Genomic DNA, 115,343 nt, shown 5'->3' with positions numbered 1-115,343 from the left:
TCGGCGTCTGCATCGGCCCCTGGCTTGCCGAGCACCGCGCGCCGAGGGTGGTTCTGACCTCCCGCTCCGGCCCGTCGGCGCACGGCGTGGCGGCGCTCGCCGCCGCCGTGGCGACCGGCGGCTCGGCCGTCGAGGTCGTCAGCTGCGACCTGACGGAGCGTGCGCAGGTTGCGGCGATGGTGGCGTGGATCGAGGACACCGGTCCCGGCCTGTCCACCGTCCTGCACTCCGCCAACGCGCCGATCCTGGCCCGGGTGGAGGACACCAGCCGGGAGGAGCTGGCCGTCGCGGTCGGCGCGAAGGCGGCCGGCGCCGTCCACCTGGACGAGGCGACGGCGGACCTGGGCATCGACGAGTTCGTCCTCTTCTCGTCGATCTCGGCGACCTGGGGCAGCAACGACCACGCCGCCTACGCGGCCGGGAACTCCTTCCTGGACGGGCTTGCCGAGGACCGGCGCGGCCGGGGCCTGCCGGGGACCTCGATCGCGTGGGGCGTCTGGAACACCCGCGACTGGGACGCCGTCGACGCGGCGATGGACCAGGCTCCCGGTCGCGTCACCCCGCACCGCCTGCTGCGGCAGGGCATGAACTTCCTGGACACCCAGCGGGCGCTGACCGCGCTCGGCGAGATCCTGGCCGACGACGAGACCTTCATCGCCCTCGCGGACGTCGAGTGGGAGAAGTTCGCGCCGGTCTTCACGGCCGCGCGGCCTCGCCCGCTGCTGGACACCATTCCGGAGGCCCAGGAGGACACGACCGTCCGTCGTGACGAGGACGGGCGCGGTGACTTCGAGCTCCAGCTGGCCGGGCTGTCGGCGGCCGAGCGGCGCCGGACGGTCACCGAACTGGTGCGGACGCACGCGGCCACGGTGCTGGGCCACGAGTCGGTGGACGAGATCGTGGCCAGCCGGGCGTTCCGGGAGCTGGGCTTCGACTCGCTGACCGCCGTCGAGCTCCGCAACCGCCTGAACACCGCGTGCGGCCTGAGGCTGCCGTCCACGGTGATCTTCGACCACCCGAGCGCCTCGGCGCTGGCGGACGAGATCCTGGCCGCGCTGTTCGGCACGGACGCGGACGAGGGCCAGGCCGTGACGGCGGCGGTGGCGGTGTCGACCGATCCGATCGCGATCGTCGGTATGGCCTGCCGTTACCCGGGCGGCGTCCGGACACCCGAGGAGCTGTGGGACCTCCTGGTCGCGGGCGGGGACGCGATCGGCGCGTTCCCGGCCGACCGCGGCTGGGACATCGAGGCGCTGTTCGACCCCGACCCCGACGCCGAGGGCTCGACCTACGTCGTGGAGGGCGGATTCCTCAGTGGGGCCGCGGAGTTCGACGCCGGGTTCTTCGGGATCAGCCCGCGCGAGGCGATGGCGATGGACCCGCAGCAGCGCCTCCTGCTGGAGACCTCCTGGGAGGCCGTCGAGCGGGCCGGCATCGACCCGAAGTCGCTGCACGGCTCCGCGACCGGCGTGTTCATCGGCGCGGCGTCGTCGGGCTACATCGCGACGGGTGCCACCGTCCCGGGCGCCGAGGCGCACCTGATCACCGGAAACGCGCTGAGCGTGCTCTCCGGCCGGGTGTCGTACACGCTGGGCCTGAACGGGCCCGCGGTGACCGTCGACACGGCATGCTCGTCGTCCCTGGTCGCGCTGCACCAGGCGGTGCAGGCGCTGCGGTCGGGCGAGTGCTCGATGGCGCTGGCGGGCGGTGTGACGGTGATCGCCGACCCGGCCGAGTTCGTCGGCTTCTCACGCCTGCGGGCGCTCGCCTCGGACGGCCGCTGCAAGGCCTTCGGCGAGGGCGCCGACGGCATGGGCATCGGCGAGGGCGCGGGCATGCTCGTGCTGGAGCGGCTCTCGGACGCCCGCCGTAACGGGCACCAGGTGCTCGGCGTGCTCCGGGGGAGCGCCGTCAACCAGGACGGCGCCTCCAACGGCCTGTCCGCGCCCAACGGCCCGGCCCAACGGCGGGTCATCCGGGCGGCGTTGGCGAGTGCGCAGCTGTCGGCTGCGGATGTCGACGTGGTCGAGGCGCACGGGACGGGCACGGAGCTGGGTGACCCGATCGAGGCGGGCGCGCTGCTGGCGACGTACGGCCAGGAGCGGTTCGAGGACCGGCCGTTGTGGCTGGGGTCGGTGAAGTCGAACATCGGGCACGCGCAGCAGGCCGCCGGTGTGGCCGGTGTGATCAAGATGGTGCTGGCGTTGCGGGCCGGGGTGCTGCCGAAGACGCTGCACGCGGATGAGCCGTCCTCGCACGTCGATTGGGAGACGGGCAACGTCCGTCTGCTCCAGGACGCGGTGCAGTGGCCGGCGGGCGAGCGGCCGCGCCGGGCGGGTGTGTCGGCCTTCGGCATCAGCGGCACCAACGTCCACCTGATCGTGGAGGAGGCCCCGGCGGCCGTCGAGGCGGCGGTTGAGCCGGCGGGCCAGGAGAACCCGGTACTCACCGGGGCGGCAGGCGTGGCCTGGCCGGTCTCCGGTCGTAGCGCGACCGCGCTGGCCGGTCAGGCCGGTCGGCTGCGCGAGTACGTGCTGGCGCGGCCGGAGCTGCCGGTGGGCGACGTCGCGTGGTCGCTGGCCACGACGCGATCGGTGTTCGAGCAGCGTGCGGTCGTGCTGGGCGGCGAGCGGGGCGAGCTTGCGGCGGGTCTCGCGGCGGTGGCCACGGGGCAGCCGGCGGCGGGTGTGGTGACCGGGTCTGTGGCGGCTGCTGGAGTGGGGCGGACGGTGTTCGTCTTCCCCGGTCAGGGGAGCCAGTGGGTCGGGATGGGGCGTGAGCTGGTCACGTCGTCGCCAGTGTTCGCGGCGCGGCTGGCGGAGTGTTCTGCGGCCCTGGCGCCTTACGTGGATTGGCAGTTGGACGATGTGCTGGCCGGCATTCACGGCTTTGAGGCCGCCGACGTCGTGCAGCCGGCGCTGTGGGCCGTGATGGTCTCGCTCGCCGCGGTCTGGGAGGCGGCGGGTGTCGCTCCCGATGCGGTGGTGGGTCACTCGCAGGGTGAGATCGCGGCGGCTGCCGTCGCGGGGATTCTCTCCCTCGACGATGCCGCGAAGGTCGTCGCTCTGCGGAGCAAGACCCTGAAGGCCCTGGCCGGGCGCGGCGGGATGCTGTCGATCGCCGAGCCGGTGGACGGTGTCCGCGCGCGGATCGCCCCGTACGGCACCCGGCTTTCCGTCGCGGCCGTGAACGGCCCGTCGGCGACGGTCGTCTCCGGTGACGCCGACGCGCTGCGCGAACTCGCCGAGGCGTGCGGGGATTCGCCTCGTGCCCGGATGATTCCGGTGGACTACGCCTCGCACAGCGCCCACGTGGACGAGCTGCGCGAGGAGATCCTCTCCGTGCTCCAGGGCATCGCGCCGACCGAGGCTCGTATCCCCATGGTGTCGGCGCTGACCGGCGCGTGGCTGTCCGGCCCCGAGCTGGACCCCGCCTACTGGTACGCGTCCCTGCGCGAGACGGTGGAGTTCGACCGCGCCGTACGGATCCTCGGCGACGCGGGCCACGGAGTGTTCCTGGAGGTCTCGCCGCACCCGGTGCTGACCCCGGCGATCGGCGACGCCCTGGAGGCGCTGTCCCCGGTCGTGGTCGGCACGCTGCGACGCGACGAGGGCGGCGCGCAGCGCCTGTTGACCTCGCTCGCCGAGGCCTACGTCCAGGGCGCCCCCGTCGACTGGGCGGCGGTGACGGCCGGCGGTACGACCGTCGCGCTGCCGACCTACGCGTTCCAGCACCGCCACTACTGGCCCGCCTTGGACGGTCGCCGTTCCGAAGCGGGCGAGGCCACCGGTGCGGAGGCGGGTTTCTGGAGCGCCGTGGAGAGTGGTGATGTCACCGCGCTCGCCGGTCTGCTCGGGGTGGACCCGGCGGATGCCGCGCTGGGTGCGCTGACCGATTGGCGGCGCCGTGAGCGGGCCGGCTCGGCGGTTGCCGATTGGCGGTACCGGGTGTCATGGGCGCCGGTGAGCGAGTCCAACGGGGTCCTGGCCGGGACGTGGCTGCTGGTGGGGGAGTCCCCGGATGCCGCTGCCGTCGCGGAGTCGCTGGAGCACCACGGGGCAACCGTGGTCCGCTCGGCTCCGGACGGCGTCGCCGACGCGGTGGCCGCGTGCTCCGATCTGCGGGGTGTGGTGTCGCTGCTGGCGCTGGACGAGTCGCCGGAGGAGGCGGGTCCGTGGGTGTCGCGTGGTGGCGCTGACACGCTCGCGCTGGTTCAGGAGCTTGGCCGGCTCGGTGTGTCCGCCCCGCTGTGGGTGGTCACGCAGGGTGCGGTGCGGGCCGTCGCCGGTGATGCGGTGCGGCCGGTGCAGGCGCAGGTGTGGGGTCTGGGTGCCGTGGCGGCGCTGGAGTTGGCGGGCCGCTGGGGCGGGCTGATCGACTTGCCGGCTGCCGTGGATGCCCGCGTCGGTGCGCGGCTGGCGTCCGTCCTGGTCGGGGATGAGGATCAGGTGGCGGTGCGTGCGGGCGGTGTGGTGGCGCGGCGGTTGGTGCGCGCAGGCCGTCCGAACGTGCGCGAGGCGTGGTCGCCGCGTGGGTCGGTCCTGGTGACGGGTGGCACGAGCGGTGTCGGTGCGATCACGGCTCAGTGGGTGGCGGATCGTGGTGCGGCGCGGGTCGTGCTGACGTCCCGTTCGGGTCCGGGTGCCGCCGGTGTGGCGGAGTTGGCGGCCTCGATCGCGGCTCGCGGTGCGGCGGTGGAGGTGGTGGCGTGTGACGTCGCCGACCGCGCTTCTGTGGCGGAGATCCTGGACCGTATCGACGCGACGGGTCCGGCGCTGTCGTCGGTGGTCCATTCGGCCGGGACGGGCGGGAGGACACCGGTGGAGCAGCTGTCGGTGGCCGAGCTGTCGCGGTTGCTGTCGGCGAAGGTCGGCGGCGCTGTGGTGCTGGACGAGTTGACGGCGGGTCGGGATCTGGACGCGTTCGTGCTGTTCTCGTCGGGCGCGGGCGTCTGGGGCAGCGGCGCTCTGGCTGGCTATGCGGCGGCGAACGCGCATCTGGACGCGTTGGTGGAGGATCGCCGTTCCCGTGGTCTGGTGGCCTCCTCGGTCGCGTGGGGCCTGTGGGCCGGCGTCGGCATGGCGGCCGGCTCGGGTGGCGACCGGTTGCGCGAGTTCGGTATGGAGGGCATCGACGGGCGTCGGGGCATGCTGGCGTTGGGCCAGGTCCTGGACGCGGGCGAGGGTGCGATGGTGGTGGCCGGCTTCGACTGGCCGCAGTTCGTGCCGACCTACACCCTGCACCGGCCGAGCCGCCTGCTGGCGGATCTGCCCGAGGTCCGTGCGGTCCTGGCCGCCGAGGCCGCCGTCGAGTCCACCACCGAGGAAGTCGGCGCGTGGGCAAGCCGGTTGGCCGGAATGCCGGCCGCTGAGCAGCGCCAGGTCCTGACCGACCTGGTGCGAGGCCACGCGGCCGCGGTCCTCGGCCACGACTCGGCGGACGACGTACTGCCGCAACGCGCCTTCAAGGAGCTGGGCTTCGACTCCGTCGGAGCCGTCGAGCTGCGGAACCGCCTCTCCAAGGAGGTCGGTGTCAAGCTGGCCTCCACGATGGTCTTCGACCACCCGAACGCCACCGCCCTCGCGGACTACCTGCGGGGCGAACTCGTCGGCACCGGCGGCCAGACGGCCCAGGCCGACGGCGCGGTCCAGGTCGTGGCCGCGGCGATCGGCGAGCCGATCGCGATCGTCGGCATGGGCTGCCGGTACCCGGGCGGTGTGACGGGGCCCGACCAGTTCTGGGACCTGCTCGTCGCGGGGACCGACACGATCAGCGAATTCCCGACCGACCGAGGCTGGGAGGCCGTCGAGGAGGGCTTCGGCCAGCGGCAGGCGTACCGCCGACAGGGCGGATTCATCTACGACGTGGCCGACTTCGACGCGGGGTTCTTCGGGATCAGCCCGCGTGAGGCGCTGGCGATGGACCCGCAGCAGCGGCTGCTGCTGGAGACGTCCTGGGAGGCGATCGAGCGCGCGGGGATCGACCCGAAGTCGCTGCACGGCTCGGCGACCGGCGTCTTCGTCGGTGCGAGCCACGCCGGTTACGACGCGAGCCTGCCGGCCGACGACCGGAGCCTGGACGGCTACCGGCTGATCGGCACGGTATCCGCCGTCGCCTCGGGCCGGATCTCGTACTGCCTGGGCCTGACCGGCCCCGCCATCACGGTGGACACGGCCTGCTCGTCCTCCCTGGTGGCGATGCACCAGGCGATGCTCGCCCTGCGGTCGGGCGAGTGCTCGATGGCGCTGGCCGGCGGTGTCGCGGTGATGGTCTCGCCCGGCGCGTTCATGGAGTTCGGCAGCCAGGGCGGCATGGCCTCCAGCGGCCGGTCGAAGGCGTTCTCGGACGAGGCCGACGGCATCGGCTGGGGCGAGGGCGCGGGCATGGTGCTGCTGGAGCGTCTCTCGGACGCCCGGCGCAACGGCCACCAGGTGCTGGCGGTGATCCGCGGGAGCGCGGCCAACCAGGACGGCGCGTCCAACGGTCTGGCGGCGCCCAACGGCCCCTCGCAGCGGCGGGTGATCCGCGCGGCGCTGGCGAACGCGCAGCTGTCGCCCTCCGACGTCGACGCGGTCGAGGCCCACGGCACCGGCACCTCGCTCGGCGACCCGATCGAGGCAGGCGCGCTGCTGGCGACGTACGGCCAGGAGCGTTACGAGGACCGGCCGTTGTGGCTGGGATCGGTGAAGTCCAACATCGGCCACACCCAGTGCGCCGCCGGCGTCACCGGCGTGATCAAGATGGTGATGGCGCTGCGAAACGGCATGCTGCCGAAGACCCTGCACGCGGACCAGCCGTCGACCCACGTGGACTGGGAGACGGGCAACGTCCGGCTGCTCCAGGACGCGGTGCGGTGGCCGGCGGGCGAGCGGCCGCGCCGGGCGGGTGTGTCGGCGTTCGGTGTGAGCGGCACCAACGTCCACCTCATCCTGGAGGAGGCGCCCGACGTCGAAGCCGAGGAGCTGGAAGCCGAGGTGCTTCCGGTGCTCGCCGGTGGGACGTCGGCCTGGCCGGTCTCCGGCCAGAGCGCTGCGGCGCTCGCGGGTCAGGCGGGTCGGCTGCGTGAACACGTGCTGGCGCGGCCGGAGTTGCCGGTCGGCGACGTCGCGTGGTCGCTCGCGACGACGCGTGCGGCGCTGGAGCACCGGGCCGTCGTGCTCGGTGGCGAGCGGGGCGAGCTCGCTGAACGTCTCGCGGCGGTGGCGACGAAGCAGCCCGCGTCCGGTGTGGTGACCGGTTCGGTGGCTCCTGGCGGGGTGGGGCGGACGGTGTTCGTCTTCCCCGGCCAGGGGAGCCAGTGGGTCGGCATGGGGCGCGAGTTGGCCGAGTCGTCCCCGGTGTTCGCGGCCAAGCTGGCGGAGTGCGCCGAGGCTCTCGCGCCGTACGTGGACTGGCAGTTGGACGACGTTCTGGCGGGCCGGCACGGCTTCGAGGCCGCCGATGTGGTGCAGCCGGCGCTGTGGGCGGTGATGGTGTCGCTCGCTGCGGTGTGGGAGGCGGCCGGTGTCGCTCCGGACGCCGTGGTCGGTCACTCGCAGGGTGAGATCGCGGCGGCCGCCGTCGCGGGGATTCTCTCCCTCGACGATGCCGCGAAGGTCGTCGCTCTGCGGAGCAAGACCCTGAAGGCCCTTGCTGGTCGCGGCGGGATGCTGTCGATCGCGGAGCCGGTGGACGGTGTGCGCGCGCGGATTGCCCCGTACGGCTCTCGCCTGTCGGTGGCGGCGGTGAATGGTCCGTCGGCGACGGTCGTGTCCGGTGACGCCGATGCGCTGCGTGAACTGGCGGACTCCTGCGGGGATTCGCCGCGTGCCCGGATGATTCCGGTGGACTACGCGTCCCACAGCGCGCACGTGGACGAGCTGCGGGAGGAGATCCTCGCTGTTCTCCAGGGCATCGCTCCGACCGAGGCTCGGATCCCGATGGTGTCGGCGCTGACCGGTGCATGGCTCGCGGGCCCCGAACTGGACCCCGACTACTGGTACGCGTCCCTGCGCGAGACGGTGGAGTTCGACCGCGCCGTGCGGATCCTCGGCGACGCGGGCCACGGAGTGATCCTGGAGGTCTCGCCGCACCCGGTGCTGACCCCCGCGATCGCCGACAGCCTGGAAGAGCGCTCCCCGGTCGTCGCAGGCACCCTGCGCCGCGACGAGGGCGGCGCCCAGCGCCTGCTGACCTCGCTCGCCGAGGCGTACGTCCAGGGCGCCCCCGTCGACTGGGCGGCGGCGCTCGGCGACGGCACGACCGTCGCGCTGCCGACCTACGCCTTCCAGCGGCGCCGCTACTGGCCCGAGGCCCCGGCGGCGGAGCGTACGAAGCTGTCGGTGGACGACTGGCGCTACCGGATCACCTGGCAGCCGTCCGCCATCAGCGGTTCGGCGGTCCTGTCCGGGCCCTGGCTGCTGGTCGGGGACGCGCCGGATGCCGGTGCGGTGGCCGACGGGCTGGCGGGTCGTGGCGCCGAGGTCGTGCGGACGACGCTCGCGGGCCTCGACGCGGCCATCGCCGGTGCCGGTGCGGATGTCCAGGGCGTGGTGTCCCTCCTGGCCCTGGACGAGTCTCCGGACGCCGAGTTCGGGTGGGTCCCGCGCGGCAGCGCCGACACCCTCGACCTGGTGCAGAGGCTGGGCCGGGCCGGGATCGCCGCTCCGCTCTGGGTGCTGACCCGCGGCGCGGTGCAGGTGGCCGCCGGCGAGGTGACGACCAGTCCGATCCAGACCCAGGTCTGGGGTCTGGGCCGGGCCGTGGGCCTGGAGCACGCGGACCGTTGGGGCGGTCTGGTCGACCTGCCGCCGGTGGTGGACGTCGAGGCGGCGGCCCGGCTGGCCGGCGTGCTCGCGCACGGCCGGGAGGACCAGGTCGCGGTGCGTCCGTCGGGTGTGTTCCTGCGCCGGCTGGTGCGCGCCGAGGAGCACCGGCCCAAGGCCGGGGCCTGGAGCCCGAAGGGGACGGTCCTGCTGACCGGCGGTACGGGCTCGATCGGTGTCTGTGTCGGCCCCTGGCTTGCCGAGCACGGCACGCCGAGGGTGGTTCTGACCTCCCGTTCGGGTCCGGCGGCGCCCGGGGTGGCGGCGCTGGCCGCCACCGTCGCGGCTGCGGGCACCGCCGTCGAGGTCGTCTCGTGCGACCTGACGGAGCGTGCGCAGGTCACGGCGATGGTCTCGTGGATCGAGGACTCCGGCCCCGGCCTGTCCACCGTCCTGCACTCGGCGAACACGCCGTACCTGGCCCGACTCGAGGACACCAGCCGGGAGGGTCTGGCGGCGGCACTGGGCGCGAAGGCGGCCGGGGCCGTCCACCTGGACGAGGCGACGGCGCACCTGGGCATCGACGAGTTCGTGATGTTCTCCTCGATCTCGGCGACGTGGGGCAGCAACGACCACGGCGCCTACGCGGCGGGCAACTCCTTCCTGGACGGGCTCGCCGAGGACCGTCGCGGCCGGGGCCTGCCGGGGACCTCGATCGCCTGGGGTGTCTGGAACACCCGCGACTGGAACGCGGTCGACGCGGCGATGGACCAGGCTCCCGGTCGCGTCACCCCGCACCGGCTGCTGCGGCAGGGCATGAACTTCCTGGACACCGACCGGGCCCTGACGGCGCTCGGCGAGATCCTGGCCGACGACGAGACGTTCATCGCCCTGGCGGACGTCGAGTGGGAGAAGTTCGCGCCGGTCTTCACGGCCGCCCGCCCGCGCCCGCTGCTGGACACCATCCCGGAGGCGCAGGAGGACACCTCCTCCGGCCGTCCGGAGGACGACCAGCGCAACGAGTTCGCCGCCCGGCTGGCCGGCCTGTCGGCCGCCGAGCGGCGCCGGACCGTCGTGGAACTGGTGCGGACGCACGCCGCCGCGGTCCTCGGCCACGACTCGGCGGACGAGATCATGGCGAGCCGGGCGTTCCGCGAGCTGGGCTTCGACTCGCTGACCGCCGTCGAGCTCCGCAACCGCCTGAACAGCGCGTGCGGGGTGCGGGTGCCGTCCACGCTGGTCTTCGACCACCCGACCCCGGAGGCGGTGGCGGACTTCCTGATCACCGAGCTGACCGGGAGGGAACTGGTCGGCCACACGGCCGTGCTGGACGAGTTCGAGCGGCTGGCCGCCGGGCTCACCCCGTCGGACGACGAGACCCGCGCGGAGATCGTCGCCCGCCTGGAGGCACTGACCCAGCGCTTCCGCGCCGTCCGCGAGACCGGGGCGGACGGGACGGGCGAGGCCGACGAGCGCGCTCTCCAGGAGGCCACCGCCGACGAGCTGTTCGCCCTCCTGGAGGACGAGCTCGACGACCCGGACTTCGACTGACCATGCCGGGACCGTCGGCGCCAACTCCTCCCGAACGAGGTCGAATGTGAGCGACAGCACCATGCAGAACGAAGAGAAACTGCTCGATTTCCTCAAGCAGACCACCGCCAAGCTCCGCACCACGCGGGCCCGGCTGCGCGAGGCGACCGAGCGGGAGCGGGAGCCGATCGCGATCGTCGGGATGGCCTGCCGCTACCCGGGCGGTGTGCGCACCCCCGAGGACCTGTGGGACCTCCTGGTGGCGGGCGGGGACGCGGTCGGCGGGTTCCCCACCGACCGCGGCTGGGACCTCGGCGCGCTCTTCGATGCCGCCCCGGGCGCGGACGGCACGAGCAGCACCGTCCAGGCCGGGTTCGTCTCCGGGGCCGCGGACTTCGACGGCGGGTTCTTCGGGATCAGTCCGCGCGAGGCCCTGGCGATGGACCCGCAGCAGCGGCTGCTGCTGGAGACGGCCTGGGAGGCGGTCGAGCGGGCCGGGATCGACCCGGCGAGCCTGCGCGAGTCGGCCACCGGCGTGTTCGCGGGCGCCGCGCCCTCCGGGTACGCGACCGCCGGCGGCGACCTCTCGGGCTCGGAGGCGCACCTGATCACCGGTACGGCGATGAGCGTGCTGTCCGGCCGGGTGTCGTACACGCTGGGCCTGACGGGGCCGGCGGTGTCGGTGGACACCGCCTGCTCCTCCTCGCTGGTCGCGCTGCACCTCGCCGTGCAGTCGCTGCGCGCGGGGGAGTGCACGCTGGCGCTGGCCGGCGGGGTGACCGTGATCGTCAGCCCGGGCGAGTTCGTGGGCTTCTCGCAGCAGAACGCCCTTGCCCGGGACGGCCGTTGCAAGGCCTTCGGGGCGGGCGCGGACGGCATGGGCCTCGCCGAGGGTGCGGGTGTGGTGGTGCTGGAGCGGCTGTCGGACGCCCGGCGCAACGGGCACCGGGTGCTGGCCGTGGTCCGGGGGAGCGCCGTCAACCAGGACGGCGCCTCCAACGGCCTGTCCGCGCCCAACGGCCCCGCTCAGCAACGCGTGATCCGCGCGGCGCTGGCCAACGCCCGGCTGGCGACGGGGGACGTGGACGTCGTCGAGGCGCACGGCACCGGCACCACGCTGGGCGACCCGATCGAGGCGCAGGCGGTGCTGGCGACGTACGGGCAGGGGCATCCGGCCGAACGGCCGCTCTGGCTGGGGTCGGTGAAGTCGAACATCGGGCACGCCCAGCAGGCGGCCGGCATCGCCGGTGTGATCAAGATGGTGCTGGCGCTGCGGCACGAGGAGCTGCCGGCGACGCTGCACGCGGCGGAGCCGACCCCGCACGTCGACTGGTCGGCGGGGCACGTGAGCCTGCTCCAGGAGCGCGTGGCGTGGCCGGCGGGCGAACAGCCGCGTCGGGCGGGCGTCTCGGCGTTCGGGATCAGCGGCACCAACGCGCACGTGATCCTGGAGGAGGCGCCCGCCGGAGGGCCGGCCGCGCCGGAGCCGGACGGGACGCCGGAGCCGGCCGCGGTGTCGGCGCCCGCCGCGCCGCCGGTGCTGGTCGCGGAGCCCGCCGTGCTCCCGGTCACCGTCTCCGGACGGTCCGAGGAGGCCCTGGCGGACCAGGCGCGGCGGCTGCGGGACCACCTCCTGGCACGCCCCGAGCTGCCGCTGCCGGAGGTGGCCCGGTCGCTCGCCACCACGCGGACGGCGTTCAAGCGGCGCGCGGTGGTGCTGGGCACCGACCGTGCCGAGCTGGCGGCGAAACTGGAGGCCGTGGCCGCGGACCGGCCCGGGGCCGGGGTGCTGACGGGCGAGGTGCCGTCCGCCGGGGTGGGGCGGACGGTGTTCGTCTTCCCGGGGCAGGGCAGTCAGTGGGTCGGTATGGGGCGCGAGCTGGCGGAGGTCTCGCCGGTGTTCGCGGCGCGGCTGGCGGAGTGTGCCGATGCTCTCGCGCCTTATGTGGACTGGCAGTTGGACGAGGTGCTGGCCGGTCGGCACGGTTTCGAGGCCGCCGATGTGGTGCAGCCGGCGTTGTGGGCGGTGATGGTGTCGCTGGCTGCGGTCTGGGAGGCGGCCGGTGTCGTTCCCGACGCCGTGGTGGGCCACTCCCAGGGTGAGATCGCGGCGGCGGCCGTGGCCGGGATCCTCTCGCTGGAGGACGCGGCGAAGGTTGTTGCTCTGCGCAGCCGGACTCTGAAGGCGCTGGCGGGTCGTGGCGGGATGCTGTCGATCGCGGAGCCGGTGGCGGGTGTGCGGGCGCGGATCGCTCCGTACGGTTCCCGCCTTTCCATCGCGGCGGTGAACGGTCCGTCGGCGACGGTGGTTTCCGGTGACGCCGACGCGCTGCGTGAACTGGCCGACGCCTGCGGGGATTCGCCGCGTGCCCGGATGATCCCGGTGGACTACGCCTCGCACAGCGCCCACGTGGACGAGCTGCGCGAGGAGATCCTCGCCGCCCTCCAGGGCATCGCCCCCCGCGAGGGGCGGATTCCGATGGTCTCCTCCAGCACCGGCGCCACGGTCTCCGGGCCGGAACTGGTGCCGGACTACTGGTACGCCAGCCTGCGCGAGACCGTCGAGTTCGACCGGGCCGTGCACACCCTCGCCGGAACCGGCCACGGCGCCTTCGTCGAGGTGTCCCCGCACCCGGTGCTGGCCCCGGCCATCGCGGACAGCCTGGAGTCGTACGGCCCGGTCGTGGCCGACACCCTGCGCCGCGACGACGGCGGCGCCGGGCGCCTCCTGCTCTCGCTGGCCCAGGCGTACGTCCGCGGCCTGCCCGTGGACTGGACCGCCCTGCTGCCCGCCGGGACCGGGAGCGGCACCGTCGACCTGCCGACCTACGCCTTCCAGTACCGCCGCTACTGGCCGGTGTTCCCGGAGCCGGTGGCCCGGGACGCGGTGGCCGGCTGGCGGTACCGCGTCGAGTGGCAGCCCCTCGACGGGCCGTCGGGCTCGGCACCGGCGGCCTCGGTGCCGTCCGGCACGTGGCTCGTGGTCGCCGGCCCGGCCGGGGCCGGGACGGCCGCCGAGGTGGCCGGCGCGCTGCGGGCCGGCGGCGTAGAGGTCCGGGTGCTGGAGACCGGCGCCGCCGATCGCGCGACCCTCGGTGATGTCCTGCGCGGCGTCGGCGAGTTCGCCGGTGTGGTGTCCCTGCTGGCGCTGGACGAGACGCCGCTGCCCGGTCGGCCCCGGGTGCCCGCCGGTCTGGCGGCCTCCAGCGCGCTGCTGCAGGCGCTGCTCGACGCGGGGTCGGTGGTGCCGCTGTGGGTGCTGACCCGCGGCGCGGTGGCGGCGCTGCCGGGCGAGGTGCCCAGTCTGGCGCAGGCCCAGGTGTGGGCGTGGGGGCAGACGGCGGGTCTGGAGCAGGCCAAGCAGTGGGGCGGCCTGGTCGACCTCCCGGCCGGGTCGGACACGTCGGCCGGGTCCGACGCCTCGGTCGGGGACCGCCTGGCCGGGCTGCTCGCCGCGGGACCGGAGGGCGAGGACCAGGTCGCGTTGCGCGGCACGGGGGCGTTCGCGCGCCGCCTGGTGCGCGCCCCGCGCCCGGAAGCTGGACCCGCCGAGCCGTGGCGGACCGCCGGGACGGCGCTGGTCACTGGCGGTACGGGCCTGATCGGCGGCCGGACGGCGCGGCTGCTGGCCGAGCGCGGCACCCCGCGCGTGGTGCTGGCCGGCCGCTCCGGCCCGGCCGCGCCCGGGGTGCCCGAGCTGGCGGCCGGACTGGCGGCCCTCGGCAGCGCCGTCGAGGTGGTCGCCTGTGACGTCGCCGAGCGGCCCGCGGTCGGCGCGCTGCTGGACCGCGTTGCCGCCACCGGCCCCGCGCTGTCGGCGGTGGTGCACTCGGCGGGCACCGGCCACGGGGCGCCGGTCGCCGCGCTGACCGACGCCGGGCTGCAGGAGGTCTCCGAGGTGAAGGTCGGTGGCGCCGTGCACCTGCACGAGCTGTCGGCCGAGCGCGGACTGGAGCTGGACGCCTTCGTGCTGTTCTCCTCCGGCGCCGCCACCTGGGGCAGCGGGCTGCTGGCCGGGTACGGCGCCGCCAACGCGGCGCTGGACGCCCTGGCCGAGCGGCGGCGCGCGGCCGGGCTGGCGGCCACCTCGGTGGCCTGGGGCCTGTGGGGCGGCGGCGGCATGGGCGCGGGGGAGGCGGGTGAGCAGCTGAGCGCCTACGGGCTGCGGACGATGGCTCCCGAGCGCGGCATCGAGGGCCTCGCCCAGGCGCTGGACGACGACGAGACGCTGCTCGTCGTCGCCGACGTCGACTGGGCGCGGTTCGTGCCGCTGTACACGCTGCACCGGCCGAGCCCGCTGCTGTCCGCGCTTCCCGACGCCCTCCGGGTCCTGGAGCAGGGGGACGGGGACGAGGACGGGTTCGCGGGCGACGACGGCGCCGGTGCGCGGCGGTCGTCCGCCGCCGTCCGGCTGTCCGCCCGGCTCGGCGGGGCGCGGTCGGCGCGGGAGCGGGAGGCGGTCCTGCTGGAGCTGGTCCGGGAGCACGCCGCCGCCGCGCTCGGCCACCCGGACGCGGCGGCCGTCGACCCGGACGCCACGTTCCTGGAGCAGGGGTTCACCTCGCTGAGCGCGCTGGAGCTGCGCAAGCGGCTCGCCGGGGCCACCGGTCTGCGGCTGAGCGGTCCGCTGGTCTTCGACCACCCCACCCCCGCCCTGACGGCCGCGTACCTGCGGGAGCGGCTCGCCGACGGACCGGTGCGCCAGGACGGCGGACCGCAGCGGGCCGCGCCCCGCTTCGCGCTGGCCGCCGCGCCGGAATCCGCGGACGGCGCGGAGCGGGCCGGAGCCGCCGGGACACCGGCCGCCGAGACGCTGGCCGCCCTGTACCTGCGGGCGAACAGCCTCGGCCAGGGGGCCGACGCCGTACGGATGATCGCCGGGCTGGCCCGGTTCCGGCCCCGCTTCGCCGGTGCGGACGAGCTGGCGGGCGTCCCGCCCCTGGTCCCGCTCACCCGCCGGTCCGCGGACACGGTCGGGCCGACGCTCGTCTGCCTGCCGTCGTTCGGCGCGGGCGACGCCCAGGAGTTCGTCCGGGTGGTGCAGGGCCTGCGCCGCCCCCGGCACGTCCTCTCCGCGGTGATCCCCGGCTACACGGCGGGGGAGCCGCTGGCCGCCGACCCGGACGCGCTGCTCGACCTGTGCGTCCGGACGGTGCTCGCCGCCCCGGAGACCGCCCCGGAGGCCGGCCCGTTCGTCCTCGTCGGCTACTCCTCCGGCGGGCTGGTCGCGCAGGCCCTCGCCGCCCGCCTCGCCGAACTGGGCCGGGGCCCCGCCGCGCTGGTGCTGCTGGACAGCTTCGCCCCGCAGTCGGCCGGTGCCCCCGACGAGATCATCGGCACCCTGCCGGCCGCCGTGCTCCTGGGCAACCCCGGGGGCGTCGACGCGGGCGGCATCGGCGGGGACGACTGGCTGACCGCGCTCGCCCACTACTACGTCCAGGACTGGCGCGGCCACGTCCCGTACACCGCGGACCTGCCGACCCTGCTGCTCCGCCACGGCGGCGAGCCGGGCGGCCCCGAGGGCGGGGACGGCGCCGTCCGCCTCCCGTGGGACCTCTCCGGCGACCTCACCCCGGTGACCGTTCCGGGCGACCACTTCACCATGATCGGCGCCCACGCCGGGACCACCGCGCGGGCCGTCGACTCCTGGCTCGACGAGCACTTCACCACCACCCGGGAGGGACACGATGACTGACCGTCACGAACAGCACCGCCTCGCCGTCATCGGCGGCGGCGTCATGGGCACCAACATCGCCGCCCTCGCCCTCGGCCACGGCGTCGACGTCACCCTCGTCGACGTCGACGAGCCGACCCTGGCCACGGCCCGGACGGCGATCCGCCGCAAGCTGAAGCACGCCCAGCTGCTGGAGGCCCTCCCCGCGGGCCGCGCCCACGGCACGCTGGCCACCACCACCACGCCGGCCGACATCGCCGACGCGACCGCCGTCGTCGAGGCCGTCGTGGAGGTCGCCGAGGTCAAGCGCGAGGTGCTGACCGAGGTCTCCGGGCTGGTCGCCCCCGGCACCCTGCTGATCTCCAACACCTCGTGCATCCCCATCGACGAGATGGCGGGTTGGGTGGCGCGCGGCGACGAGCTCGTCGGCGTGCACTTCATGAACCCGGCCTACCTGATCACCATGGTCGAGGTGATCCGCGGCCGGGCCACCGGCGACGCCACGATGACCGCCGTCACCTCGCTGCTGACCGCGCTCGGCCGCACGGCGCTGGTGGTCAACGACGCACCGGGCTTCGTCGTCAACCGGCTGCTGCACCCGCTGATCAACCGGGCGGCGATGCTCGTCCAGGAGGGCGTCGCCTCCGCCGAGACGGTGGACGGGCTGCTGGAAGGCTGCCTCGGCCACACCACCGGACCGCTGCGCACCGCCGACCTGATCGGCATCGACAACCTCGTCGACTCCCTGCGGGTCCTGCACGAGCGCACCGGCGACCCCGAGTGCGACCCCTGCGAGCTGATGCTCCGGAAGGTCCGCGACGGGCACCACGGCCGCAAGTCCGGCCGGGGCTTCTACACGTACGGCTGAGCACCGGGCTCCCCCCGAACGGCCAGCACGGAACTACGAAAGGTACGGACACATGACCACCGCGAACGCCGCTGCCGGGACGACCGCCGTCGAGCAGGCGCTGAGCGCCTTCCTCGTCGGACACACCGGCGCCGAACCCGAGGTCGAGCAGGACCTCTTCGCCACCGGCGCGATCTCCTCGATGTTCGCCATGGAACTGGTGGTGTTCCTGGAGGACGAGTACGACATCGAGATCGTCGGCGCCGAGCTGAACCGGGACAACTTCCGCAGCATCCGCGCCATGGCGGCCATGGTGCTGCGCCTGCGCGAGACCGGGGACGCATGAGCGGCGGGGCCACGGGTACGGCCGGTGCGGGCGCCACGGGTACGGCCGCCACGGGTACGGGCGGGACGGGCTTCGACACCGCCGCGATCGACGCCCTGGTCGGCGACGGGCCGGCCGCCTGGGACGCGGCCGGCCGGATCCCCGTCGAGCTGCTGCGCGAGCTCGGCGCGATGGGCGTGCTGTGCGCCGAGGTGCCGGCCCGCTTCGGCGGGCCCGGCCGCACCGGCCAGGAGAACGGCGAACTCACCGCCCACGTCGGCGCCCTGTGCAGCTCGCTGCGCAGCGTGATGACGGTCCAGGGGATCGCCGCGGCGGTCGTCCGCCGCTTCGGCGACCGCGAGCAGCGCCGGCGCTACCTCGGGCAGCTGACGAGCGGCCGGCTCGCCTGCGTGGGCTTCAGCGAGCCGGGCGCGGGCTCCGACCTCAGCGGCATGACCACCCGCATCCGTCCGGCCGAGGACGGCAGCGGCGACCTGATCGTCTCCGGCGAGAAGATGTGGATCACCGGGGCCGCCTACGCCGACCTCGTCATGGTCGTCGGCCGCTACGGCGACGGTCCGGACGGCGCCGCCGCGATGGTGCCGACGGACGCCCCCGGCGTCCGCATCGAGCCCGTCGCGGCCCCGCTCGGCTGCCGCGCCGCCACGCACTGCCGCATCGTGCTCGACGACGTCCGGATCCCGGCCGACGCCGTGCTCGGCGGCGGGCGCCAGCCGCTCGCGCTGCTGTTCACGGTCGGCCTGTCCTACGGCCGGATGTCGGTGGCCTGGGGCTGCGTCGGCATCCTGCGCGCCTGCCTCACGGCCGCCGTCGGGGACGCCCGCACCCGCGAGCAGGGCGGCGGCCCGATCGGCGAGCACCAGCTGGTGGCCCGGCACATCGCCGAGCTCTACACCTCGGAGCGGATCGCCACCCAGGTCTGCCGGCACGCCGCCGAGCAGTGGGACCGCACCGCCCCGGACGCGGCGGTGACGGCGGTGCTGGCCAAGCAGGTCGCCGCCACCCACGCGACCCGCGGCGCCGCGACGGCCGTCCAGGTGCTCGCCTCGCGGGGCTTCACCGACGGCCACGTGGTGGCCCGGGCCTACCGGGACGCCAAGGCGATGGAACTGATCGAAGGCAGCACCGAGATCTCGCAGTTGATCCTCGCCCGGCACGCCCTCGACCGGCTCTGAGCCGCCCGCCGCCCCGCACGGGCACGACGTACCACGAGCACTGAACGCACCACACGCACCACGAACACGGCAACGAACGGAAATCGAAGGAGCGCCCCGTGTCCGACGCACCCACCCTCGTCAAGTGCCTGGTCTGGGACCTGGACAACACCCTGTGGCGGGGCACCCTCCTGGAGGACCACGAGGTGGTGCTGCCCGAGGAGATCCGCCGCACCATCGTCGAACTCGACGCCCGGGGCATCCTCCAGGCCGTGGCCAGCAAGAACGACCACGACCACGCCTGGCAGCAGCTGGAGGCCCTCGGCGTCGCCGAGTACTTCGTCCTGCCGCGGATCGGCTGGCATCCCAAGTCCCGGTCGGTCAAGGAGATCGCGGACGGGCTGAACTTCGCCCTGAAGACGGTCGCCTTCATCGACGACCAGCCGGCCGAGCGCGCCGAGGTCGCCCACCACCACCCCGAGGTCCGCTGCTTCGACGCGGCGCTGGCCGCGGAGCTGACCGGCCTCCCCGAGTTCAGCCCGGCCGTCGTCACCGTCGACGCCGCCCGCCGCCGCAGCATGTACCAGGCGGGCTTCCGCCGGACCGCCGAGCGCGAGGAGTTCACCGGCCCTGACGAGGCCTTCCTCCGCTCGCTGGACCTGGTCATGGAGATCAAGCGGGCCGACGACGCCGACCTCTCCCGGGTCGAGGAACTCACCCTCCGCACCAGCCAGATGAACGCCACCGGCGTCTACTACTCCGACGCCGACCTGCGGGCCCTGATCGCCGATCCGGAGCACGAGGTCCTCACCGTCTCCCTCACCGACCGCTTCGGCCCGCACGGCGCCGTCGGCGTGCTGCTCGTCGGCTACCACGAGCGGGTCTGGCACCTGAAGCTGCTGGCCACCTCCTGCCGGGTGGTGTCCTTCGGCGCGGGCGCCGTCCTGCTGGACTGGCTGATCGGCGAGGCGGCGGCGGCCGGGGTCCACCTGGCCGCCGACTTCCGCCGCACCGACCGCAACCGGATGATGGAGATCGCCTACCGGTTCGCCGGGTTCACCGACGCGGCGTGCGACTGCCTCGCCGAACTGCGCTCTGCCGACGCCGACGCCGACGCCGAGGCCGACGCCGGGGCGGCCGGCTCCGGGCGTGCGGGCATCGAGTTCCGGCACCTGGTGGCGGACCGCCGCCCGGCCCCCACCACCGTGCGCGTCGACGCCCCCGCCCTCGGCCCCGTGGCCTCCACGGGTTCCGCGGGTTCCACGGGCGGAGCCGGCGCATGACCGCCGAGCCCCTGGCCGTCATCGGCATGGCCTGCCGCTACCCCGGCGGCATCGACTCGCCCGAGGACCTGTGGCAGGCCCTCGTCGCCCGCCGCACCGTCGCGGGCCCCTTCCCCACCGACCGCGGCTGGGACCTCGACGCGCTGCGCCGCGACGGGCGCTGCGCCACCGACCGCGGCGGGTTCCTCGACAGCGCGACCCGCTTCGACGCCGCGTTCTTCGACCTCTCCCCGCGCGAGGCCGACGCCATGGACCCGCAGCAGCGGCTCGCCCTGGAGGTGGGCTGGGAGGCCCTGGAGCACGCCCGCATCGACCCGACCACCCTGCGGGGCTCCCGTACCGGGGTGTTCCTCGGCGCCGAGGCCCGGCCGTACGGGCCCGCGCTGCACGAGGCGCCCGCCGACCTCGCCGGCGTGCTGTTCACCGGCACCGCCCCGAGCGTCATCAGCGGGCGGCTGGCCCACACCCTCGGCCTCAACGGCCCCGTCCTCACCGTCGACACCTCGGCCTCCAGCTCGCTGGTGGCGCTGCACCTCGCCGTCGAGGGGCTGCGCGGCGGTGAGTGCGACCTGGCGCTGGCGGGCGGGGTGACGGTGATGACGACGCCCGGCTACCACGTCGCGTTCAGCGCGCTGGGCGGTCTGGCCCCGGACGCCCGCTGCAAGCCCTTCTCCGCGGACGCGGACGGCGTGGCCTGGTCCGAGGGGGCCGGCGTGCTCGTGCTGGAACGGCTGGAGCGGGCGCGGCGCCTGGGCCACCGGGTGCTGGCGGTGGTCCGCGGCTCGGCCGTCAACTCCGACGGCGCCGGCCACAGCCTGACGGCCCCGAACGGCGAGGCCCAGCGCGCGGTCATCCACGCCGCGCTCGCCGACGCGGAGCTGGCCCCCGCGGAGATCGACGCCGTCGAGGCGCACGGCACCGGCACCCGGCTGGGCGACCGGGTCGAGGCGGGGGCCCTGCTCGCCGCCTACGGCGCGGACCGGGCGCACGGGCGCCCGCTGCTGGTCGGCTCGGTGAAGTCCAACCTCGGCCACACCCTCGCGGCGGCGGGCGTCGCGGGCGTCATCAAGACGGTCCTCGCCCTGCGGCACCGCACGCTCCCCGAGTCGCTGCACATCACCGAGCCCACGCCGGCCGTCGACTGGGGGGACGGCGCGGTACGGCTGCTGACGGAGCCGACCCCGTGGCCGGAGACCGCGCACCCGCCCCGCGCGGGCGTGTCGGGCTTCGGCATCGGCGGCACCAACGCCCATGTCGTCCTGGAGGCCGCCCCCGCCGAACCGGCCCCCGCCGCAACCACTGCGTCCCCGCCCGCCGCGTCCGTGGTGGACGGCGCCGACCCCGTCTGGCTGCTCTCCGCCCGGACGCCCGCCGCACTGGCCGCCCAGGCCGAGCGGCTGCGGGAGCACCTGGCGGCCCGGCCGGAGGCGTCGGCCGGGGAGGTCGCCCGGTCCCTCGCCACGACGCGGGCGGCGCTCGACCACCGGGCCGTCCTGCTCGGCCCGCGGCCGCTGGACGCCCTGGCGGACCTCGCGGCCGGCCGCCCCTCCGCCGCCGTCGTCACCGGCGCGGTCGGCCCCGAGGGCCCCGGGCGGACGGTGTTCGTCTTCCCCGGCCAGGGCGGCCAGTGGGTGGGGATGGGCCGTGAGCTGGCGGAGGCCTCGCCGGTGTTCGCGGCGCGGCTGGCGGAGTGCGCCGAGGCCCTCGCGCCGTACGTGGACTGGCAGTTGGACGATGTGCTGGCGGGCCTTCACGGTTTCGAGGCCGCCGACGTGGTGCAGCCGGCGCTCTGGGCGGTGATGGTCTCGCTGGCCGCCGTGTGGCAGGCGGCCGGTGTCGCTCCCGACGCGGTGGTGGGCCACTCCCAGGGCGAGATCGCGGCGGCCGCCGTCGCGGGAATCCTCTCCCTCGACGACGCCGCCCAGGTGGTGGCCCTGCGCAGCCGGGCGCTGACGGCGCTGGCCGGGCGCGGCGGGATGCTCTCCGTCGCCGACACGGTGGACGCCGTCCGGGAGCGGATCGCGCCGTTCGGGGAGCGGCTGTCGGTCGCGGCCGTCAACGGCCCCTCGGCGACGGTGGTCTCCGGTGAGCCCGACGCCCTGCGGGAGTTGGCGGACGCGTACGGTGAGGCGGTGCGCACCCGGCTGATCCCCGTCGACTACGCCTCGCACAGCGCCCACGTGGACGAGCTGCGCGAGGAGGTCCTCGCCGTCCTGAAGGGGATCGAGCCGGGCCGGGCCCTGGTCCCGATGGTCTCCGCGCTGACCGGGGAGTGGCTGGCCGGCCCCGAGGCGGGCCCGGAGTACTGGTACGCGAGCCTGCGCGAGACCGTCGAGTTCGACCGGGCCGTCGGGGTGCTCACCGCCGCCGGCCACGGCGCCTTCGTCGAGGTGTCCCCGCACCCGCTGCTGGTCGGCGGCATCGCCGCCGAGGCGGCCGTCGGCACCCTGCGGCGCGAGGACGGCGGCCCGGACCGCCTGCTGGCCTCGCTGGCCGAGGCCCACGTCCGGGGGGTGCCCGTCGACTGGGGCACGGTGCTGCCGGCGGCCGGCCGCACCGTGGACCTGCCGACGTACGCCTTCCAGCGCACCCGCCACTGGCTGGCCGCCGGGCAGCAGGCCCCGGCGCGTCCCGACCCGGACGCCGGCGCTCCGGCCCCGGCCGCCGTGACCCCCGCGGCCCTGGGCACCGAACGGGCCGTACTGGACCTGGTCCGCGCCCACGCCGCGGCCGTCCTCGGCCACGACGGCGCCGGGGGCGTGCACCCGACCCGCACCTTCAAGTCCCAGGGCCTCGGTTCCGTCCTGGCCGTCGAGCTGCGCAACCGCCTCGCGTCCGCCACCGGCCTCGCGCTCCCGCCGGGCCTGGTGTACGACCACCCGTCACCCGCCGTCCTGGCGTCCCACCTGCACGCCGCCCTGAACCCCGATCCGCTGCCCGCCGCGCTCGACGCCCTCGAAGCGCTGCTCGCCGCCGCCGAGGATCCGGCGGCCCGGGAACGGGCGTTGGCCCGGCTGGAGTCGCTGGTCGGCCGGACCGGCGGCGGGTCCGCTGCCGGGCCCGGCCGGGGGACCGGCGCGGACGCGCTGTCCGACACCACCGACGACGAACTCCTCGCCCTCATCGAGGCCGAGCTCGGCCCCGACCGTGATCACTGAACGGAGAACCATGTCCGCCCGACCCGACCCCACCGCCGACGACGACCTCTGGCTGCGCTGCTACCGGAGGACGGAGGCGCCCGCCGCCCGCCTGGTGTGCTTCCCGCACGCGGGGGGCACCGCCCCGTTCTACCGCCCGGTGCCGTACGCGCTGGCCGCCGCCGACCGCGTCGAGGTCCTGGCCGTCCAGTACCCGGGCCGTCAGGACCGCCGCCGGGAGGAGCCGATCGCCGACCTGAACGTCCTGGCCGACCGGATCCACGAGGTGCTGGCCCGGCAGCCCGAGCTGCCCCTGGTGCTGTTCGGCCACAGCATGGGCGCCGTCGTCGCCTTCGAGGTGGCCCGCCGCTGCGAGGCCGCCGGCCGGCCCGCCGCCCGCCTGGTCGTCTCCGGCCGGCGCGGCCCGGCGATCGGGCTGGGCCCGACCGAGGGGGTGCACCTGCTCGGCGACGACGCGATCACCGACGAGATCCGCCGCCTGGACGGGTCCTCGTCCGTCGTCCTCGACGACCCGGACCTGATGGCGGCCGCGATGCCGGCGCTGCGCGCCGACTACCGCGCCATCGAGACCTACCGGGCCGGCGCGGACGCCGTCGTCAGCTGCCCGATCACCTCCCTGACGGGCGACCGCGACCCCAAGACCTCGGTCGCCGAGGCGGAGGACTGGCGGGCCCACACCACCGGCGGGTTCGACCTCCAGGTCTTCCCCGGCGGGCACTTCTTCCTCACCGAGGAGATGCCGCGGGTCATCGGCCTGCTGGACGGCCACCTGGCCGAGGCCGTCGACGCACCGCGGGCGTCCTCCGGCGGACGGTGACACGGCCGCGGGTGCCGCCCGGACGGGTCGAACCGTCCGGGCGGCACCCGCGGGCACTCCGGCGGGAGCGCCGGTCAGGTCGTCAGGGCGTCAGGTAGCCGTGCGAGAACCCGGCGGCCACCGCCGCCGCCCGGTCGCTGACCCCGAGCTTGGCGTACATGTGCAGGAGATGGGTCTTGACCGTCGCCTCGCTGATGAAGAGCTTCCGCGCGGCCTCGCGGTTCGTCGTCCCCTGGGCGACCAGTTCGAGGATCTCCAGCTCGCGCGCCGACAGCGGCGCGGGCGCCGGCCGTCGGACCTGGCCCATGAGCCGGGTCGCGATCGAGGGGGAGAGCACCGCCTGCCCCTGCGCGGCCGCCTCCACCGCGCGGAACAGCTCCTCCCGCGGCGCGTCCTTCAGCAGGTAGCCGGTGGCGCCGGCCTCGATGGCGGGCACCACGTCGCTGTCCGTGTCGTACGTGGTGAGCACCAGCACCCGCGAGGGCACACCGCGCTTGGTCAGCTCCTTGATGGCGGTGACCCCGTCGGTCCTCGGCATCCGCAGGTCCATCAGGACCACGTCGGGCCGCAGCTCCTCCGCGGCGGCGATGGCCTCCGCGCCGTCACCGGCCTCGCCGAGCACCTCGAAGCGGGGATCGGCCCGGAACATGCCCCGCAGCCCGTCCCGCACCACCGGATGATCGTCGACGATCAGCAGGGTGATCATTCCGCACCTCCCGCGGGGATGGCGGGGACGGCCGCCGAGATCGCCGTCCCGCCCCCCGGTTCCGACTCGATGGCCAGCCGCCCGGCGAGCCGCTGCACCCGCTGGCGCATGCCGAGGAGCCCGAACCCGCCGCTGGTGGACCCGTTGACCCGCTTGGCGCTCGGATCGAAGCCCACGCCGTCGTCCCGCACGTCGAGGGTGACCAGGTCCTCCATGTACGACAGGGTCAGGCCGACCCGGCCGGCCCGCGCGTGCTTGGCCACGTTGGCCAGCGCCTCCTGCGCGGTGCGCAGCAGCGTCACCTCGACCTCGGTGTGCATCGGCCGGGCGTCGCCGGTGGTGGTCAGCACCGCGTCGATGTGGTTGATCTCCGACCAGCGCCGGGCCACGTCGCCGATCGCGTCCGGGAGCCGGGCCTCGGCGAGCACCGCCGGCTCCACCGCGTGGACCGTCCGGCGGGCCTCGACGAGGCTCTCGCGGGCCAGGTTCGTCGCGTTCGCCAGGTGCTGGCGCAGCGTCGGGGGCTCGTCCAGGGTCTGCTCGGCGGCCTGGAGCTGGGTCAGTATGCCCGCCAGCCCCTGGGCGAGGGTGTCGTGGATCTCCCGCGCCATCCGCTGCCGCTCGTCCAGGACGCCCGCCTCGCGGGCCTGGACCATCAGCCGGGCGTGGAGGGCGGCGTTCTCCGCCAGCGCGGCCTCCAGCTTGGCGTTGGCCTCGTGCAGCTCGACGAGGGCCTGCTTCTGCTTGTCGTTGCGGTGGTCCGCCATCTCGACGAAGTAGAACAGCGCCCCGGCCAGCACCGCGGAGATCAGGCCGACGGCCAGCCACGCCCACCACATGTGGGCGGCGTTGATGCCGGCCACGCCCCCCATGAACGCCGCCGCCGAGATCATCGCGGTGACGGCGGCGCCGACGTACCGCCGGCGACCCCGCAGGTACTCGAACGCCTGGGGGTAGCCGACGAAGGTGAAGAGTCCGTACCAGGGCGCGACGCCCACCAGGGCGGCGGCCAGCAGCATCAACCCGGTGTAGTACACGCCCATCAGCCGGCGGTTCTGCCGCCGTTCCGGGCGCAGCGTGCGGAAGCAGAGCATCCAGAGCGCGGCGGCGGCGGAGAGCCCGAGTACCAGGGTGAAGTGCATCGGCACCCGCCAGACCAGCTGGAGCAGGGTGATCACGGTGCTGATCGCCAGGAGGACGTACGGGAGCGCCTTGAAGGCCGCGATCTTCGTACGCTCCCAGTGATCGAACTCCGCGCGCAGCTCGGCCTCGATGCTCAACCCACTACTCCCAGCGGAAGTATCGCGCGGCCAGTCCGCCGGCCACGATCGTCCACCCCAGCATGGCGGCGAGGTGGATCAGCTGCGGCCAGTGCCCGGCGGTGGTGTCCTGCAATGATTGCACGCCGGCGCCGAGCGGAGTCAAGTCGCTGATGGTCAGCAGGACATCGTTCATCTTGGCGCGCGGCAGCCACAGGCCGGCGAAGAACACCAGCGGGAAGAAGACCAGCGAACCCATCGCGCTGGCGCTCCGGCCGGTCGGCGCGAGCGCGGCGACGAGCAGGCCGACCGCGAACATCGCCAGCGCCACCAGCAGGTAGCTGAGCAGGTAGGCGGGGAGCTTGCGGGGCAGGTCGACGTCGAACGCCAGCTTGCCGATGGTCAGCATGACCAGCATCGTCACCACGGACAGCACGGTGGCCATCAGCAGCTGCGCGCCGAGCATCACGCCCGGCTTGACCGGGGTGGTCCGCATGCGCCGCAGCACACCCTTCTCCCGGTACGAGGCGAACAGTTGGGACAGGCCGCTGAGCGCGAACAGGGCGATGCCCATCGACACGACGATCGGCAGGTACAGGGTGATCGGCCGCACGTTGCCGAGCTCGGGGCTGTTCGCCCGCATCGAGGGGATCAGGCCGAGCACGACGAGCAGGATCGGGGCGAACGCGAGCGCGAAGAACACGACGATCGGCTCGCGGAGGAACAGCTTGGTCTCGGTGGCGGTGAGCCGGAGCAGGGGGGACACGGTGGGACTCCTCAGGATTCGACGGGGCGGCCGGTGAGCGCGACGAACGCGTCCTCCAGCGAGTTCTGCTCGACCCGCAGGTCGAGTGCGGTGATCCGCTGGCCGGCGAGCAGGGTGGTCACCGCGAGCAGCAGGTCCCCCCTGCCGGTCACGACGATCTGCGGGCCGGCCCACTCGACGGAGGTGACCTCGTCCAGTGCGGTCAGCCGGGTCTCGTCCAGCGGCCCGGACGGCCGGAACCGGATCCGCTGCCCCTTGTCGACCCGCGACACCAGGCCGCCCGGGGTGTCGATCGCGATGACCCGCCCGGTGTCGATCACGGCGAGCCGGTCGCAGAGCCGCTCCGCCTCCTCCATGAAGTGCGTGACCAGCAGGATCGTCACGCCCCGGTCGCGGATGCGCTCGATCAGGCCCCACACGTCGCGGCGCGCCTGCGGGTCGAGGCCGGTGGTGAGCTCGTCGAGCACCGCCACCTTCGGGGTGCCGAGCAGCGCGAGCGCGATCGACAGCCGCTGCTTCTGCCCGCCGGACAGCCGCCGGAACTGGGTGCCGAGCTTGCCGGTGAGGTTCAGGATCTCGGCCAGCTCGCGCCAGTCGGCCGGCTGGCGGTAGAAGGAGCTGTACAGCTCCAGCGCCTCGCCGACCTTGAGCTTGTCGGGCAGCTCGCTCTCCTGCAGCTGCGCGCCGAGCAGCTGCCGCAGCTCGCCGGTGTCGCGCTGAGGGTCGATGCCGCAGACGCTGATGGTGCCGCCGTCCGGGGTGCGCAGCCCCTCGATGCACTCGACGGTCGTGGTCTTGCCGGCCCCGTTGGGCCCCAGGATGCCGAAGATCTCGCCCTGCTCGACGGCGAAGCTGACCCCGTTCAGCACGGAGTTGTCGCCGTAGCGCTTGACGAGGCTGTCCACCTCGATGATTGCCATGGCATCAGCCTGGCAGTCGGCCCCGGTCCGCCGGATCGACTGGACGGCCAGACCTGGGGCGGGCGGCGGTGGATGCCCGGCATCAACCGATCGGTTGATGGCTGCTCGGCGGGGCCTGAGGCGGGGCCCGCTGCTGCTCAGCGGGCCCGGCCGCCGGATCCTCCAGGGTGCCACGCGGGCCGGTCCGGCGGAACCCCCGTGAACCGTCCTCCTGTTACCGCCGGAGGGAGTTCAGCCCTCGCCGTTCCACGACCGCCACAGCGCCGCGTAGGACCCGCCGGCGGCGACCAGTTCGTCATGGGTGCCCAGCTCGACGATGCGGCCGGACTCCATGACGGCGACGCGGTCCGCGTCGTGGGCGGTCTGCAGCCGGTGGGCGATGGAGACGACCGTCCGGTCCGAGCGCACGGCGGCCATCGCCCGCTCGGCCTGCCGCGCCGTGGTCGGGTCCAGCAGGGAGGTCGCCTCGTCGAGGATCAGGGTGTGGGGGTCGGCCAGGTGGACCCGGGCGAGGGTGAGCTGCTGGGCCTGCGCCGCGTCGAGTTCGACGCCGCCGGCCCCGAGCGCGCAGTCCAGCCGGCCCGGCAGGTCGTGCACCCAGCCGGCCTCGACCAGGGCGAGCGCGGCGAGGATCTCCTCGTCACCGGCGTCCGGGGCCGCCATGGTCATGTTGTCCCGGAGGGTGCCCATGAACACGTGGTGCTGCTGGGTGATGAGGACGATGCGGTCGCCCAGGCCGCCCGCCGCCGCCAGGTCGGCGACCGGCACGCCGCCGACCCGGACGTGTCCCGCGTCCGGGGCGTCGACCCCGGACAGCAGCCTGCCGAGGGTGGACTTCCCCGCGCCGGACGGGCCGACGACCGCGAGCCGCTCGCCCGGGCGGACCACCAGGTCGATGCCCTTGAGCACGTCCGGCGAGCCCGGGTAGGCGTACCGGACGCCGCGGACCTCGATCCGGTCGTCGGACGGCCGCCGGTCGAGCACCGGCGGATCCTCCGACACCAGGCCGACGCCCTTGATGCGGGCGAACGAGGCGCCGCTGCGCTGCAGTTGCTCCATCCAGTTGAGGGCGCGGTCGAGCGGGTCGACCAGCTGCCACATGTACAGGCTGCCGGCCACCACCGTGCCCAGGCCCACCGCGCCGTCGAGGTAGCCGAGGCCGCCGACCAGCAGGACGAGCGCCGTGGGCAGCGCGTGGGCGAACTCGGTGACGGGGAACAGTACGGTGCGCAGGAACAGGGTGCGCACGCCGGCCCGGTAGGCGGTGTCGATCGCCCGGTCCACGGCGAGGTCCTGGCGGGCGCCGAGCCCGAACGCCTCGACGGTGCGGGCGCCGTGGGCGGTCGCGTTGAGCGCCTCGGCGACACCGCCGTAGGCGGCGCCCTCGGCGAGGTAGGCGTCCCGGGCCCGGCGCAGGTACCAGCGGCCCACCGCCCAGACGACCGGCAGGCTCACCAGCGCGCACAGCCCGATCAGCGGGTCGAGCAGGAACGCGGCGCCGAGGACGAACAGCACCTGGACCGCGGCGATGAAGACGTCCGGGGCCGCGTTGCGCAGGGTGGCGGCCACCGTGCCCACGTCGAGGGAGGAGCGGGTCACCAGGTCGCCGGTGCCCACCCGCTCCGCGTACCGGCCGGGCAGCGCCAGCGTCCGGTCGACGACCTCCTCCCGCAGCCGGGCCAGGGCGCGCTCCCCGAACCGGTGCGAGAAGTAGCGCGCGAAGCGGGTCAGCAGCAGCTGGGCGAGGGCGAAGCCGAGCACCGCCGCCGCCAGCCCGTCGACCTGGCCGACCGTCAGCTCGCCGTTCTCGACCCGGGTGACGATGCGGCCGAGGTACCACGGCGCGGCGACCCCGGCCAGGGCGGCGAGGCAGGTGAGGAGGAGGACCCCGCACATCGCCCGGCCGTCGTCGACGAGCAGGCGCCGGACGGCCCGCCGTACGGTCGCCCGGTCGGCGACGGGGAGCCGGTGGGGGTCGTCGTGGTCGTGGCTCATCGGGATGCTCCTTCCCGGGGCTCTGCGGTGGCGTCGGCCTCGGGGCGGGCTTCGGCATCGGGGCGGGCGCCGGGGTCCGGGCGGGCGTCGGGGCCCGGGCGGGCGTCGGGGTCGCCGCGGAGGACCAGTGCCGCGTAGGCGGGCTCGGTGGCGAGCAGTTCGCCGTGGGTGCCCGCGGCGCGGACCCTGCCGTCCACGAGGTGGCAGACCCGGTCGGCCCGGCCGAGGACCAGCGGGGAGGTGCCGACGACCAGGGTGGTGCGGCCGGCGCGGAAGGCGCCGAGCCGTGCGGCGACGGCGGCCTCGGTGAGCGCGTCCAGGGCCGAGGTGGGCTCGACGAGCAGCAGCACCTCGGGGTCGGCGAGCAGGGCCCGGGCCAGCCGCAGCCGCTGGAGCTGGCCGCCCGAGACGTTGCGGCCGCGGTCCTGGAGCGGTGCGTCCAGGCCGCCGGGCAGGAGGCCGACGAGGTCCTCGGCCGCCGCCGCGTGCAGCGCGCGCCCGATCTCCGCCGCCGTGCGCCCGCCGTGGACCGCCACCGCGGAGCCCAGGGTGCCGCCGAACACGTAGGACTCGTTGTCGGACACCAGGACGTGCCGGCGCAGCGCGGCCGTCTCCCACGCGGAGACCTCGACACCGCCCCAGGTGGCGCCGGACGGGGTGTAGCCGGCCAGCCGGTCCACCACGGCGCGGGCCTCGTCGGCCCGTGCGGAGACCAGGGCCGTGACCTGCCCGGGGCGCAGCACCAGGCCCGACTCCGGGTCGTGCAGCTCCGCCGGACCGCCGGGCGGCGCCGTGCGGGTGCGCTCGCCGGAGAACTCGGGCCGCAGCGCCAGGATGTCGATGACGCGGCGGGCGGCGACGAGGCCGCGCGGGAGGTCGTCGGCGCCCTCGACGAAGAACGAGACGGGTGCCAGGAGGGCCGCCACGTACCCGTAGACGGCGACCAGTTCGCCGACCGTGATGTCGCCGGCCGCCGCCATCCGCGCGCCGAGCCAGGTCACCACGGCCAGGAAGACGACGGGCAGGCAGGCGCCCACCGCCTGCACCCAGCTGGTGAGCGAGGCCACCCGGTAGCCGAGCGGCACCAGCGCCCGGGAGCGCTGCCGGTAGCGCCCGGCGAACATCGGCTTGCCGCCGATGCCGTTCAGCACCCCGAGCCCGGCCACCAGGTCGCCGGCCAGGGCGGTCAGCGCCCCCTGCTCCTCGCGGTAGCGGCCCTCGGCGCCGTGCAGCCTCCCCATCAGCGGGCCGATGACCACGGCCAGCAGCGGGACGCCGAGCAGGACCACCGCGGCCAGGACGGGGGAGATCCGGACCAGCAGGACGGCGGCGGCGAGGTACGCGAGCACCGCTCCGACGCCGGGCCCGGTGATGGTCAGCGTCTGGGCGATCCGGCCGGTGTCGCCGGCCTGGAGGTGCGTCAGCTCGCCGGCCGACACCTGGCGCGGCAGCGTCGTCCCCAGCCGGTTCACGTGGCGGGTGACGGCCTGGACCGTCCGGAAGGCGGCGTCGGCCCGGATGAACGTCATCGTGCGGTGCCGCAGCATGCCGAGGACCGCGATGAGCGCCCCGACCGCGAGGACCACCGCCACCCAGCCGACCAGCGCCCCGGTGTCCCGCGCGCGCAGCCCGTCGTCGATCGTCCGCGACATCAGGTACGGCGGCAGCATCAGCGCGCACATCCACAGGCTCCCCCAGGTCGCGCCGAGCAGCACCCGCCTGCGCTGCATCGACACGAGCCACCAGAGGTACCGCAGCGGGCTCCGGTGGTCGGGCGTTCCGGGGTCGGTGTACGGGACCCGGCGGGTACCCGTGGGCAGGTCCGGTCCGTCGGTCATCGCGCTCCGTCCGTGGGCAGGTTCGCCGGGCCCCGGGACGACGTCCTGGCGGCGCTGCCCTGTCGGACTCCGGCGGAGACGGCCGGCCCCGGAAGCGAACTGCCGCACACCGACGGCGGGGTGGCGCCCGGAAGCGGTCACGGCGCCGCCCGCGCGCCGGCGCCGCCGGAGCATTCGGCCGCCGAGCTGCCGGGATGCCACCGTACTCGAAGAAGTCCGCACGTGAACGGGCCGAGGAGGATTGTCCGGAAATCGGACTGCCCGACCATCCTCAGCGGACCGAGGTATGACGGTCCGTCGGACACCGGCACGCGGGCGCCCCGGTGGCAGCGGGCGGGACTTGAAGGTTCACTTGCCGAGTGATTGAGAACCGTGTTTTCGCTGACGTGCTGATCGAGGGCCTGGACGACTGGGTCCCCATCGATCGGCTCCTCTGGGCCGCGAAGGAAGGAGCGGCGGGGCGCCCGTGGCAGGCGTTCTTCGTCGAACTGCTCCACTTCCTGGTGGGCAACGGCTCGATCCGGATCGGCGAACTCGCCGAGGAGGGATTCGAGGCGTGGAACGGGGGGACGGAGGAGATCGTCCAGCTGGTCGTCGACGACCTCGAACGCCTCGACTGGGACCCGAGGCTGGGCAGTCGTGCCTGGATCTCCAACACCGGCGCGGGAGACGAGCTCGCCCGGTCACTGACCGCCTGACCGCCTGACCGCGGGCCGTCGGTGACCCGCCTGCGCGAAGCGCCCGGCCGGGGTTTCCCGGCCGGGCGCTTCGCATACTCCTGAGCAGGTGTGCCCCGCCGGCCTGCCGACCGACAGGCCTGGGGTCAGAGGGAGCTGGTGATCACGGTGCCGGTGTGGTTGCCGGGGATGGCGGTGAGGTCGAGGCTCTCGGGGGCGGTCCAGTTGCCGTCGGCGTGACGGTTGGTCAGCAGGATCTTGTTGTCGTTGGTGGTGACGGCGAAGACGGCGTCGGTGTCGACGGTGGCGGCGCTGATGCCGGTGCCGGTGACGTTCCCGAGGACGCTTCCGAGGGAGTTGACCGGCTGCCAGCTGCCGCTGGCGTGGCGCAGGGTGTGGTACTGGCCGTCGCTGGCGATCACGGCGAGGTTGAGGTCGTCGCCCTGGCGGGTGACGGCGACGGCGCTCACGGGCGCGGTGGCGCCGGCGGCCTCGGCGACCGACCCCCACGGGGACCAGCTCCCGGCGGCGTTGCGGCGGGTGTGGTAGACCTTCCCGCCCGACACGGCGGCGATGTGCAGCTCCCCTCCGGCGGCCCCACCGGCGGAGATGGAGGTGATCCCGTTGAGCGGACCGGTGACCTCGGTGACCACCTTGAACGAGCTCCACTGGCCGTTGCCGGACCGCATGCTGTGGAACAGGATGCCGTCCGCGACGACCACGACGTGCAGGTCGTTGCCGACCGGCGCGATGGTGACCTGGGTGATGTTGCCGAGGTCGGCGACCGTGGTGTTGATGTCGACGAACTTCTGGCCCCAGCCGCCGTCCAGGTTGTGCACGGCGTGGTGCAGGTGCCCGTCACCACCGAGCGCGATGACGTGGGTGTCACCGTTGATACCGGCCGAGGAGACCGCCCGCACACCGCCGATGTTCCCCGCCGCCGCCTGAACATCCTCGTACGGCGTCCACGAACCGTCGTACAGACGCGACGCCAGATACAGGTTGGCGTCGCTGCGCACCAGGGCCTGGGTCTTCCAACCGATGGCCTTCGCCCGCACCTGCTGCACCCAGCCGGCGATGTTGTCGACACGGGAGTTGAAGGCGCCGGTGCGGGTCTCGGTGGCGGGCACGCCCAGGCAGCCACCCTGCCAGGAGCGGGAGGCCACCGCGACCAGTTCGGCCTTGCCGTTGACCTCGCGGACCACGGGGGCGCCGGTGTCGCCCTTGCAGACCGCCGCACCGCCCGCACCGGTGGTGCCGATCCCGGTCGCGCTCACCGTGTCCAGCGAGAACGCACCGCTGTGCAGCTTCAGCGGCGCCCACTCGTCCTTGGTGCGCCCGTACCCGGGCACCCGCAGGGTCTGCCCGGCGGCGGGCGCGGCGGTGGCGACCCGCAGCGGGGCTATACCGTCCACCGGCGTGGCCAGACGCGCCATCACCAGGTCACGGTCGGCACGCGGCACCAGCTCGGAGATCTCGGCGGTCTTTCCGGCACCGGTCGTCAGATCGGTGCGGCCGATGGTCGCGGTGGTCTTCCACTTCGGCGCACCCGCCGCCAGCGCCTGCGGCTGCGCCGGGTCGTCGGAGAAGCAGGAGGCGGCGGTGAGCACCCAGCTGCGGTCGACCAGCGTGCCGGTGCAGGCCCGCAGGTTGTCGCCGATCGTCAGGAGCGCGGTGTAGGCGTAGGTGCCGTTGGCGGCCGCGTCGCCGACCACGGCGCCGGCCGGGGGCGTGGCGAGGGTGGTCAGGGCGCCGGCGGCGAGGACGGTGGCCAGGGCGCCCGCCCGCAGGTTGCGGGGCGAGGAGTTGCGAGACATGTGCGTTCCCGGATGTGAGAGGTGGATGAGTGGGTGGCTGTCAGCCGGTGACGGTCAGTTCGACGAGGCTGGTCGAGGCGCCGTTGTTGCCTTCGCCGACCGGTTTGAAGCCGTCCTTGGGGACGTCGAGGGTCTGCTGGGTGGTGCCGGTGGTGAGGCCGGCCCGGACCGCGCGGCCACCTGCGGTCTGGATCGCGAAGACCTCGGGCAGTTGGAGGGAGAGCGACCCGGTGGTGCCGGAGACGGTGAAGCAGATCTGGTTGTCCGGGTTGCCCGGGGCCAGGGTCCAGACCTGGATCTGGGTGGGCTTGGCGCAGTCGCCGAGCAGGATGTGGCCGTCGCCGCGCAGCAGCTTCACCTTGGTGATCGCGGCGGCGCCCGGGTAGGCGAAGTCCTCGACCGCGGGCGGTGCGGCGGAGTTGTCGGCGGGGGTGGTGTCGGCGGCGGCGATCGCGGTGGCGCCGACGAGCGCCGTGGCGGTCACGGCGGAGGCGGCCAGCCACCGGCCCGCGGTGGCGCGGCCGGTCCTCCTGGTGTCGCGGAGGGGGGTGTGGGTCACCTGGGGCTCCATCGAGAGGTGAGCGAAGAGCGGGGAGCGGTGCGGTATCGGCGGGCGGTCGTCAGCCGGTGACGCGCAGTTCGAGCAGGGCGGCCGGCTTGCCGTTGCCGGTGCCGCTGCCGATCCCGACGGGGACGGCGGTGCCCTTGGCGATGTCCACGCTCTGCGCGCCGTCGACGCTGGTGAGCTTGGCGTTGAGCGAGTAGGCGTCCGTGCGGATGCGGAACACGTTGGGCACCTCCAGGGCGAGGTAGCCGGTGGTGCTGGTGGCGCGGAAGCAGATCTGGTTGCCGCCGGCGTTGGGCAGGTCGAAGCTGAGCACGCTGATCTGGCTGTCGACGGCGCAGTCGGACAGCACGATGTGGCCGTCGCCGCGCAGCAGCTTGACGTTGGGGTACGGCGCCGGGCCGGGGTAGTTGAAGTCCTCGACCGCCACCGGCGCGGCCGAGTTGTCCGCGGGGACGCCGTCGGCGGAGGCCAGTGCGGTGGCGCCGAGCGTGGCGGCCACGGCGACGGCACCGCCAACGAGCAAGCGGGACATGCGCTTTGCCATGCCTATTCCTCTTCGTTCATCTGGTGTTTGCCCTGACGGGCGGATCAGCGGAATCGGGTGACCGGTCTGAATGGTGAGCGAACCAACCGGCAATGGCGAGACGTCATTGCCGGTGGAAGTGGTCGAAGTTGCCGCATGGGCGCCTTCGGGGTCGCAGCCGGAATCCGGGCCATCGAACCAGATGAGCTGATGCTTCGACAAGCGCGTTCCTGGCGCTGGCCAGGCGGAATGTCATGCTTTCCCAGCGGTTGGGTGTCTATCGGTGATGCGGTTGTATTTGCTTGGCTTTGCCCTTTGACAGGTGTTTCATTGGCGGGTTTTTTTTGGCAACGTCATGGCTTCGTGGACGTTCTGTCGTATCGTCATCTGGCGTAGGCTCCGCTGCGGCCGTGAATCCGGCCGATGCCGACAGTGGAGGTTTCCGATGCACCATTCGATATCCCGTTCACAAGGGCGCGGGAGGGGGAGGCCGCCGCTGCTGGGCAGGCTCTCCCTGGGCCTCCTGCCGCTGGCTCTGACGGCGGGGCTGGTGGGTTCCGGCATCCAGACGGCTTCGGCCGTCGAACCGACCGACGCTCAGCTCCAGCGGAGCGCCCGCGACATCACGGTCGAGGCCTGGCTCAACGGTGGTCCTCGCGTCCACGAGCTCGCGGAAGCCGTGCTTGCGGGCTCGGACCAGGACGTGAAGCGGTTCGTCGACAACGAGCTCGCTGGAGCCCAGCACCTGGACGACCTGCTGGCCGCCACGCAGATCGAGGGTGTGGGCGGGCCGAAGGTCCGCGAGGCCGCGGGCAAGGCCATCGCGGGCACGGCCGACGAGCTGCACACGTTCCTGCGGAGCGGCTGGCAGTCGGCACTCGACGCCGACCGGCGGCTGTGGATCACCCGGATCACCGACCCCGCCGTGGGCGCCGGCCGCAACCTGCAGGCCGCCGGCGACGCCGCGCTGCGCAGCAACACCAGTGACGACCTGCAGCGGTTCCTGACCGAGGGACAGTTCCCGGCGAAGGATGCCGACGACCGGCTCAAGCTGGTCCAGATCCTCAGCTCCGGCGGCACGAACACCCAGGCCGCGGCACGCGCCGCGCTGAACGGGTCGATCCAGGACGTGCGCGACTTCCTCGCGACCGGCCAGTATGTCGCCCAGAACCGTGACATGGAGCGCGCGAGCATCGCGCTGCTGGTGCAGCAGGCGAAGGACGCGGGCGCGCAGGCGGCCCAGGAGGCCGCTGCGGCCATCGAGGCCAAGGACAAAGCGGTCTTCGAGGCGCAGGAGGCCATGAAGGCCGCCGCTCTGGCCGCGTCCGAGACCCAGCAGGCAGGTAACGACGCGGCCAGGGCCACGGAGGCGGCGAACAAGGCGGCGACGGCCGCCGAGCGTGCGGGCAAGGCGGCGAACACGGCGCTGTCGGCCGCGCGTGCGGCCAACGCGGGCGCGCGGGCCGCGGCTTACGCGGCGTCGAACGCGGCGGCTGCGGCGTCCGGTGCCCAGCGGGCCGCCGCCGCCGCGCGGAACTCCGCGGCCGCGGCGGCCGGTGACGCGACGAAGGCGCACGACGCGCGGGTCGCGGCGGACGCCGCCGACGCGGCCGCGAAGCTGGTGGACGCCGCCAAGGACACGCTCGTCCACGCGGACAAGGCCCTCAGCGACAGCCAGACCGCGGCGGGCGCCGCGCTGAGCGCGAAGGGCAACGCCGATTCCGCGGCGGGTTCGGCCGAGCAGGCCGGTGCCTACGCGGACAGCGCCGGCGGTCAGTCGGCGAAGGCCAAGCAGGCCGCGGCGGCTACGCGCCGTTCGGCCGCCGAGGCCGGCCGTGCCGCCGCCGCCGCGCAGCAGCTGGCCGGGGAGGCCGCGACGCAGTCGCAGGCGGCCGCGGCGCTCCTGAAGTCCGCGGGCGAACACGCCGCGGCGGCGGCGCAGGCCGCCCGGGACGCCGCCGACCACGCCGGCCAGAGCGCGAACGCCGCGCAGGAGTCCACCGACCACGCGAACGCCGCCTCCGGTTTCGCCGCGGACGCCCAGACCGCGGTCGACAGGGCCAACGCGGTCCAGGACCTGGCACGCCGCATCGAGGCCGAGGACCTGACCAACCGCACCGCGGTGGCCGTGGAGAAGGCCCGGCAGGCCAAGGCCGACGAGACGGCGAAGCAGACCCAGACCGACCAGGCCGCCCAGGACGTCCAGAAGGCCCGGGCCGAGGCCGAGCGGCTCGCCCAGCTGGCCAACCAGCCCGGCGCCACTCCGACGCAGGTCGCCACCGACGGCCGCAAGCTCGCCATGGTCTCTCGCAAGATCTCCGCTTCCTGGGGGAACTCGGCGGCCGTCGACGCCCTGTCCGGTGACGACGCCGCCGTATTCGCCTACGTGAAGACCGGGCGACGGGAGGCCGAGGAGCGCGACGCCCGCGACAGTGTCACCGCGATCCACAAGAACTCCGACAGCGAGGCGGTCCGCACCGCGGCCTACACCGCGCTGCAGGGCAACGCCGCCCAGCTCGGCGCCTTCCTGACCAGCGGTCAGTACGAGGCCGTCGCGCCGGAGAACCGGCTGACGATCACCCGCCTCAGCGACAAGGCCGGCCCCGCCGTCAAGGCCGCCGCCGACGCCGCGCTGCGGGTCAACACCCCCGCCGCGCTGCGGGAGTTCCTCGCCAAGGGCCTGTCGGACGCCCAGGCCGCCGACGACCGCCTCACCGCCACCCGGCTGGAGGACGCCCCGGCCACCGAGCCCGAGCTCAAGGCCGCGGCGAAGATCGCCCTCGAAGGCCCCGTGCAGGACCTGCGCGCCTTCGTGGCCGAGGGCCAGTACACCGCGCAGCAGAAGGACCGGCTCACCGCCCTCCACGTCGCGGACATCAAGGGCCTGATCGCCCAGGCGACCGCCGCCGCCGCGACCGCCCAGCAGAACGCTGCCACGGCCCAGGCCGCCGCCGCCATCGCCCGCAACGCCTCCAACGAGGCCAACGGCTACGCCGCCCAGGCTCAGGCCTCGGCCAACACCGCTGCCGAGCACGTCGCCAAGGCCAAGGCCGCCGCCGACGCCGCCGCGGCCGACGCCGCCAGGGCGGCGGCATCCGCGAAGACGGCCAACGCGGCCAAGGCCTCCGCCAACCGCGACGCCGCGAGTGCCGTCCACTCCGCCAACAGGGCCGAGCAGTCGGCCCGGCAGGCCCGGTCGGCCGCGACCGACGCCTACAACTCCGCTGCCGATGCCCGGGCCTCCGCGGAGGCGGCCGGCAAGGACGCGACGGCCGCCCAGGCCGCCGCCGACGACGCCCGCGCCAACTACCAGGGCAAGTTCGACGCCGAGCAGAAGGCCGAGGCCGAAAGGCTCGAGGAGGCGCGCAAGGAGGCCGATTACAAGGCCCAGATCGAGAAGGAGAAGCAGGACTCGATCGCGGGCATCGAGGAGGAGATCAAGAAGGCGAAGGAGGACAACGAGACCTCCAACTCCATCTACCGCCTCGTCTCCGAGACCATCCACCTCACCCTCGACGTGATCGGCGGCGTGGGTGGCGTCTTCGCCCCCGGCCTCGCCGACATCGCCGACCTCGTCAACTGCGCCTACTACGCCGTCGAGGGCAAGACCACCGAGGCGGTCGAGTCCTGTATCGGGGCGATCCCCTTCATCGGCGACGGAGCCGCCATCGCCAAGCTTGCCAAGTGGGCGAAGAAGTTCGGCTCCTGGGGCGAGAAGGCCGTCGAGTTCATCCAGAAGCTCGTCAGGCGGGTTCCTAAGTCCTGCCCAGTGCCGAACAGCTTCGCGGCGGGTACCCCCGTCCTCATGGGCGACGGCTCCACCCGTGCGATCGAGACCGTCAGGATCGGCGACGAGGTCCTCGCCAGCGATCCCGTCAGCGGGCTGACCGGACCCCGCCGGGTCTCGGCCACCATCTACGGCCCGGACGACCGGGACTTCACCGACATCTCCCTGGGTGCCGGACGCTCCCTGACCAGCACCGACCACCACCCCTTCTGGGCCGAGAACCGGAAGGCCTGGATCGACGCCGTCGACCTCGAGACCGGCGACGAACTGCGCGACCCGGCCGGCCAGCCCCGGCGAATCGAGAGCGTCCGGCACTGGAACACCCTCCAGGGCGCCTACAACCTCACCGTCGACGAGCTCCACACGTACTACGTGGTCGCGGGCGACATGCCGGTGTTGGTACACAACGCCAACGAGCCGCTGTGCCTGCAACTCGCCAACAGCGACGTCGAGAGCGTCTTCCACCGCGCCACCTTCGACAAGCCCAGCGAACAGTTCCTGTATCACTACAAGGAGCAGGGGATTCCGAACGGCATGTCGCAGAAGGAGTACATCGACGCGGCCAAGGAGGCGATGGAGCGTGTGACGAAGCCCGGTTTCCTGAAGGACAACCCTGATTGGAAGGTCAACCTCAAGGACATCGGATCCCACGAGGACAAGCTGCAGGGGAAGGCGTACACCAACAAGACAACGGGCGAGGTGGTGTTCACGTCGATGGATGGCAGTAGGGTCGTGACGTACCATCCCCCGGGGAGGCGGTGACAGAGCGATGCGACGACCGGTGGAACTGAGCTTTGTCGATGCCTACACCATCTGGAGTCATGTTCCGTATCCGCCGCATGGCACAACGCCGGAGTTGAGGGAGCTCCGCACCGATCTCGCGATCGCCCACGAGCACACCACGGGGGCCGTCGTCTTCATGAGGACCGGTGCGTTCAGGCCGTCGGGTGCGGATGTCCTGGCGGAACTCGACGAGATCATCACTCAAGCCGGCGTCCTGTGCGGGGAGTACGCGGGGGAGGACCTGGCGGTCGCGCGGGAGATACACGCCTACGCGACGTTGCTGGCGATCGTCTACCGGGGTTTCCTCGAAGCGGGTGAATCCGTCTAGACGGTAGTTCCGTCGAACCGCAGAACGCCCGGCCGGGGTTTCCCGGCCGGGCGTTCTGCGTTGTCGGTGGTTACAGGCGGCTGAGGCGCTCGGCGAGGGCGCGGGCGTGGGTGGCGGCGGTGGGGCCGCGGGTGGGGTCGGGGGCTTCGGAGAGGAAGACCAGGGCGAGCATCAGGGCGGCGTCGAGGCGGCAGACGAGGAGGGTGGGGTCGTCCTCGGTGGGGACGGGGGCGAGGGTGGCGTAGCCGGCGCGGAGGGCGGGCAGGTCGAGGTCGTTCTCGGGGTAGCGGGCGTATTCGGCGAGGCGGCCGAACTCGAGGGCGGGGGTGCCGAGGAGGGCGTTGGACCAGTCCAGGAGGGCGGTGGTGCGGCCCTGGTGGCGGCGGATGTTGGAGCTGCGGACGTCGAGGTGGAGGAGGCTGGTCCCGGTGAGGGGGGAGAGGTGCCGGGCGAGCAGGTCGGGGGCCGGGGGCTCGGGCCAGTCGGCGACGAGGCGGGCGAGTTCGGCCCAGCGGCGGCCTATCCGGGTGGTGAGGACCTCGGCGGTGGTGCCGCCCTCGGCGGCGACGGGGTGCAGTGGCGGCGGGGGTGCCTGGTGGAGCCGGGCGAGGAGCCGGCCGAGGGCGTGGGAGTCGAGCGGGGTGCCGTCGTCGGGGACGTAGTCGGAGAGCAGCACGTCGGGGGAGTCGGGGTCGTCGGCGAGGACGAGTTCCCGGGCGCGGGCGACGGGCAGGCCGTGTTCGGCCAGGTGCCGGGCGATGGCGTGCTCCTGGACGAGCAGGGCGCGGGTGTCCACGTGCGGGTCGTTGGCGTTGGAGTCGAAGCGGTGGTGCGCGAGCCGTACGGCGACCGGTTCGCCGTCCCGGGCCCGGGCCCGGAAGACGGTGAACTCCAGGCCCTTGCCGACGAGTTCCAGGCCGCTCAGGCCCCACTGTCCGGCCAGTCGGTCCAGTACGGCGAAACGCTCACTCATGGTGCATCCTCGGTGGTCTTGCGACGGTCGGTCACCCTGCTGTCCCTCAGCAGGGCGTAGGCGATCGGCAGGCAGGTCAGCAGGGTGACCACGCCGCCGAGGGCGAAGGCGGCGCGCGGCCCGGCCGAGGCGCTCACCCGGCCGAAGACCAGCGCGCCGAGGGGCATGGTGCCCCAGGCGAAGAGCCGGTAGACGCCGGTGGCCCGGCCGAGCATCCGGTCCGGGATGATCGTCTGGCGCAGCGAGACGGCGACGACGTTCCAGACCATCAGGGCGAAGCCGGTGACGCCGTAGGCGACGGCGACCACGGGGACCCGGTCGGTGGCGGCCACGGCCAGGCCGGCGGCGCCCATCAGGGCCAGGTTGCCGACCAGCGCGGGGACCCGGCCGACGGCCTTGCTGAGCCGGCCGGCGACCGCGCCGCCGATCACGCCGCCGACCGCCCCGGCGGCCAGCAGCGCCCCGTACGCGGCGTCCGGGAGTTCCAGCACCTCGCGGACCAGGATCACGAAGACGGCGATCTGGCCCAGGTAGACGGCGTTGATGACCCCGGCGGAGACGGTCAGGGCGCGCAGCAGCGGATCGCGGAGGACGAAGGCGACTCCCTCGCGGATGTCGGCCAGCAGGCGGGGTTTCCCGGCGCCCGGCCCGGGTTCGGCGGCAGGCCCGGATTCAGGCCCGGATTCAGGTCCGGACTCGGGCACCGGCCCGCGCACGCCGCGCAGCAGCAGCGCGGAGGCCAGGAAGGAGACCGCGTCGATCACCAGCGGGACGGCCCGGCCGACCGTGAACAGCACGCCGCCGACGACCTGCCCGAGCAGGTCGCGGCCGACGGTCTGGACGGCGAAGAGCCGGCCGTTCGCCGACTCCAGCCGGTCCTTGGGCACGACGCTCGGCAGCAGCGCGAAGGACGCGCAGTCGAACAGCACCTCGCCGACGCCCAGCAGGAACGCGGAGGTGAGCAGCGGCCAGAAGGTCAGCCGGTCGGCGGCGAGCAGCAGGACGGTGAGGACCAGCACCGCGGCGCGCAGCAGGTCGGCGAGGACCATCAGCAGGCGCCGCTCGAAGCGGTCGGCGTACGCGCCGGCGGGCAGGGCGAACAGCAGCCAGGGCACCGTGGTCGCGGCGGTGACGGCGGACACCTGGAAGGCGTCGTCCAGCACCGCGGTGGAGAGCAGCGGCAGCGCGGCGAAGCGCATGCCGTCGCCGACCGCGGAGGAGGCGGCGGCGCCGAGGACCCGGTGGTAGCCGGAGGAGGGGCGGACGGCGGTGTCGGTGCTCACCCGCGCGGCTCCGCGGCGGGGTTCCCGGCCGAGAAGACGGCGCAGCGCAGTTCGCTGGTGTACCGCCGGCCGTCCACGTCCAGCCAGCGCTGGTCGGGGGCGGGCAGCATCTCGGAGACCTCCAGGGTGCCCTCGGCGCGGGCGGCCAGCCGACCCAGCTGCCGGACCAGCAGCGGGGACTCCCAGTCGACGTAGACCGGCTTGGGCTCGCCGGGGACCTTGACGAAGACGTGCCGGGGCAGCCGGTGCTCGGCGCGCAGCCGGCAGGCGGCGACGAACAGCGCGGCGTCGTCCCGGCCGGTCTGGCGGCCGAAGGCGGCGGTGTCGCGCAGCCGGGCGGCGGGGATGCGCCAGGTCTCGCGCTGCAGCACGACGCGGCCGCAGCGGATGCGCGGGATGTGCGCCAGGTCGGGGGCGTCCAGTCCGGCGCCGCCGAAGTGGCGGGGGAAGGCGAACGGGGAGAGCGGGTCCTGCCGGATGCTCGGGCCGCCGGCCGGGGGCGCCATCAGGCGCAGCCGGCCCTCGACGCCGTGGGCGCGCAGCTCCAGCCGGCCGTCGCGCAGCACCAGGTAGAGCTGGGAGGGCTGCAGCACCCGGTCGCGGGACTGCGCGGAGCGGCCGTAGACCTCCAGGTCGTGGCAGGGGTAGACGAGTTGGGTGGAGGACTTGTCGGGGTGGCCGCGGGACAGGTTGGCGAGCACCTCGTCGTCGGCGAGCAGGGACTGGTAGCCGCGGTACACCTCGGAGAGCAGTTCGGGGGTGTGCTCCTGGATCAGCGGGCCGAAGCTGGTGTGGGTGATGACCTCCCGCACCGCGTGGCAGTCGCCGATGACGGCGGTGAACCGGCCCTCGGCCAGGTCCTCCCGGCTCCGCGCGGCGAACAGGATGTCCGGGTCGCAGACGGCGGGCGGGCTGCTCGGCTGGGCGGCGAGGACGGCGGCCATCCGTTCCCGGTCGACCACGACCTCGGAGCGGTCCGGGTCGGTGGCGGCCTCGCCGAGCAGGGCGGCGCCGATCTCCCGGTCCAGTTCGGCGAGTTCGGCCTCGACGGCAAGGCAATCGCGGGCGATGGCGTCGCGGTCGCGGAAGAACTCGGCGTAGAGGACGTCCAGCGGGATCTCCACGCCGGGGCCGAACCGGTCGGCCACCCACCGGGTGAGGATGACCAGTTCGCGCCGCATCCGCAGGCGCGGGCCGGCCAGCACGGTCTCGTACACGATGGACAGCTCGTCGGTGATGAAGCGGGCGAGGTCCGGGCCGACGGTCAGGTCGGCGGGGCGGCCGCGGGCCTCCTCGAACAGGATGCTGCGGTCGGCGTAGTGCAGGCCGCTGTTGCGGTTGGCGGGGCCGCCGGTCAGCTGCTCGAACCGGGCCTTGCTCTCGGCGAGCGCGGCCGCGCGCTCGGGCAGCGGCAGGGCGGCGAAGCGGGTCAGGTCGGCCTCGAAGCCGTCGATCGCGGTGAGCAGCGGGTCGGCCAGCGGGGCGGGGGCGGCGAGCAGTTGCTCGCGCAGGGCGGCCAGCGGCCGGTGGTCGCCGATCGGGATCTCGAACTCGACGACCACCCATTCGCGCTCGGCGAGTCCGGCGAGCACCTCGTCGAAGGGGAGGGGGCAGCGCTGCTCGTCCTGCCAGGCCTGCCGCAGTTCGCTCAGGGTGCGTTCGCCGTCGCAGTGCTGCCACAGCCAGGCCTCGTACGGTTCGACCGGGCGCCCGCCGAGGTGCTGGAAGTCCCAGTCGGTGTCCAGGCCGTCGCGGGTGGTGAAGGCGTAGAGGTCGATCCGGCCGTCGCGCAGGAAGGACAGCGGGCGGCGCCGGGGGCGGGCGTGGTCGAGCAGGCCGGGGACGGCGGCGGCGCTCTGGGCGAGCTTCTCCGCGGCCCAGTGGCTGAACAGCGCGCGCCGTTCCAGCTCCCGCTCGCCGGACCAGGTGATGCCGGGGGCGGTGCCGACCCGGCCGGGGGTGAAGGGGCCGAAGTGCGAGTGGGTCTCGTTCTTGGTGGTGACCCGCTGGAGGTACATGGTGAGCAGGTCGGTCATCTTGCGGGTTCGCCGCCCGGTCGCGCCGTCGTGGGCGTCGAGCCAGGCGGCGAAGGTGGGGTAGGCGGAGTCGTTGGAGAGCAGCAGGACCTGCCGCAGCCGCTCGTCGCCGAAGGCCTCGACGACGGCGGCCCCGGCCCGGTCGAGGCGGTCCTGGTGCCGGGCGGCGAACCGGGTCTGCTCCTCGGCGAAGTGCCGGGCGGCGTCCTGGTAGGCGCGCAGGACGGCGGCCTCCTCGGCGGGCACGGCGGCGGCCGCGGCGGCCAGCTCGGGCTCGGGGACGGGCAGCAGGAACCCGGCGGGGGAGGACAGCCGGGCGGCGCCGGGCACCGGGTGGCGGCGCAGGGCGGCCTTGAACGCGTCGGCCAGCTCCTTCAGCCGCTGCCCGTGGGCGACGAGCTCCCGGGCCTCCTCGGCGGCGGCCGGGTCGGCCAGGGGCGCGAGCAGCTCCATCGGGAAGCCGGCCTGGCGGAGCACGACGACCGGCGCGAGTTGCCAGGGGACGCGCACCCCGGGCTCGGCGGCGGTCCGGGGATCGTTGACGGTGGTCACGGCCTCACCTGGGGGATCGAGTGGACGGGCGGACGGCGGTCGTGCAGGGCGTCCAGGACGGCGAGCGGGTCGGCGGGGAGCGCGGGCAGCAGGCCGGGGCTCGGCGCCCAGGGCTTGACCCGCACCCCGTGGTAGTCGGACCCGGCGGTGGCGACCAGGCCGAGCCGCCCGGCGGCCTCGGCGAGCCGGGCGCTGTCGGCCGGGGTGTGCCAGCTGGTCCACACCTCCAGTCCGGCCAGGCCGGCCTCCCGCAGCGGCGCCAGCAGTTCGGCGCACCGCGGGGCGTCCAGGCCGGCGGTGTGCGGGCCGGGGTGGGCGAGGACGGCGACGCCGCCCGCCTGCTCGATCCAGGACAGCACGTCCACCAGGTCGGGGTTGACGGGGTGTTCGACGTGCAGCGGCCGGCCCGGGCGGCACCAGTCGGCGATGAGGCGGGCGAACCGGTCGTCGCCGTCGGCGTACGGGGCGAACCGGGGGTCGTCCCCGGCGGCCTCCAGCAGCAGGGCCAGGTAGTCGTTGACGTAGGCCACCCGGTCGCCGCCGAGGCGCCGTTCGACGTCGGCCCGGGCGATCGGCACGCCGAGGGCCTGCGCCCGGTCGGTCCAGGTGCGCCACCAGGCGAGTTCGGCGTCGTGGAGGCGTCCGATCCGCCGCCGGAACGCCTCGTCGCCGGGGTCGACGAAGTAGGCGAGGCAGTGGGTCTCCTCGCCGCGCCAGGTGGTGGTGATCTCGCAGGCCGGGACGACGGTGAGGCGCCCGGCGGCGGCCCGCTCGAAGGCGGCGACGCCCGCGAGGGTGTTGTGGTCCGTCACGGCGGCCACCCGCAGCCCGGCCTCGACGCATCGCCTCGCCAGGTCGGCCGGCGCCTCGTCCCCGTCCGAGTGCCGGGTGTGCAGGTGCAGGTCGACCGGGGTGGCCAGGGTCGCGGGCGCCCCCCGCATCAGCGGGACCTCCACGCCGACCGGGATCCCCGCGCCGACCGGGATCCCCGGGCCGGCCGGGCTCCGCGCGCCGGCCGGGCCCCGCGCGCCGGCAGGCTCCTCCGCATCAGCGGGCCCCGGGCAGGGTGCGCCGCCAGGAGGCGGCCAGCCAGCGCTCGTACTCGGGGCCGGACGGCTCGTCCACGACCAGGCAGAGCGGCTCGATGATCCGCCCCGCGCCGCCGGCCAGGCCGCCGTGCAGCATGGTCAGGTTGTGGCCGAGCAGCAGGTCGCAGTGCTCGCCCGGGGCGAGCACCTCCCAGCGGCGGCGGAACCGCGCCCAGGTCAGGCCGGTGGCCATGAGCAGCTGGTGGCAGAAGAGCCGGGCCGCCTCGCCCCGGCACTCGCCGCAGGCGCACTCGCGGGCCAGCGGCACGGCGGCGGGGTAGCGCCGCCGCTCCTCCTTGGACAGGTCCGCCTCGCTGTGGTGGAAGGACAGGCCGTGCCAGAACGTCTCCTCCAGCCCGAGCATGGCGCCCACCGAGGGGTAGGCGCAGCCGTGTTCGGGCTGGCGCTCCAGGCCGCGGCGCAGGTTGCCGCCGAGCCAGCGGGCCGCGCCGGCCACGGTGTCGTCGCCCCGGTCGATGCCGCGCCGCTCCAGCACCTCGTCGATCACGCCGAGCCAGTCGTAGTACGTGGTGACGCTCAGCCCCTCGCCGACCTCGGGCAGGAAGATGCCCTGGTACATCTTGTGCGCGGCGGTGGTGGTGTACCCGGAGTCGCCGTAGGTGCGCTGGGCCGGGTCCCAGTCGGGGGCGTCCTGGAGGCTGGGCGTCAGGTACGAGCAGTGCTGGCCGTCGTGGTGGGGCAGCAGGGTCCGGGTGGTGTAGCCCTCGGGGACGTAGGTCTGCTGCGCCTTGTCGACCTCCAGCCGCATCCGGGCGGGGGCGCCGCGGGCGATCAGGGCGGTGCGGACGCGCTCGACGATGCCGGTGGACAGCCGGCGGCTCTCCTCGACCCCGAGCCGCAGCCGGCCGATCCGGAAGACGGCGTAGCCGGTCCGGTGGATGACCTCGACGGCTCCGGCGGCGAGGGCGTCCAGCGCCCGCTCGCGCTCGGCGGGGGCCCCGGAGACCAGCGGGGTACAGTCGAACTGCGCTTCGTGGGGCGTGAATCTCACCGGTGCTCCAGGGGTGCGGAGGGGGTGCCGGGGGCCCAGGGCGCGAGTTCGGCCGGGGCGACCTCGGTGCGGAACAGGAACTCGAAGAGCAGCCGGGCGGCGATCTGCGCCGTGCCGCCGGACGGGTCGTAGCGGGGCGCGATCTCGGCGATGTCGACGGCGCCGACGGGCAGCGCCCGCAGCTCCTCGTAGACGTCGAGGAGGTCGCCGATGCCGATGCCGCCCATGGTGACGTGCCCGGTGCCGGTCGCCGCGGCACTGTCGAGCACGTCGATGTCGAGGGAGACGTAGACGGTGTCGCACCGCGAGCCGAGTTCCTCGATGACGGGGCGCAGGGCCGCGGCGGCGCCGTCCCGGGTGATCAGGGAGCCGGGGACGACGTGGAAGCCGCTGTCCAGCAGGCCGCGGAACTGGTCGTACTTGGTCACGTCCCCGACCCCGACGAAGGCGATGTCCTCCGGGCGCATCTGCGGGATCTCGCTGATCCGGCGGGAGTTGGAGCCGTGGTAGAGCGGCCCGTGCAGGGTGCTCCAGTTGCCGAAGTCGAAGTGGTGGTCGATGTTGATGAACCCCACCCGGCCGGCGCCGCGGTCCAGCCGGCCGGCCCGGAAGCCGGCGAAGGTGGGGAAGGTGCAGGAGTGGTCGCCGTTGAGGAAGATCAGCCGCGGGGCGTTCTGGCTGAGCCGGCGGCTCTCGGCGGCGACGGCCTGGAAGGTCTTGACGGTGTCCGTCGGGTAGATGTGGAGGTCTCCGGCGTCCGCGACGCGGGGCGCGTGGTAGCGGAAGGTCTGCCCGGTGCGGGTGTCCAGCATCCGCCACTGGCCGAGGCTGGTGAGGTAGCTGGAGAAGACCAGGCTGGCCTGGCGGACCGCCCGCGGCCCCTCGGCGGCGCCGGGCCGGGAGCTGGCGGTGGCGTCGTAGGGCACGCCGGACACCACCCAGCCCGTCTCGCCCACGTCCACCTGGTCGGCGGTGGTGGTGGGGGCGCCGAAGAGGGTGCCGACGCCGGCCCAGCCGGGCAGCGGGTCCTGCTCGAAGTCCTCCGGCTTGACGCTGGTGCGGAGGGCCTCGAAGTCGGGGAGCTCGGTCATGTCAGTTCTCCTGCGCGGCGGGGGTGACGGACAGGCCGGGTGCGGCGGAGGCCGGGGCGGCGGGCAGCGGGTCGCGGATGATGGCGTGCGCCGCGGCGATCTTCTCCTGGAACAGGTCCCAGCTGTCCTCGGGGGACAGGTGCCGGGGCCGGTAGACGACCGGGGCGTCCTCCCGCCAGTCCGCGAAGTCCCAGTTGAAGATGCGCTCGCGCAGCCTGGGGAAGTCCGGGGTGAGCGGGTACGGGACGAAGTTGTAGAGGTTGAAGAGCCACAGCGCCGATTCGTTCTCCCGCATCCAGCTGACGGTCTGGCCGTGCGCGGCCTCCGTCTCCTCGTCCAGGCCGCCCATCATGTTGAGGACGATCTTCAGCCCGGCGTCGCTGAGTTGACGGATCTTCGAAGTGTAGTCGTCCAGGCCGCGGGAGAGCTTGTTGAGGCGCTTGAGCATCTGCGAGTCGGCCGACTCGAAGCCGAGCTCCACGGCGACGACGCCGAGTTCGAGCATGGCCTCGACGATCCACTCCTTCACCTGCATCACGTGGGTCTGCACGATGAAGCGGTAGCCGGGGCGGTCGCGGAAGACGTCCAGCAGGTTGCCGACGGCCTCGCGGGACTGGCCGAAGGTCTTGTCGCCGATGTAGAAGAGCCGGGTGTCGGGGAACCGGCTGGTCAGCTCGTCGACCTCCTGGGCGAGCGCGTCCTTGGCGACCAGGGTGAGCTGCTTGCTCCAGGCGTCGCCGCAGAACGAGCACTGGTACAGGCAGCCGTGGCTGGCGTTGAGCCGCAGCAGCGGGACCCGGCCCTGGTAGCCGCCGAGGTGGCGGTAGTCCGGTGCCCAGGTGATCCGGTCGGACACCAGCCCGGGCAGCAGCGGCTTCTCCAGGCTGCCGCCGGACCCGGAGGCGAGTTCGACGAGCCGGCGCACGAAGGTGGCGTCGAGCTGGCCGCGGTGCACGGCGTGCACGGCGCCGTCGGGGGCGAGCGGGGCCATGTTGCCGCCGAGGACGACGCGCCGGCCGGCGTGCTCCAGCCGCTTGGCCACCTCCAGCGCGAGGCGGAGGTTCTGGGCGAGCGGGGACATCAGGACCAGGTCGCCGGGGGCGGTCGCCTCCAGCAGCGGCTCGGCGCAGTGCTCCGGCTCGGCCGGGGTCCTGGACAGGTCGCGGAAGACGGAGTCCAGGCCCGCGGTGTTCAGCAGGGCGGTCAGGTGGGCGACCCAGAGCGGCATCTCCCACAGGCCGTCGGTCGGGATGAAGTACTCGGGCAGCATGGCCCGGAAGCGCCGGTCGTAGTCGTCGTAGTAGCGGGCGAGGTTCGGGTCGGGGTCGTGGCTGGAGGGGAAGGGCAACTGGACGATGCAGCTCTTGGTCATGGCGGTGCCTTCGGTCGGTGAGGGCGTGGGGTCCTCGACGTGGAGCACTCAGTGGGGACGGCGCGAGAAGACCGCACAGCGCAGCTCGCTGGTGTGACGTTCTCCGTCGATGTCGAGCCAGAGGTGCTCCGGGGCGGGGAGCATTTCGCTGAACTCCAGAGCGGCGGCCGTCTTCCGGGCGAGCCGGAAGACCTGCCGGACGATGAGGGGGGATTCCCAGTCGACGTAGACCGGTTTCGGCTCGCCGGGGATCTTCAGGAAGCCGCGGCGCGGCAGGCCGAGTTCGCGGCGCAGCCGGCGGGCGGCGGCGAACTCCGGGGCGTCGCCCTTGGAGCGGTGGACGCCGGGGCTCCAGCCGCGCAGGGCCTCGGCGGGGACGCGCCAGCGCTCCCGGTGCAGCACGATCCGGCCGCAGCGGATGCGGGGCACGTGGTCGCGGTCCCGGTCGCGGACGCCGACGCCGCCGAAGTGGCGGGGGAAGGCGAACGGGGAGAGCGGGTCCTGGCGGATGCTGGGGCCGCCCGCCAGCGGGGCGAGCAGCTTGAGCCGGCCGGCCAGGCCGTGGGCGCGCAGCTCCAGCCGGTCGGCGGTGGCCAGCAGGTACAGCGCGCCGGGCTGGAGGACGTCGCCGCGGGCCTTCGGGGAGAGCCCGTACACCTCCAGGTCCGGGCAGGGGTAGGTGAGTTGGGCGCCGGTCTTGTCGGGGTGCGAGCGGGAGAGGTCGACCAGCACCTCGTCCTCGTCGAGCAGTCCCCGGTAGCGGTCGTGGACCGCGTCGAGGAGTTCGGGCGCCTCGGCCTGGAGCATCGAGGCGAAGCTGGAGTGGGTGAGCGCCTCGCGGACGGCGTGGCAGTCCCCGACGACGGCGAGGAAGTCGCCGCGGCCGATCGCGGCGGCGTCCGGCGCGGCGAGCATGACGTCCGGGTTGCACAGCGCGGGCGGGGTGTCGGGGTGGCGGGCGAGCAGCTCCTCCAGCCGGGCCCGGTCGACGACGCTCTCGGAGCGGCCGTCCTCGGCGCCGTCCAGCAGCAGGTCGACGACCTCCCGGTCGAGCGCCGCGATCTCCCGGTCCACCTCCTCGCACTCGGCGGCGAGCAGCGGCTTGTCGGCGAAGAAGGCGGCGTAGAAGTCCGGCAGCGGTACGGGCGTGCCGGTGCCGAAGCGCCGTGCCGTCCAGCGGTGCAGGATGTCCAGTTCGCGGCGGACGCGCAGCCGGGGGACGAGCAGCGTCAGGTCGTAGACCACGGACAGCTCGCGGCCGATCAGGGCGGCGACGTCGGGGCCGAGGACGACGTCCCTGACCGGGCTGTACGCCTCCTCGTAGAGGATGCTGCGGTCGGCGTAGTGCCGGCCCTCGGAGCGGTTGGCAGCGGAGCCGGTGACCTCCTCGAAGGCCTGCTTGAGTTCGCCGAGCAGGGCCGCGCGCCGCTCCGTCGGGCCCTCGGCGAAGCGGCGCAGCCCGTCCTGGAAGCGGCGCACCACGGCGAGGTCGGGGGAGTCGTCGGCGAGCTGACCGGCGAGTTCGCGCAGCACGTCGGTGGCGCCGATCGGGATCTCCCGGCGGCCGATCAGCCAGTCCTGGTCGACGAGTTCGGCGAGCACCCGGTCGAAGTCGCGGTCGGCCGGGCGGTCCGGGCGGTCGGCCCAGGCGGCGCGCAGCCAGGCCACCGTGCGCTCGCCGTCGCAGTGCTCCCAGAGCCAGGACCGGTCGGCGTCGAAGGTGTCGGCCTTCACCGCGACGAAGCGCCAGCCGTCCGGCATGCCGGTGGTGCTCTCGAACGCGTACAGCCGGACGACGGGGCCCTCGGCGAAGGCGAGGGGCCGCCGCCGGGGGCGCACCGCCTCGAAGGCCTCCGGCCGGGCGCTGAAGACCTCGGCCATCGCCTCGCCCGCCCAGTGGCTGAGCAGGGCGATCCGGCGCAGCGGGCCGGTGGACCAGCCGACGCCGGGGGCGGCGCCCTCCGGTGCGGTCCGGGCGACGGCGAGGGGGCCGAAGTGCGAGTGGGTCTCGTTCTTGGTGGTGACCCGCTGGAGGTACATGGCGAGCAGGTCGGTCATCCGCTTGACGTGGCCGTCCGACCCGGCGCCGCCGGAGGCGAGCCAGGCGGTGAACTCCTCGAAGCGGGCGTCGTTGGACAGCAGCAGGACCTGCTGGAGGGAGGGTTCGCGGAACAGGTCCACGACGGTCCGGCGGGCGTCGGCGAGGGCGGCGCCGTGCTCCCGCTCGAAGGCCTCCCAGTGGCCGTCCAGGGCCTGCACCGCGTCCTGGTAGCGCTTGGCCGAGTCCAGGGCGGCCGGGCCGAGTTCGGCTTCGAGCCGGGCGAGGTCGGCGGGCGGGAAGGGGCGGAGCATGCCGACGCCGGAGGCGAGGTCGCCCCGGGTGCCGGCCCGCTCGGCGCGCAGGTCGGCCTTCAACCGCCGCCCCAGTTCGACGGCTTCGTCCCGCAGGTCGAGGACGGCGTCGGCGGCCCGGGCGGTCGAGGGGGCGACGACGCGGTCCAGCAGCGAGAGCGGGTAGCCCGCGTGGCGCAGCATCGCGACCGGGGCGAGGGACCACCCCGGGCCGCCGTCCGCCCCGGTGGTCGGGGTGCGGTCGCCTCCCGTCGGAGGTCGTGCGCCGTCCGGACGCGGCTTCGGCTCGTCCATGATCGCCCCCTTGTGGCTGACTTGATCACGACAGTTCGTGACCATAACAACGTGTCGAGGGGGCGTTCAATAACGATGTGGTCAACGCACGGATTTCCGGCCGAGATTGACCGGTCGTCAGCCGAAATCCGTGGTGGTGCTCCAGGGCCCGACGATTGGGATGGCTGCAAACGGCCTGTTTCGACCCGAACGTGACGCTCGCCCGGGGGCCGGGCTCTGCCGGCTCAGGAGGCGGTACGGGCGTACACGGTCAGCCAGTTGAGGTCGCGGTGCCCGGCGCCGTAGCGCTGCCGCTCGTTGACGACGCGGACGTCGGTCCCGGTGAAGCCGGCCGCCTCCAGCAGGCCGCGGACCCGGTCCGCGGTCTGGTAGCGGAAGAAGCGGGCGGCGTCGGCGCTGAAGGACTCGACGAACTCCTCCTCGCCCTCCCCCTCCTTGAAGCTGACGAACAGCGCCCCGCCGGGCCGCAGCACCCGGTGGAACTCGGCCAGCGCGGCTGCCACGTGCTCGTCCCTGAGGTGCAGCAGCGTCGCCTGGGACCAGACGCCCGCGAAGGAGGCGTCGGGGAGGTCCAGCGCGCACACGTCCATGCGCCGGAAGTCCAGGCCGGGGTGGAGCTCCCGGGCCCGGACGACGAAGGGCTCGCTCAGGTCGACGCCGGTCACCGCCACGCCCCTGGCCGCCAGCAGGGCCGTGTCGCGGCCGAAGGCGCACCCGGCGTCCAGGACCGGCCCGGCCGGATCGGGGAGCATCCCGGTGAAGAGGTCGAGCTCCTCGTCCGGGACCATGCCCTTGGTGGCGGACTCGTACTTGTCGGCGCTGTGCTCGTAGGCGGCGATGGTGCGTGAGAGGTAGTCAAGCATGCCTGAAACCTACCCTCGTGGGGGTCGGAGCGGGCCGGAAGGGGGCGCCCCGGACGGGACGCCCCCTTCCGGGGCCGGTCAGGACTGCGCGGCGAGCAGCGCGGCCAGCCCGTCCAGCCCCCGGTCGACGGTGGCCGGGTCGACCTGGCTGACGGAGAGCCGCAGTTGGTGCTCCCCGCCCGTCCCCGGGTAGAAGTGCGACATCGGTGTCCAGATCACCCCGTACTCCGAGGCGGAGCGCTCCAGCAGCGCGTCGTCCACTACGCAGGGCACCGTGAGCACCAGGAAGAACCCGCCGCGCGGCTCGTTCCAGGTCACCCCGCAGCCGGGCGGGAAGCGCCGGGCCAGGCCCTCCAGCACCAGCGCGAGGTTGCGCCGGTAGAGCGCGGCCACCTCGGTGTTGGCGGCCCGCAGGCTGTGGCCGTGCTCCAGCAGCGCGCCGCCGATCACGGCCTGGGCGATCGGCGAGGTGTTCACCGTGGTCATGCTCTTGATCATGCCGAGCAGGTCGGCGAACAGCCCGGTGCCGCCCTGCCCGTCCGCCACCAGCTGGTCCGCCACCACGTACCCGACCCGGGCGCCCGGCAGGGCCGTCTTGGCGAAGGAGCCGAGGTGGACCACCCGCCGGTCGGTGTCCAGCGCCTTGAGCGAGGGCAGCCGCTCCTCGCCGGCGAACACGCAGTACGGGTTGTCCTCCAGCAGCAGGAAGTCCTCCTCGGAGGCCAGTGCCAGCAGCTCCCGGCGCAGCTCCAGCGGCAGGCTGGCCCCGCTCGGGTTGGCCACGTCCGGCACCAGGTAGAGCGCCCGCGGGCGCAGCCCCTCGGCCCGGGCGGCGGCCAGTTGACGGCGCAGGTCGGCGAGGTCCACGCCGTCCGGGCCGTCGGCGACCGCCCGCACCGGCAGGTCGGCCAGCAGCGCCGCGCCGGTCAGCCCCACGTAGGTGGGGGAGACGGCCAGCACCAGGTCCTCGGGGCCGCGGCGCAGCGCCCGCAGCACCAGGAACATCGCCTCCTGGCAGCCCACCGTGACCACGATCGACTCGGCGGGCACCTCGATGCCCTCGTCGGTGGCGAGGTGGGTGGCGATCAGCTCGTGGATGATCCCCTTGGTCCGCCCGTACTGGAGCACCTGCCGACGGGCCGCCTCCTCCGTCAGCCCGCGCTCGGTGCGCAGGTGGTCGAGGTAGCGGTCCAGGTGGCGGTGGACGGCGTCCAGCTCGAAGAACTGCTCGGCCGGGCGGCCGGCCGCGAAGGAGACCGCCTCCGGGTAGCGGATGGAGATCTCGTTGAGCAGGTTCATCGAGGTCATCGCCGGGTCGGCGAGGGAGGTGTGCAGGCCCGCGAGCAGCAGGTCGTGCGGTGCGGCGATGGTGGTCACGGGGTGCTCCAGACGGGGCAGGGCAGGGTGGTGGTGCGCAGTTCGGCGGCGGCCCGCGGGTCGGCGCAGCCCGCGAGGCCGAGCGCGTGCCGCAGCTCGGTGGCGAGCAGGTCGAGGACCTCGGTGCAGCCCGCCTCGCCGCCGGCCGCCAGGCCCCAGATCAGCGGGCGCCCGAGCAGGACCCCGGTGGCGCCGAGGGCCAGCGCGGTGAGCACGTCCGAGCCGCCGCGCACCCCGCTGTCCAGCAGCACCTGGCAGTCCTCGCCGGCCAGCGCCTCGGCGACCTCCGGCAGCATCGTCACGGCGGGCACGGCCCGGTCGAGCTGGCGGCCGCCGTGGTTGGAGACCACCACGGCCGCGGCGCCGATCCCGGCGGCCCGCCGGGCGTCGGCCGGGTCGAGCACGCCCTTGACCACCAGCGGCAGGTCGGTCTCGCCGCGCAGCCACTCGAGGTCGGCCCAGGTGACGCCGGGGGAGAGCAGCTCGGCGGTGTGCGCGGCCACCGCCGAGACGGCGGCGGTGGACTCGTGCGCCCGCCCGGCGGCGCCGCCCTCCAGCAGCGCCGCGCGGACGTCCGACGGCAGGGCGAAGGCGTTCCTGGCGTCGCGCAGCCGGCGGCCCATGTACGGCACGTCGGCGGTGACCACCAGGGCCTCGCTGCCGGCCTCCTCGGCCGCCCTGACCAGGTCGAGCAGCCGGCCGCGGTCGCGCAGCCAGTACAGCTGGAACCAGAGCGTGGCGCCGGTCTTCGCGAGCTCCTCGAAGCCGACGCTGCTGAGCGTGCCGACGGTGAACGGCACGCCCGCGGCGGCCGCGGCGCGGGCCGAGGCCAGCTCGCCCTCGGGGTGGAACAGCCGGTGGTAGGCGACGGGTGCCACCGCCACCGGCAGGGCCGCCCGGCTGCGCACCAGGGTGGCGGCGGTGTCCCGGGTGCTGACGTCGGTCAGCACCCGGGGCACCAGGGCCACCCGGTCGAAGGCGGCCCGGTTGGCGGCGAGCGTCAACTCGCGCTCGGCACCGCCCTCCAGCCACTCCCAGACCTCGGGCGCGAGCACGGCCCGGGCCCGGTCGGCGTACTCCGCGACGGACAGCGCCGGGCGCCCGCCGGCCGGGTCGGTCGGTGGTTCGTTGCGGACGGACGCGCTCATCCGGCCACTTCGCTGGCGTTGCGCTGGAGCTCCACGGCCTCGTAGAGGGCGCGGATGTTGTTGCTGCCGAAGTTGCGGGCCCGGATGCGCTCGATCACCTCGAAGAAGAAGGTGTTCCGCGGGTGCTGGGAGCGGGTGAAGATCTGGAACAGCTGGCCGTCGTGGTCCTGGTCGACCAGCAGGTTCAGCTCGCGCAGCTGCTCGAAGGAGTGCCGCAGCGGCGTCAGGCGGCCGGGCAGCGCGTCGTAGTAGGTCTGCGGGGTGCGCAGGAACGGCACGCCGCGCTCGGCCATGGTGGAGACGGAGTGCACCGCGTCCTCGGCGGCGAAGGCGACGTGCTGCACCCCGGCGCCGCCGTGGCCGGCCAGGAAGGAGGCGATCTGGCCGCCCGCGTCCGCGGTGAGCGGCTCGATCAGGGTGAGGGTGACGCTGTGGTCGGCGCTCTGCACGACCGCCGAGTCCATGCCGAGCGCGCCGACCTCGACCCGCTCCTCGAAGATCGTCCGGAAGCCGAAGACCTCGCGGTAGCGGTGCTCGGTCTTGCGCAGCTCGCCGAACGGCACCAGGACGGCGAAGTGGTCGACGGTCCGCAGGCCGACCTGGCCCTCGCCGGTCAGCGGGGCCGGGTCGGGCAGGCCGGGGATGCGGCCGGCCGGGACCTCGGGGCCGCGCTCGATCAGGGTGTGCACCACCTCGCCGAAGGCGTCGACGACCGCGGTGACGCAGCCGTCCGCGGCCTTCGGCTCGCCCAGCGCGGCGGCGCCGCGGGCGGTCAGGGTGCGGTACGCGTCGGTGGCGTCCGGCACCCGCAGGCCGAGGGCGCCGACGCCGTCGCCGTGCCGGGCCAGGTAGCCGGTGGCCGGGTGGCCGGCGGCCAGCGGCTGGGTGAGCAGCAGTCGGATGGAGGCCTGGCCGACCAGCGCGGACAGGCAGCGCTCGGCGGCCTCGCCGCGCTCGGTCGGCGGGACGAGCAGCTCGAAGCCGTACTCCGTGGTCAGCCGGGTGGTCTCGGCGCCCAGGTCGGCCACGTAGAACTCGACGTGGTCCAGCTCGACGGGGATCGGGGTGACGGTGGGAGAGGAACGGTCGGTCATCAGAGGAGCTCTCTCGTGAGGAGGACGGGAGGTGCTGAGGGACGATCGGGTGGAGCGGGCGTACGGGTACGTGTGCGGCGGCGCCGGATCAGGTGGGCTGGAGGTCCTTGGCGTCCTCGGGCTCGGCCGGGCCGTCGCCCTCGCCCTCGCCGTCGCCTTCGTCGGTGTCCGCGTCCGGGCCCGCGGGCTCCGGCGGCTCGGTCGGGGCCTCCGGCTTGCCGATCAGGTGGGCGGACGCGAGCAGCGCGCCGACCACCATCACGCCGAGCACCACCCGGAAGTCCAGGGCGGCCACCAGGCCGGAGCCGACGCCGACGGCCAGCGCCTGCGGCGCGGTGAGCGAGAGGTTGACGGCCGCCTGGGCGCGCCCCATCAGCTGCGGCGGGGTGGAGGCCTGGGCGGCGGTGGCGAGGCCGACCATGGCGGCCGGGATGCCCGCGCCCGCGATCACCAGGCCGGCCGACACCACGTACAGCGACGGGGCGAGCAGCAGGACGGTCCCGAGGCCGAACACCGCCGAGCCCGCCATGACCGTCCGGCGCGGCCCGAGCCTGCCGATCAGCAGGCCGCCGACCACCGAGCCGGCCAGCGCGCCGACGGCCTCGGTGGTCTCCAGCACGCCGAGGAACTGCGGCGAGCGGTGCAGCCCGTGCTGGGTCAGCGCGAACAGCACCGGCTGCAGCAGGCTCAGCACGAAGCCGGAGGCGGCGGTGGCCGCGACCAGCGGCCGCAGCCCGACCGAACCGCGCAGGTGGACGAAGCCGGCCAGCACCTCGGTGCGCCACCGCAGGCCCGAGGGCTCCGGCTTGACCTCCTCCACCCGCAGGGTGAGGAAGCTCAGCGCGGCCAGCAGCAGCACGACGAGGTCGGCCACCGCCACCACGTGCCCGCCGAACCAGCCGTAGAGGCCCGAGCCGAGCAGCGGCGCCACCAGCGTGGTGCCGGCCCGGGCGCTCTGGGTCAGCCCGGCCGCCGCGCCGAAGTCCTGACGCTCCGTCAGGATGCTGCGCAGCAGCGCGCTCTGCGCCGGGGCCAGGACGGCCCCGGCCAGACCGCAGACCGTGGCGGTGCAGTAGATGATCCAGACCGTGTCCCGGCCGTCGACCAGCAGCAGCGGCAGCAGCGAGAGGGCCACCGCCAGGTTGACCCCGACCAGCAGCGGCTTGCGCCGGACCCGGTCGGCGAGCAGGCCGCCGAGCGGGAGCAGCAGCAGGGGCGCGGAGAAGCAGAACAGCACCAGACCGGCGGCGGAGTTGCTGCCGGTCAGCACCTTGGCCCAGATGCCGAGGGCGATGGAGAGGGCGCTGTCACCGAGGACGGACAGGGTCTGCCCGGCCAGGTAGCGCCGGAACTCCGGGCGGACCAACAGCGGGTGCATGGCGGTTCCTTCGCTGCGCCGACGGCGCTTCGGGGTGTGCAGGGGTGTGCGGTGGTGCCGTGGTGCTCGGTGGTGCGGTGGTGCTGTGCGGTGGTGCGGTGCTGTGCAGTGCGGTGGTGCAGGGGCGCCCGGGGTGCGCCCTGACGCACGCGGGGTGCTCAGGGCGCCGGGCGGTCGGCGCGTCGGCGGGTCGGGCGCCGGGCGCTCAGGGTGTGGCCGGGTGGGCCGGGGCGAGCGGGGCGACGGCGGCGAAGCCCTCGATCACCGCGTCGTTGGCGTCCTTCTCGCCGATGGCGACCCGGATGCCCTGGCCGGGGTAGTAGCGCACGGCCACGCCCAGGCGCTCCAGCTCCGCGCGCAGCGGGAGCTGGTCGCCGGGGGCGTCGACCCACAGGAAGTTGGTGACGCTGGGCGCCACCGTCCAGCCGAGGCGCAGCAGTTCGGCCTCGGTGCGCTCCCGCTCCGCGGCGATCTCGGCGATCCGGCGCGCCATCTCGTCCTCGGCGCCGACGGCGGCGAGCAGGCCCGCCTCCTGGAGCCGGTTCACCGCGTACGGCACCTGGTGGTCCCGTACCCGCTGGGCCACGGACTCCTCCGCCAGCGCGTAGCCGATCCGCAGCGCGGCGATGCCGTGCGACTTGGACAGGGTGCGCAGCACGACGAGGTTCGGCCACTCGGCGATCCGGGCCGGCACGTCCGGGGCCTGCCAGCCCAGGGCGAAGTCGACGTACGCCTCGTCGAGCAGGATCAGCGCGGTGGCCGGCACCCGGCGGAAGAACTCCGTCAGCTCGGCCCAGGAGTAGACCGTGCCGGTCGGGTTGTGCGGGTTGCACAGCACGACGATCCGGGTGCGCCCGTCCATCCGCTCGGCCATCGCCGCCAGGTCGTGCCGGGCGTCGGGGCCGAGCGGGACCGGCCGGGCCTCGGCCCGGGCGATCTCGCAGAACAGCGGGTACGCGTCGAAGCAGGGCGCCGAGTGGACCACGTTGTCGCCGGGCTCGACCACCGCGTGGAAGAGGTCCAGCGCCACGCCCGCCGAGCCGTGGCCGACCACGACCTGGCCGGCCGGGACGTCCTGCCAGTCGGCGACGATCCCGGCGATCCGCTCCGGACGGAAGTCCGGGTAGCGGTGCAGGTCGGCGCTGGCCTCGGCCAGCGCCGCCAGTACCGACGGCAGCGGCGGGTACGGGTGCTCGTTCTGTGCCAGCAGGTACCTGGCGTCCGACGGGCCGGCCATCAGTCGGCCTGGAGGACGTAGAGCCAGGAGTGCGGGGTGGCGAGCGCCTCGACGCGGTCGATCCGCAGGCCGGCCTCGGTGAACAGCTCCTCGTAGGTGGCCTTGGTGTGCAGCGGGACGCCCATCATCGCGTGCGCCAGCTCGAAGCCCACCGAGAAGACCGGCTGGGCGCCGTCGGAGGTGCCCGGGTCGCGCAGCATGGTGTCGCCGAGGACGAAGGTGCGGGCCTTCGGGAAGGACTCCCGCATCCGGGTGAAGATCGAGGAGCGGGTGGCCGGGTCGGCCAGCAGGTCGTGCAGCAGGAAGAAGCTCATCACGGTGTCGACCTCGGCCACCTCGGCGGCCTCGGCGTCGTTGTCGATCTGGGTGCCGAGCAGGCCCAGCACGTCCGCGCGGACGGCGGTGACCCGGTCCTGCATGCCGGCCTCGACGATGTCGCGGCGGGCGATGTCGGTGGCCGGGCGGCTGATGTCGATGCCCAGGCCCCGGGAGCCCTCGCGCTGCGAGACCACCCGGCGCACCCGGGCGGAGGTGCCCGAGCCCAGGTCGGCGATGTGCCGGAAGTCGATGCCGCTCAGCACGTCGGTGAGCTGGGCGGCGAACAGCGACTGGTCGCACTGGGCGGAGCCGAGGGCGACCATCGCCTCGTCGCGGAAGACGTCCGTGTCGTAGCGGTGGGTGCCGGCGCTCAGGTGGCCGGCGCGGCCGAACACGTCGTGGTAGCCGCCGACGGCCCAGGTGAAGTAGCCGCGCGCGGCGGCGATCTCCAGGCCCGCCTCGGTGGGCAGGTAGGCGTCGCCGTCGGCCTTGAGGTAGCCGTAGTCGGCGGCGGCGCGCAGCACGGCCTCGGTCCGGGCGGTGTCGCCGGCCTGGGCGGTGGCCTCGGCGGCCGAGAGCGGCTCGCCGCGCCCGATCGACTCCAGCAGGCCGATCCGGTCCAGCGCGAAGATCACGTTGGCGGCGATGAAGCCGTTGTAGGCGTCGGTCGAGGTGATCGGCGACGGGGTGATGCCACGCCAGGTGTCGGGGATGGCCGCAGTGGTCATGGTGGTGTCCGTTTCTCGGTGGGCGGACCGGGTGCGGTCCGCGTGGTGTGCGCAGGTCGGTCGCCTGCGGTCGGTAGGGGTCTGAAGTCGGTGCGTCAGGAGGTCAGGCGGGCGGCGAGCACCGGGCCGATGACGGCGAGCGCCTCGGTGCCCGTCATCGCGCCGTGGGTGCTCGGCACCTCGTGGACGTCGAGCCGGCCGCCCAGGTGCGGGCGCCAGCTCTCCGGGTCGGGGGCGTCGGCCGGCCGGTCCTTGGCGGCGGTGAAGAACACCGCGTCGCCGTCGTAGCCGGGCAGCGGGAGTTCGTGGGACAGCTCGGCGTTGGCCTGGAAGACCGAGACCACCCGGGCCACCCCGGCGCCGCTGAGGCCGGCCAGCGGGCCCTCGCCGTCGCGGACGAGCGCGGCGTAGCCGTCCTCGTCGGCGGGCCAGGCGGTGACCTCCCCGGCCGGGTGGCCGAGCGAGTCGAGGATCACCGCGAGCTGCGCCGGGTCGTCCCGCCACTGCTCGGGCCCCGGCTCGCCGGTGCCCGGGTAGGCGTCCAGCAGGGCCAGCAGCCGGACCTCCTCGCCCTGGCGGCGCAGCAGCGCGGCGATCGCGTGGGCGACGGCCCCGCCGAACGACCAGCCGAGCAGGGCGTACGGGCCCTCGGGGCGGACGGCGCGGATCTGCGCGAGGTAGGTCCGGGCGAGTTCCTCGACCGAGGCCGGGTGCGCGGCCGGGTCGGCCAGGCCGGGGGCCTGGAGGCCGTAGATCGGCTGCTCGGCGTCGAGGTGGCGCAGCAGGCCGGTGTAGACCCAGCTGATGCCGGCGGCCGGGTGGACGCAGAACAGCGGCGGGCGCGAGCCGCGGGTGCGGATCGGCAGCAGGACGGGGAAGCTCTCGGCGGCCGGACCCCGGGTGAGCCGCTCGGCCAGCCGGGCCACGGTCGGCGCCTCGAACAGCGTGCGGACGCCGACCCGGTCGCCCTCGCCGACCAGGTCGCGCAGGCCCGCGACCAGCCGGCTGGCCAGCAGCGAGTGCCCGCCGAGCTCGAAGAAGTTGTCGTCCACGCCGACCTTCTCCAGCCCGAGCAGGTCGGCGAACAGGCCGCAGAGCAGCTCCTCCTGGGGCGTCGCGGGCGCCCGCCCGGAGCCGAGCCAGGTGGTGTCGGGGGCCGGCAGGGCCTTGCGGTCGACCTTGCCGTTGGCGGTCAGCGGCAGGGCGTCCAGGGCGACGACCGCCGTGGGCACCATGTAGTCCGGCAGGGACGCGCCGACGTGGGCCCGCAGTTCGGCCTGGTCGACCGTCCGCCCGGGGTGGGCGACGGCGTAGCCGACCAGCCGGCGGTCGCCCGGGCGGTCCTCCCGGACCAGCACGAACGCCTGGGCCAGGGAGGGGTGTCGGGCCAGCACGGCCTCGATCTCGCCGGGCTCGATCCGGAAGCCGCGGATCTTCACCTGGTGGTCGGTGCGGCCCAGGTACTCCAGGGTGCCGTCGGCCTGGCGGCGGACCAGGTCGCCCGAGCGGTACATCCGGCTGCCGGGGGCGCCGTACGGGTCGGCGACGAAGCGCTCGGCGCTCTGGCCGGGCCGGTTGAGGTAGCCGCGGGCCAGGCCGGCGCCCGCGATGTACAGCTCGCCCTCGACCCCGGCCGGGACGGGCTGGAGCGCGGCGTCCAGGACGTAGAGCCGGGTGTCCAGCACGGGCCGGCCCATCGGCGGGGCGATCCGGCCGGCGAGCGGTTCGCTCATGCTGGCGCAGACGGTGGACTCGGTCGGGCCGTAGGCGTTGACCATCCGCAGCCGGGCCGACCAGTGCTCGACCAGGTCGGGCGGGCAGGCCTCGCCGGCCACCACCAGGGTGCCGCCCTCCGGCAGCGCGTCCGGGGCGAGGACGGCCAGCGCGGTCGGCGGCAGGGTCAGGTGGGTGACGCCCTGCTCGGCGATCAGCTCGGTCAGCGAGGGGCCGGGCAGCAGCTGGTCGGCGTCGCCGAGGACGGCCCGGGCGCCGGTGAGCAGCGCCATGCCCAGCTCCCAGACGGCCGCGTCGAAGGACGGCGAGGCGAACAGCAGCACCCGGCTGTCCGGGGTGACGGCCAGGCCCCGGCGCTGGCTCTCCACCATGGCGGCGAGGCCGGTGTGGGTGACAACCACGCCCTTGGGGCGGCCGGTGGAGCCCGAGGTGTAGATGACGTACGCGGCCGAGTGCGGGGTGATCGCGGTGCCGGTGAGGTCGTGCGCCGGGTGGCCGGAGGCGTCCAGGTCCTCGATCAGCAGCCGCGGGACGGTGCTGTCGGCGAGCAGGCCGTCGGCCAGCGCCCGGCTGGTGAGGACCAGCGCGGGCCGGGCGTCGTCCAGCATGTAGGCGATCCGGTCGGCCGGGTAGCGCGGGTCCAGCGGCTGGAAGACCGCGCCGGCCTTGAGCACGGCGAGCTGGGCGACGATCAGCTCGATCGAGCGCTCCAGGGCGATCGCGACGAACCGCTCGGGGCCCGCGCCGTGCTCGATCAGCAGCCGGGCGAAGCGGTTGGCGCGCTCGTTCAGCTCGCCGTAGGTGACCTGCTCGGCGCCGAAGGAGAGCGCGACGGCCTCCGGGCGGGCGGTGGCCCGGGCCTCGAAGAGCGCCGGGAAGGTGCCGAGCGGGAGGTCCTCCCGGGTGTCGTTCCAGCCGGTGAGCAGCTGCTCGCGCTCCTCGGGCGCCAGCACCTCGACCCGGCCCACCGCGAGGTCCGGGTCGGCCAGCACCGCGCGCAGGGCGCGCTCGAAGCGGGCGGCCGTCGCCTCGGCGGTGGCCCGGTCGAACAGGTCGACGGCGTACTCCACCGTCAGGCCCAGCCCGGCGGGCGCGCCGGCCGCGTCGAAGCTCTCGCTGAAGGCGAAGGTCAGGTCGAACTTGGCGAGGTCGGAGTCCAGTTGCTCGACCCGGCCGGGCAGGCCGTCGAGGCCGATCTCCCCGGCGTCGCCGCCGGAGGTCAGCATCACCTGGCAGAGCGGGTGGCGGGCGGTCGAGCGCACCGGGTTGAGCAGCTCGACCAGCCGCTCGAAGGGCACGTCCTGGTGCTCGAAGGCGTCCAGGGTGGAGACCCGCACGCGCTCCACCAGCTCCCGGAAGCTCGGGTCGCCGGAGAGGTCGGTGCGCAGCACCAGGGTGTTGACGAAGAAGCCGACCAGGTCCTCCAGCGCCTCGTCGGTGCGGCCGGCCACCACGGTGCCGATCGGCAGGTCGGTGCCCGCGCCGATCCGGCCCAGGGTGGTGGCGAGCGCGGCCTGCATCACCATGAAGACGCTGGCCCGGCTCCGCTGCGCCAAGTCGACGAGGGAGGCGTGGAGTCCGGCGTCCATCCGCAGCTCGACGGCGGCGCCGAGGCGGCTCGGGGCGGCGGTGCGGTGCCGGTCGAAGGGGAGCGTCAGCTCCTCGGGGAGGTCGGCCAGGGCTCGCTGCCAGTAGGCGAGTTGGTCGGTCAGCAGGGCGCTGGGCCGCTCGTCGGTGCCGAGCAGCTCGTGCTGCCAGAGGGTGTAGTCGGCGTACTGCACCGGCAGCGGCTCCCAGCCGGGGGCGGTGCCGGTGCGGCGGGCCCGGTACGCCTCGGCGAGGTCGCGCACCAGCGGGACCACGGACCAGCCGTCGGTGGCGATGTGGTGCATCAGCACCAGCAGGACGTGCTCCTGGTGCGGCAGCGACAGCAGGGTGGCGCGCACCGGCAGGTCGCGGGCGAGGTCGAAGACCTGCGACCCGGCCTCGGCGAGGGCCGCCGCGAGCTCCTCCTCGGAGGCCACCGAGGCGGTATGCAGCGGGAGTTCGGGGTTCTCCAGGAGCAGCTGGTGCGGCTGCCCGTCGGTGGTCGGGTAGACGGTGCGGAGCACCTCGTGGCGCTCCAGCACGTCCGCCAGGGCCGCCTGGAGGGCGGCGGCGTCGACCGGGCCGGTCAGCCGGAGGGCGCACGGGGTGTTGTAGAGCGCGCTCGGCCCCTCGAACTGGTCGATGAACCAGAGGCGTTGCTGCGCGGGGGAGAGCGGGACGCGGTCGGGGCGCTCGACCGGCCGCAGGGCCGGACGGGCGGCGCCCGGGGCGGGCAGCGCCTCGGCGAGCGCGGCCACGCTGGGGGCGTCGAACAGTGTGCGGACAGGCAGTTCGGTGCCGAGCGCGGTGCGGATGCGGCCGACCAGCTTGGTGGCGAGCAGCGAGTGGCCGCCCAGGTCGAAGAAGCTGTCGTCGATCCCGATCCGCTCCAACCCGAGGACGTCGGCGAAGAGTTCGCACAGGGCGCGCTCGGTGTCGGTGCGCGGGGCGCGGCCCTCGGCGCCGCCGGTCCAGTCGGGGGCGGGCAGGGCGCGGCGGTCCACCTTGCCGTTGGCCGTCACCGGGAGGGCGTCGAGGACGACCACGGCGGCCGGGAGCATGTAGCCGGGCAGGCTGTCGGCGACGGCGGCGCGCAGCTCGGCGGGAGTGCCGTCGCCGGTGGCGTACACCACCAGGCGCTTGTCGCCGGGCCGGTCCTCGCGGACCACGGCGAAGGCCTGGCCGACGCCCGGGAGCGCGGTGAACGCGCCCTCCACCTCGCCGAGTTCGATCCGGAAGCCGCGGATCTTCACCTGGTCGTCGGCCCGGCCGAGGAATTCCAGCACGCCGTCGGCGGTCCAGCGGACCAGGTCGCCGGTGCGGTACATCCGGGCGCCGGGCTCGCCGAACGGGCAGGCGACGAAGCGCTCGGAGGTCAGGCCGGGGCGGCCGACGTAGCCGCGGGCCAGGCCGGCCCCGGCGATGTACAGCTCGCCGGCCACGCCGGCCGGGACGGGCTGGAGCGCGGTGTCCAGCACGTACAGCCCGGTGTTGTTCAGCGGGCGCCCGATCGGCACCACGGCGGGGACGAGCCCGCCCGGGGCCATGGTGAAGGTGGTCTTGATGGCGGTGGTCTCGGTGGGGGCGTACACCGCGACCACGGAGGTGTCCGGGCAGGCCCGGTGGAGCCGGCGGACGGACTCCGGCGGGACGACGTCGCCGCCGGTCCACACCTGGCGGACGTTGCGGAAGGCGGCCGGGTCCTCGTCGGCCATCAGTCGCAGCAGGCCGGACGGGGCCTGGACCAGGGTCACCTCGTGGGTGGTGATGGTCTCGGCGAGGCGGCGGATGTCCAGCTCGCCGGGCTCGGCGAGCACGATCGCCCCGCCGGTGACCAGCGGCGCCCAGATCTCGGTGGTGGAGGCGTCGAAGGCGGTGGGCGAGTGCAGCAGCACCCGCTCGTGGTGGCCGGCCCGGAAGTGCGGGTTGCCCAGCAGGTCCACCACGTTGCGGTGGGTGACGGCGACGCCCTTGGGCACCCCGGTCGAGCCCGAGGTGTACATCACGTAGACGAGTTGGCCGGGCAGGACGGGCACGGCCGGGTCGCCCGCCGCGGGGGCCCCGGCGAGCAGCGCGTCGGTGACCTCGACGGCGGCGAAGCCCTCGGTGGCGAGCACCGGGTGGCCCTGGTGGGCGGGGTCGACGAGCAGCAGGGCGGTGCGGGTGTCGGCGAGGATGTGCTGGAGCCGGTCCAGCGGGTAGCGGTCGTCCAGCGGGACGTAGGTGCCGCCCGCCTTGGCGATCGCGAGGACGGCGGTGAGCAGCCCGGCGGAGCGCTCCATCAGCACCGCGACCGGCTGCTCGGTGGTCAGGCCGCGCTCCAGCAGCAGGGCGGCGAGCCGGTTGGCGCGGTCGTTCAGCTCGGCGTAGTCGAGCCGCTCGGTGCCGGAGACCAGGGCGAGGGCCCCGGGGGTGGCGGCGGCCTGGGCCTCGAACAGCCGGGGCAGGCTCTGCTCGGCGACCGGCGCGGCCGGCCCGTTCCAGCCGGCGAGCAGCTGCTCGCGCTCGGCCGGGGCGAGGATCTCGATGCCGCCGATCGGCGCGTCCGGGGCGGCCACGGCGGCGCGCAGGACGCGCACCAGCCGCTCGGCGAGGGAGACGGCGGTGGCGTGGTCGAAGAGGTCGGCCGCGTAGTCGACGGCGGCGCGCACGCCCAGGCAGGTGCCGTCGGCCGCGAGCCGCTCGACGAAGTTGAAGTTGAGGTCGAACTGGGCCTGGGCCTCGCCGACCTCGACCGGGGTGCCCGTCGCGGCGCCGAAGGCGAGGTCGCCGGCCTGCTCCGCGTTGAGCGTGACGACGGTCTGGAAGAGCGGGTGGCGGGCGGGGGTGCGGGTGGGGTTGAGGTGCTCGACCAGGCGCTCGAAGGGGATGTCCTGGTGGTCGTAGGCGTCCAGGTTCGCGCGCCGGACGCGGTCGAGCAGCTCGCGGAAGCTCGGGTCGCCGGAGGTGTCGGTGCGCAGCAGCAGGGTGTTGACGAAGAAGCCGACCAGGTCGTCCAGGGCCTCGTCGGTGCGGCCGGCCACGGGGGTGCCGAGCGGGAGGTCGGTGCCGGCGCCGAGGCGGGTGTAGAGGGTGGCGACCGCGGCCTGCAGCGCCATGAACAGGCTGGCGTGCCGGCCGGAGGCCAACTCGGTGAGCGCGCCGTGCAGTTCGGCGTCCAGCTCGAAGTCGGCGGCGCCGCCGCGGCGGCTCGGCCGGGCCGGGCGCGGCCGGTCGTAGGGGAGCGCCAGCTCCTCCGGCAGGTCGGACAGCTCCTGCCGCCAGTGGGCGAGTTGCAGGGAGACGACGCTCTCCGGGTCGTCCTCCTCGCCGAGCAGCTCGCGCTGCCAGAGGGTGTAGTCGGCGTACTGCACCGGCAGCGGCTCCCACCGCGGCTCGGTGCCGGTGGTCCGGGCCCGGTACGCCTCGGCGAGGTCGCGGAAGAGCGGGGCGACCGACCAGCCGTCGCTGGCGATGTGGTGGGTGAGCAGCAGCAGGACGTGCTCGTCCGGCGCGGGCAGCGCGTACAGCCAGGCCCGCACGGGCAGGTCGGCGGCGAGGTCGAAGACCTGCCCGGCGGCCTCGTGCAGCAGCGCGGGCAGCTCGGCCTCGTCGGCCACCGGCACCCGGTGCAGGGTCGGGCGCCCCTCGGTGAGGATGTGCTGGTGGGGCTGGCCGTCGGTGGTGGGGAAGACGGTGCGCAGCACCTCGTGCCGGTCCACCACGTCCCCGAGCGCGCCTTCGAGGGCGGCGGCGTCGAGCCCGCCGGTCAGCCGGAGGGCGAACGGAGTGTTGTAGAGGGAGCTCGGTCCCTCGAACTGTTCGATGAACCAGAGTCGCTGCTGGGCGAACGACAACGGGATCAAGGTCTGCCTCCGACTGGCGACGTACGGCTGCTGTGGCTGGTGGGGCTGCGGTGCCCGGTGGTGCGGAGCGGTCGTGCGGCGGGGGCGGGCCGTGCCGGTGGCGCGGCCCGCGTCCTGCCGCGGGTCAGGCCTGGCCGCTCGGGCGGCGCATCGGCCGCAGGGCCGGGCGGGCCTTCTTCGGCGCGGGCGCCGCCTCGCCCCCGGGCAGGACGGCGGCGAGGGCGGCGACCGTTGGCGCGTCGAACAGCGTGCGGATCGGCAGTTCCGCGCCGAGGGTGGCGCGGATCCGGCTGACCAGCCGGGTGGCGAGCAGGGAGTGGCCGCCGAGGTCGAAGAACCGGTCGTCGATGCTGACCGTCTCCACGCCCAGCACCTCGGCGAACAGGGCGCACAGCTCCCGCTCGCGCTCGGTGCGCGGGGCGCGGCCCTCGGCCGCCCCGGCGTACTCGGGCGCGGGCAGGGCCCTGCGGTCGACCTTGCCGTTGGCCGTGACCGGCAGGCTGTCCAGGACGACCACGGCGGCCGGGAGCATGTAGGCGGCGAGGCGGTCCGCGACGAACGCGCGCAGCTCGCCGTCGGTGGCCTTGCCGGTGGCGTACACCACCAGGCGCTTGTCGCCCGGCTGGTCCTCGCGGACCACCGCGAGCGCCTGGCCGACGCCCTCGTGGGCGGTGAACGCCGCCTCCACCTCGCCGAGTTCGATCCGGAAGCCGCGGATCTTGACCTGGTCGTCGGCCCGGCCGAGGAACTCCAGGACGCCGTCCGCCGTCCAGCGGGCGAGGTCCCCGGTGCGGTACATCCGGCCGCCGTCCCCGTCGAAGGGACAGGCGACGAAGCGCTCGGCACTGAGCGCCGGGCGGCCGACGTAGCCGCGGGCCAGGCCGGCCCCGGCGATGTACAGCTCGCCCGCCACTCCGGCCGGGACGGGCTGGAGCGCGGCGTCCAGCACGTACAGCCGGGTGTTGGCCAGCGGGCGCCCGATCGGCACCACGTTCGGCACCGCCGCGGCGTCCGGCATCGGGTACTGGGTGGCGCACAGGGTGGTCTCGGTCGGCCCGTACAGGGCCCGCACCGCGATGCCGGGGACGGCCTCCAGCACCTGGCGCACGGCCGGGGCGGAGACCACGTCGCCGCCGGTCAGCACCTCGCGCACACCGGCGAAGATGCCCGGGTCCTCCTCCGCGATGACCCGGAACAGACCGGCGGTGACGTGGACGTGGGTGAGCGCGTGCTCGCGGACCAGCCCGCGGATGGCGGCCGCGTCCAGGTCGCCCTGCGGCGCGACGACCACCTGGCCGCCGGAGAGCAGCGGCACCCAGATCTCGTAGGTCGAGGCGTCGAAGGCGTGCGGCGCGTGGAACAGCACCCGCAGGCCCTCGTCGTGCCGCCAGCACGGGTCGGTGGCGAGCTGCACCACGTCCCGGTGGCTGATCGCGATGCCCTTGGGCTCCCCGGTGGAGCCGGAGGTGAACATCACGTACGCGAGCTGCTCCGGGTGGGGCGCGGCCCGGTGGGCGCGCCGCTCGCGCGGACCGTCGAACCAGCCCTCGGTGAGCGGCAGGACGGGGCAGGGGGCGTCGGCGGCCAGCGGGTGGTCGCGGTGCGCCGGGTCGACCAGGACGAGCGCGGCGGCCGTCTCGGCGGTGATCCGCCGCAGCCGCTCGGCCGGGTGCCGGTCGTCCAGCGGGACGTAGGTGCCGCCGGCCTTGGCCACCGCGAGGATCGCGGTCAGCAGGTCGGCGGAGCGGTCCATCAGCAGGACCACCGGCGTCTCGGCGCCGACCCCGGCACCGGCCAGGTGGGCCGCCAGGTGCTCGGCCCGGGAGTCCAGTTCGGCGTAGCTCAGCCGCTCGGTGCCGAAGACCACGGCCGGCGCGTCGGGGGTGGCGGCGGCCCGCGCCTCGAACAGCTCCGGCAGGGTCGCGTCCGGGACGGGCGCGGCGGTGTCGTTCCAGCCGGTGAGCAGCTGCTCGCGCTCGGCCGGGGCGAGGATCTCGATGCCGCCGATCGGGGCGTCCGGGGCGGCCGCGGCGGCGCGCAGGACGCGCAGCAGCCGCTCGCCGAGGGCGGTGGCGGTGGCGTGGTCGAAGAGGTCGACCGCGTACTCGACCGCCACCGTCAGGCCCGCCTGCGGGCCCTGCTCGGTGAACCGGAAGGACAGGTCGAACTTGGCGACGTCCAGCTCGAAGGGGTGCTCCGCGCAGCCCAGGCCGCCGAACTCGGCCGGCACCGTGACCCGGCTCTCCAGCGCCACCAGGGTCTGGAAGAGCGGGTGGCGGGCGGGGGTGCGGGTGGGGTTGAGGTGCTCGACCAGGCGCTCGAAGGGGATGTCCTGGTGGTCGTAGGCGTCCAGGTCGGCGCGCCGGACGCGGTCGAGCAGTTCCCGGAAGGTCGGGTCGCCGCTGGTGTCGGTGCGCAGCAGCAGGGTGTTGACGAAGAAGCCGACCAGGTCGTCCAGGGCCTCGTCGGTGCGGCCGGCCACGGGGGTGCCGAGCGGCAGGTCGGTGCCGGCGCCGAGGCGGGTGTAGAGGGTGGCGACCGCGGCCTGCAGCGCCATGAACAGGCTGGCGTTCTGCGCCGCCGCCAACTCGCCGAGCGCGCCGTGCAGTTCGGCGTCGACGGTGACCTCCACCAGGCCGCCCCGGTGCCCCGGCACGGCCGGGCGCGGCCGGTCGTAGGGGAGCGCCAGCTCCTCCGGGGCCTCGGCCAGGGCCTGCTGCCAGTAGGCGAGTTGGTCGGTCAGCAGGGCGCTGGGCCGCTCGTCGGTGCCGAGCAGCTCGCGCTGCCAGAGGGTGTAGTCGGCGTACTGCACCGGCAGCGGCGCGCGGGTGGGCGCGGCGCCGGCGGTCCGGGCCCGGTAGGCCTCGGCGAGGTCGCGGAAGAGCGGCCCGACCGACCAGCCGTCGCTGGCGATGTGGTGCATCAGCACCAGCAGGACGTGCTCATCGTGCGGCAGCGACAGCAGGGTGGCGCGCACCGGCAGGTCGCGGGCGAGGTCGAAGACCTCCTCGCCGGCCGCGACCAGGGCCGCCCGCAGCTGCCCCTCGTCGGCCACCGGCACCTGGCGCAGCGACAACCCGCTACCCTCGACGACCTGTTGGTGCGGCTGGCCGTCGACGGTCGGGAAGACGGTGCGCAGCACCTCGTGCCGCTCCACCACGTCCCGGACGGCCTGCTCCAGGGCGGGCAGGTCGACGGCGCCGGTGAGCCGGACCGCGACGGGGGTGTTGTAGAGCGCGCTGGGGCCCTCGAACTGCTCGATGAACCACAGGCGTTGCTGGGCGGAGGAGAGCGGCACCCGCTCCGGACGCTCGGCCGGCCGCAGGGCCGGGCGGGCCGCCGCGGAGTCGGGCAGGGCGGCGGCCAGCAGGGCCACCGTCGGGTTGTCGAAGAGCGTGCGGATCGGCAGCTCGGCGCCGAGACCGGCGCGGATGCGGCTGACCAGCTTGGTGGCGAGCAGCGAGTGGCCGCCGCGGTCGAAGAAGTTGTCGTCGATGCTGATCCGGGCCAGCCCGAGGACCTCGGCGAACAGCGCGCACAGGGCCTGCTCGGTGGCGTTGCGCGGCTCGCGCCCGCCGTCGGCGCCGTTGTAGTCGGGCGCGGGCAGGGCCTTGCGGTCCACCTTGCCGTTGGGGTTCACCGGCAGCTCGTCGAGGACGACGATCGCGGCGGGCAGCATGTAGCCGGGCAGCCGCTCGGTGACGAAGTCGCGCAGCGCGTCGGCCCGCACCTCGCCGGTGACGTACGCGACCAGGCGCTTGTCGCCCGGCTGGTCCTGGCGGACCGCCACGCAGACCTGGCCGACCGCCGGGTGGGCGGTGAACGCCGCCTCCACCTCGCCGAGTTCGATCCGGAAGCCGCGCAGCTTGACCTGGTCGTCCGCTCGACCGACGAACTCCAGTTCGCCCGCGGGCGTCCAGCGCACCACGTCGCCGGTGCGGTACATCCGGCCGCCGGGCTCGCCGAACGGGCAGGCCACGAAGCGCTCGGAGGTCAGGCCGGGGCGGCGGACGTAGCCGCGGGCCAGGCCGGAGCCGCCGATGTAGAGCTCGCCGGGCACGCCGACCGGCACCGGGCGCAGCCCGGCGTCCAGCACGTACAGCCGGTTGTTGGGCAGCGGCCGGCCGATCGGCACGACGGCCGGCACCTCGGCGGCCGAGGTCATCGGGAAGTGCGTGGCGAAGGTGGTCGTCTCGGTCGGCCCGTAGACGTTGATCAGCCGCAGCCCGGGGCAGCTGTCCAGCACCCGTCGCATGGCGACCGGCGAGGCGATGTCGCCGCCCGTCCACACCTCGTGCAGCCCGGTGAAGGTCTCCGGGGCCTCGGCGGCCAGCACGTTGAAGAGGCCGACGCTGATCCAGGCGGAGGTGGTCCGCTCGTGGCCGATCACCGCCGCCAGCTCGGCGATGCCGAGCCGGCCGGCCGGGGCGATCACCAGCTGGCCGCCGGAGAGCAGCGGGGTCCAGATCTCGTAGGTGGAGGCGTCGAAGGCGGAGGGCGCGTGCACCGGCAGCCGCTCGTGGCCGCCGCCGGTGAACTGGCCGCCGAGCGCGAGGTCCACCACGCCGCGGTGGGTGATGGCGATGCCCTTGGGCACGCCGGTCGAGCCGGAGGTGTGCATCACGTACACCAACTGGTCGGCGCGCTGCGGCAGTCCGAGGTTCTCGGGGTGCTCCTCGGCGTGCGGGTCGAGCACCGTCAGTCCGGCCAGCGCGGGGTGCTCGCGGTGGGCGGCGTCGGCCAGCACCAGGGCGGCCCCGGCGTCGTCGAGGACGGTCCGCAGCCGGTCGGCGGGCTGGGCGTCGTCCAGCGGGACGTACAGGCCGCCGGCCTTGAGCACGGCCAGGATCGCCACCACCTGGGCGGCCGAGCGGTCGATCATCAGCGCGACCGGCGTCTCCCGGACCACCCCGGCCTCGACCAGCCGCAGCGCCAGGCCGTTGGCCCGGGCGTTGAGCTGGGCGTAGGTCAGCTCGGCGTCGTCCGCGGTGAGCGCGAGCGCGTCCGGGGTCGCGGCGGCCCGCGCCTCGAACAGCTCGGGCAGCGAGCCCTCCGGCAGCGGGGTGCTGGTGCCGCTCCACTCGGTGACCAGCTCGGCGCGCTCGGCCGCGGTCAACACCTCGACGGTGCCGACGAGTTCGGCCGGGTCGGCGACGATCCGGTCGAGCAGGGCGAGGAAGCGGTCCAGCAGGGCGCGGGCCTCCCCGGTGGTGAAGGCGTCCGGCTGGTGGTCCAGTCGCAGCTGGAGGCCGTCGCCGGGGGTGAGGGCCAGCACCAGCGGGTAGTGGGCGCTGTCGACGTCCTCGACCAGGGTGACGCGGGTGGCGCCGCTCGGGTCGGCGTCGTCCAGCGCGGACGGGTCCGGGTAGTTGCCGTACACCGTGACGGTGTCGAACAGGCTTCCCATGCCGGCGAGTTGCTGGATCTCGGTGAGGCTGAGGTGCTGGTGGTCCAGCAGCGCGGACTGCTCGTGCTGGAGGCGCAGCAGCAGCTGGCCCCAGCTCTCCGCCTGGTCCAGGCGGACCCGCACCGGCACGGTGTTGATGAGCAGGCCCATCATCCGCTCCACGCCCGGCAGGTCGTGCGGCCGGCCGGAGACGGTGGTGCCGAACAGCACGTCCTCGCGCCCGGTGAGCCGGGCCAGCAGCACGCCCCAGGCCGCCTGGACCAGGGTGTTGAGGGTGACGCCGTAGCGGCGGGCGGTGCGGGCGAGGGCCTCGGTGCCCTCCGGGGAGAGCCCGGTGTGCAGGCGCAGCGGCAGCTGCGGGACGGCCGCCGAGCGGCCGGGGGCGAGCAGGGTGGGCTCGTCGGCGCCGGCCAGGGCGTGGGCCCAGGCGGCGCGGGCGGTGTCGCCGTCGCGCCGGGTGATCCAGCGCAGGTACTCGCGGTACGGGGCGGCCGGGGCCATCGGCTGCTCGAAGTACAGCGCCCACAGCTCCTCGGCGAACAGCGGGGTCGACCAGCCGTCCAGCAGGATGTGGTGCGCGGAGGCGATCAGCTGGTGGCGCCCGGGGGCGAGCCGGAGCAGGGTGTAGCGCAGCAGCGGCGGGCGGTCGAGGTCGAAGCGGCGGCCGTACTCGGCGGCGGCGATCCGCCCGGCCTCCGCCTCCGGGTCGGCGTGGCCGCTCAGGTCCACGACGGTGAAGGGCAGTTCGACGCCGTCCGGGACGACCTGCACCGGCGGGCCGTCGTGCCGCTGGTGGAAGGCGGCCCGGAGGTTGGGCTGGCGCACCAGCAGCGCCTCGGCGGCGGCGCGCAGCCGGTCGGCGTCCACCGGGCCGTCGAGGTCGAAGGTGACGACCGAGGTGTAGACGTCCGCGCCGTCGGCGTCGTACGCCGAGTGGAAGGCCATGCCCTGCTGGAGCGGCGAGGTCGGCCAGACGTCGACCAGGCGGGCGGGGGCGTGGTGGGCGGCGAGCCCGTCCAGCTCGTCCTGGGTGACGGCGACCAGCGGGAAGTCGGAGGGGGTGTGCCCGCCCGCGTCCGGCCGCTCGGCGTGCTCGGCGAGCGCGCCCAGCGCGGCGAACCAGGCCTCGGCGAAGGCCTGCACCCGCTCCTCGGAGAGCAGCCCGGTGGCGTAGGACCACTGGGCGACCAGCAGCGGGCCCTGCGGGGTGTCCACGGTGGTGGCGTCCAGGCCGAGCACCCGGCCGAGGGCGAGGCCGGTCGCGGCGCCCTCAGACATCGCCTCGGTGCCGGCGAGCACGTCCTCGGCGGTGACGCCCTCGGGCGCGAAGCGGCCCAGGTAGTTGAACTCGATCTGCGGGTCGGCGTGCCCGGCCAGCGCGGCGGCGGTGTCCGGGTTGAGGTGGCGCAGCAGGCCGAAGCCGATGCCGTTGTCGGGGACGGCGCGCAGCTGCTCCTTCACCCGGCCGAGGGCCCGGCCGAGTGCGGGGCCGGCCGCGGTGACCTCGGACCAGGGCAGCGCCCCGGGGGCGAGCCGGACGGGGTAGACGGAGGTGAACCAGCCGGCGGTGCGGTGCAGGTCGACGCCGTCGACGACCTCCTCGCGGCCGTGGCCCTCCACGGTGACCAGCACGGCGCCGTCGGGCCCGGTGGTCTCCTGGCCGCGCCAGTGGCCGAGGGCCAGGGCCAGCCCGGTCAGCAGCACGTCGTTGACCTGGGCGTGGTAGGCGGCGGTGACCTTGGTGAGCAGCGCCCGGGTGGTCGCGGCGGGCAGCACGAGCCGCAGCAGGCCCTCGGTGGCGTAGGTGTCCTGGGCCGGGTCCAGCGGGCGGCCGCCGAGCAGCGGGTCCGGGGTGGCCAACGCGGCCTGCCAGAGCGGGAGTTCGGCGGCCCGGCGGTCGGTGTTGGCCTCGGCGGTGAGGCGCTGGGCCCAGCGGCGGAAGGAGGTGGGCACCGGGGCGAGCTCGACGGCGCGGTCCTCGCGGAGCGCGGCGAGCGCGCCGAGCAGGTCCTCCTCGACGATGCGCCAGGTGACGCCGTCCACCACCAGGTGGTGGATCACCAAGAGCAGCTGCGAGGGCTGCTCCGGGCCGGCGTCGAAGCGCACGGCCTGGACCATCCGGCCGTCCTCGGGCGACAGGCGGCCGCGGGCGGCCTCGGTCTCGGCGCGCAGCGCGTCCGCGTCGGCCCGGCCCTCGACCCGGCGCAGCACGGCGTCGGCGGGGACGGTGCCGGGCTCGGGCACATGCAGCGTCCAGGGGCGCTCGGCGAGCGGGGAGGTGCGGGCGCGGAACAGGTCGTGGTGGTCGAGCAGGGCCTGGACGGCGGTGGTCAGGTGCTCCCGCGTGGTGCCGGCGGGCAGGGTGAGCAGGGTGGACTGGTAGAAGCTCTCGACCGCGCCGTGCTGGGCGGCCAGCCAGTGCACGATGGGCGTCGGCGGCACCTCGCCGAGGCCGGACCCGGCGGGCTCGACGACGACCGGCCCCTCCAGCGGACGGGCGATCAGTGCCAGCTTCTCGACGGTCGGGGCGAGGAACACCTCGCGCGGGGTGAGCTGGAGGCCCGCGTGCCGAGCCCGGGAGACCAGCTGGATGGCCACGATGGAGTCGCCGCCGAGCTCGAAGAAGGAGTCCGTGACGCCCACCCGGGGCAGGCCCAGCACCTCGCCGAACAGCCGGACCAGGGTGTGCTCCAGCTCGCCGGCGGGGGCGCGGCCGTCCTCCTCGCCGGCGCCGAACACCGGCGCGGGCAGGGCGCGCTTGTCCACCTTGCCGTTGGGCGTGAGCGGCAGCCGGTCGAGCACCACGACGACGGGCACCATGTGGTCGGGCAGCCGCTCGGCGCAGTACGCCCGCAGCTCGGCCGGGTCGGCGGCGCCGACGGTGTAGCCGACCAGGCGGCGCTCGCCCGGGCGGTCCTCGCGGACCAGCACCACGGCCTGGCGGACCTCGGGGTGGGCGGAGAGGGTCTGCTCGATCTCGCCGAGCTCCACCCGGAAGCCGCGGATCTTCACCTGGTCGTCGGCCCGGCCGAGGAAGTCCAGCTGGCCGTCCGGGCGGTAGCTGCCGAGGTCCCCGGTGCGGTACATCCGGTCGCCGGGCTCGCCGTACGGGTCGGCCACGAAGCGCTCGGCGGTCAGGCCCGGGCGGTTCAGGTAGCCGCGGGCCAGGTGCGGGCCGGCCAGGTACAGCTCGCCGACGGTGCCCGGCTCGACCTGGCGCAGCTGCTCGTCCAGCACGTGGATGCGCACGTCCTGGCAGGGCCGGCCGATCGGGGGCAGCTCCTCGCCGGTGAGCGGCTCGCTCATGCTGACGATGACGGTGGCCTCGGTCGGCCCGTAGCTGTTGAGCATCAGCCGGCCGCGGCCGCAGCGGGCGGCCAGCTCGCGGGAGACCGCCTCGCCGCCGCCGATCAGGGTGCGCAGCGAGGGCATCGGCAGGTCGGGCAGGGTGGAGATCATCGCGGTGGCGACGTCGGCGTGGGTGACGCCGAACCGGTCGATCAGGGCGGCCAGCGGCTCGCCGACCAGCTGGCTCTGCTCGCGCGGCAGCACCAGGGCGGCGCCGGTGGTGAGGGCCACGGACAGGTCGGAGACCGAGACGTCGAAGCTGAGCGAGGAGGCCTGGAGCACCCGGCTGCCGGGGCCGACCCCGGTGGCGGCGACCTGGGTGCCGACCATGCTGGGCAGCCCGGTGTGGGTGACGGCCACGCCCTTGGGCACGCCGGTGGAGCCGGAGGTGTAGATGACGTACGCGGTGTTCGGCGCGCTCACCGGCCGCACCCGCTCGGCGGCGGTGAACCGGTCCCCGGAGCGCGCGGCCAGGTCGGCGAGGTGCTCGGCGGAGTCGATCAGCAGCCGGGGGGCGCCGGTCTCCGGCAGCTGGCCGGCGGCCCCGGCGGTGGTGAGCACCAGGGCGGCGCGGGAGTCGCTCAGCATGTGGCGCAGCCGCTCGGCCGGGTAGGCCGGGTCGGCGGGCAGCCAGGCGGCGCCGGTCTTGGCGACGGCGAGGATCGCGGCGATCGCCTCGGGGGACTTCGGCAGGGCCAGCGCGACGACGTCCTCGGTGCCCAGGCCGCGGGCGGCCAGCACCCGGGCCAGCCGGTTGGCGCGGGCGTCCAGCTCGGCGTACGTGAGGGTGGTGCCCTCGGCGTACAGGGCGGGGGCGTCCGGGGTGCGGGCGACCTGGGCGTCGACCAGCTCGGTGAGGGTCGGGCGGGTGTCGGGGCGGGCCAGCCGGGCGGCCAGCGCGGCGGGGGTGGGGGCGTCCGCCAGGACGGACGGTTCCAGGCGGACGCCGAACTCCTCGTGCACGCGGGCCAGCAGCCGCTCGGCGGCGGGCCGGTCGCCGCCCAGGTCGTAGAAGCCCGCCGCGGGGTCGACCGACTCCCGGCCGAGCACCTCCGCGAACAGTCGGCACAGGACCTCGGCCGCTTCCGGCCGCTGCTCGGATCTGTGCGTCTGCTGGACCCCGGACATGTGACTCTCTCCCTCGTGCGGCTGGCTCCCGCGGTGGCGGGAGCGGCGAGCTGGGTTGACCCCGGGGCGGTCGGCCCGGGGGTCGGCGGAGCGATGTTGCGGTCGTCTTGCGGTGCTGCGGTGTGCTTCGTGTGACGTCCGTGCGGCACACGGGTGCGGTGCGGCGGTGCGGAGGGTGGTGGCGCGCCGGTGCTGTTCGATGCACGCGCGTAGACGTCGGACACGGGACCGCGCCGGCGGCGTGACGGTGCGGCCGCGCGGCGGTGACGGGGTGCTGCGGTGGTGTGGTGAGGCGGTGTCGGCGGGTTCCGGCGGTGCGGTGCGCCGACGACCGGGCGAGCGGCCTGGTGAGGGGCGGCTCGGGTGCGGGGCGGTGCCGGGTGAGCGGCGGTCTGCCCCGGGTGCTTTGCCGGGGTGGTGCGCTGTCAGGCGGTGCTTTGCCGGGTGGTGCCCTGCCGGATGGTGCTGTGCCGGGTGCCGCGCCGCCGAGGTGGTGCGACCGGGTGAGCGGCCGTTCGGCGCGGATCCCCGTCCGGCGGTCGCGCGGTGCTCAGCGGTCCGACGGTCGGTGGGCGGTGGCCGGGGTCAGTGCTCGGACAGGTGCGCGATGAGGCTCTTCGGCCGCAGGTCCTGCCAGTTCTGCTCGACGTAGTCGAGGCAGTCCTGTCGTCCGGCGGCACCGAACACCTGCTGCCAACCGGCGGGCACCGGGCTGAAGGCCGGCCACAGCGAGTGCTGGCCCTCGTCGTTCGTCAGGACGAGGTAGCTGGCCTCGGCATCCTCGAACGGGTTCGCCATCGTCGGTTCCTCTCTGTTCGTAGCTGTGCAGATCTGGTTCGTAGCCGTGCAGAGCAGTGCGAGAAGGGGAGGAGCAGGGTGGTCGGACGTGACCGGATGTGATCAAACGGAGCCGCGGCTCACGGACCCCAGCCGGAGTCCTCGCTGGGGGCGTCGTGGGCGGTGACGGAGACCGTGGACAGGTGCGGCTGGGCGTGGAGCTGGAGGCCGACCACGGCGGCCAGCAGGACGGCGAGCATCCCGAGCATCTTGTGGACGCGGACGGCAAGGCTTGGCATCGCGAATTCCTCTTCCTGAGGAGGGCGGTCTGCCCTCTTCGCTCTGAAATGCATCCTGCCGAAGCCCCAAACGTGCTTGGAAGCTCTCACTGTGATCGTGAACACGCAATGCGGGAACCGGAAGCCCGGTCAGATCGTGCCAAAAACAGACAGACATGATCCAAGTCGTACCTGGGTCTGTCAGATCAGTGGTGGGAACTCCGCGGGCGCGTGGGACATCGCGGAGGACATCGCGGGGCGGAAGCGGGCACTCCGGCCCGCCGCAGCGAGCCCCGGCGCAACTCCTCCCGGACGGCGGGCCAGTCCTCGACCCACGGCCGGCCCGTCCCGGTCGGCGACTCCAGGGCGAGCGTCGCCAGGTAGGCGCGCTTGAGCGCCGCCCGTTCGTCCTGCACCCGCCCCGCGGACTGCTCGATCCGGCGCAGCCGGGCGTGCAGCCGCTCCAGCGCGCCCCCGCCGGTCAGCAGCCGCCGTGCCTCCGGGCCGAAGCGGAAACCGGGGGCCAGCAGCGGCCAGGCCGACCGCCACACCCGGAACACCTCGCGGTGGCTCGGCCCCCACTCCCGCTCGGCCTGGGCCAGCCGCTCCAGCGCCGCCGCCTCGGTCGGCGCCGTACAGGTCTCGCGCAGCGCCCGTGAGAGCGCGCCCCAGTCCTCGCCGGGCGCGTGCCGCAGCGCCGCGTGCAGCAGGTGCGCCACCGAACCGTGCACCACCGTGCGCGGCCACTGCTCGGCCGCCGCCTCCGCCAGCACCGCGCCGGTGCCGCCCACCAGCACCCAGACCTCCCGCACCCCGCGCTCGGCGAGCCCCGCCAGCACCTGCGGCCACTGCTCACCGTCCGCGGCCGGCCACAGGCCCAGCACCTCGCGCCGGCCCTCGGTGGAGACCCCGAGCGCCAGGTGCACCAGCGGCCCGCCCGAGCGGCCGCTGCGCACCGAGTCGACGAAGACCACCGGGTAGACCGGATCGAGCCGCCGCCCGCGCCGCTCGGCGAGCTCGTCCAGCACCTGGTCGGTGATGGCCGAGACGGTCTCCCGGCTCAGCTCCACGCCGTACACCTCGGCCAGGTGCGCCACCAGCTCGCCCGAACTGAGGCCGCGCGCGGTCAGCGAGATCACCAGCCGGTCGAGCCCGGGCAGCCGCCGGGCGCGGGGGAGGACGGCCTTGGGGGTGAAGCTGCCCTCACGGTCCCGGGGTACCCGCACCTCGACCGGGCCGATCTCGGTGAGCAGCCGTCTGGCCCGGGCGCCGTTGCGGCCGTTGCCGCCGGGACCGGAGCCGTTGCCGGTGCCGCTGCCGTTGCTGTTGCCGGAGCCGCGCAGGTGCTCCTGGAGTTCGAGCTCCAGGGCGCCCTCGATCAGCTGCTTGGCGAAGGCCTGGAGAATCCCGCCGTCGCCCAGCAGCCGGACCGCGCCGGAGCCGACCTGCGCGGCGGCGGCCTCCGCCAACTGCCGCACCAGGCGCTGGTCCACCAGGCCGGCGAGGGCGGCGGGCGGTGCCGCCGGGTCGGAATCAGCTCGCAACTGGGGGTGCCTTCCGTCTGTAGGCCGTTCCGTGCACCGACCGCCCGCTCCGGACGTCCCGTCGGAACGCCAGGTGCGATGCGCCGGCAATCCCCCGGTCACCGCTGCCGGGTACGGTCACGACCGTGACCCCGGCTCCCCGTTTGCGTGCACGCCCGACTACCGTCAGCCGATGATTTCCGCGCCCTTTGGGCGTACACTCACGGCTGTCGGAGCCCGGGGGGCGGCTTCCGAACGGCAGTCACTTCCATCTTGCCGGTTCGGATGCCTGGCGGTAGCCGGTACGGGCATTCGTGAAACCGCAATGCCGAAGCCGGAAGGATGCCCAGATGTGCCCAAGTCAGGACAACTGCGCGGAAAGGGGAACACCCCAGCTCTGCGACCGGGGCATCGAGTTCTACCGCACGGCGCTGGCCGAGGGGGAGGCGGTCGGCGAAGCCCCCGAATGCCTGCTCGCGATGGGTCTGCTGCGCCCGCTGCCCGGCTCCGGTGACCGGCTCGTCCCCGTCCCGCCCGACATCGCCGCCACCGGACTGGCGCGGCCGCTCGAACTCGCCGTACTGGCCCACCAGGAGCGGCTCGCCGCGCTGCACACCTCCTTCCACGCCGCCGAGCACACCTACCGCGACGTCATGCGGCGCGCCAAGTTGCCGATCCGGCTGCTGGCGGGCGAGGAGATCAACCCCGCGCTGGAGAAGGCCGTCGCCGCCTGCACCGAGGAACTGCTCACCGCCCAGCCGGGCGGCGGCCGCGGCCCCGAGCAACTGGGCGACGCGCTCCCGCGCGACCTCGCCCTGGCCGGCCGCGGCGTGCGCCAACGCACCCTCTACCAGCACACCGTGCGCTCGCACGGCCCGACGCTGGCCTACATCGAGCAGGTCACCGCCCAGGGCGCCCAGGTGCGCACCCTGAACGAGGTCTTCGACCGGGTGATCATCTGCGACCGCTCCACCGCCTTCATCCCGGCCGGCGCCGACCGCCAGGCCGCCGCGATGCTCATCGAACTCCCGCCGCTGGTCGAGTACCTGCTCAAGATCTTCGAGCTGATGTGGGAGCGCGCCGAGCCCGTCACCTACCAGCAGGGCCACCACCGCCCCCGGCTGCTGACCGCCCGCACCCGGCAGAACGTGCTGCGCCTGATGGTCAACGGCTACACCGACGAGGCCATCGCCTCCCGCCTCGGCATGAGCACCCGCACCGTGTCCAGCCACATCCAGAAGGCCAGCGAACTCCTCGGCAGCCGCAGCCGCGGCCACCTCGGCTACATCATCGCCCGCCAGGGCGTCCTGGACGAACCCCTCGACGAACTCTGACCGGCCCGCGCGCCGCGCGCTTCGCCCGCTTCGCCTGCTTCACCCGCTTCGCCACCGCCGGACCCGTCACGGGCCGGCGGTGGCGCTTTCGGCGGTGCGTGCGGCCTTATGACAACGGCATTGACGTGTGGCGGCGCCGCCGGTTTCATGGCTCGCACTTCCGGCCCGCGTCACCCCCCACGACCGGTACGGGAGCTTCCCCCACACGCGCACCCCACGACCAAGGCGGTGATCCGTTGGCATCGACGGTGAAGGACACGGGCGGCGGTCCGAGAGCGGACGCGGCAGGAACGCACGTCGCGATGCACAAGTCGCTCGGCCTGCTGGACGGGGCGGCGATCGCCGCCTCCAGCACGGCCGCCACCAGCAGCATCGGGATCGGCCTGGGCCTGATGGCCGGGGTGGTCGGCCTGCACCTCCCGGCGATCATGCTGCTGGCCTTCCTGCCGGTGCTCGCCATCGCCGGCGGGTACGGGCGGCTGAACGCCGTCGAGCCGGACGCGGGCAGCAGCTACCGGTGGGTCGGGCGCACCCTCAGCCCCTGGCTGGGCTTCCTCACCGGGTGGGTGAACACCGTGGGGACCGTCGTCTTCATGGCGTACACCACGACCGTCACCGGCTCCTCGATCGTCCAGCTGCTCGACCAGGCCCACGTCCGCAGCGTGGCCGGGCTGCGGCTCGACGCCGACTCCACCGTCCAGTGCACCCTGATCGGCCTGGTGGTGCTGGTGGGCGCCGCGCTGGTCGCGGTGCGCGGACTGGACCTGGCGGCCCGGCTGCAGAAGGCGCTGCTGGTCTTCGAGTACGCCGTCCTGCTCGGCTTCTGCGGCTACGGGCTGTTCGCCGGCGACCAGCCATTCTCGCTCCAGTGGTTCAACCCCTTCGACATCCCCTCCTTCGACGCCGTCGCCCAGGGCATGGTGCTGGCGGTGTTCTGCTACTGGGGCTTCGAGTCGGTGTTCAGCGTCGGCGAGGAGGTGCGCGACCCGCGGGACGCCTCCCGGGGCGGCCTGCTGGCCCTGGTGGTGATGCTGGCGCTGTTCCTGCTCGCCGGCACCGCCTTCCAGCGGGTCCTGCCGATCGACGAGCTGGCCGACAACGGCGCCCACGGGCTGACCTACTTCGGCACGAAGCTGGCCGAACAGCCGCTGGCCGCACTGCCGTTGATCGCGCTGATGTTCTCCGCGGTGGCCTCGCTGCAGTCCTCGGTGATCCCGACCGCGCGCGGGATGTACGCGATGGGGCGCGACCGGGTGCTCGGCCCGGTCTGGACCCGCCTGCACCCCCGGCACGCCACGCCCGCCGTCGGCACCCTGCTGATCACCGGCGTCGCCGTCGCCCTGGCGCTGGCCTCCATCGCCATCCCGACCGTCAACGACCTGATCTCGGCCGCGGTCAACGCGATCGGCATCGTCGTCGCCCTCTACTACGCGCTGACCGCCGTCGCGGCCGCCGTTCGGTTCCGCCACCTGCTGCGCACCGCCCCGCTGGAGGGGCTGCGCGCGGTGGTCGGGCCGCTGCTGGGCGCGGCGGCGCTGCTCGCCGTCGGCGGCTACCTCGCCTGGACCTTCTACGACTCCACGGACCACTTCGAACTCGCCGCCGACAACGGTTGGTTCGAGCTGTCCGTGGTGATCATGATGATCGTCAGCGGGCTGCCGGCGGCGGCCTGGGCCCGCTGGCGGCGGCGCTCGCCGTACTTCCTGCGGGAGGACGCGGCGGCCGGGTAGCCCCCCGTACGACGTACGACCAGGCACGACCACGCGAGAACGGAGCACCACCCATGACCCAGGCCGATCTGGTCTTCACCCACGGCCCCGTCCACACCGGCGACGCGGCCCGCACCCGGGCGAGCGGGCTGGCGGTCGTCGGCGAGCGGATCGCCGCCGTCGGGCACGACGAGGTCCGGGAGCTGATCGGGCCGCGGACCGAGGTCGTCGACCTCACCGGCAAGCTGCTGCTGCCCGGCTTCCAGGACGCGCACATCCACGCCGTGTTCGGCGGCGCCGAGCTGGCCTCCTGCGACCTCACCGGGACGGTCGGCGTCGCCGACTACCTGGAGCGGATCCGGGCGTACGCCGAGGCCCACCCGGACCAGGAGTGGATCACCGGCAGCGGGTGGTCGATGGAGAGCTTCGAAGGCGGCCTGCCCACCCGGCAGCTGCTCGACTCCGTCGTCCCCGACCGGCCGGTGTACCTCGCCAACCGGGACCACCACGGCGCCTGGGCCAACACCCGGGCGCTGGAACTCGCCGGGCTCACCGCCGACACCCCCGACCCGGCCGACGGGCGGATCGAGCGCGAGGCCGACGGCACCCCCGGCGGCACCCTCCAGGAGGGCGCCACCGCCCTGGTCGCCCGGCTGCTGCCGCCCGCCACCGCCGCCGACCGGCTGGCCGGACTGCTGCGCGCCCAGCGGCTGCTGCACTCGCTCGGCATCACCGGCTGGCAGGACGCGCTGCTCGGCGAGTTCAACGGCCAGCCGGACCCGTCCGACGCCTACCTGGCCGCCGCCCGCTCCGGCGCGCTGACCGCCCGGGTGACCGGCGCGCTCTGGTGGGACCGGGACCGCGGCGCCGACCAGATCCCCGACCTCGTGCGGCGGCGCGGGGAACTGGCCCACGGACGGTTCCGGGCCGGCTCGGTGAAGATCATGCAGGACGGCATCGCGGAGAACTTCACCGCCGCGATGACCAGCCCGTACCTGGACGGCTGCGGCTGCGCCACCGCCAACTCCGGCCTCAGCTTCGTCGACCCGGAGGCCCTGCGCGGGTACGTCACCGCACTGGACGCGCTCGACTTCCAGGTGCACTTCCACGCACTCGGCGACCGGGCCGTGCGCGAGGCGCTGGACGCGATCGAAGCCGCCCGCACCGCCAACGGGCGGCGCGGCGCCCGGCACCACCTCGCCCACCTCCAGGTGGTCCACCCGGACGACCTCCCGCGCTTCGCCCGGCTCGGCGCCGTCGCCAACATCCAGCCGCTCTGGGCCGCGCACGAGCCGCAGATGGACGAGCTGACCATCCCGTTCCTCGGGCCGGAGCGGGCCGCCTGGCAGTACCCGTTCGGCTCCCTCCAGCGGGCCGGCGCCACCCTCGCGGCGGGCAGCGACTGGCCGGTGAGCAGCCCGGACCCGCTGGCGGGGCTGCACGTGGCGGTCAACCGGATGGAGCCGGAGGCCACCGACGGGCGGGTCTTCCTGCCCGAGCAGCGGCTCGACCTGGGCTCGGCCATCGCCGCGTACACGGCCGGCAGCGCGTACCTCAACGGGCACGACGACGCCGGGGTGCTGGCCGTTGGGCGGCTCGCGGACCTGGTGGTGCTCGACCGGGACATCCTCACCGGGCCGCCGGAGGAGATCGCGCAGGCGCGGGTGGAGCGCACCTACGTCGGCGGGGAGCTGGTGCACGCGGCGGACTGACCGCGGCAGGGGGCCGGACCGGCCGCCGGTGGTCGGCGCACGGGGGCCCACCACCGGCGGCCCTCGCGTTCCCCGGATCGGGGGTTCAGCCCCCGGCGGCCCGCAGCCGGGCCTCGGCGGCGTCCAGCAGCAGGTCCAGGGCGTACGGGTAGCCGCTGCGGCGCATGTCGGCGGTGAGCAGGTGGGCGGTGGCCGCGATGTGGGGGTGCTCGGCGGCGTCGAGCCGGGCGTAGGAGGCCTGCCAGACCTCGAGGTCGGCGTTCTGGGCGGCGGACGGCAGGGCGAGGGTGGCGGCGTCCAGGGCGGCGAAGCCGAGGCTCTGGTCGACGAAGGCGTGGTAGATCCGGACGGCCTCCGGGTCCGGGAAGCCCGCCGTGCGCAGGACGCCGAGGATCGCCTCGACGGCGGCGATCTCGTGGGCGCGGCCGGTGGTGCGGTGGGCGGCGAGGATGGCGGCCTGCGGGTGGGCCAGGTAGCTGGCGTGGATGCGCAGGCCGATGGCACGCAGGTCGGCGCGCCAGTCGCCGGTGGGCCGCCAGTCGTGCTGGGCCCGGCCGATCAGCTCGTCGGCGACGGCGAGCAGCAGGTCGTCGGTGCTGTGGAAGTAGCGGTAGACCGCGCTCGGATCGGCCCCGAGCGCGGCGCCCAGCCGCCGCACCGTGAGCGCCTCGGCGCCGTGCCGGCCGATCAGCCGGATCGCGGTGTCGACGATCAGCTCGGCGGACAGCACCACACCCTGCTTGGTGGGTCGCCGCCGCCGCCGTTGCGGCTCGGGGACTACGCGGTCGGTCATGCGCCCGAGGTTATGTCAAGGATGCTGACACAAACCAGGGGTCGGGAGCGGAAGCCCGGCCTCAGCAGGAGACGGTGCGGCACGCGGCCGCCCGGGCGCCGAAGCCGCGGACGGCGGGGGAGGCGTGGGAGGCAGGTTCCGGGGCCGCGTCGGGCGAGGCCCGGGAGCGGGCGTGCACGGGCATTGGTGGGCAGGTCTGCGGCGCCTAGGATGCGATCATGGCTGATTCGGCACCCTCCACCGGCGCTCCCGGACCCCGCGATCCGGAGCTGGGCTTCCCGCGCCCCGGCGAGGTGCTGCAGCGGCTGCGCACCCAGCGCGGTATGTCGCTGCGGCAGGTGGCCGCCGAGTGCGGGCTGTCGGTCTCCTTCCTGGCTTCGCTGGAGCGCGGGGAGACCGACATCGCGCTGGAGCGGCTCGGCCGGCTCGCCCGGGTGTTCGGCCACGACGTCGGTTCCTTCCTGGGCTTCTCCCGGGGGCGGGCGACCCCCGCGCTGTTCCCCCGGGAGGGGCAGGAGGAGCTCCAGCGGGCCCCGGGGGTGGTCTACCGGGTGGTGCGCTCCCCGGAGCTCGGCTACCAGGTGGTCACCGGTGACTTCGCGCCGCACAGCGGTCTCGGCGAGGAGCTCCAGCACGAGGGGTCCGATCTGATCACCGTCACCCGGGGTGAGCTGGTCGTCCGTTACAACGGGGTGGACCACGTGCTGGGAGCCGGCGACAGCATCCAGTTCTCGGCCGGCCATCCGCACAGCTTCCGCAACGAGACGGACGAGCCGGCCCAGCTGGTGGGAGTCCTCTTCTCCAGCCTCTACTGACTTCCAGGCGTCGCCGCCTGCTCGCCAACTGCCCTACGGACAGCGGTCCGTGGGGCAGTCGGCGTTTCGGTCCCGGGATGTCGCCGCAGGGCCTGCCCGTCTCGACGTGAGCGATATTCTGCTCTACAGTGCTCTATATCGAACAATCGAGGAGATCCAGAGGAGCTCGGAGATGACGATGCCGACCCCGCCGCTCGAGGGTGCCGCGCGCGAAGCCGTCCCGGACGCAGGCCCGCCCGTGGGGACCGACGAGCGGCGGGGCCGGGGGACCGGCGCGGCCCCGCGTGTGGCGCTCGTGGTGGTCTGGAGCTCCGGATTCATCTCCGGCAAGCTCGGCCTGCGGCACGCCGCGCCGTACACCTTCGCGACCTTGCGGTTCGCGATCGCCGGGCTGGTACTGCTGGCGATCGCCGGAATCCGCCGGGAGCGCCTGCCCCGCGGGCGCCTGCTGCTGCACCTGGCGGTGGCGGGTGTGCTCGTCCAGGGCGTGCAGTTCTCCAGCATCTACATGGGCATGAAGCTCGGGGTGTCCTCCGGGCTCGCCGCGCTGGTCATCGCGCTCTACCCGCTGACCACATCGCTGCTGGCGGTGCCGCTGCTCGGTGAGCGGGTCACCCGCGGCCAGTGCCTGGGCCTGGTGCTCGGGCTGGGCGGCGTCGCGCTGGCCGTCGCGGACCGGATCGACCTGTCCGGCGGCTACCTGCTGGGCCTCGGTTTCCTGCTGCTGGGCCTGCTCGGCATCTCGTACGGCACCGTCCACCAGAAGCGCCATTGCGCGCGGATGGAGCCGGTGGGCGGCAACGCGGTGCAGCTGCTGGCCGCCGCGGCGGCGGCGCTGGTTCCCGCGCTGCTGGTCGAGGGCTGGTCCGTGGAGTTCACCGCCTCGTACTGGCCGGTGCTGCTGTGGACGGCGCTGATCAACTCGATCGTCGGCGTGGGCCTGCTCTACCACCTGCTGCAGCGGCACGGCACGAGCCAGGTCAGCAGCCTGTTCTACCTGGTCCCGATGTGCACCGCCGCCTTCGCCGCGGTGCTGCTCGACCAGCCGCTCGGCGTGCTGACCCTGGCCGGGCTGGTCCTCGCCTCGGCCGGCACCGTCCTGGCGAACCGTGTCCACCGCTGAACGGCGGGAGGGCCGGGCGCTCGACCCGGCCCTCCCGCGCCTCCCTCAGGCCCCGGCCGCCGCCCGCTGGACCGTCTCCCGGTGGTCGGCGATCAGGTCCTCGATGTCGTCGGCGCAGTCGCCGCACCGGTGTTCGCCCCGGTGGCCCCGCGCGCCGCCCGCGCCGACCCCCACCGGCGCACCGACCAACACCCCTCCCGCACCGCACGTCCACTGTGAGGCCGACCCATCATGACCAACGTCGCCGTGCTCAACTACGGCCAGGGCCACGACTACCCCGGGATGTTCCCCGAACTCGCCGACAAGCTGCAGGTGTTCAGCCAGAACGAGCTCAAGAACACCGGGCGGCTGGCCCGTTACGAGTACGTCCCGGACTCCGACGCCGTCCCCTACGCGGAGCTGGCGATCCGCCGGCTGCACCGGCAACGGCCGTTCACCCACATCATCACCGACAACGAGTACGACCTGGAACGGGCCGCCCGGATGCGCGCGGACTTCGGCCTGGGCGGCCAGACCCCGGACAGCGCCCGGTCGTTCCGCGACAAGGCGGTGATGAAGGAGGTCGCCGGCCGGGCCGTGCCGACCGCCCGCTGGGCCCGGCTCGACACGGTCGTCGACCTCACCGGCTTCATCGAGGCGGTCGGCTACCCCGTGGTCGTCAAACCGGTCAGCCAGGGCGGCTCGCGGGACATCGCGGTGCTGCACGGGGACGAGGAACTGCTCGCCTTCGCCCGGCGGCGCTGGCGCGAGGACCTGATGGCCGAGGAGTTCGTCGACGGCCCGATGTACCACGTCGACGCGGTGCTCGGCGACGGCTACCGCTTCGTCGCCTCCTCCCGCTACCTGCGCAGCTGCCTCGGGGTCTTCACCGGGCAGAACAACGGCTCGGTCCAGCTGCACCCGGAGAGCGGGATGGCCCGGCGGCTGGAGGAGTTCCTCGACCGGACGCTGTCCGCCTTCGACGTCCCGCCGGTCAGCGCCTACCACCTGGAGGTGTTCCACACACCGGACGACGAGCTGGTGATGTGCGAGATCGCCTCGCGGGTCGGCGGCGACCGCATTCCGTGGCTCACCCGGGCCACCTACGGGGTGGACCTGCACACCTCGGTGCTGCGCCAGTCCGCCGGGCTGCCCGTCCAGCCGCCGCCGGCCGCGCCGCCGACCGAGGTTCACGGCTCGGTGTCCGTCCTGCCGCAGGGGCGGCCGGTACGTGCGCCGGGGCGGCCGCCGTTCCCGTGGGTGCGGCACTACCAGGTGAACGAGGAACTGGAGCCCGGGGCGGTCACCCTCTACAGCGCCTCGCACCTGTGCTTCGTGATCGTCGCCGGTGCCGACGCGGAGCAGGTCGAGGAACGGTTGTTGCGGGCCGAGGCCTGGCTGATGGCGAACCTGGAGGAGCGCTGATGCCGTACAGGATCCTGGTCAACGGAAGAGCGACCCGGGCGGGCCGGGCTACCACCAGCGGTTGACCGGCGAGGAGCACTCCGCGGAGGCGGTCAACACCGCGCCGGCCGCCCTGCGTTCGGCGGGTCGGTTGGTCTGACGGTGCGGCGCCGACCGCTGGTCAGCACTCTGGTCCGGTGTCCGACCGGTTCGCCGAGCCAGCCGTCCGAGTCGGGACGCTGGAACGGTTCCACTCCCTCCGGCCTGCGGTTTCACACCTGCCTGGAACGGCCCGCCGGAACGGTCCGGGGCCCGCCGCGGGCGAGTGCGGTCAGGACGGTGGTGCCGAGGGGGGAGCCGGGGGCGGCGAGTGCGTAGGGGAGGGAGAAGTGGTTGTGGGCGGGGGCGACGAGGTCGGTGAGGGCGGTGCGGGGGCGCAGGGCGGCGGCCATCAGGGCGTGTTGGCGGGCGTACTCGGCGGTCTCGTCGGCGCCGCGGGCGAGGACGACCGGGGGCAGGCGCGGCGGGAGGTGGTGCAGCGGGCTGTTGCGGTGGGCGGCGGCCGGGTCGAGGGCGAGCGCGTCGTTGACATAGCAGAGGCGGACGGGTTCCAGGTCGTACATGCCGCTCAGCAGGGTGGCGCCGGCGATCGCGGCGGAGACGTCGGGCCCGTGGTGGGGGGTGCCGGGGACGCGGGGGAGGAGGGCCATGGCGGCGAGGTGGGCGCCGGCGGAGTGGCCGGCCAGGTGGAGGCGGTCGGGGGCGAAGCCGAGGGCGTCGGCGTGGTGGTGGAGCCAGTGGACGGCGCGCCGGACCATGGCGACCATGTCGTCCAGCCGGGTGTCGGGGGCCAGGCCGTAGCCGACGACCGCGACGGCGGCGCCGGCCCGGAGCAGCGGCGGGGCGGGGAAGGCGGAGTCGTCCTTGGACAGTTCCTGCCAGTTGCCGCCGTGGACGAAGACCAGGAGCGGGGGCGGGCCGTCAGGGCCGGCGGGGCCGTCGGGGGCGGGGAAGTAGTCGAGGGTCTCGGCCGGGTGGGGGCCGTACGGGAGGCCGGTGAGGACGGGGTGGCGGCGGCGGGCGTTCGCGCTGTCCCGTGCGTAGCGGTCCAGGTAGGCCCGGAGGTCGGGGACGCGGTGGCTGGGGGTGTACTGGCGGTCGAGGGCCGCGCGGTCCATGCCCCGGTAGACGGGGACGGGGGCGCGGCCGGGTATGAGCGTCGGGGCCGGGCTCTCGGGCACGGGAGGTCGCCTCCGCGGTACGTCGGTGGAGCCGTCGGACGTGGAGCCGTCGGACGGTGAAGGGGCAAGGAGGTGAACGGGCAAGGAGGTGAAGGGGCAAGGCGGTGTCGGGAGCGGTCAGTCGAGGATGGTGACCGTCTGGTCGAGCGGAGCCCGGCCCACCCGGTAGCGGGGGGCGGCCGGGTCGGGGTGGCCCACGGAGAGGCCGCAGAAGAGCACGAGGGAGGCGGGCGGCGACAGGACGTCCGCGACGGTGCGGTGGTAGACGGACCAGGCCATCTGCGGGCAGCTGTGCAGCCCTTCGGCGCGCAGCAGCAGCATGACGGTCTGCAGGTACATCCCGAGGTCGGCCCACTGGGCCGGGCCCATCGACCGGTCGATGTAGCTGAACAGCGCGGTGGGTGCGCCGAAGCAGTCCCAGTTCCGGACGACGGCCCGCTGCCGGGCGTCCCGGTCCTCGCGGGGGATGCCGAAGGCGCGGTAGCGCTGTTCGGCGGCCTCCCGGCGCCGTTCCTGGTAGGGGGACTTGAGTTCGGGCGGGTACATCTCGAACTCGGGGTCGTCGCCCTGGTCGCCGGAGGAGGCGCGGGCGACGGCGAGCCGCTTGAGCCGTTCCAGCCGCTCCCCGGTGACCAGGTAGGTGTGCCAGGGCTGGAGGTTGGCGCCGGAGGGGGCGCGGGACGCGGCCGCGAGCACCCGTTCGAGCACCTCCCTCGGCACCGGTTGGTCGGTGAACCCCCGCACCGCCCGACGGGTCTCGACAGCCTCGTAGACGTCCACCAGCCGTGTCCTCACACCTCGCCCGACCGTTCCGGGGCCGCGTCCGGCACTGCCGGGCGTCCCGTTGCTGCAACGGTTCGGGCGCGGAGGAGGTGACGGCCGGGGGCCGAGGTCCCGCCGGACGGGTGTCAGCCGCCGACGGCGTAGCGGTCCAGGGTGCGGACGTACTCGGCGGCGCCCATCCGGCCGACCGACCCCAGCCGGTCCAGGTCGAGGTGGAAGCCGGTCTCGTCGACCAGTCCCTCCTCCGCGACGACGTGGACGACCTCGCCGATGACCACGGAGTGGTCGCCGACCGGCACCACCGAGGAGGTGCGGCACTCGAAGGCGAGCGGCGAGCCGTCGATGCGCGGCGAGCGGACGGCGTGGCCGGGCAGGGCGCGCAGCCCGGCCAGCTCGTACTCCGACTCGCCGTACGGGAGCGGTTTCGCCGTGGTGGTGGCGGCCTCGGCGTGCTTCTCGATCAGGACGTTGACGGTGAACTCCCCGGTGCCGCCCTCGGCGGGGAGGCGGGCGTTGCGGCAGGAGTCCTTCTCGGTGCCGTCGGCCCGCCGGCTGGCGCAGAAGAGCAGCGCCATCGGGGAGTAGCCCACGGCCGTGTAGTACGAGAAGGGCGCCAGGTTGACGGCCCCGCCGGGGGAGACCGTGCTCACCATGGCGATCGGCCGGGGGACCACGCTCCACAGCAGCAGGCGCTGGCGCTGGCGGGCGGTCATGGATGCCACGTCGACGTGCAGCATGGCTCGGTCGCTCCTACGGGCTTCTGGTGGGTGGCGGTGAGCGGGAGGGCCGCTACACCGGGCTGGTGGCGAGCACCTCGGTGTGCGGGTTGCCGCGCAGCTGCCGCAGGTCGCGGAAGGGGAGGGTGATCCGGCGCAGCAGGTAGTCCTCCCCGGAGGTGCCGCCGGTGCCCTGCTGCCCGCCGACCATCTTGGTCACCAGGCCCAGGTGGGCCACCTTCCAGCGCCAGTAGCCGTTGCCCACGTCGAGCAGCGCCTCGGCGACGCGGTGCGGGCCGCCGCAGGCGACGCCGAGGCGGCAGACGTCGGCGGCGCTCAGGCCCTGCCGGTGGGCGTCGGCCAGGAAGGCCCGGTACAGCTCGCTCGTCTCGGTGCCGTCCTCCAGCAGTCGGCCGAGCACCCGGAACTGCTGCGACTGGGCGCCGCTGGCGGTGCCGAGGTAGGGCCGGAACCGGACGAAGTGCCGCAGCGGGAGGCGTTCCAGGACGATCACCTGCTCGTGCAGGACGCGGAGCAACTCGGCGGCCCGCTGGAGGAGTTCGACCCCGTCCTCGGCTCCGCCGGCCGGGTCGCCGGGGGCGTTCAGGAGGTCCCGGGCCAGTCGCAGGTCGGCCACGATCTGTTTGAGCCACAGCTCGCAGGACTGGTGGGCGACGATGAAGAAGTGCTCGGCCAGGGCGACGCTCCGGTCGGTGGACTCGGGGAAGCGGGTCTGCTGGAGCGAGAGCAGGGTGTCCATCTGGAGGTAGGTGGAGTAGGTCAGGTCGGTGATCGTCTCGGTGACGGCTTCGGTCATGGTCAGCTCCGCATCAGAGGGCCCGCGCCGGGCGCGGGGTGGAGTCGCCCGGGGTGGAGTCGCCCGGGTCGGCGGTGCTCGGGACGTCGGTGCTCGGGGCGGGGAGGCGCGGTGCCGGGGCGGCCGTCGCGCCGGTGGCCGCCGCGTCGACGGTCACCGCGTCGACGGTCACCGAGTCGAGGAAGGCGGCGAGGTCGGCGAGGACGCCCTCGGGGTGCTGGAACAGGTGGAAGTGGTGGCCCTCGCGTTCGAGGAGGCTGAACGGCCCGGTGGTGACGGCCGCCCACTCGGCGACCAGGGCGCGGTCGACCAGCGGGTCCAGGGTGCCGTGGTGGCAGCGGACCGGGCAGGCCAGCGGCGCGGTCCGCGGCTCCACCCGGTACTGCTCGTGCGCGGTGAGGTCCGCGCGCAGGACGGGCAGGACGGCCTCCGCGACCTCCGGCTCCTCGGGGAGGTCCGGGTCGATGCCGCCCAGGGAGCGGATCAGGGACCACAGGACCTCGTCGGACAGTCCGCCGGCCCGGATCCGTCCGGCCCGGCCGGGCGGCGGGCAGCTGGAGGCCAGCAGGCCGGCCGGCGGGCGCCCCAGGGTGCCGAGGGTGACGGCGGTCTCGTAGCCGACGAGGGCCCCGAGGCTGTGCCCGAACAGCACGGTGGGCAGCGGCGGCAGGCGCAGGAGTTCGGAGGCCAGCTCCGCGCTCAGCGCGCGCACGTCGGTGGACGGTGGTTCGCCGAAGCGGTCGCCGTGCCCCGGGTACTGCACGGCCAGCAGCTCGACGGTCGGGGGGAGGGCGGTGGACCACGGGCCGTAGCCGGCCGCGCTGCCGCCGGAGTGCGGGAGGCAGACCAGCCGTGCCGTGGCCGCGGGCGCTCGGACCAGTGTCCGAAGGCAGTGGTCGCGGCGGGTACGAAGCATGACGGAACTCCTCCGCTTCGGAGTACGGGTGCTTCGGCAGGTGTCCGCAATCTTTCGGCTCTTCCTCCCTGACCGGACCGGCCACGAAAGAGTTCTGACACAACTGAAAGAGATCCGACACAACTGGCGCGGGCCGGTTCGGGCCTCTGTGAGGATCCGGTCACCGGGCCCGTGCCGAGCACTGCACGCAGTGCGTTTCCCGTCTTCCGTGGGGTTTGTGGACGATGAGCCGAACCGTGACCGCCTCGCTCGACCTGACCGACTCACGCACCTTCCTGGCGCACGATCCCTTCGAGTTCTTCGCCGGGGTACGGGCGAACGAGCCGGTGTACTGGCACGCCGCCGCGGCCGACCGGCCGGGCTTCTGGGTGGTGGCCGGGTACGCCGACGTGGTCGCCTGCTACGGCGCCGCCGGCGCGCTTGCCTCGGGCCGCGGCACCGTGCTCGACGTGCTCCTGCGCGGCGACGACTCGGCCGGCGGCCGGATGCTCGCCGTCACCGACCGCCCCCGCCACCGCGGGCTGCGCGCGCTGCTGTGGCGGGCGCTGTCGCCGAAGGTCCTCGACACCGTGGCCCGCAAGGTCGAGCGGCGCACCGCCGGACTGGTCGGTGCCGCGCTCGACGCCGGCACCGTGGACTTCGCGACCGACGTCGCCGAGCACGTGCCGATGAACACCATCTGCGACCTGCTGTCCGTCCCGGAGGCGGACCGGCCGGACCTGCTGCACTGGAGCAAGGGCGCGCTGACCGGGGCGGACGAGCTCGACTCGCTCGAGTCCCGCAACGAACTGGTGCTGTACTTCATGGACTTGGCGCAGCAGCGGCGCGAGTCCCCGGGCGAGGACGTGATCAGCACGCTCGCCACCGGCCTGGTCGACGGCGAGCCGCTGAGCCTGGACGACATCGCGCTCAACTGCTACAGCCTGATCATCGGCGGCGACGAGTCCTCCCGGGTCTCCGCCGTCAGCACGGTCAAGGCGCTGGCCGAGAACCCCGCGCAGTGGCGGGCGCTCCGGGACGGCCGGGTGGACCTCGACTCCGCCGTGGAGGAGGCCCTGCGCTGGGCCACCCCGGCGTTCCACTTCGCCCGCACCGCCACCCGCGACCAGCTGATCGGCGGTCAGGAGGTGCGGGCGGGGGACATCGTGTCGCTGTGGAACATCTCGGCCAACAACGACGAGCGGGCGTTCGCCGAGCCGCGCTCCTTCGACCTCTCCCGCTCCCCGAACAAGCACGTCGCGCTGGGCCACGGCGCCCACTTCTGCCTGGGCGCCTTCCTCGGCCGGGTCGAACTGCGGGCGCTGCTGGGCGTGTTGGCCGAGGCGGTGCGGGGCGTGGAGGTGACCGGGCCGGCCACCCGGATCCGGTCCGCCTTCCTCAACGGCTACAGCTCCCTGCCGGTGCGGCTGCTCCCGCGCTGAGCGTCCCGGGCGGGGCCCGGGAACCGGAAACGAACGGAGAAGAGGGACAACCATGCGGGTGACGGTCGACCGACAGCGCTGTATCGGCTCGGGGATGTGCGTGATCACCGCGGACGAGGTCTTCGCCCAGCGGGACGAGGACGGCACCGTCCGGCTGCTCGGGGCGGAGGTGGCGGACGAACTCGGGGACCGGGTACGGCAGGCCGCCCACCTCTGCCCCTCGCGGGCGATCACCGTCGGCGTCGGGCCGGAGGTGGAGCGGTAGCGCGCGCAGCGAGCCGGGGCGCCCCCCGAGGGAGGCGCCCCACCGGCGTTCCCGGACCCTTCCCGGACCGCCCCCGCTACGCGGTGAAGGCGGCGAAGTCGACCGCGCCGACCCGCTCCGGGTCCAGCAGGATCTGGATCCGGGTGATCCGCCCGCCGCGCACCGAGAAGCCCATGACCGAGGTCGGCGCGCCGTCCCGGGTGACCAGGGCGCCGGGGACGCCGTTGACCAGCACCGGGAAGACCGCCACCCCGCCCTGGCGGAACAGCGAGGCGCGCCCCGCCACCGGCCGGGCACCGCGGATCGAGGCGGTGGCGGCGGCGAGGGCGGGCCCGCCGTCCGCGCGCAGCTCGACGTCCGGGTCGAGGACGGCCACCAGCCCGTCCAGGTCGCCGTCCCGGGCCGCCGCGAAGAAGGCGTTCACCAGCGTGCGGCGGGTCGCGAAGTCGCCGCCGGAGTCCGCCTCGCGCTCCTCCTGCACCCGGCGGCGCCCCCGGCTGGCGAGCTTGCGGGCCGCCGCCGGGGTCTTCCCGACGACGGCCGCGATCTCGTCGAAGGGCAGGTGGAACATGTCGTGCAGGACGAAGGAGACCCGCTCGGCCGGGGCGAGGGTGTCCAGCACGATCAGCAGGGCGAGGCTGACCGAGTCGCTCAGCAGCGCCTCGTCCTCCGGGCCGTTGGACGGCTCCTGCCCGACGACGACGTCCGGCAGGTGCACCCCGACCGGGTCCTCGGGCCGGGCGGCGCGGGAGCGGAGGATGTTCAGACAGATCCGGCCGATCACCGTGGTGAGCCAGCCGGCGAGGTTCGCCACCTCGTCGGCGTCGCTGCGGCTGAGTCTGATCCAGGTCTCCTGGACGGCGTCCTCGGACTCCGCGTGCGAGCCGAGCATGCGGTACGCCACGGCCCGCATGTGCGGCCGGTGCCGCTCGAACTGCTCTGCCAGCCGATCGTGGTCGGGCACGGTCACATTCCTCGGTCGGGAGGGGTCATCACTACGGGGGCGGCGAGCCGCCCCCGTCGTTCGTGGACCTTACTTGGAGCGCGGGATGATCACACTGGGTATCACACATATCACACGACTCCGGAGGGGCGAGAGGCCATGACCCTCTCCCTCACGGAGTCGCGACGCCGGCGGCTGACCCTGTTCGCGATGTGCATGGCCACGTTCATGACCTCGCTCGACCTGACCATCGTGAACGTGGCCCTCCCGTCGATGCAGAGCGAACTGCACATGGGCGCCGCCGAGCTGGAGTGGGTGATCAGCGCGTACTCGCTGAGCCTGGCCGCGGTCATCCCGGCCAGCGGGGCGCTCGGCGACCGGTACGGCCGCAAGCGGATCTTCCTGACCGGGATGGTCGTCTTCTCGATCGGCGTCGTCGCCTGCGCCGTGGCCTGGAACGCGCTCTCGCTGATCGCCTTCCGGGCGGTGCAGGGCCTGGGCGGGGCCGCGATGCTCGCGCTGGGGCTGTCCATCATCACGGAGACCTACCCGAAGGAGCAGCGGGCCTCCGCGATCGGCGCCTGGGCGGCGATCGGCGGCACCGGCTTCGGCGCGGGCCCGGTCGGCGGGGGCATCCTGCTGACCTTCTTCGGCTGGCAGTCGGTCTTCTGGATCAACCTGCCGTTCGCCGCCCTGGGCATCGCCTGCACCTTCCTGGCGGTGCGGGAGTCGCGCAACCCGCAGGCCCGCCGGCTCGACGTACCGGGGATCGTGCTCAGCGCGCTCGGGCTGGTCTGCCTCACGCTCGGCTTCGTCGAGTCCGCCGACCACCCGTGGGGCTCGGCCGTGGTGGCGTTCCCGCTGGCGGCCGGGGTGGTCCTGCTGCTGGCCTTCCTCGGGTGGGAGCGCCGTGCCCCGCACCCGATGATGCCGCCCGCCCTGCTGCGCGCGCGCAGCTTCGCGAGCGCCTCGGGGATCTACCTGCTGTGCTACGGCGGCATGAGCGGCGCGCTGTTCTGGGTGACGCTGTACTTCCAGGACGTGGCGGGCTGGTCGGTGCTGCGCACCGGGCTGTCGTGGCTGTTCATGAACATCCCGTTCCTCACCATGGCGCAGTTCGGCGGCCGCCTGGACTCGCGGTTCCGCTCGGTGACGGTGGCCGTCTCGGGGATCCTGCTGGCCGCGGTCGGGGTGTTCCTGCTCAGCCGGGCCGGGACCACGCCCTTCGCGGTCAGCGCGCTCGGGTACGTGCTGTACGGCGGCGGGTTCGGCACCTTCGTGCCCGCCGTGACCCACGTGGCCATGCGGGACGTGCCCCCGGGGGCCTCCGGTGCCGCCTCGGGCGTGCTGAACGCCTCGCGGCAGATCGGCAGTTCGGTGTGCCTCGCGGTGCTGGGCGCCGTCGGCGTGAACTCGGCGGTCTCCGCCTGGCAGGAGAAGACGGCCGGGCTGGACGGGGCCCAGCGGGCCCAGGTGCTGGAGCGGTCGCGGGAGGTCGGCGGCGGCCGGCTGCACACGGTGGTGGAGGCGCTCGGCGAGCCGTTCCGGCAGCCGGCCGTCGACTCCTTCCTGCACGGCTACCAGCTGTCGATCGGGATCGCCGCCGCGGCCACGGCGGTGGCGGCGGTGCTGGCCTGGGCCGGGTTCCGGCAGCGCGCCGGACAGCTGCCGACGGCCCCGGAGCCGACCACCTCGGAGTCGAGTACTCCGGAGCCGGCCGGACCCCGACCGGCGGGCGGTTCGTCCGCCGACGAGGTGACGGTGGCCGGAAAGGGTCTGCGCCCCCGTCCGTGACCCATGTCACGCGGGTGCGCGGATAGAGCTCGGGCAAGGTAGGAGGTGGTCCGAACCACCGGTACGTCGCGCCCGCTCCCGGATTCCAGGGGGGCGGGCACGGCGCTGCCGAGGGCCGAGTGCCCAGCAGCAAACGTGTGCTTACCAGTCGGTGAACGTGTGCAACCGGGCCTTGCGGAGCCCCGCCCCGGCGGGAGGCCGCGGGCCCGGCCGTGAGCCGCGCCGGGCGTCGATTCCCACTGCCTTCGGGGCGGTTCGTACGAGAAAGCAAGGAAAGCCGAGACTGCCTTTTTCTCTGACGAGGGAGACACCCTTGAGCAAAGGTGTCACGTTAATACGATGGCCCATCGAGGCGGACAAGCGGAATCACTGCCGAAAGGCGGGAATTCCCTGCCTGCTCGTCGTGGAGGCCGGCAATGACGCTCCCGTGTGCGTCGACCCCGGGGAGGACTGGATCAGGTCGCCGGCCCCGCGCGGGGACGTCGAGGCGCGCATCCAGGCGCTGTCCCAACGCGTGTACGGGCGCAGGGTCCCGACCGTCGACTCCACCGGGGTGCTCTGCTTCGGCGGCAACTCGGTCGCCATCTCCACCACCCAGGTGGGGATCATGGAGGAACTCGTCGCCCACTACGGCGAGGTGGTGTACCGGGCCGAGCTGGAGCAGCAGGTGGTCCGGGCGACCGGAGCGATCTCCAGGAACGCCCTGGACCTGCAGATCATGCGGCTGCGGAGGCGGATCTCCGAGGTCGGCCTCTGCATCCGGACGGTGTGGGGCCGCGGCTACATCCTGGAGGCGGACGGCCTGTGACCGGCGGCGCCGACCGCGGCTGACACCCCGCGCGGGCGGCACACCGCGAAGCCCGTACGCCGTACAGCCGGCACGCCGCCACCCCGGCGTGCGGCCGGTGCCCTCTGCCCGTACCTCACACGGGCAGAGGGCGTCCCGCCGGGCCGGGCTCAGGCGTCGAGCGAGGCCTGGACGTCCGGGGTGATGTGCGGGTCGGCCTTGTCGATGCTCCAGGTGCCCGCGGTGTAGGCGGGGATCTCGGCGACGGCCTCCGTCATCGGAACTCTCCTTCGAACGGTCGTGAGTCACAAGCCCCGCGGTGCGCGGGTCATCAGTACGACGGACCGTGAACCCGGAAGGTGACCGATGGATCAGCGCCAACTGCTGGCGGAATTCTTCGAGGAGAGCCGAACGGCGCTGCTGGGGCTCGCGTACCGCATCCTCGGCTCCCGGGAGGAGGCCGAGGACGCGGTGCAGGAGACCTGGTTGAGGCTGGACCGCGCCGACACCACGGCGGTGCGCAACCTGCCCGGCTGGATCCGCACCGTCGCCTCCCGGGTCTGCCTGGACGCGCTGCGCAGCCGGTCGGGGGGCCAACAACGGTGCGGGGGCGAGGAGTTGACGCACACCTGCGGCCCCGGCGCGGAGGCTGACCCGGAACAGGAGGCGCTGGCGGCCGAGTCGGTGGGCCTCGCGCTGCGGGTGGTCCTGCACGCGCTGAGCCCGGCCGAGCGGGTCGCGTTCGTGCTGCACGACGTCTTCGGGGTGCCCTTCGACGAGATCGGCGCGCTCCTCGACCGCAGCCGGACCACCGCCAAGAAGCTGGCCAGCCGGGCCCGGCAGAAGGTGCGGTCCCCGCTGGAGCGGCACCCGGTGGAGCCGGAGCGCCACCGCGAGGCGGTGGCGGCCTTCCGGCTCGCGGCCGCCACCGGGGACACCGGGCTGATCGCCGCCGCCCTGGCGCCCGACGTGGTGCGGGTCGCCCCGACTCCGGCCCCCGCCCGGCCGCCCCGACCAGCGCGGGCGGAGCGCCTCTTTCGCAAATCTTTTTCCGCCGAACGGCCCGGCCGGGGCCCGTGCCAGAGTCGGTGTGCGGCGGCCGAGGACCAGGCCGCGCACCAGGACGTACGCCGTGACCAGGACGTACACCGTGACCGAGGACAGCGCGACCGTCGGCTCCCGACGGGACGCCAGGAGGTTCCTCCCCATGCCCCCCACGCCCATGACGGGGGCCGGCGGCCGCACGACGGCCGGACCGGTCTCCGCGACCGCGTTCAGAACCCTGATGGCGGGCTTCCCCGCCGGCGTCGCCGTCATCACCGCCGCAGACGAGGCCGGCCGGCCGTACGGCACGACCTGCACGGCGATCTCCAGCGTGTCGGCCGACCCGCCCACCCTGCTGGTGTGCATGCAGCGCTCCAGCCGTACCCTCGCCGTCCTCGAACGGAGCGGCGGCTTCGCGGTGAACCTGCTCGACGACCGGGCCCGCGCCGTCGCCGAACTCTTCGCCGCCCGGGGGCCCGACCGCTTCGAGCACGTCGGGTGGACCGCCCGCCCGGACTGGGCCGGCCCGCACCTCGACCGGGCCGCGCACTCCGTCGCCGACTGCCGGATCACCGGCTCGGTGACCGTCGCCGACCACGTGGTGCTCTTCGGCGAGGTCTACCGGGCCGCCGCGGCGGACGACGGACGGCCGCGGCCGCTGGTCCACGGACTGCGCGCGTACTGGTCCCTCGGCGGCCGCGGCGCCCTGCCCGACGCACCACCGGACCCGACCACGGAGGCCCAGAGATGACGACCTACGGAATATCCCTGCTGCCCGACACCCCGCCGCTGGTGCGCAGCGCCGAGGAGTACTACGGCAACCTGCTGGCGGTGTCCGAACTGGCCGACGACCTCGGCCTCGAGTACGTCAAGATGACCGAGCACTACCTGCACGCCTACGGCGGCTACTGCCCCGACCCGCTCGCCTTCCTCTCCGCCGTCGCCGCGCGCACCAGCCGGGTGCGGCTGATGACCGGCGGCATCCAGGCCTCCTTCCACCACCCGATCCAGCTCGCGGCCCGCACCGCGCAGCTCGACGCGCTCAGCGGCGGCCGGCTGGACGTCGGCTTCGCCCGCGCCTTCCTGCCGTACGAGTTCGACGCCTTCGGCATCGACCTGGACAGCAGCAAGGACCGGTTCCGGGCGGTGGTGGACGCGGTGGTGCGGCTGTGGACCGAGTCCCGGGTGAGCGAGGACACCCCCTTCTTCCGCTACCGGGACGCCGACTCCCTCCCGCTGCCCACCCAGGACCCCCACCCCCCGGTGTGGGCCGCCGCGCTGATCACCCGCTCCAGCTTCGAGTGGATCGGCGACTCCGGCTACAACCTGCTGATCGCCTCCGCCCCCAGCCGCGAACAGGTCGGCCAGGTACGGGAGATGATCGACCTGTACCGGCAGCGCTTCGCCGCGGCGCCGAAGAACGCCGGCCGCCGGCCCCAGGTCGCGATCAGCGTCGCGCTGTACCTGGCCGACTCCGACGAGGAGGCCGTGGCGGAGGGCAACGCCGCGCTGCGCCGGCACTGGGACACCTTCGGCGCGGCCGCGGAGTCCTGGCGCGAGCGCAGCTCGACCTCCTACCAGGGCTACCGCGAGGCCATGGTGGACAAGCACCAGGCCGGCCCCAGCGAGGCGGCGGGCCTGGCGGTGATTGGCTCCCCGCGCAGCGCGGTCGAGCAACTGCGGCGCATCGAGGCCGAGTTGGGGACGGATGTGGTGCTGTTCCAGCTCGACTACGGCCAGCAGTCGCTGGAGAGCATGTCGCGCAGCCTGAAGCTGTTCGCCACCGAGGTCCGCCCGCGGCTGGGCGAGGCGCCGTGACCGCGCCCGTCCGTACGGCGGCCGCGCCCGCGGCCGCGCGAGCCCGTACGGTCGCCGAACTGTTCGAGGAGCAGGCGGCGCTCCGCCCCGGGGCGACGGCCGTGCTGTACCGGGACACCGCGCTCGACTACGGCCGGCTCAACGCCCGGGCCAACCGGCTGGCCCGGCTGCTGATCGACCGCGGCGTCGGCCCGGACCACCTGGTGGCGCTGGCCGTGCCGCGCTCGCCCGAGCTGGTGGTGGCCCAGCTGGCCGTGCTCAAGGCGGGCGGCGCCTACCTGCCGCTCGACCCCCGCTACCCCGCGTCCCGCAAGGCCTTCATGGTGCGGGACGCGGCACCGCGGCTGCTGCTGCGCACCGCGGCCGCCCGGCCCGAGGGCGTGGAACTGGACGAGGTCGTGCTCGACTCCGCGGAGTGCGCGGCGGCCTGCGCCCGGTACGGCGACGGGAACGTCCGGCAGGACGAGCGCCTGGCTCCGCTGTCGCCGCACCACCTGCTGTACGTGATCTACACCTCCGGCTCCACCGGCACCCCGAAGGGCGTCGCCGTCCCCCAGGAGGGCGTCGCCGACCTGGTCGCCACCCAGGCCGAGCACCTGCGCCCGGCCCCCGGCGAGCGGGTGCTCTCCTGGGCCTCGGTCAGCTTCGACGCCGGGTTCTGGGACCTCTCGCTGGCCCTGCTGCACGGCGCCGCCCTGGTGGTCGCCGACGACGAGGACCTGCTGCCGGGCGACGCCCTGCACGGGACGCTGGCCAGGCACGCGATCGACCACGCCACCCTGCCGCCCGCCGCACTGAGTGTGACGGACAGTCAGAACGTGCTCCAGGGCGGCACGGTGACCTCCACCGGCGACGCCTGCACCCCCGCACTGCTGGGAGCCTGGGCGCCCGGGCGCCGGATGTTCAACGGCTACGGCCCCACCGAGGTGACCGTCGGCTGCACCCTCGCCGGGCCGATCGACGCGGCGGACGGGGTCGACATCGGCGTCCCCTGGACCGGGGCGCGGGTGTACGTGCTGGACGAGCGGCTGCGGCCGGTGGCCGGCGGCGCGGAGGGCGAGCTCTACCTGGGCGGCTCCGGGCTGGCCCGCGGCTACGTCGGCCGCCCCGGGCTGACCGCGACCCGCTTCCTGCCCGACCCGTTCGGTCCCCCCGGCGCCCGGATGTACCGCTCGGGCGACCGCGGCCGGCGCACCGCCGACGGCCGGTTCCACTTCGCCGGCCGGGCCGACGGACAGGTCAAACTGCGGGGCTTCCGGGTCGAGTTGGGCGAGATCGAGGACCGGCTCACCCGGCAGCCCGACGTGGACCTGGCCGCGGTGCTGGTACGGGGCGGACAGGCCGACGCGCGCCTGGTCGGCTACGTCACCCCGAGCCCCGGCGCCGCCCTCGACCCCGCGGCGCTGCGCGCCCGACTCGCCGACGTGCTGCCGGAGTTCATGGTGCCGGCCCGGATCGAGGTGCTCGACGCCTTCCCCACCACCCCGAACGGGAAGATCGACCGCGCCGCCCTGGACCGCACCGCGCCGGACCATTCCGCCTCGGACCATTCCGCCCTGGACCGTGCGACCGGATCCGACGGCGGCGCGGAGCCCGGTTCCCGGGAGGAGCGGCTGTACCGCACGATCGCCCGGCTGCTCGACCTGCCGCGGGTCGAGCCGGAGGCCAACTTCTTCGACCTGGGCGGCAATTCACTGCTGGCGGGGCGGCTGATCGGCGCGCTGCGCGAGGAGCTCGGGGTGCGCGTGCCGATCCGCTCGGTCCTCGCGGCACAGGACCTGCGGGAGATCGCCCGGGCCCTGCACGGGTGACAGACCACGAAGGGCCGCCCGGCGGGACCCCGCGCGGCGCGGCGAGGAAGGGAGATTCCGTGACCATCGACGACGCGACCGGTTCCGCGACCGGGTCCGCAACCGATTCCGCCGGCGACCCCGCCGGCGGCTCCGCGACCGGGCAGCTCACCCGCTTCCCCATCCTGAAGGAGCCCGCCTGCCCCTTCGACCCGCCCTCCGCCATGCGCGAGCTCGGCGCCGGCCCGGTCCGGGTCCGGCTCTGGGACGGCAGCACCCCCTGGCTGGTCACCGGCTACGACCTCGGGCGCAAGCTCCTGGTCGACCCCCGGGTCAGCGCCGACTCGACCAGGTCCGGCTACCCGCACTTCGACCTGGGCAGCCGCGAACGGCGCAAGGACGGCCGCTCCTTCGTCGCCCTCGACGACCCCGAGCACGCCCGCCAGCGCCGGATGGTCTCCCCGCCCTTCGCGATCCGCAACATCGACGCGCTCAAGGACGAGGTCGCCGACATCGTCAACGGGCTCATCGACGAGTTCCTCACCCGGCCCCGGCCCGCCGACCTGGTCGGCGGCCTCGCCTTCCCGACCTCCACCAAGGTGATCTGCCGGATGCTCGGAGTCCCGTACGCCGACCACGAGTTCTTCCAGGACGAGAGCACCCGGATGCTGCACCGGGACAGCTCGCCCGACATGGTGGTCGGCGCCCAGGAGGCGCTGCGCGGCTACCTGCGAGAGCTGATCGACCGCCAGCTGCGCGAACCCGCCGACGGCCTGATCTCCGAGGTGATCGAGACCCAGGTCCGCCCCGGCGCGCTCAGCCCCGAACAGCTGTCGTACATCTCCATGACGCTGCTGGTCGCCGGCCTGGAGACCACCGGGAACATGATCGCCCTCGGCACGCTGGCCCTGCTGCGCAACCCCGAGCAGCTGGCCGTGCTGCGGGAGACCGACGACCCGGGCGTGGTCAACCGCGCCGTCGACGAGCTGCTGCGCTACCTCAACATCTCGCACTCCGGCCGCCGCCGGGTCGCCCTGGAGGACATCACCGTCGGCGACGTCGTCATCCGGGCCGGCGAGGGCATCATCCTGACCAGCGAACTGGCCAACCGGGACCCGGACAACTTCCCCGACCCGGACCGCCTCGACATCACCCGGGACGCCGCGCACCACCTGGCGTTCGGCTTCGGCCCCCACCACTGTCTGGGGCGCCCGCTGGCCGTCCTCGAACTCCAGACCGTCTACGGCACGCTCTACCGGCGGATCCCGACGCTGCGCCTGGCCATCGACTTCGCCGACGTCCCGTTCAAGTACGACGGCGTGGCCTACGGCGTCCGCGAGCTCCCGGTCACCTGGTAGCGGCGGGAGGCCCCGATGAGCGACTCGTACGGGCCCGCGACGGCGGGCGGCGGCATCGTGGTGGTCGGGGCCGGGCTGGCCGGCCCGGTCGCCGCGCTCTACCTGGCCCGGCGCCACGGCCGGGTGACCGTCCTGGAACGGCACGCGGACCCCCGGCGGATCCCGGCCGGACAGGGCCGGTCGCTGATGGTGATCCTCTCCGAGCGGGGCCGGCGGGTGCTGCGGGAACTCGGCTTGGAAGCGGCGGTGCGGCGGATCTGCGCGCCGATCACCGGCCGGTGCGGGCACCTGCCGGACGGCAGCACCGCCGTCACCCCGTACAGCCGGGACGGCGCGGCGATCTGGGCGGTCGAGCGGCAGGCGCTGCACCGGCTGCTGCTGGACGCGGCCGAGGCCGAGCCGGGGGTCGACCTGCGCTTCGACCACCCGGTGCTGGCCGTCGACCCGGCGGCGCCCGCGCTGCTGGTCGGGGCGGGCGGCGCCGAGCGGTGGGTGCGGTGCCGGCACGTCATCGGCTGCGACGGCGTCCACTCGGCGGTGCGCGGCGCCCTCGTCGAGCGGGGCGCCCGGGCGCGGGTGAGCACCCTGGAACTGGCCTACCAGGAGATCGTCCTGGACCTGCCCGACTGCGACCGCGGGGTGATGCACTACTGGCCGGCCGGGGACGCGCTGTTCGGGGCCTTCCCGCAGGTGTCCAGCCGGCGCTTCGCGGGCTCGGTGTTCTTCCGCCGGGAGGGCCCGCGCCCGTCCTACCGGGCCGCGGTCGGCGGGCGGGCCCTGGCCGAGCAGTTCGCCGCCGTCTTCCCCCGGCTGGCGGCCGGAATCCCGGACCTGGAGGAGCAGTTGGGCGCCAAGCCGGTCTCCGCCGTCCGGCTCACCCGGTGCGACCGGTGGGTCCTGGGCGGCACGGCCGCGCTGGTCGGCGACTCCTGCCACGCGATGGCGCCGTTCATGGGCCAGGGCATGAACGCCGCCTTCGAGGACGTCCGCACCCTGGTCGCCTGCCTGGACCGGGAGCGGGACTGGGAACGGGCCTTCGCCGCGTACGAGCGGATCCGCAAGGGCGACGGCGACGCGATCGCGGACATCTCCTACCGGCACTACTGGACGATGTCCCGGCTGCCGGACCCCAGGCACGAGGCGGAGGAGGCCATCGCGCGCCGACTGGTCGACCTGATGCCGGAGCGGTTCCGGCCCCTGTACGAGCGCTGCGCGTTCAGCGAGGAGAGCTACTCCCTGGCGCTCACCGAGGAGCACCGGCTGCGCGAGCTTGCCCGGCGGATCCTCAGCCGGCACGGCGCCGGCGCCGCCGAGCTGCCCGACCCGCAGCTGCGGGCCTTCGCCGGGGCCGGCTGAGCCGCGCGGTCTGCTCGGCCCGCTCCGCCTGCTCGGCCCGCTCTGCCTGCTCGGTCCGCCCGATCTGCGCGATTCGCGTGAACTGTCGTGTCACCAGCCGGAACTGACGGGAGATCAACGATGATTCTGGTCGTTTTCAGGTCGCGCTTCTCGGAGCAGTACGACCACGAGTACGAGACCACGGAGGACTACCTCGCCAAGAAGGTGCGGGCGGTCTACGGGGACGACCTCGTCCAGGTCAAGAACTACGAGACCGAGGACGGCGAACGCCTCGCCCTGGTGTGGTGGCGCGACCCCGAGACGCTGGCGCGGTGGCGCGCCGACGTGGAGCACCACAACGCCCAGCAGCAGGGGAAGGAGAAGTGGTACGCCTTCTACGAGTTGACCGTCGCCGAGGTGATCCGGACCAGCTCGACCCTGGAGCCCGAGGCGTACCCGGCGCCCTGAGCCCGCTGTCCCGGCCCCGGCGGGCGCCGTCACAGGGCGGCGAGGACCGCGCGCGTCGCCTCCCGGGTGCTCAGCGTGCCGCCGAGGTCCGGGGTGGTCCGTCCGGCCGCGATCGATCCGGCGACAGCCGCCTCGGTCGCGGCCGCCTCCGTGTCGTGGCCGAGGTGGCGCAGCAGCAGCGCGGCGGTCAGCAGGCAGGCGAAGGGGTTGGCGACGCCCCGGCCCGCGATGTCCGGCGCCGAGCCGTGCACCGGCTCGAACATCCCGAAGCCGCTCTCCGGGTTGAGGCTCGCCGAGGGCGCCAGCCCGATCCCGCCCGCCAGCGCGGCCGCGAGGTCGCTGAGGATGTCGCCGTGCGAGTTGCTGGCCACGATGACGTCGAACCGCTCGGGCTCGGTGACCAGCTTCATCGCGGCGGCGTCGACGTACAGGTGCCGGGTGGCCGTGCCGGGGTGCCGCTCGGCGGCCCGCCGCCAGCACTCCTGCCACAGCCGGCCGCCGGCCCGCACCGCGTTGGCCTTGTCCACCAGGCAGACCTCCCGGCGGGCGGTGGCGAAGGCGAAGTCCAGGATCCGGGAGACGCCGTGCCGGGTGTTGACGTCCGCGTCGACGGCCACCTCGTGGTCGGAGGAGGCGCGGAGGTTCCCGCCGATGCCGCTGTAGAGCCCCTCGGTGTTCTCCCGGACGATCACGCAGTCCAGGGCGCGCCGGGCCGGGTCCCGCAGCGGGCTGAGCCGGTCGTGCCACAGGCGCACCGGCCGGTAGTTGGCGTACAGGTCGAAGGCGTAGCGCAGCTCCAGCAGGACCTCGCGCACGTACCCGGTGTGCTCCAGGTCCGGCCGCCCGATCGCGCCGAGCAGCACCGCGCCGCTCGCCGCCACCCGGGCCAGGTCCGCCTCGCCCAGTGCCACGCCCTCCCGGCGGTAGCGCTCCGCGCCCACGTGGTCCAGCACGTCGACGTCCAGTCCCAGGCCGAACGCCTCGACCAGCCCCAGCGCGGACTCGACCACCTCGGGGCCGATGCCGTCGCCCGGAATCACACTGATGGCAGCCACGGCCGACCCTTCCTCGCGGCGGACAGGACCAACTCCGCCCGGCCGGTGCGCAGTTCCGGCCGGGCCCAGGCCCAGGCTAGGCGCCGCAACCGCCCGTACCCCCGGTTCTGTCGCGCTTCATTCACCCGGCGGCCGCCGTCGGCGCGGGGAGCGGGGATTCCCGGCTCCGGGTGCCCGGGTACGGATCGGTACGATCCCTGTATGGGTGGTGCGCGGGAAGAGGCCTGGGACGCCGATGCGGCGGAGCGGGCGGTGGCGGTGCTGAAGGCGGTGGCCGACCCGTCGCGGTACCGGCTGCTGTGGGCGCTGAGCCGCCGGGAGCTGCCGGTGAGCGAGCTGGCCGAGCTGCTGGGGGCGCACGTCGCGGCGACCTCGCAGCACCTGGCGAAGCTCCGGGCGGCCGGGCTGGTGGTGGCACGGCGGGAGGGGACCCGGATCTTCTACCGGGCCACCGAGGTGCGCGGGCTGCTCACCGAGGCCGCGCTGATCGCCCACGACCTGCCCGACCGCCGCGACGGCGGCGACGACGGCGCCGCCCCGGCCGGCGCCACCGCGCCGCAGCCCTTCGCCCGCGCGGCCCGCGCGGTGCGCCGCCGCCCGGCGACGGGCTGAGCCCTCAGCGCTCCGGGGCGTCCAGCCGGTACTCCTGCCGGTCGGCGTCGTACGCGAAGAGCCCCGCGTAGCGGCCCCAGTCGGTCGCCGTCTCCAGCTGCCGGTCGGTCTGCTCGACGGTGTAGTGGCGGCCGAGCAGGTCGCGCAGGAAGCCGGTGCGGACGGTGGCGCCGGGACGGTCGCCGAGGCTGTTGGCGATCAGCTTGATCAGCGGGACCTCCAGGGCCGCGGCGGCGAAGAGGGCGCGGGAGTCCTGGGCGTCGGCCCCGGTGTAGGCGGCGCCGGCGTCGGTGAGCAGCAGGTCGTCGCCGTGGACCTCGGCGAAGCCGAGCAGGTCGAGGGCGTCGACCTGGGGGAGCAGGTCGTCGATGTCCAGGCCGAGCTCGTCGGCGAGGCCGGCCAGGTCGCAGCCGCCGCCCCGGTGGGCGATCGTCTCGGAGAGACCGGAGAGGCCGTCGACGCCGGCGGTGGGCAGCGGGGTGCTGGCGACGGTGCGGCGGTCGGGGTCGGGGCCCGGCTGGTCGGTGCGGCCGGGCGTCCGGGTGTCCTTGGGGCGGCCGGTCATGATCCGGTACACCCGGTCCACCCGCTCGTCGAAGGCGGCCGAGTCGCGGTCGCGCGGCCGTTCCAGGTCGACCTCGACGGTCTCCCGGATGGTCCCGTACGGGCGGGCGCCGAGGACCACGACGCGGTCGGCCATCAGCACCGCCTCCTCGATGTTGTGGGTGACCAGCACGACGGCCCGGGTCGGGAACTGGCCGGAGTCCCACAGCTCCATCAGCTCGCCGCGCAGGTTCTCGGCGGTGAGCACGTCGAGGGCCGAGAACGGCTCGTCCATCATCAGCACGTCCGGTTCGACGACCAGCGCCCGGGCGAAGCCGACCCGCTGGCGCATGCCGCCGGAGAGCTCCTTGGGGTAGGCGGACCCGAAGCCGGTGAGGCCGATCAGGTCGATGGCCTGGGCGGCGGCCCGGGCGCGCTCCCGGGGCGGCACCCCGCGGGCCTCCAGGCCGAGCTCGACGTTCTGCCGGACGGTCAGCCAGGGCAGCAGCGCGAAGGTCTGGAAGACCAGCGCGGTGCCGGGGTTGGCGCCGGTGAGCGGGGTGCCGCGGTAGCGGACGGTGCCGGAGCTGGGTGGGATCAGGCCGGCCAGGCAGCGCAGCAGGGTGGACTTGCCGGAGCCCGAGCGGCCGAGCACGGCGACGATCTCGCCGGCCCGCACGGTCAGGTCGATGCCGGAGAGCACCGGCAGTTCGCCGGCGGCCCCGGCGTAGGCCTTGGTCAGGCCGACGGTCTCCAGCAGGACCTCGTCGTCCGGGCGCGGGGCGTCCCCGTGCGGGACGTCCCCGCGCGGGACGGGCGCGGGCTCGACGGGCGCGGGCTCGGCGGGGCGGCGGCGGAAGGGGAAGCGCATCGGCGGACTCCGGACTACAGCGAGTAGCGGCGCTCGGCCAGCCGGTACAGCCGGCGCCAGAGCAGACGGTTGAGGACGACGACGTACAGGCTCATCACCGCGACCCCGGCGAGCAGGCGCGGGTGGTCGCCGTGCTCGGCGGCCCGGGCGATGTACGCGCCGAGGCCGGTCGCGGTGAGCGTGGTGGAGCCGAAGGTGACCACCTCGGCGACGATGGAGGCGTTCCAGGCGCCGCCGGAGGCGGTGATCCCGCCGGTGACGTACGCCGGGAAGATCCCGGGGATGATCAGCCGCCGCCAGCGCTGCCGGCCGCGCACGCCGAGGTCGTCCATCGCCTCGCGCAGGTCGGCGGGGACGGCCATGGCCCCGGCGATGGCGTTGAACAGGATGTACCACTGGGAGCCGAGGGCCATCAGCAGGATGCCGCCGAGGTCGATCGACACCCCGGTGCGCAGCAGCAGCCAGACCACCAGCGGGAAGACGAAGTTGGCCGGGAAGCCGGCCAGCACCTGGACGACGGGCTGGGCGATCCTGGTCAGCCGGGGCGAGAAGCCGATCCGCACGCCGATCGGCACCCAGACCACGGTGGCCACCGCGACCAGCACGACCACCCGGGCGAGGGTGGCGAGCCCGAGCAGCAGCGGCTCGCCGAAGACGCCGAGGCCGGTGCGGTCGGCGAGGTAGCGGCCGAGGTCGACGAGGCCCCAGAGCACGATGCCGCCCGAGACGAGGCCGAAGGCCACGTCCCCGGCCCGCCGCCGGCCGGGGTGGACGGCCGGCGGGCGCTCGGCGGTGCCGAACACCCGCCCGGCCCGGTTCAGGGCCCGGCCGACGGGCCGCAGCACCCGGCCGAGCGCGGCGGGCAGGCGGGAGCGGCGCAGCAGGTCCAGCACGACCGAGCGCTGCACCTCGGTGGCCTCGGACTGCTCGTTCTTGAACCGTTCGGCCCAGGCGGTGAGCGGCCGCCAGAACAGGAAGTTGACGCCGACCACCAGCACCACCATGGTGGCGATCGCCCAGCCGACCCGGCCGAGGTCCCCGGCGGCGATGGCCGCGCCCGCGTACGAGCCGACCCCGGGCAGCGCGTACCGCTGGCCGTCCACGGTGATCGCCTCGGAGGCGACCAGGAAGAACCAGCCGCCGCCGAAGCCGAGCATGCCGTTCCAGACCAGGCCGATCATGCCCGAGGGCAGTTCGACCTTCCAGAACCGCGTCCACCGGCTGAACCCGAACGAGCGGGACAGCTCGTCGAGTTCGGGCGGCAGCGAGACCAGCGCCTGGTAGAAGGCGAAGGTCATGTTCCAGGCCTGGGAGGTGAAGATGGCGAACACGGCGGCGCATTCCAGGCCGAGCATCGAGCCGGGGAAGAGCGCGAGGAAGCCGGAGACGGCGACGCTCAGGAAGGCGAGCACCGGCACCGACTGGAGGATGTCCAGTGCCGGGATCAGCACCCGCTCCAGCCGGCGGCTGCGGGCGGCGGCGTAGGCGTAGCCGAAGGTGAAGACGACCGAGACGGCGAGCGCGGTGAACATCCGCAGCAGCGAGCGCAGGGCGTCGTACGGCAGCCGGGCCGGATCGGTGTCGACGGCCGCGTCCCGGGCGGTGGAGAACCGGAGGGTGCCGCCCTGGCCGAGGCGCAGCCCCAGGTAGAGCAGCACCAGCACGGCGGCCGCGACGACCAGGTCCACCCACACCCGACCGCCGAGGCGGCTCGCCGTCCGGGCGGGCAGCGAGCCCCGGGACAGGGCCGGGACGGACTTCGGCAGGGTCATGGCGGTACCTCCGGCGCAAACCCGGGCAGTCTGCTCCCTCGGTACGTCCGTACGCAAACCCGTCCCGCGTTTCGAGGACCGCTGCCCGGGCCCCGCCGGTCGCTACCGGGTGGGAGCGGCCCCGGTGTGCCGCCGGGCCGCGGTGACCAGCAGCCGGGCGGTGCGGACGGGCAGGTCCAGGTGCCGGGCGATCCACTGGGGGTCGTGCCCGTGGGTGGCGAACACCCAGGCGGTGTAGAGCCGGCTCAGGCCGGGCGCGCCGGGGGCGAGCAGCAGCGGGCGGACCTGCTCCATCGGGAAGCCGTCCAGCGAGCGGGCGCTGAACCACTGGGCGTCGTCGCGGAACGGCCGGGCCCCCGCCGCCGCGCCCGCCCGCCGCCGGCTGGTGGCCAGCAGCAGGGCGAGCAGCAGCCCGGCGGTCGAGGCGCCGATGAGCGTGCCGGACAGGAAGAGCCGCAGGGGGTGGGGCGCGAGGGCGACGGCGAGGCCCTCGGCGGTGATCAGCAGTAGGACGCCGCACAGCGCGGTCCCTCTGCCGGTCCTGGGGAACAGGGCGGTTCGGGTCATCGCGGGGGTCCTCCTTCGGACGGTCGTCGGGTCCTTCGGTGGTGGGGTCGGGCGGTCAGGTCAGGTCAGGTCAGGTCAGGTCAGGTCCGGCCGGGTCAGGTCCGGCCGGCGGCGTCAGGCGGTCCGGGCCAGCCGGGGGTCGTACTTGTAGCCGATCTGCCGGACGGTGGCGATCGCCTCCCGGTGCCCGGGGCCGAGCTTGCGCCGGATCCGGGCGATGTGGGTGGCGACGGTGCGGGAGTCGCCGCTGTCCGGGCGCCCCCAGACGTTCTCCATCAGCTGGCGCCGGGAGTGCACCCGCAGCGGGTTGCCGACCAGGTGGGCGAGCAGCTCGAACTCCAGGTACGGCATGGTGACGGGGCGGCCCTCGACGGTGACGGTGCGCTGCTCGGTGTCCACCACCAGGCCGGGCGCGGGAGCCGGCCGCGGGGCCGGGCGCCGGGCGGGCGCGGGGTGGTCCGAGAAGAGGGCGTCGAGCCTGGGGTAGCGCAGGGCCATGGCGGAGGGGCTCCTTCGGGGTCTGGGCGGCCGGGGCGACCGGGGTGGACGGGACGGGCGGCGCGGACGGGGCGGGGGTGCGGGCGGAGCGGGAGCGCCGCTCCGCCCGCTCAGCGGCCGGGGTGCCAGGTGGCCTCCAGCCGGGCCGTCCCGTCCGGCGCCGGGACGGTCCGCCAGCGGGCCCGCAGCCCGCCGGTGCCCGCGGCCGCCGGGCCGCCGCCCCCGCCCGCCGGGCCGGCGGCCGGAGCCGGGGCGGCCCGGAGGACGCTGTTGTCGAGGGGGCTCGCCGCCAGGCGTCGGCCGACGGCGGCGAGGGTGGAGCGCAGTCGGCCCCGGTCGGTGGACGGACGGGTGGGCCGGAAGACGGCGACGATGGTCATGGCAGGTCACCTCCGTGACAGGACAACGGGCAGGGCGTGCGCGGAGCCGGTCGGCTCAGTGGTTCAGCGCGGTCTGGACGATCTTGACGACGACCATCGCCATCGCGATCAGCAGGTAGGCGCGCAGGGCGCCCATGCCGACCTTGCGGGCGGTGGACAGCACCGGCTTGTCGAGGGTCTCCAGCGGGGGCATCCGCCAGTTCTCCCGGCCGGTGCGGTCGACCGGGTCCTCCTTGGTGCCGCGGCGCCCGAAGGTGAAGAAGTACCCGGCGACGAGCACACCGGCGACGCCGCAGCCGGCCATGATCCACAGGATCGCGTCGGAGCTGATGTCCGGCCAGACCACGGCGGCGGTGAGGATCAGCGAGAGCATCACCAGGACGCCGACCACCGCCGAGGTGAAGGCGTTGGTCCTCGGCCCGTTCGTCCAGGGCCCCAGTACGGCGCGGTCGTTGCAGAGCAGCAGCAGGAAGACGGTCGCGGAGGGCAGCAGCACCCCGGCCAGCACCTGGACGAACTGGGTCATCAGGCCCTGGGTGTAGTCGGTGGAGAGCAGCGTGATCGCCGCCGCCGCGACCACCAGGCCCGCGTAGATCCCGTAGAAGCCCTTGGCGCCCTTCACCCCGCGGTGCAGCGAGTGCTTGATGCCGAAGACGTCGCCGATCGCGTACGCGGTGGACAGCGACACCGCGAAGGCGCCGATGATCGAGGCGTCCAGCAGGGCTATCGCGAACAGCACGCCGGCCAGGTGCCCGGCCTTGTCCTCGATGCCCCGGGCGACGGCGGCCGCGTCGGAGAACTGGCCGAAGCCGTCGGTGCCCGCGAAGGCGGCGGCGGTGAGGCCCATCATGGCGGCGGCGCCGACGATGACGATCACGATGCCGATCCAGAGGTCGGCCTTCTCGTACTTCATGAAGCGCGGGGTGATCCGCTTGTCGATGACGTACGACTGCTGGAAGAACAGCTGCCAGGGCGCCACGGTGGTGCCGACGATGGAGACGATCACCAGCATCACGGCCGCGAGCTGACCGGACCCGCCCGGCATGCTCGGGACGACGAAGTCGTGCGCCATCTGCGAGGTCTTCGGGTGCACCATGAAGTAGATCGGCACCAGCAGCAGCGAGCCCAGGCAGAGCGCCACGGCGACCCGCTCGAAGCGCCGGAACGAGCCGGTGAAGGCCGAGGCGATGATGATCCCGGCCGCCAGCACCACCGAAGCGGCCTTCGGCAGGCCGAGGTACCCGGCCGCGAGCGTGACCCCGATGAACTCGGTGACCAGGGTCAGCGCGTTCAGCAGGAAGAGGTCGATCACGCTGAACGCGCCCCAGAACTTGCCGAAGCGCTCCAGGATCAGCCGGGCGTGCCCGACCCCGGTGACGGCGCCGAGCCGCAGCACCATCTCCTGGTTGACGTAGAGCACCGGGACCAGCATCAGCAGGGTCCACAGCAGCTGGGTGCCGTAGTTCTGCCCGGCCTGCCCGTAGGTGGAGAAGGCGCCGGCGTCGTTGTCGCCGACCATCACGATCAGGCCGGGCCCGATGATCGCGAGCAGGGTCTTCAGCCGCGCCGACAGGCCGTGGCGGGGCGTGGTGTCGTCGAGCCGGATGGTGCCGAGGGCACCCTTGATGTCGCCGAGGTGAGCGTCGTCCAGGACGGCCGAACGCGGCTCGGGGACAGTGGAGTTGAGTGTGGCGTGGGTGGTCATGGTGGTTTCCTCCCTGGGCCCCGGACAGGCGGGGCGGTTCGGAGGCAGGCGGCAGCGCTCCCTGCAAGCGGACACGGCGCATCGGCGCGCGGCTGCGCGGCCCGTACGGAGGTGTGCGGGCACGGCGGAGCCGCGTGCGGACGTGGCGTGGACGTCGTGGCTGACGGATCGTCAGGACGTGGTGCAGGGAAGGTTGTTACCGCATGCCGGAGGTGTACGAGGGCAAGCGGGGGTAGGGGCAACTGTGGCCCGGACTACTGCAATCCATGTCTCTCGCCTCCTCCCGGCCGGCGCACCCCGTGGTGCGTGTCATCGACGCGGCAAGGAGTTCACCGGCCCGCGCAACGCGACCGCCGGTTCACCCCAACTCGTCAGAGCTTAGTCCCGTCCGGAGGTGATACTTGCGCACTTGGTTAAACCTTTACCTTTGGCGTTCTGGGCGTTCTGGGCGTTCCGGGCGTTCCGGGTGCTCCGGGCGTTCCGGTCGCTCCGAGGCGCTCGTCCCGGTCCTCCGCTTCAGGACTTCTCGACCGTCACCTTCAGGTGCTTCATGATCGGCTGGTCGCTCTGGGTGCTGTAGTCGCCGATCGCGCACAGCACGTTCAGCTCCGGCATGTACCCGGCCGCGCAGCCGCGCGGGATGTCGTACGGGACGGCCAGGTAGCCGTGCACCGAGCGGGTGCTGCCGTCCCGGGCGGTGCTGGTGACGTCCACCCGGTCGAACTCGGCCAACCCGCGCTCGCGCATGTCGTCCCGGTTCATGAACACCAGGGTGCGCAGGTTCTTCACGCCCCGGTAGCGGTCGTCGTCCGAGTAGATGGTGGTGTTCCACTGGTCGTGCGAGCGCATCGTGCCCAGCGCCAGGGTGCCCGCCCCGGGGACGACGTCGGGCAGCGGGGCGGCGGAGAACTCGGCCCTGCCGGAGGGGGTGTCGAAGACCAGCTCGCGGGCCGGCTGCTTGATCCGGAAGCCCAGCGGCAGCCGCACCCGGCGGTTGAAGTCCTCGAAGCCGTCCAGGACCCGGGCCATGGTGTCGCGGATGCGGTCGTAGTCCTCGATGTACCACTCCCACGGGGTGGTGCTGTCCGGCAGCGCCGCGCGGGCCATCCCGGCGACGATCGCGGGCTCGGAGAGCAGGTGCGGCGAGGCCGGGCGCTTCATGCCGACCGACAGGTGCACCATGCTCATCGAGTCCTCGACCGAGGTGGACTGCACCCCGGCGCGCTGGTGGTCCTTCTCGGTCCGGCCCAGACAGGGCAGGATCAGCGCGGCCCGCCCGTGCACCAGGTGGCTGCGGTTCAGCTTGGTGCTCACCTGGACGGTCAGCTCGCAGGACTCCAGGGCCTGCCGGGTGTACGGGGTGTCCGGCGCGGCGAGCGCGAAGTTGCCGCCCATGCCGACGAACACCGTGACGTCGCCGCGCCGCATCGCCTCGATCGTGCCGACGGTGTCCAGCCCGTGCTCGCGCGGCGGCTCGATCCCGCACACCTCGGCGAGCCGGTCCAGGAACCCGGCGGCGGGCCGGTGGTCGATGCCGCAGGTGCGGTTGCCCTGGACGTTGCTGTGCCCGCGCACCGGGGAGGGGCCCGCCCCCTCGCGGCCCAGGTTGCCGCGCAGCAGCAGGAGGTTGAC

72 protein-coding genes and 2 pseudogenes (2 of these 74 cut by a window edge) are annotated in these 115,343 nt (G+C 74.4%); 29 read left to right on the top strand and 45 right to left on the bottom strand.

Features of this window, described 5'->3' with window-relative positions:
- From ACFVU7_RS09650 to ACFVU7_RS09615, 8 genes are all read left to right on the top strand, one after another.
- Positions 1-10,295, top strand: the 3' portion of a protein-coding gene (locus tag ACFVU7_RS09650) for a type I polyketide synthase (RefSeq protein ID WP_388044822.1). 3,436 nt of this gene lie to the left of the window's left edge; 10,295 of the gene's 13,731 nt are visible here — the last part of the coding sequence; the start codon falls outside the window, past its left edge; it ends in the stop codon at positions 10,293-10,295.
- Between the two features lie 46 nt (positions 10,296-10,341).
- On the top strand, positions 10,342-15,969 hold the full coding sequence (locus tag ACFVU7_RS09645) for an SDR family NAD(P)-dependent oxidoreductase (RefSeq protein WP_388044821.1): 5,628 nt from the start codon (positions 10,342-10,344) through the stop codon (positions 15,967-15,969).
- Positions 15,962-16,816 (top strand): 3-hydroxyacyl-CoA dehydrogenase family protein, encoded by an 855-nt coding sequence (locus ACFVU7_RS09640; protein WP_388044820.1) that lies wholly within the window; start codon positions 15,962-15,964, stop codon positions 16,814-16,816. The genes ACFVU7_RS09645 and ACFVU7_RS09640 overlap by 8 nt, the downstream gene beginning before the upstream one ends.
- 52 nt (positions 16,817-16,868) lie before the next feature.
- On the top strand, positions 16,869-17,141 hold the full coding sequence (locus ACFVU7_RS09635; RefSeq protein WP_049658118.1) for a methoxymalonate biosynthesis protein: 273 nt from the start codon (positions 16,869-16,871) through the stop codon (positions 17,139-17,141).
- Positions 17,138-18,316 (top strand): acyl-CoA dehydrogenase family protein, encoded by a 1,179-nt coding sequence (locus tag ACFVU7_RS09630; RefSeq protein WP_388044819.1) that lies wholly within the window; start codon positions 17,138-17,140, stop codon positions 18,314-18,316. The genes ACFVU7_RS09635 and ACFVU7_RS09630 overlap by 4 nt, the downstream gene beginning before the upstream one ends.
- A gap of 98 nt (positions 18,317-18,414) precedes the next feature.
- Positions 18,415-19,578 carry an HAD-IIIC family phosphatase gene (locus ACFVU7_RS09625; protein WP_388044818.1) on the top strand — a complete coding sequence of 388 codons (1,164 nt, stop codon included), beginning with the start codon at positions 18,415-18,417 and terminating at the stop codon, positions 19,576-19,578.
- A complete protein-coding gene (locus ACFVU7_RS09620) occupies positions 19,575-22,736 on the top strand; it encodes a type I polyketide synthase (protein WP_388044817.1) in 3,162 nt (1,053 codons plus the stop codon). The genes ACFVU7_RS09625 and ACFVU7_RS09620 overlap by 4 nt, the downstream gene beginning before the upstream one ends.
- 10 nt (positions 22,737-22,746) lie before the next feature.
- A complete protein-coding gene (locus ACFVU7_RS09615) occupies positions 22,747-23,553 on the top strand; it encodes a thioesterase II family protein (RefSeq protein ID WP_049652921.1) in 807 nt (268 codons plus the stop codon).
- Positions 23,554-23,635: 82 nt separating this feature from the next.
- On the opposite strand, the gene ACFVU7_RS09610 is transcribed toward ACFVU7_RS09615, so the two are convergent.
- From ACFVU7_RS09610 to ACFVU7_RS09585, 6 genes are all read right to left on the bottom strand, one after another.
- Positions 23,636-24,259 carry a response regulator transcription factor gene (locus ACFVU7_RS09610; RefSeq protein WP_049652923.1) on the bottom strand — a complete coding sequence of 208 codons (624 nt, stop codon included), beginning with the start codon at positions 24,257-24,259 and terminating at the stop codon, positions 23,636-23,638.
- Positions 24,256-25,539, bottom strand: a complete 1,284-nt coding sequence (locus ACFVU7_RS09605; RefSeq protein WP_380780533.1) for a sensor histidine kinase — start codon at positions 25,537-25,539, stop codon at positions 24,256-24,258. The genes ACFVU7_RS09610 and ACFVU7_RS09605 overlap by 4 nt, the downstream gene beginning before the upstream one ends.
- A 4-nt stretch (positions 25,540-25,543) precedes the next feature.
- Positions 25,544-26,284, bottom strand: coding sequence for an ABC transporter permease (locus ACFVU7_RS09600; RefSeq protein WP_049652927.1), 741 nt, complete (start codon positions 26,282-26,284; stop codon positions 25,544-25,546).
- A gap of 11 nt (positions 26,285-26,295) precedes the next feature.
- The gene (locus ACFVU7_RS09595) at positions 26,296-27,204 is read right to left on the bottom strand and encodes an ABC transporter ATP-binding protein (RefSeq protein WP_049652929.1); all 909 of its coding nucleotides are present in this window, start codon (positions 27,202-27,204) and stop codon (positions 26,296-26,298) included.
- 231 nt (positions 27,205-27,435) lie between these two features.
- The gene (locus ACFVU7_RS09590) at positions 27,436-29,199 is read right to left on the bottom strand and encodes an ABC transporter ATP-binding protein (protein WP_388044816.1); all 1,764 of its coding nucleotides are present in this window, start codon (positions 29,197-29,199) and stop codon (positions 27,436-27,438) included.
- Complete coding sequence (locus ACFVU7_RS09585; protein ID WP_388044815.1) at positions 29,196-31,037, bottom strand: ABC transporter transmembrane domain-containing protein; 1,842 nt, start codon at positions 31,035-31,037, stop codon at positions 29,196-29,198. The genes ACFVU7_RS09590 and ACFVU7_RS09585 overlap by 4 nt, the downstream gene beginning before the upstream one ends.
- A 359-nt stretch (positions 31,038-31,396) precedes the next feature.
- Here ACFVU7_RS09585 and ACFVU7_RS09580 point away from each other — a divergent pair, with 359 nt between their 5' ends.
- Complete coding sequence (locus ACFVU7_RS09580; RefSeq protein WP_143204776.1) at positions 31,397-31,735, top strand: hypothetical protein; 339 nt, start codon at positions 31,397-31,399, stop codon at positions 31,733-31,735.
- 125 nt (positions 31,736-31,860) lie between these two features.
- Here the strand turns inward: ACFVU7_RS09580 and ACFVU7_RS09575 are convergent, their stop codons facing one another.
- The 3 genes from ACFVU7_RS09575 to ACFVU7_RS09565 all read right to left on the bottom strand — a co-directional run bounded on the left by ACFVU7_RS09575 (position 31,861) and on the right by ACFVU7_RS09565 (position 34,643).
- Positions 31,861-33,531 carry a trypsin-like serine protease gene (locus ACFVU7_RS09575; protein WP_074006507.1) on the bottom strand — a complete coding sequence of 557 codons (1,671 nt, stop codon included), beginning with the start codon at positions 33,529-33,531 and terminating at the stop codon, positions 31,861-31,863.
- A gap of 40 nt (positions 33,532-33,571) precedes the next feature.
- Positions 33,572-34,090, bottom strand: coding sequence for a hypothetical protein (locus ACFVU7_RS09570; protein ID WP_388044814.1), 519 nt, complete (start codon positions 34,088-34,090; stop codon positions 33,572-33,574).
- Between the two features lie 61 nt (positions 34,091-34,151).
- Positions 34,152-34,643: a hypothetical protein gene (locus ACFVU7_RS09565; RefSeq protein WP_380716888.1), complete on the bottom strand. Its 492-nt coding sequence runs from the start codon at positions 34,641-34,643 to the stop codon at positions 34,152-34,154.
- A gap of 529 nt (positions 34,644-35,172) precedes the next feature.
- Here ACFVU7_RS09565 and ACFVU7_RS09560 point away from each other — a divergent pair.
- The gene (locus ACFVU7_RS09560) at positions 35,173-39,171 is read left to right on the top strand and encodes a polymorphic toxin-type HINT domain-containing protein (protein WP_388044813.1); all 3,999 of its coding nucleotides are present in this window, start codon (positions 35,173-35,175) and stop codon (positions 39,169-39,171) included.
- Between the two features lie 19 nt (positions 39,172-39,190).
- Positions 39,191-39,520: a hypothetical protein gene (locus tag ACFVU7_RS09555; protein WP_388044812.1), complete on the top strand. Its 330-nt coding sequence runs from the start codon at positions 39,191-39,193 to the stop codon at positions 39,518-39,520.
- A 70-nt stretch (positions 39,521-39,590) separates the two neighbouring features.
- Here the strand turns inward: ACFVU7_RS09555 and ACFVU7_RS09550 are convergent, their stop codons facing one another.
- The 20 genes and pseudogenes from ACFVU7_RS09550 to ACFVU7_RS09455 all read right to left on the bottom strand — a co-directional run bounded on the left by ACFVU7_RS09550 (position 39,591) and on the right by ACFVU7_RS09455 (position 79,364).
- On the bottom strand, positions 39,591-40,493 hold the full coding sequence (locus ACFVU7_RS09550) for a phosphotransferase family protein (protein ID WP_388044811.1): 903 nt from the start codon (positions 40,491-40,493) through the stop codon (positions 39,591-39,593).
- Positions 40,490-41,776 (bottom strand): MFS transporter, encoded by a 1,287-nt coding sequence (locus tag ACFVU7_RS09545; RefSeq protein ID WP_388044810.1) that lies wholly within the window; start codon positions 41,774-41,776, stop codon positions 40,490-40,492. Before ACFVU7_RS09545 ends, ACFVU7_RS09550 begins: the two co-directional genes overlap by 4 nt.
- On the bottom strand, positions 41,773-44,364 hold the full coding sequence (locus ACFVU7_RS09540; protein WP_388044809.1) for a lantibiotic dehydratase: 2,592 nt from the start codon (positions 44,362-44,364) through the stop codon (positions 41,773-41,775). The genes ACFVU7_RS09545 and ACFVU7_RS09540 overlap by 4 nt, the downstream gene beginning before the upstream one ends.
- A complete protein-coding gene (locus tag ACFVU7_RS09535; protein WP_388044808.1) occupies positions 44,361-45,305 on the bottom strand; it encodes a PHP domain-containing protein in 945 nt (314 codons plus the stop codon). The genes ACFVU7_RS09540 and ACFVU7_RS09535 overlap by 4 nt, the downstream gene beginning before the upstream one ends.
- A 106-nt stretch (positions 45,306-45,411) precedes the next feature.
- A complete protein-coding gene (locus ACFVU7_RS09530; protein WP_388044807.1) occupies positions 45,412-46,464 on the bottom strand; it encodes a hypothetical protein in 1,053 nt (350 codons plus the stop codon).
- Entirely contained in the window at positions 46,461-47,555 is a 1,095-nt protein-coding gene (locus ACFVU7_RS09525; protein ID WP_074004064.1) for an arginase family protein, read from the bottom strand. Before ACFVU7_RS09525 ends, ACFVU7_RS09530 begins: the two co-directional genes overlap by 4 nt.
- A gap of 1 nt (position 47,556) precedes the next feature.
- Positions 47,557-48,927: a B12-binding domain-containing radical SAM protein gene (locus ACFVU7_RS09520; RefSeq protein ID WP_388044806.1), complete on the bottom strand. Its 1,371-nt coding sequence runs from the start codon at positions 48,925-48,927 to the stop codon at positions 47,557-47,559.
- 48 nt (positions 48,928-48,975) lie between these two features.
- A complete protein-coding gene (locus tag ACFVU7_RS09515; RefSeq protein ID WP_388044805.1) occupies positions 48,976-51,573 on the bottom strand; it encodes a lantibiotic dehydratase in 2,598 nt (865 codons plus the stop codon).
- A gap of 224 nt (positions 51,574-51,797) precedes the next feature.
- The gene (locus ACFVU7_RS09510) at positions 51,798-52,436 is read right to left on the bottom strand and encodes a class I SAM-dependent methyltransferase (protein ID WP_388044804.1); all 639 of its coding nucleotides are present in this window, start codon (positions 52,434-52,436) and stop codon (positions 51,798-51,800) included.
- 78 nt (positions 52,437-52,514) lie between these two features.
- Positions 52,515-53,744 carry a PLP-dependent aminotransferase family protein gene (locus tag ACFVU7_RS09505; protein ID WP_117492098.1) on the bottom strand — a complete coding sequence of 410 codons (1,230 nt, stop codon included), beginning with the start codon at positions 53,742-53,744 and terminating at the stop codon, positions 52,515-52,517.
- Between the two features lie 65 nt (positions 53,745-53,809).
- Complete coding sequence (locus tag ACFVU7_RS09500; protein WP_117490519.1) at positions 53,810-54,961, bottom strand: alpha-hydroxy acid oxidase; 1,152 nt, start codon at positions 54,959-54,961, stop codon at positions 53,810-53,812.
- Entirely contained in the window at positions 54,958-56,055 is a 1,098-nt protein-coding gene (gene hppD, locus ACFVU7_RS09495) for a 4-hydroxyphenylpyruvate dioxygenase (protein WP_049649755.1), read from the bottom strand. Before hppD ends, ACFVU7_RS09500 begins: the two co-directional genes overlap by 4 nt.
- An 88-nt stretch (positions 56,056-56,143) precedes the next feature.
- The gene (locus ACFVU7_RS09490; protein ID WP_388044803.1) at positions 56,144-57,433 is read right to left on the bottom strand and encodes an MFS transporter; all 1,290 of its coding nucleotides are present in this window, start codon (positions 57,431-57,433) and stop codon (positions 56,144-56,146) included.
- 205 nt (positions 57,434-57,638) lie between these two features.
- Positions 57,639-58,670 (bottom strand): histidinol-phosphate transaminase, encoded by a 1,032-nt coding sequence (locus tag ACFVU7_RS09485; RefSeq protein ID WP_049649757.1) that lies wholly within the window; start codon positions 58,668-58,670, stop codon positions 57,639-57,641.
- A complete protein-coding gene (locus ACFVU7_RS09480) occupies positions 58,670-59,716 on the bottom strand; it encodes a class I SAM-dependent methyltransferase (protein ID WP_049649758.1) in 1,047 nt (348 codons plus the stop codon). The genes ACFVU7_RS09485 and ACFVU7_RS09480 overlap by 1 nt, the downstream gene beginning before the upstream one ends.
- A gap of 95 nt (positions 59,717-59,811) precedes the next feature.
- Positions 59,812-66,882 (bottom strand): annotated as a pseudogene (locus ACFVU7_RS09475) (amino acid adenylation domain-containing protein); the annotation flags it as partial.
- Between the two features lie 124 nt (positions 66,883-67,006).
- The gene (locus tag ACFVU7_RS09470; protein ID WP_388044802.1) at positions 67,007-76,765 is read right to left on the bottom strand and encodes an amino acid adenylation domain-containing protein; all 9,759 of its coding nucleotides are present in this window, start codon (positions 76,763-76,765) and stop codon (positions 67,007-67,009) included.
- A 585-nt stretch (positions 76,766-77,350) separates the two neighbouring features.
- The gene (locus ACFVU7_RS09465; protein WP_049649760.1) at positions 77,351-77,563 is read right to left on the bottom strand and encodes an MbtH family protein; all 213 of its coding nucleotides are present in this window, start codon (positions 77,561-77,563) and stop codon (positions 77,351-77,353) included.
- A 119-nt stretch (positions 77,564-77,682) separates the two neighbouring features.
- Positions 77,683-77,841, bottom strand: a complete 159-nt coding sequence (locus ACFVU7_RS09460) for a hypothetical protein (RefSeq protein ID WP_158077742.1) — start codon at positions 77,839-77,841, stop codon at positions 77,683-77,685.
- Between the two features lie 185 nt (positions 77,842-78,026).
- The gene (locus ACFVU7_RS09455; RefSeq protein ID WP_375876910.1) at positions 78,027-79,364 is read right to left on the bottom strand and encodes an IS256 family transposase; all 1,338 of its coding nucleotides are present in this window, start codon (positions 79,362-79,364) and stop codon (positions 78,027-78,029) included.
- Between the two features lie 329 nt (positions 79,365-79,693).
- Here ACFVU7_RS09455 and ACFVU7_RS09450 point away from each other — a divergent pair, with 329 nt between their 5' ends.
- From ACFVU7_RS09450 to ACFVU7_RS09440, 3 genes are all read left to right on the top strand, one after another.
- Positions 79,694-80,677, top strand: a complete 984-nt coding sequence (locus tag ACFVU7_RS09450) for a LuxR C-terminal-related transcriptional regulator (protein WP_388044801.1) — start codon at positions 79,694-79,696, stop codon at positions 80,675-80,677.
- 302 nt (positions 80,678-80,979) lie between these two features.
- Positions 80,980-82,407, top strand: coding sequence for an APC family permease (locus tag ACFVU7_RS09445; protein WP_049649220.1), 1,428 nt, complete (start codon positions 80,980-80,982; stop codon positions 82,405-82,407).
- A 53-nt stretch (positions 82,408-82,460) separates the two neighbouring features.
- On the top strand, positions 82,461-84,098 hold the full coding sequence (locus ACFVU7_RS09440) for an amidohydrolase (protein ID WP_388044800.1): 1,638 nt from the start codon (positions 82,461-82,463) through the stop codon (positions 84,096-84,098).
- A gap of 85 nt (positions 84,099-84,183) precedes the next feature.
- Here the strand turns inward: ACFVU7_RS09440 and ACFVU7_RS09435 are convergent, their stop codons facing one another.
- A complete protein-coding gene (locus ACFVU7_RS09435; RefSeq protein WP_117490533.1) occupies positions 84,184-84,891 on the bottom strand; it encodes a TetR/AcrR family transcriptional regulator in 708 nt (235 codons plus the stop codon).
- 218 nt (positions 84,892-85,109) lie between these two features.
- Between ACFVU7_RS09435 and ACFVU7_RS09430 the strand changes: the two genes are divergently transcribed.
- Together ACFVU7_RS09430 and ACFVU7_RS09425 are read left to right on the top strand one after the other, a co-directional pair.
- Positions 85,110-85,706, top strand: a complete 597-nt coding sequence (locus tag ACFVU7_RS09430; protein ID WP_049649217.1) for a cupin domain-containing protein — start codon at positions 85,110-85,112, stop codon at positions 85,704-85,706.
- A 172-nt stretch (positions 85,707-85,878) separates the two neighbouring features.
- The gene (locus ACFVU7_RS09425) at positions 85,879-86,829 is read left to right on the top strand and encodes a DMT family transporter (RefSeq protein ID WP_388044799.1); all 951 of its coding nucleotides are present in this window, start codon (positions 85,879-85,881) and stop codon (positions 86,827-86,829) included.
- A 45-nt stretch (positions 86,830-86,874) separates the two neighbouring features.
- Here the strand turns inward: ACFVU7_RS09425 and ACFVU7_RS09420 are convergent, their stop codons facing one another.
- A complete protein-coding gene (locus ACFVU7_RS09420; RefSeq protein WP_388044798.1) occupies positions 86,875-87,018 on the bottom strand; it encodes a hypothetical protein in 144 nt (47 codons plus the stop codon).
- Positions 87,019-87,060: 42 nt separating this feature from the next.
- Here ACFVU7_RS09420 and ACFVU7_RS09415 point away from each other — a divergent pair, with 42 nt between their 5' ends.
- On the top strand, positions 87,061-88,233 hold the full coding sequence (locus ACFVU7_RS09415; RefSeq protein ID WP_388044797.1) for an acetyl-CoA carboxylase biotin carboxylase subunit family protein: 1,173 nt from the start codon (positions 87,061-87,063) through the stop codon (positions 88,231-88,233).
- A gap of 251 nt (positions 88,234-88,484) precedes the next feature.
- On the opposite strand, the gene ACFVU7_RS09410 is transcribed toward ACFVU7_RS09415, so the two are convergent.
- From ACFVU7_RS09410 to ACFVU7_RS09390, 5 genes are all read right to left on the bottom strand, one after another.
- Complete coding sequence (locus ACFVU7_RS09410) at positions 88,485-89,453, bottom strand: alpha/beta hydrolase (RefSeq protein ID WP_388044796.1); 969 nt, start codon at positions 89,451-89,453, stop codon at positions 88,485-88,487.
- A 117-nt stretch (positions 89,454-89,570) separates the two neighbouring features.
- The gene (locus ACFVU7_RS09405; RefSeq protein ID WP_049649215.1) at positions 89,571-90,233 is read right to left on the bottom strand and encodes a nitroreductase; all 663 of its coding nucleotides are present in this window, start codon (positions 90,231-90,233) and stop codon (positions 89,571-89,573) included.
- A gap of 128 nt (positions 90,234-90,361) precedes the next feature.
- Positions 90,362-90,973: a flavin reductase family protein gene (locus tag ACFVU7_RS09400; protein ID WP_380739610.1), complete on the bottom strand. Its 612-nt coding sequence runs from the start codon at positions 90,971-90,973 to the stop codon at positions 90,362-90,364.
- Between the two features lie 52 nt (positions 90,974-91,025).
- Positions 91,026-91,769: a tryptophan 2,3-dioxygenase family protein gene (locus ACFVU7_RS09395; RefSeq protein ID WP_117490537.1), complete on the bottom strand. Its 744-nt coding sequence runs from the start codon at positions 91,767-91,769 to the stop codon at positions 91,026-91,028.
- A gap of 13 nt (positions 91,770-91,782) precedes the next feature.
- Positions 91,783-92,685: a thioesterase II family protein gene (locus tag ACFVU7_RS09390; RefSeq protein WP_388044795.1), complete on the bottom strand. Its 903-nt coding sequence runs from the start codon at positions 92,683-92,685 to the stop codon at positions 91,783-91,785.
- Between the two features lie 224 nt (positions 92,686-92,909).
- Here ACFVU7_RS09390 and ACFVU7_RS09385 point away from each other — a divergent pair, with 224 nt between their 5' ends.
- Positions 92,910-94,106 carry a cytochrome P450 gene (locus ACFVU7_RS09385; protein WP_388044794.1) on the top strand — a complete coding sequence of 399 codons (1,197 nt, stop codon included), beginning with the start codon at positions 92,910-92,912 and terminating at the stop codon, positions 94,104-94,106.
- Between the two features lie 52 nt (positions 94,107-94,158).
- The gene (locus tag ACFVU7_RS09380) at positions 94,159-94,371 is read left to right on the top strand and encodes a ferredoxin (protein WP_049649205.1); all 213 of its coding nucleotides are present in this window, start codon (positions 94,159-94,161) and stop codon (positions 94,369-94,371) included.
- A gap of 76 nt (positions 94,372-94,447) precedes the next feature.
- Here the strand turns inward: ACFVU7_RS09380 and ACFVU7_RS09375 are convergent, their stop codons facing one another.
- Positions 94,448-95,335, bottom strand: a complete 888-nt coding sequence (locus ACFVU7_RS09375; protein ID WP_074004396.1) for a sigma-70 family RNA polymerase sigma factor — start codon at positions 95,333-95,335, stop codon at positions 94,448-94,450.
- 138 nt (positions 95,336-95,473) lie between these two features.
- Here ACFVU7_RS09375 and ACFVU7_RS09370 point away from each other — a divergent pair, with 138 nt between their 5' ends.
- The 9 genes and pseudogenes from ACFVU7_RS09370 (at position 95,474) to ACFVU7_RS09330 (ending at position 105,708) form a co-directional block, all read left to right on the top strand.
- On the top strand, positions 95,474-97,108 hold the full coding sequence (locus ACFVU7_RS09370) for an MFS transporter (RefSeq protein WP_388044793.1): 1,635 nt from the start codon (positions 95,474-95,476) through the stop codon (positions 97,106-97,108).
- Positions 97,109-97,535: 427 nt separating this feature from the next.
- Positions 97,536-97,916 (top strand): winged helix-turn-helix domain-containing protein, encoded by a 381-nt coding sequence (locus ACFVU7_RS09365; protein ID WP_198959425.1) that lies wholly within the window; start codon positions 97,536-97,538, stop codon positions 97,914-97,916.
- Positions 97,917-98,261: 345 nt separating this feature from the next.
- A pseudogene (locus ACFVU7_RS09360) lies at positions 98,262-98,693 on the top strand (sigma-70 family RNA polymerase sigma factor); the annotation flags it as partial.
- A gap of 409 nt (positions 98,694-99,102) precedes the next feature.
- Positions 99,103-99,690: a flavin reductase family protein gene (locus ACFVU7_RS09355; protein WP_241853013.1), complete on the top strand. Its 588-nt coding sequence runs from the start codon at positions 99,103-99,105 to the stop codon at positions 99,688-99,690.
- The gene (locus ACFVU7_RS09350; protein WP_049649200.1) at positions 99,687-100,757 is read left to right on the top strand and encodes an LLM class flavin-dependent oxidoreductase; all 1,071 of its coding nucleotides are present in this window, start codon (positions 99,687-99,689) and stop codon (positions 100,755-100,757) included. The genes ACFVU7_RS09355 and ACFVU7_RS09350 overlap by 4 nt, the downstream gene beginning before the upstream one ends.
- Complete coding sequence (locus ACFVU7_RS09345; protein WP_388044792.1) at positions 100,754-102,568, top strand: non-ribosomal peptide synthetase; 1,815 nt, start codon at positions 100,754-100,756, stop codon at positions 102,566-102,568. Before ACFVU7_RS09350 ends, ACFVU7_RS09345 begins: the two co-directional genes overlap by 4 nt.
- A 161-nt stretch (positions 102,569-102,729) precedes the next feature.
- Complete coding sequence (locus ACFVU7_RS09340; RefSeq protein WP_049656281.1) at positions 102,730-103,905, top strand: cytochrome P450; 1,176 nt, start codon at positions 102,730-102,732, stop codon at positions 103,903-103,905.
- A 15-nt stretch (positions 103,906-103,920) separates the two neighbouring features.
- Positions 103,921-105,261 carry an NAD(P)/FAD-dependent oxidoreductase gene (locus ACFVU7_RS09335; protein WP_049656276.1) on the top strand — a complete coding sequence of 447 codons (1,341 nt, stop codon included), beginning with the start codon at positions 103,921-103,923 and terminating at the stop codon, positions 105,259-105,261.
- A 120-nt stretch (positions 105,262-105,381) separates the two neighbouring features.
- Complete coding sequence (locus tag ACFVU7_RS09330; RefSeq protein ID WP_049656274.1) at positions 105,382-105,708, top strand: antibiotic biosynthesis monooxygenase; 327 nt, start codon at positions 105,382-105,384, stop codon at positions 105,706-105,708.
- 29 nt (positions 105,709-105,737) lie between these two features.
- Here the strand turns inward: ACFVU7_RS09330 and ACFVU7_RS09325 are convergent, their stop codons facing one another.
- Positions 105,738-106,763 carry an isocitrate/isopropylmalate dehydrogenase family protein gene (locus ACFVU7_RS09325; RefSeq protein ID WP_388044791.1) on the bottom strand — a complete coding sequence of 342 codons (1,026 nt, stop codon included), beginning with the start codon at positions 106,761-106,763 and terminating at the stop codon, positions 105,738-105,740.
- A 201-nt stretch (positions 106,764-106,964) separates the two neighbouring features.
- Between ACFVU7_RS09325 and ACFVU7_RS09320 the strand changes: the two genes are divergently transcribed.
- Positions 106,965-107,375, top strand: coding sequence for a metalloregulator ArsR/SmtB family transcription factor (locus ACFVU7_RS09320; RefSeq protein WP_049656270.1), 411 nt, complete (start codon positions 106,965-106,967; stop codon positions 107,373-107,375).
- Between the two features lie 4 nt (positions 107,376-107,379).
- On the opposite strand, the gene ACFVU7_RS09315 is transcribed toward ACFVU7_RS09320, so the two are convergent.
- The 7 genes from ACFVU7_RS09315 to ACFVU7_RS09285 all read right to left on the bottom strand — a co-directional run.
- Positions 107,380-108,789 (bottom strand): nitrate/sulfonate/bicarbonate ABC transporter ATP-binding protein, encoded by a 1,410-nt coding sequence (locus ACFVU7_RS09315; protein ID WP_388044790.1) that lies wholly within the window; start codon positions 108,787-108,789, stop codon positions 107,380-107,382.
- A 14-nt stretch (positions 108,790-108,803) separates the two neighbouring features.
- Positions 108,804-110,561: an ABC transporter permease gene (locus ACFVU7_RS09310; protein ID WP_388044789.1), complete on the bottom strand. Its 1,758-nt coding sequence runs from the start codon at positions 110,559-110,561 to the stop codon at positions 108,804-108,806.
- A gap of 102 nt (positions 110,562-110,663) precedes the next feature.
- Positions 110,664-111,128, bottom strand: coding sequence for a hypothetical protein (locus ACFVU7_RS09305; RefSeq protein WP_388044788.1), 465 nt, complete (start codon positions 111,126-111,128; stop codon positions 110,664-110,666).
- A 114-nt stretch (positions 111,129-111,242) separates the two neighbouring features.
- Positions 111,243-111,626: a winged helix-turn-helix domain-containing protein gene (locus tag ACFVU7_RS09300; protein WP_049656267.1), complete on the bottom strand. Its 384-nt coding sequence runs from the start codon at positions 111,624-111,626 to the stop codon at positions 111,243-111,245.
- A 110-nt stretch (positions 111,627-111,736) separates the two neighbouring features.
- Complete coding sequence (locus tag ACFVU7_RS09295) at positions 111,737-112,006, bottom strand: hypothetical protein (RefSeq protein ID WP_117490555.1); 270 nt, start codon at positions 112,004-112,006, stop codon at positions 111,737-111,739.
- Positions 112,007-112,061: 55 nt separating this feature from the next.
- A complete protein-coding gene (locus tag ACFVU7_RS09290; RefSeq protein ID WP_074004085.1) occupies positions 112,062-113,711 on the bottom strand; it encodes an NRAMP family divalent metal transporter in 1,650 nt (549 codons plus the stop codon).
- Positions 113,712-114,227: 516 nt separating this feature from the next.
- Positions 114,228-115,343, bottom strand: the 3' end of a protein-coding gene (locus tag ACFVU7_RS09285; protein WP_388044787.1) for an FdhF/YdeP family oxidoreductase. 1,230 nt of this gene lie beyond the right edge of the window; 1,116 of the gene's 2,346 nt are visible here — the last part of the coding sequence; its start codon lies off the right edge, out of view; the stop codon is at positions 114,228-114,230.

This window comes from Kitasatospora sp. NPDC058046, assembly GCF_042885595.1.
In the GTDB taxonomy this organism is placed as follows: domain Bacteria; phylum Actinomycetota; class Actinomycetes; order Streptomycetales; family Streptomycetaceae; genus Kitasatospora.
Note: the sequence above shows the minus strand (reverse complement) of the source record. Positions and strands in the feature narration are given on the sequence as shown.

Excerpts from the sequence above, each read along its gene's own strand:
- ACFVU7_RS09415 (WP_388044797.1), top strand. The coding sequence starts at position 87,061 with ATGACCAACGTCGCCGTGCTCAACTACGGCCAGGGCCACGACTACCCC.
- ACFVU7_RS09460 (WP_158077742.1), bottom strand. The coding sequence starts at position 77,841 with ATGCCAAGCCTTGCCGTCCGCGTCCACAAGATGCTCGGGATGCTCGCC.
- ACFVU7_RS09335 (WP_049656276.1), top strand. The coding sequence starts at position 103,921 with ATGAGCGACTCGTACGGGCCCGCGACGGCGGGCGGCGGCATCGTGGTG.
- ACFVU7_RS09485 (WP_049649757.1), bottom strand. The coding sequence starts at position 58,670 with ATGGCCGGCCCGTCGGACGCCAGGTACCTGCTGGCACAGAACGAGCAC.
- ACFVU7_RS09355 (WP_241853013.1), top strand. The coding sequence starts at position 99,103 with ATGCCCCCCACGCCCATGACGGGGGCCGGCGGCCGCACGACGGCCGGA.
- ACFVU7_RS09435 (WP_117490533.1), bottom strand. The coding sequence starts at position 84,891 with ATGACCGACCGCGTAGTCCCCGAGCCGCAACGGCGGCGGCGGCGACCC.
- ACFVU7_RS09395 (WP_117490537.1), bottom strand. The coding sequence starts at position 91,769 with ATGACCGAAGCCGTCACCGAGACGATCACCGACCTGACCTACTCCACC.
- ACFVU7_RS09575 (WP_074006507.1), bottom strand. The coding sequence starts at position 33,531 with ATGTCTCGCAACTCCTCGCCCCGCAACCTGCGGGCGGGCGCCCTGGCC.
- ACFVU7_RS09620 (WP_388044817.1), top strand. The coding sequence starts at position 19,575 with ATGACCGCCGAGCCCCTGGCCGTCATCGGCATGGCCTGCCGCTACCCC.
- ACFVU7_RS09520 (WP_388044806.1), bottom strand. The coding sequence starts at position 48,927 with ATGACCAAGAGCTGCATCGTCCAGTTGCCCTTCCCCTCCAGCCACGAC.
- ACFVU7_RS09590 (WP_388044816.1), bottom strand. The coding sequence starts at position 29,199 with ATGAGCCACGACCACGACGACCCCCACCGGCTCCCCGTCGCCGACCGG.
- ACFVU7_RS09445 (WP_049649220.1), top strand. The coding sequence starts at position 80,980 with ATGCACAAGTCGCTCGGCCTGCTGGACGGGGCGGCGATCGCCGCCTCC.
- ACFVU7_RS09290 (WP_074004085.1), bottom strand. The coding sequence starts at position 113,711 with ATGACCACCCACGCCACACTCAACTCCACTGTCCCCGAGCCGCGTTCG.
- ACFVU7_RS09630 (WP_388044819.1), top strand. The coding sequence starts at position 17,138 with ATGAGCGGCGGGGCCACGGGTACGGCCGGTGCGGGCGCCACGGGTACG.
- ACFVU7_RS09490 (WP_388044803.1), bottom strand. The coding sequence starts at position 57,433 with ATGCACCCGCTGTTGGTCCGCCCGGAGTTCCGGCGCTACCTGGCCGGG.
- ACFVU7_RS09350 (WP_049649200.1), top strand. The coding sequence starts at position 99,687 with ATGACGACCTACGGAATATCCCTGCTGCCCGACACCCCGCCGCTGGTG.
- ACFVU7_RS09470 (WP_388044802.1), bottom strand. The coding sequence starts at position 76,765 with ATGTCCGGGGTCCAGCAGACGCACAGATCCGAGCAGCGGCCGGAAGCG.
- ACFVU7_RS09400 (WP_380739610.1), bottom strand. The coding sequence starts at position 90,973 with ATGCTGCACGTCGACGTGGCATCCATGACCGCCCGCCAGCGCCAGCGC.
- ACFVU7_RS09370 (WP_388044793.1), top strand. The coding sequence starts at position 95,474 with ATGACCCTCTCCCTCACGGAGTCGCGACGCCGGCGGCTGACCCTGTTC.
- ACFVU7_RS09425 (WP_388044799.1), top strand. The coding sequence starts at position 85,879 with ATGACGATGCCGACCCCGCCGCTCGAGGGTGCCGCGCGCGAAGCCGTC.
- ACFVU7_RS09330 (WP_049656274.1), top strand. The coding sequence starts at position 105,382 with ATGATTCTGGTCGTTTTCAGGTCGCGCTTCTCGGAGCAGTACGACCAC.
- ACFVU7_RS09595 (WP_049652929.1), bottom strand. The coding sequence starts at position 27,204 with ATGGCAATCATCGAGGTGGACAGCCTCGTCAAGCGCTACGGCGACAAC.
- ACFVU7_RS09510 (WP_388044804.1), bottom strand. The coding sequence starts at position 52,436 with ATGCTTGACTACCTCTCACGCACCATCGCCGCCTACGAGCACAGCGCC.
- hppD (WP_049649755.1), bottom strand. The coding sequence starts at position 56,055 with ATGACCGACCGTTCCTCTCCCACCGTCACCCCGATCCCCGTCGAGCTG.
- ACFVU7_RS09515 (WP_388044805.1), bottom strand. The coding sequence starts at position 51,573 with ATGGACGAGCCGAAGCCGCGTCCGGACGGCGCACGACCTCCGACGGGA.
- ACFVU7_RS09615 (WP_049652921.1), top strand. The coding sequence starts at position 22,747 with ATGTCCGCCCGACCCGACCCCACCGCCGACGACGACCTCTGGCTGCGC.
- ACFVU7_RS09525 (WP_074004064.1), bottom strand. The coding sequence starts at position 47,555 with ATGACCGAGCTCCCCGACTTCGAGGCCCTCCGCACCAGCGTCAAGCCG.
- ACFVU7_RS09440 (WP_388044800.1), top strand. The coding sequence starts at position 82,461 with ATGACCCAGGCCGATCTGGTCTTCACCCACGGCCCCGTCCACACCGGC.
- ACFVU7_RS09380 (WP_049649205.1), top strand. The coding sequence starts at position 94,159 with ATGCGGGTGACGGTCGACCGACAGCGCTGTATCGGCTCGGGGATGTGC.
- ACFVU7_RS09465 (WP_049649760.1), bottom strand. The coding sequence starts at position 77,563 with ATGGCGAACCCGTTCGAGGATGCCGAGGCCAGCTACCTCGTCCTGACG.
- ACFVU7_RS09610 (WP_049652923.1), bottom strand. The coding sequence starts at position 24,259 with ATGATCACCCTGCTGATCGTCGACGATCATCCGGTGGTGCGGGACGGG.
- ACFVU7_RS09390 (WP_388044795.1), bottom strand. The coding sequence starts at position 92,685 with ATGCTTCGTACCCGCCGCGACCACTGCCTTCGGACACTGGTCCGAGCG.
- ACFVU7_RS09385 (WP_388044794.1), top strand. The coding sequence starts at position 92,910 with ATGAGCCGAACCGTGACCGCCTCGCTCGACCTGACCGACTCACGCACC.
- ACFVU7_RS09305 (WP_388044788.1), bottom strand. The coding sequence starts at position 111,128 with ATGACCCGAACCGCCCTGTTCCCCAGGACCGGCAGAGGGACCGCGCTG.
- ACFVU7_RS09320 (WP_049656270.1), top strand. The coding sequence starts at position 106,965 with ATGGGTGGTGCGCGGGAAGAGGCCTGGGACGCCGATGCGGCGGAGCGG.
- ACFVU7_RS09315 (WP_388044790.1), bottom strand. The coding sequence starts at position 108,789 with ATGCGCTTCCCCTTCCGCCGCCGCCCCGCCGAGCCCGCGCCCGTCGAG.
- ACFVU7_RS09640 (WP_388044820.1), top strand. The coding sequence starts at position 15,962 with ATGACTGACCGTCACGAACAGCACCGCCTCGCCGTCATCGGCGGCGGC.
- ACFVU7_RS09310 (WP_388044789.1), bottom strand. The coding sequence starts at position 110,561 with ATGACCCTGCCGAAGTCCGTCCCGGCCCTGTCCCGGGGCTCGCTGCCC.
- ACFVU7_RS09300 (WP_049656267.1), bottom strand. The coding sequence starts at position 111,626 with ATGGCCCTGCGCTACCCCAGGCTCGACGCCCTCTTCTCGGACCACCCC.
- ACFVU7_RS09535 (WP_388044808.1), bottom strand. The coding sequence starts at position 45,305 with ATGCGGGGGGCGCCCGCGACCCTGGCCACCCCGGTCGACCTGCACCTG.
- ACFVU7_RS09295 (WP_117490555.1), bottom strand. The coding sequence starts at position 112,006 with ATGACCATCGTCGCCGTCTTCCGGCCCACCCGTCCGTCCACCGACCGG.
- ACFVU7_RS09635 (WP_049658118.1), top strand. The coding sequence starts at position 16,869 with ATGACCACCGCGAACGCCGCTGCCGGGACGACCGCCGTCGAGCAGGCG.
- ACFVU7_RS09500 (WP_117490519.1), bottom strand. The coding sequence starts at position 54,961 with ATGAGCGCGTCCGTCCGCAACGAACCACCGACCGACCCGGCCGGCGGG.
- ACFVU7_RS09565 (WP_380716888.1), bottom strand. The coding sequence starts at position 34,643 with ATGGCAAAGCGCATGTCCCGCTTGCTCGTTGGCGGTGCCGTCGCCGTG.
- ACFVU7_RS09585 (WP_388044815.1), bottom strand. The coding sequence starts at position 31,037 with ATGACCGACGGACCGGACCTGCCCACGGGTACCCGCCGGGTCCCGTAC.
- ACFVU7_RS09480 (WP_049649758.1), bottom strand. The coding sequence starts at position 59,716 with ATGACCACTGCGGCCATCCCCGACACCTGGCGTGGCATCACCCCGTCG.
- ACFVU7_RS09550 (WP_388044811.1), bottom strand. The coding sequence starts at position 40,493 with ATGAGTGAGCGTTTCGCCGTACTGGACCGACTGGCCGGACAGTGGGGC.
- ACFVU7_RS09450 (WP_388044801.1), top strand. The coding sequence starts at position 79,694 with ATGTGCCCAAGTCAGGACAACTGCGCGGAAAGGGGAACACCCCAGCTC.
- ACFVU7_RS09430 (WP_049649217.1), top strand. The coding sequence starts at position 85,110 with ATGGCTGATTCGGCACCCTCCACCGGCGCTCCCGGACCCCGCGATCCG.
- ACFVU7_RS09505 (WP_117492098.1), bottom strand. The coding sequence starts at position 53,744 with ATGACCTCGATGAACCTGCTCAACGAGATCTCCATCCGCTACCCGGAG.